The organism is Sorangium sp. So ce204, assembly GCF_051526795.1.
Lineage (GTDB): Bacteria > Myxococcota_A > Polyangia > Polyangiales > Polyangiaceae > Sorangium > Sorangium cellulosum_B.
In genome coordinates this window covers 9,175,674-9,291,016 of record NZ_CP150317.1, presented here as the reverse complement: position 1 = coordinate 9,291,016, position 115,343 = coordinate 9,175,674, and the positions used below count along the sequence as shown (strand labels likewise).

Below are 115,343 nucleotides of genomic sequence, written 5' to 3'. Positions count from 1 at the left end.
GTACGATCTCGCGGGCACGGGGCGCGCCGATCCGCGCGGCATGCGCGAGGCGATCGTGCTCGCGGCGCAGCTCGCGGCCGCGCGCGCGCGCTGACGCAGCGCCCGCGCGCAGCGCAGGAAGCCGCGGCTCAGCGCGCCCGCGGGCGGCCGCCGAGGTGCGCGAGCAGCCGCTCGAGCGCCGGCATGCTCACGCCGCGCTCTCGGCCCATCTCGAGGATGGTGGCGCCCATCGCGAGGTGCTGCGCGTGAAGCTTGGGGCCGAAATGCACGTCGAGGAACCGCAAGAACTCCGGGGCCAGCAGGCGCACGAGCGCGACGCCCGGCTTGAGCGTGAGCGGCCCGATGAACCGGAGGAGGAGCTTCGTCCACGGGGCCACCTTGCCCAGCCGGTCCGCGAGCGCGACGGACTCCCTGGTGGCCTCGATCACGGTGCGGAGCACGCCGTCGTTCTCGAGGAGGGCGCTCGCCCCGCCGCCCGCGTCGATGGCGGCGATCAGCGGGAAGAACGCGGTCGTGGTGGCCACGTTCTGCGCGCCCACGTCGGGCTCGAGCCGCGCCGGGACACCGGCGCTCGTGAGGCGGCGCGCGAGCTCCTCGAGCGGCGGTCGCTCCGCGGGGGCGCCTCCCTCTTCGTCGATGAGCGTGGGCGCGAGCTCGGTGATCCAGGCGCGGACCACGCCGCGCTCGTCGAGGTAGCCCGAGACGCCCGGCATCGCGGGGGTGATGCGGCGCTGGGCGGCCTCCTCGAGGTCGGCGCGCTGCCTGGGCAGGAGCGGCGTGAGCACCACGGCGGGCGCGGCCGGGCCGCCGCGGAGCAGATCCGCCACCGACCTGCCGCCCGCCGCGCGCTGCGCGGCGCCGCCGGGGTCAGCGCGCGGGACGAGCTGATCGAAGCGCACGGTGATCAGGACGACGTCCGCGTCGGCCGGGATCTCGGCCGCGAGGCGCGGGCGATCGAGCGTGTCGCGTCGATCGGCGCCGTTCACCTGCTCGACCACGAACGGCCGTACGTCGCCGGCGCGCTCGGGCCGGACCACGAACGTGACGTCGTCTCCCTGGGCGGCGAGGCGCACGCCGTAGATCCGCCCGAGCGCCCCCGCGCCCACGATGGTGACCCGCATGGCTCCCCCGTAGCCTGCGCGGCGCTCGGGGAAAAGGGGGTGGCCGTCGCCGCCGATCCCTCAGAACGTCCGCTTCGAATCGATGAGGATGGTGACCGGGCCGTCGTTCTCGACGAACACGCGCATGTCGGCGCGGAAGCGGCCCGTGGCGACCGTGAGGCCGCGGGCCCGCAAGGCGGCGACGAAGCGATCGTACAGCGCCTCGGCGCGCACGGGCTCCATGGCGCCGTCGAAGCTCGGCCTCAGGCCGCGCCGGACGTCTCCGAAGAGCGTGAACTGGCTGATCGCGAGCACGCCGCCGCCGCGCACGTCCGCGAGCGCCCGCGACATCTTGCCGGCGTCGTCGCTGAACACGCGGAGGCCCGCGATCTTGCTCGCGACCTGGTCGGCGTCGGCGTCGTCGTCGTCCTTCGCGGCGCCGACGAAGGCCACGAGGCCGCGCTCGATCGCGCCGACCACCTGGCCCTCGACCTCGACGCGCGCGCCGAGCGCGCGTTGAACGACAGCGCGCATCGCTAGCGCTGCGCGGCCGCGCTTCGACTGGGCGCCGCGGCGGGCTCCGCCCCGGTGCCCGCGCTCAGCCCGAGCTCGCGCATCAGCTTGGCCGTGAGCTTGAAGTAGGTGCTGCGATCGTACGGCTGGTTGAGGATGTGGAAGTCCTTCCGCACGAGGCCCACGCAGCCGAAGCAGTAGGTGCAGCCGGTGCAGTCGACCGAGCGCACGAGGTACGACGACTGCGTGCACCGCTCGGACGCGACGCAGTGGCTGCACGCGATGAGATCGCGGCAGCCGCGGCAGTGCGTGCTGTCCGAGGAGCGCTGGGTGTCGACGCAGTAGTGGCACCGCTGCAGCGCCTTCGAGTTGCGGCAGAACGTGCAGTCGACGCAGCGCTCGCACGAGACGCACGCGACGCACCGCTCGTTGCCGGTGCCCGTCTCGAACGCCTGGATCAGCTTGCGGAGCTCGGCCTCGAATTCCGCGCGCGTCATTCCGCCTCGCCGCTCGCTTCGGAGACGCCCCCGCCCCCGCCGCCCCGGGCCGCGCCGTCCGGGGCCGGGGCCTCGGGCCTGCCGCTCACCTGGCGGCGCAGCCGCTCGGCGGCCTCGCGCGTCGCGGGCTCCTCCGCGAACTCCTCGATGCGGCGGAGCCGCGACTCGAGCACGGCGCGCCGCTTCGGCAGCTCGCCGACGAGGATGCCCGCGAGCTCGTCGATCGCCTCCTGGATGCGCTGCTCGTCGCTGTGCTCGAGCAGCTGCAGGTACACGTCCTGCTCCGCGGGGAAGGCGTGGCCGGCGCGGAGGAACTCGTTCGCGGCCTTGGAGATGTTGGGCCGGCCCGACGCGCAGAGCAGCTTCGACAGGAGCCGCTGGCGCTCGACGGCCTTCGGGTCGCTCTGCGGAGGCGGCGCGAGGACGATGCGCCCCGGCGCCTTGGACGCGGCGTCGCGTCCGGACTTGACGCGCCCGCCCTTGCTGTCCTCTGCCTCCGGCTCCTTGCGCGGAGAGAACAGCGCCTCGAGCGCGGCGCGGTGTTGCTTGGCTGCCCGCCGGTCCTCGCCGGTCTGCGTCGGACGCGGCAGCCCCGCGCTGTTCGGCTGACCACGGCCATAGGCCGTGTGGAGCTCGGGATTGTGCCAGACCTTGGTTGCGTCTCTACGAATTCGCCGCATGTCGTGCCCCTGGTGACCTCGGAGCGATCATGGACGCGCCACCGGGTTCGGCTTCCGCATCCCGCGTGTGGCGCCCCGCTTGCATCGATGTTGTGGTGAATGAGGCTGGTGCGTGTTGGGCCGGGCGCTTCCCCCGCGATCCGCGATGGCCCGGACGATGTTGCGCAAGGGACGCGACGCCTATCTCCGCGCTGATCACGCTGGTTGCGTTGATCGTGAAGGTAGGGCCACGCCGCAGTGCGTGGTGCGCCGGGCGATACCCGACCGCGGACCGCGTGACGAGGGGCTCTGCCCCCATGCACCCCGGAGCCGCGCTCACGACCCGACCGCAGTCGCGAGGCAGCTGGGTTCCTACCACAGCCTTTGGTCAGCGCCGCAGAAAATTGGGCTGCCCTCCGCACTTCATGCCATTCCTGTCCTCAGGGTTCGGTCCCTTCTGAGCTTGCCTTCCGAGTCTCCCTTCCGAGGTTGCCTTCCGAGCTTGCGAGCTTCCGCGAGGGGCGTCTCGGAGACGCTGTTTCGAGGTTGCCGGTCTCGTCCCAGGTCGATTCAAGAAGCGGACCGCTGACTGCCCTTCCCAATCCCACATCCTGCGGACGGGCGGCGACGCCGTGTCTGGGAGAACCGCTCCTTGGCGGATGGCACTCACACCCGACCCGACTGGAGCTTTCCATGATGAGCCTTCGATCCGTGAGCAGTGAAGGCGCGGCGCCGCGGGACGCAGGGGGAGCTGTGCGCAGGGGGGAGCCTCGTGCGCGCCTGAGGCGCGCTCGCGCGGCCGCGCTCTCGGCGCTGGTGAGCATCGCGGTGCCGGCGATCCTGGCGGGGCCCGTCTGCGCGGAGCCGCTGCCCAGGGCGCACGCCGCTGCCGGGAGGTCCGGGGAATCGGGGGAAGAGAAGAGCGAGCAAACCCGTCGGGATCGGGCGCCGGCGAGCCCCGCAGGCGCGGAGCAAGCTCCGCGAACGAAGACGCGGGAGAGCTCGCCCGATCGTCGCGCGAAGAGCGCCGCGGCGGCGACCGGTGACGGGAAGACGAGCGGGGCGGGGGGCCGGAACCGGAAGGGGAAGGCCCGTACCCGCAGGGAGGCGCCGCACGCGGCTGCAGGCGCGGAGGAGAACGCGGGCGGCTCGGCGAAGGCGGGCGGCGGGAAAAAGGCGGTCGCCAAGAAGAAGGCGGGCGGCGAGAGGAAGAAGGAGAAGAGGCGCGCGGCGCGCACGGCCGAGAGCAAGCGGCGCGGGGCGAAGAAGGGGATGGAGCGGGAGGCGCCTCCGAAGCCGTGCCACGGACCGGTGCTGTCGATGGATCGCAGCGGGCTGGAGCCCGAGCGCCTCGAGCTGGTCGACTGCAAGGGGAAGCCGCGCGAGGAGGCCCGGCGCGCCCTCTCCTTGCTTGCGCGCCCGTGGGGCACGCCGCGGCCGATCCTGTCCGACGAGGGCGCCCCTGCGCGGAGGCCGGAAGCGGCGAGCCGCAAGGGGCGGCGCGCCGGCGATGCGCCGCGAGCCGCCGGGAGCAGGGCGAGCGGGGTGCAGGCAGGGGAGATCGCGCCCGGCGTGCGGCTGCTCGATCCCGGGCTGCTCTCCCGCATCGACGCGCTGGCGCGGCGGTACCCGGGCCGGCTCGTGTCGCTCGTGAGCGGGTACCGGCCGCAGAGCCAGGGCAGCCTGCACCAGACGGGCCGGGCGCTCGATCTGCGCATCGCCGGGGTGCGGAACGACGAGCTCGCCGCCGCCTGCCGCGCGCTCGCCGACACGGGCTGCGGGTACTATCCGAACAGCTCGTTCGTGCACGTCGATGTGCGCGCGCCAGGGACGGGGAGCGTCTCGTGGATCGATGCGTCCGGACCCGGCGAGGCACCCCGCTATGTGACCGCGTGGCCGCCGCCGCAGGACGAAGGGCGAGGGGCGACCGAGGGGATGTCCGGCGAGGACGCGGAGGAGGTGCTCCGGTGGGAGCGCCGCGAGAAGGAGAAGTCCGCGAGCGCGGCGCCGGAGAAGATGGCGGGCCCTGCGCCGGACAAGGCGAGCGCGGCGCCGGAGAAGGCGAGCACGACGCCGGAGAAGGCGGGAGCGCCGGAGAAGGCGAGCACGACGCCGGAGAAGGCGGGAGCGCCGGAGACGGCGAGCGCGACGCCGGAGAAGGCGGGAGCGCCGGAGACCGCGAGCACGACGCAGGAGAAGGTGGGAGCGGTGACGGAGAAGACAGGAGCGGTGCCGGAGAAGGCGGCGAGAGGCACGCCGTAGTAGTGAGGCGGGATGGGTATCACGATTCCTCGCCGGCACGCCTCGGCGCTCGCCGGTACGTTCGGTCCGCTCGCGATCCATCGCCATGAAGTCATGGCTGCGGGCGCGTCTTATCCCGCCTTCACGCTGGAGCTCGCCGACTGGATCTCGGTGGCCGCGATCACGGATGAAGGTCAGTTCGTCCTGGTGCGGCAGTACCGGCACGGGGTCGACGCGGTGACCATCGAGACGGCTGGCGGCCTCGTCGATCCAGGGGAAGAGCCGGCGGCCGCTGCGCGGCGCGAGCTCCTGGAGGAGACGGGGTATGCTGTGGAGTCGCTCGAGACGCTCGGGTGGGTACACCCGAATCCCGCGCTCCAGGCGAACCGCTGCTTCCTCTACCTGGCGCGCGGCGCGCGGCGGGTCGGCGAGCCCGAGGGCGATGAGCACGAGAGCACGGAAGCGGTCGTGATGAGCGCAGAGGACGTGAGGGCGGCGATGCAGGACGGCCGGATCAGCCACTCGATCGCCGTGATCACCTTGCTGCGGGCGCTCGCCGCCGCGCATGATTCGTGGGAACGGCCTGTCTGCCGACTCACGCGATAAGCTGCGTTATCGACGTCCTGCGTGAGCGAGAGCACCCGCATCTTCGCGGGCCGGTTGACACGGTCGGACCCGTCGCGTCTCGATGCCCGTCCTTCGCGGGCCGCCCCTGGAGATCGGGAGCGGCGCCGCGGAGCGCAGCAATGGACCTCACGGGGAGGCCATGGAGACCCGATCGATGAGCCGTGTCCTTCGGCCGACCGCTCTCTTCTCTTCTTGGATTGGTGTTGTCCTGCTCGCGGGGTGTACGAGCTCCTCGCCCGCTCCGCGCGACGTGGTGGCCACCACGGACGACGAGGGCCACGGGAGCGTCGGCGTCGGGAGCGTCGCCGCTGGACCTGGCGGCCCAGACCCTGCGCCGGGCGCCGGCTGCGACGATCTCTCGGTCGAGCTCCAGAGCGCGCTCGACGCGGCCGTGGATGCGCAGCGGCTCCCCGGCGCGGCCGCCGCCGTGCACCTCGGCGGGTGCAGCTGGCTCGGCGCCGCGGGGGTCGCGGACACCGAGGCCGACGTGGCCATCCAGCCCGGAGATCTCTTCCGCGCAGGGAGCATCACGAAGACCTTCGTCTCCACGCTGGCGCTGATGCTCCGCGCGCAAGGCCGGCTGTCGCTCGACGACGCCGTCTCGGCGTACGTCGGCGGTGTCCCCCGCGGAGAGCAGATCTCCGTGCGACAGATCCTGAACCACACGAGCGGCGTCTTCGACTACACGGAGCTCGACGCGTTCTGGACCGCGGCCCTCGACGAGCCGACGCGCGCGTGGACGCCCGCGGAGCTCATCGAGCTCGCGGCGTCGAAGCCGCCGTATTTCGAGCCAGGGCGCGGCTTCGCCTACTCCAACACGAACTACATCATCGCCGGCCTGATCGTCGAAGCGGCCTCGGGAGAGCCCATCGGCGAGCTGCTCCGCGCCCGCGTCCTCGAGCCGGCGGGGCTCGCGCACACCTACCTCGACGGCGCCGAGGAGGCCTTGCCCGGCCTCGTGCACGGTTACGGGCGGAGCCGGGGGGAGCTCGTCGAGATGACCTCCGCGATCGACGCGTCGGCGGCCGGCGCGGCGGGCGCGCTGGTCTCGACCACGGGCGATCTCACGCGCTTCTACCGCAAGGTGCTCGACGGCACGCTGCTCGGCCCCGCCGAGCTCGAAGAGATGACCGCGTGGGTCGACGCGCCCCTCGGCGAGGTCACCGGGTACGGCCTCGGGCTGTCGCGCCGGGAATCTCCGCTCGGCGTCCAGGTCGGGCACGACGGCGGTATCTGGGGCTTCACGTCGTCGTCTTATTACACGGTCGACAAGGATGCTTCTATCACCGTGCTCGTCAATCTCGAGGGCGGCGATGTCGGCAGGATCGTCGATGATCTGTCGAATGTCCTGATCACGCCCTGAGCCGGGAAGGGGACAGTTGCGTCGCTATCGACGCGCACGCGCGCAGGCGGGTGCCGGTCGCTGTCCACCGCGCGCACACGCGACGCCCCGCGGCGTGCGAGGCGCGGCGCCGATCCACGATTGTCAGGAACCCGCGCTGCCGTTCGCGACACCAGCGGTCCGCCGCGAACGGGCCTCACCCTTGCATCGCCATGGACGCAGCCCGCACGGGATGATTCCCGGCAGGACGCTCGCATCGCGAAAGGATTCCGTGATGAAGCTGGTGAAAGCGCTCGGGGCCCTGGCGCTGTCCGGAATGGCGCTCGGCACCGCGCAGATGGCTGCTGCGGAGAGCACGACGCCCATCGAAGATCTCGTGCTCGTCGAGGAGATGACGAGCTCGGACTTCCCCGACGCCAGGATTCCCCCGGATGATGCCCCATATCATGGGCATTTCCGGCCGTTCAGGCCATTCGGGCCGCACAGGCCGTATGGGCATTTTCGGCCGTTCAGACCCTTCAGGCCGTATGGGCATTTCCGGCCGTTCAGACCCTTCAGGCCGTACGGGGGCTTCCACCCCCACGGGCGGCCCCATGACCTCGGGCGATCGGAGGCAACGCCGGCAGAGGGCAGCCCCGGGCCGATCATGCGCCTCGAAGAGCCTCGCTGACCTCGATCCAGGGGCGGCGCCGGGGGCGGGTGGGTCCCCGTTCCTCGCGCCGCGCAGCGCCCGGCCCGATGGCGTATGCTGCGCCCGATGCGCTCTCACGACGCGGGCCGCCCAGGCGCCCCGCCCGCCGCCCCCTCGCCCGCGGAGCTCTTCCATCGCATCTTCGCGCTGCTCGCCGACATGGAGGGAGCGCAGAGGGCCAAGGTCATCGACCTCGCGAGGCGCCTCATCCCCACGCTCACGGCCGAGGACATCCGCAACCCGCACGACTTCCCCGGCCTCGACGACCCCGACTGGCACTTCGAGGACGGGCAGCTCGCCGGCATCGAAGCCGTCCGGTTTGCACTCCGCGGCCTAGCGAGCGATGTTCTGGGGGATGGCGAAGGGCGCGAAGCGCGAGAGAGACACGAGAACGACGGCCAGCCCGGACCGAGCCGCGAAGGCGGCGCGCAAGGTGAATGAGGCGTTCTATCAGCCGTTCTCCACGCTCCGGCAGCTGAACAAGGCCAAGCCGGCGCCCGAGGCGAAGCCCAAGGCGACGGCGGGCTCGCCCGAGGCGAAGCCCAAGGCGGCGGCCTCGACCGAGGCGAAGCCCAAGACGAGATCGCCCGCGCCCCCGGGCGCAGGCGCGGCGCCGCGGGCAGGCGCCGAGCCGGCGCCGCGGCCCGTCGACCCCGAGACCTTCGCCATCTACATGGCCGGCGTCCGCGTGCTCGAGGATCGCGCGACCCGGATCCCGGTCACCGCCAGCCGTGTCGAGCGGGCCGCGCTCCCGGCGATCGCGTTCGATCCGGACGAGGACGCGCGCTCGCGCATGCGCTCGCTCGTCATCGAGGGGATCAAGTTCGAGACGACGGACGACAGCGAGCGCATCGAGGGCCGGCGCCTCGACGTCGATCCGCGCGAGCTCAGGCGGCTCCGCCGCGCCCGCTACGCCGTCGACGGCACGCTCGATCTGCACGGCCTGAGGCTCGAGGCGGCGCGCGAGGCCGTCGAGGCGTTCGTGTGCAAGCGCCAGCGCGACGGCGACCGCGTCGTCGCCATCGTCCACGGCAAGGGCAACCACTCGCCCGGCGGCCACGCCGTGCTCCGCGGCGAGATCGCCGCCTGGCTGAGCAACGGCCGCGTCGCCCGCCACGTCGCCGCCTTCGCGACGGCCCCGGACGCGGAGGGCGGCGCAGGCGCGTTGCTCGTGCTGCTCACGCGATGAGGCCGGAGCCGCGCGCCGAGCCCGAAGGAGCGCCGGGGCACGCGCCGCAGCCGGAGGCGCGCGCGCGCCTCGCACGCCGCGCCCTCGCGCCGGCCGCCGCGCTGCTCGCCCTGGTACCCGCGTGCGCGCCCGCCCCGGCCGCGCCGCCCGGGCCGCCGAGGCCCGCGCCGCCCGCGCAGGCGGCGTCGACGCTCGACGACGGCGAGCTCGGCGAATACCGCTCGGATCGCTTCGATCTCCGGCTCCCCCTGCCCGACGCGCGCGGCTTCCGCGTCGAGGACGGCGAGGGCCCCTGGCTCGTCGCGACCCACGCCGCGTCGTCGACGTCGCTGCTCGTGCGCACCTGGCGCGAGGACGGCCGCGCGAGCCGCGCGGCGTGCGAGGCGCGCGCGCGGCTCTGGCGCGACCTGCCGCGCCCCGGCGAGGGCCTCACCGCCGCCGAGCGCCGGATCGACGTGCCGGAGGGGTTCGACACGGTCGTGGCGATCGGCGTCGCCGACTCCCCGCCGGGAGCGCCGATCGACGGCTTCGCGGTCGCCTTCGGCGGCTCCGGCCGGCGCTGCTTCGCCTTCGTCGCGGAGACGCGCGCCGCGGGGCCCTCGGCGGAGCAGCTCGTGGCGGAGCGGCTCGCCGCGGTGGTCGAGATCTCGCTCGGCGGCCTCCGCCTGCTGCGCGAGATCGCGCCCGCCGTGCCGCGCGAGCCGCCGCCGTGAGCCGGCGCGGTGAGCCGCCGGTTCAGCGGTAGACGCCGCTCCGCGCGCGGGACTCGAGCGCCGCGGCGAGCTCCTCCTCGCCGATCGACCAGGCCTCGGCCGACAGCGCGCGCGCCTCGACGGGCTGGAGCGCCTCCACCGCGTGCGGCGCGAGGCGCAGCCGCGACAGCGACAGGAGGCGCTCGAGCGCCTCGGACGCCACGCCGCCCTGGAGCTCCTGCCGCCACGCGCGATCGATCGCCTCGAGCCGCGCGGGGCTCTTCCACGCGTCGGCCATCACCACGCGGCCGAGCCGCGCGTCGATGGCGTCGATCCCCGTGGGCAGCGCGACGATCGCCTGCTGCGCCGCGCGCGCCGGGTCGCCGAGGCCCAGCGAGAGCAGCGCGCGGGCCGCTTCGAGCAGCCGCGCCTCGTCGGGCCGGAGCGCGGCCCGATCGATCGACGGGAGCCGCTCCAGCGCGGCCGCGTAGCGCTCCCGGCGCGCGGCGTCGATCACCGCGGCCAGCGCGCGCAGGACCCTCGCCGTCGGGGGCGAGAGCCACGGATCCCCGCCGGCGCGCGGGCGCTGCGCCGGGTCCTCGAGGTCGAGCGCGGCGGCGCGCCACACGGACGCGCGCGCGTCGAGGACGGCGCGCGTCGCCTTCACCGCGAGCGCGAAGAACAGGGCGGCCGGGAGCAGGCCCTTCACGCCCCAGATCTCGCTGAGGAAGTAGCTCGCCGCGACGAGCGACGAGAGCGCGAGGAAGAGCCGCAGCCGCCGCCGGCGCCTCGCGTCGTCGCCCGCGGCGCCGGCAGCCCCGTCCGTCGCGCCGACGAGCTCGGCGCACCACTCGAGCAGCCACGTGAAGGCGGATCCCACGTCTGCGGGATCAGGATGCCCTCCGCTAGGCCTCCGCGCGAGGCCTTTCGATCTCCGCGCAGAGCGCCCGGGTGAAGTCGCTCGTGCTCGCGGCGCCGCCGAGGTCGCGCGTGCGCACCTCGCCGGCCCTGTAGAGCGTCGTCAGCGCCCGCTCGATCCGATCGCCCGCGTCGTGCTCGCCGAGGTGCCGCAGCATCATCACGGCGCTCTGCACGAGCGCCGTCGGGTTCGCGTAGCCCTTGCCCGCGATGTCCGGCGCCGACCCGTGCACCGCCTCGAAGACCGCCGCGTCGTCGCCGATGTTCGCGCCGGGCACGATCCCTAGCCCGCCGACAAGGCCGGCCCCGAGGTCCGAGAGGATGTCGCCGTAGAGGTTCTCCGTCACGATCACGCCGAGCCGGTTCGGATCGCGGACCATCGTCATGGCCGCCGCGTCGACGATCATCTCGCCGAGCTGGATCTCGGGGTGCCCCACGGCCACCCGCCGCGCGCAGTCGAGCGCGAGGCCGTCGGAGATCTTCATGATGTTCGCCTTGTGGACGATCGTCACCTTGCTCCGGCCGTGCTTCTTCGCGTACCGGAACGCGAACTCCGCGATGCGCGTCGAGCCCCGCTCGGTCGTGAGCTTGATGCTCTGGGCCACGCCGGGCAGGATCATGAGCTCGAGCCCGGCGTAGAGCCCCTCGGTGTTCTCGCGCACGATGACCATGTCGACGTCGAACCGCGGGTCGACGCCCGGCAGGCTGCGGATCGGCCGCACGTTCGCGTAGAGGTCGAGCGTCTGCCGGAGCGTGACGTTGACCGAGCGGAACCCGCCCCCGATCGGCGTCGTCACCGGGCCCTTCAGGGCGATCCGGTTCTTCCGCACGGCGTCGATCACGGGGAGGGGGAGCGGCGAGCCCGTCAGCTTCGCGACCTCGATGCCCGCGTGGTGGATCTCCCAGTCGACGGCGACGCCGGCGGCGGAGACCACATCCTGAGTCGCCGTCACCACCTCCGGGCCGATGCCGTCGCCCGGGATCAGCGTGATGCGATAGGCCATGGGCCGTCCCATTAGCAGGTGCGCAGGCGGGAACAATGGACAAGCGCACCTGTGTTGCGATGGCGCATACACGCGCCGCGTCAGCGCGCCGCGCCTGGCGGACGCGGTGACGGGGCGTGGCGAGGGAGAGAGGCGCGCGAGGCGGCGGGTCGGGCGGCTCGATACGGCCTTTTACAATCGCGCGCGACCTCGGTAGGGTACGCGTCCGCACGGCCTGACAGGCCGCTGTCACCTGGAACCGGGCGCGGGCCGAGCCATCGGCCCCAGCTCATGTTCACCAACTAGAGTGAAGGAGCGTGCTCATGCACCCTCGTGTCTTGAAAGGTCGCAGAACCGCCTTCGCGGCCTTCCTGCCTGCCGTGATCGCGTCGTCCTCGCTGGGGTGCGGCTACTCCGAGGAGGAGTGGAAGGCCCAGCTCGACAAGTACAACCGCCTTCAGAGCCAGCACCAGACCACGGAGGGCCGCCTCGCCGAGACGCAGAAGGAGCTCGAGGCGGCCCAGACGAAGGTCGCGGAGCTGACGAAGCAGCTCGAGGCGGCCGGGGTCGACATCGGCAAGCTGAACGAGAACCTCCAGGCGACGAGCACGCAGGTGTCGCAGCTGAGCTCGACGCTGGAGGAGCGCGAGAAGGCGCTCGCCGAGTTCAAGGCCCGCGCCCGCCAGCTGGAGGCGATCAAGGCGCGGTTCGAGACGCTCAAGAAGAAGCTGGACGAGCTCACGAAGCTCGGCCTGGCGGTGAACATCCGGAACAACCGGATGGTCATCTCGCTGCCGGGCGACGTCCTCTTCGACTCCGGGCGCGAGACGCTGAAGAAGGAGGGCAAGGAGATCCTCCTCAAGGTGGCGACGGTCGTCAAGAACGACAAGTCGCTGCTCCAGCGCGACTACCAGGTCGCCGGCCACACGGACAACAAGCCGCTCGCGGGCGGCCAGTTCCGCGACAACTGGGGCCTGTCGCTGATGCGCGCCCGCGAGGTGCTCGTGTTCCTCGTCAGCCCGGCCGACGTCAAGGGCGGCGGGGGCGCGCTCCCCGTCGCGAACTGGAGCGCGGCGGGCTTCGCGGACACCGATCCGGTCGCGACCAACGACACCGACGAGGGCCGGCAGAAGAACCGCCGCTGCGACCTCATCGTGGTCCCGAGCGTCGAAGAGATGCTCGACCTCCGGGCGATCACGCAGTAATCCGCGATCTCGCGGCGCGCGCCGCGGGGGGCCGCCCGCACGCGGCGAGCGCCGCGAGATCGCGTCAGCGCCGTCAGGTCAGCTCTTGTGTCCGCCGTCCGGCGATGGCCGGGCGGTCCTGCGAAACTCGCTCGGCGTCTGGCCGGTGACGGCGCGGAACGCGGCGGCGAACGCGCCGAGGCTCTGGAAGCCGACGTCCAGCGCGACCTGCGTGACGCTGGCGCTCGGGCTGGAGAGCAGGTCGATCGCCCGGAGCACGCGCGCGCGCGTGACGAAGCCGCGCCACGTGACGCCGGTCTCCTCGCGGAACCGCCGCCGCAGCGTGCGCTCGGTCGCCCCTGCGAACGCCGCGGCCCGCGGGAGATCGGCGCTGGAGACGTCGCGCAGCGCGCACTCGATCGCGCGCTGCACCGGCCGCGTCTTGCCGCGGGGCAGCCGGTACGTGGCGCCGCGATCGAGGAGCGGGCCGATGATGTCCGCCATCGCCGCGAAGAACGTGTTGGCCGCGGGGTCGTCCGGACGCCGCGCGACAGGCCAGCGGCGCGCGTAGATCACCATCTCGCGCAGGAGCGCGGGGATCTCGAAGATCCTCACCGCCGCGAGGGGGGAAGGGAACGCGGCGGGCTCGAAATAGATCGAGACGATGGACGCGTCGCCGCAGGTGGTGGCGTGCCGCTCGCCCGCGGGGATGAGCGCGGCGAGCTGCGGGGGGAGCAGGAAGGACGCGTCCTCGACCTCGAGGCGCGCCGTGCCGGCCAGAGGACAGAGCAGCTGGTGCCGCGCGTGGGCGTGCCAGCCGTACACGGCTCCCCGCAGCTCGTCTTCGTAGGAGAACGCGCGCGCGTGGGCATGGTCGAGCCCGAGCCGCGCGAGGTGCTCGGTGGTCTCCGTCGGGGTCAGGACGCGGGCTTGCAAGGCGTGGCCTCTCGGCGGTGATCTTTGTCCGATCGCCGGCAGCCGTAAAGCCGGAGCGCGTCCATCTTCGAGCGCCATGAAGCAAGCGACTCCCGCGGCGCACGATGCGCTGATACAGGAACAGTTCACCCGCCAGGCCAGGCCGTTCGCCGAGGTCCGGGCCCACTCGGCGGAGTCCGCCATGGGGCTGCTGCTCGACGCGCTCGCCCCGGCGCCGAGCGACGCGGCCCTGGACGTGGCCTGCGGGCCGGGGATCGTCGCCTGCGCGCTGGCGCAGCGCGTGGCGAGCGTGCGGGGGCTCGACATCGTCCCGGCGATGCTGGACGAGGCGCGGAAGAGGCAGGCGAGCCTCGGCCTCTCCAACGTCACCTGGGAGCTCGGCGACGCGAGCCGGCTGCCCTATCCGGACGAGAGCTATCGCCTGGTCACGACGCGCTACAGCTTCCATCACCTGCTGGAGCCGCTCGTGACGCTGCGCGAGATGGCCCGCGTGTGCCAGAGGAGCGGGCGAGTCGCCGTGATCGACGTGGCGCCGGCCGAGGACAAGCGGGCGGCGTACGACGCCGCCGAGAAGATCCGCGATCCGTCGCACGCGAGCGCGCTCACCGAGCGCGAGCTCGGCGCCCTGTTCGACGCGGCGGGGCTGGAGATCGAGGCGACGACGCGGTACCGGCTCGAGGTCGAGCTCGAGGCCACGCTCCGGGCCTCCTTCCCGGAGCCCGGCGGAGCGGACCGGCTCCGGGCCCTCTACCGCGCCGACGTCGGCGTCGACGCGCTCGGCGTGGGCGCAGAGCTCCGGGGGGACGAGGTCCACTTCGCCTATCCGATCGTCATCCTGGTGGGCCGGAAGCGCGGCTGAGCCGGGAGGCGCCCTCTGCCCGGCGAATCGAGGCGCCAGGGCTCCGCGGCTCAGGGGAGCGCCGCTGCCGGGCAGGAGGGATCGGTCGTCGCCTCGACGTCGTCCACGTGCAAGGCCTCGTCGTCGAGCGGCGCATCGCAGGTGCCGCTGGCTCTTATCTTGAAAGAGATCGGCTGGGGCATGCCCGCCGTGCGCGGATCCAGGCAGATCGTCTGTTGCGTCCAGCGCTCGCTGGCGGCCAGGGCGCCCCCTGGCGTCGAGGAGGCGGTCGCCGCGAGGAGGTGGCTCGTGCGGTACCAGAACTTCAGCGCCGGACCGGCCGTCCCCTGAGGCTCGGGGACGGTGAACACGGTGGAGGCCGAGGGCTCGCGGCACGGCTTCCGCACGGACAGCGAGAGCGAGACGTCGCCGGCGTGCGCGGCCGCCGCGTCGACCGCGAGCCTGGCGCTGCCGCGCGCGGGGTCCTCCGCGTTGAGGACCCATGTCGGCGAGAGGCCCGCGTCGGCGCCGGGGTTCTCGAAGCCGGGGTCGAAGATCGGCGCGTCCCCGGGGCAGCGGTCGTCAGAGACGATGGCGAGATCATCCACCGTGAAATCCCGCTCGTTCTCGTCCATGCACGGCTGGCTGTGCCGGTTCCGGAAGGCGAACGCGAGGCGGTGCGCCATGCCGAGCGCCCACCGAGGCAAGCAGGCATGCGAGACCTGCGCCTCGCCCGTGCCCGTCAGGGCCGTCAGCCGGTGCGCGCTCAGCATCACGTCGACGATGGCCCCTGGGCTGCCACGGCTCCAGATGCGGAGCGCCGGGCTCGGCAGCGCGGCGGACGGCAAGGGCGCCGAGAGCGTGCCCTCGAGCGAGGGAGCCTGGCAGAACAGCGTCGTGGCGAGGTGTCCGCCCTTGCCGCCGCCCTGGCCCAGGCCGCGCTCGATCTCGGAGACGCCGCCCTCGGGGGTCGCCCTCCAGCCGGCGGCGCCTGCTTCGAAGTCGCCGTTCAGCACCTGGCCAGGCGGCGGACACTCGTTCATTTCATCAGGCCGAAGGGCGACGTCATCGAACGTCAGCGTGAAGTCCTGTCCGGTGTCCTCATCACACAGGGGAGAGCGCCGTGCGGGCCCGAGGAGCAGCTCGATCGGCCTGCCGTAGGCGCGCTCTCCCAGGCACACGCGTTGCGGGGAAAAGGACGAGGAGGGCATGAGATCGAGGTCGGTGATCCCTCCGTCGATCCGGACCCCGACCCCCGGCGGGCCGAGGCAGTCCATCGCGAGCTCGCAGCCGATGCGCGCGGCGAACGTGAGGAGGAGCGGCCCGGCGCACGCGAGGTCCGGCATCGAGAGGCGCTGATAGAAGCCGGCCATCTGGCACACCGCGTCTCTCCCGATGATGCCGGCCCCGGGGTTGCCGTTGCCCTCGACCTCGGGGGAGACGAGCGCTGCCCCCGTGGTGCCCCACGCATCCGAGCGCTGGAATGAGGGGTCCTCCGGGCCTCCCCGCCAGTCGCAGTCGCCGTCGACCATCGGGTCATCCTCGGCGCTGGTACACTCCGAAATACATACGCTGTCTGTGCAGCGGAGCCCGTCGTCGCACTGGCCCAGAGGCCCACAGGGACAGCCCTCCTCACCAGGAGGGCAGTCGGCGCCCCCGCCCCCGCCCGCGTCCTCGCCGCCCGCGCTCTCGGCGCCGCCCGCGCTCTCGGCGCTGCCGTCGCCTTCCGCCCCGCCCGCGCCCGCCGCTGCGCCGGCAGAGCCCTGCTCCGTCCCGGAGCAAGCGCTCGCGAATGCGCCAAGCACGGCAGCGATACAGCAGGTCAGCGGGGGCGACCATCCCATCATCAATTCAAGCTAGCGGGGGAATCACGGGATCGCAAGGCAGACAGGATGTTTCCCTTTTTCCGGAGAGATATCGAGATAAGGAGAACTCTCAAGTCGTATCGGGCGAAGCCGGAGACGCGGACGTCCGCACGCTGAACTCGAGCTCATCAGCTCATCAGTCCATCAGCGCATCGGCCCATCGGCCCATCGGCCCATCGTAGCGCGGGCAAACATCGGTTGAGGAAGCGCAGCGAGCGCGGGCGTCCGAGAGACCGGCGCGCGTCCGGCGGCTCGTGTTGCGAGCCCAGGAGTGTCCACGAGAGCTCCGCGGCGCGAGCCGGGCGACGACGCACCGCGTGCCTGGCCCCCGCGCCGAGCGCGTCAGCCGCCGGAGGCGGCGCCGAGCGCGGCGGAGGGCGCGAGGCTCGAGAGGGGGCTCCCCCCGGCATCCGCGCCAAGGAAGGCCCGCAGCTCGGCGAGCAGCGGACCTGACTCGCCGACGAAGGGGAGGTGATCGTCGCCCGGCAGCTCGACGTGGCGCGCGCCGGGGATGCGGCCGGCGAGGTCGCGCCCGGCCGCCGCCGGGACGGCCCGATCGCCGGCCCGGTGCAGCACGAGCGTCGGGGCGCTCACCCGGCCCAGCGCGGACCGGACGTCCGCCGCCGCGTGTGCCCGGAGCATGCGCGCCGCCCCGCCGGGGCTCGCGCCGTGGCGCAGGTACGCGGCCCAGAAGCGCCGGAACGCGCCGTCATCCGCCGCGGACGGGGCCAGGCGATCGAGGAAGAGCGGCTCACCCCAGCCGCTCCGCAGCGCGCGCTCGGCCTCCTCGGCGTCGTCGCCGGCGAGCCCGAAGAGGCACCCCGGCCAGGCAGACATCTGCGCCGCGCTCCCGAGCGCGATCAGGGCGCGCGCCCGGGCCGGGTGCGCCGCCGCGAGCAGCGCGCACGGCGCGAACCCGGCGCCGACGCCGAGGAGCGCGCCGCGCGCCACGCCGGCCGCGTCCAGCACCGCCAGCAGATCCTCCGCCTGCTGCTCGGCCGGAGCGCCCGCGCCCTCGCGCTCGCTCATCCCGGTGCCGCGCTGGTCGAGCACGATGAGGCGCGCCCACGCGCCGAGCTCGGCGAAGAACCGGGAGACGAGCGCGCCCTCCCACGCGGCCTCCACGTGCGTCACCCACCCCTGGACCAGCACCAGATCGATCGGCCCGGCGCCCGCGGTCCTGTAGGCCAGGCTCGCGTCGGCGCTCGTGGCGAAGCGGGTCTCCGCGGCGTGCAGCCGCGCGGGCGCCCGCGTGGAGGAGACCACCCCCTCCCGCGCGGCCTCGAGCCCGCGCCGCATCGCCTCGGCGACCTGCGCGTACGCGCCCGCCCAGGCCCGCGCGGTGACGGGCGACCACGCGTCCCCTTCGAGCTCCTCGAGCGCCTCGAGCAGCGCGCGGCCCACGGCGTCGAAATGCTCGGGCAACGCGGCGTACGCCGCGTGGCGGCGGCCGAGCGCCTCGAGCATCTCGACCAGCTTGTCCGGCGCGCGCAGGTTGTCGACGACGAGCTGCAGCGCCGCGGCGAGCTTGAGCCGCTGCTCGCGCATGTCCGGCGGGAACAGCGCCCGGAGCGCCGGCTCGCGGGCGAAGAGCCGCTCGTAGAAGCGCGTCACGAGCGCCTCGGCGCGCGGGGCGAGGCGCTCGAACGAGGCGCGCACGACGTCCGCGCCCGCGTCCTGCCCGCTCGCGGGGGACGACGCGGGGCGCACGATCTGGAACGCCCGGCAGAGCGCCTCGGTCTCCTCGAGCGCGGCCTGCACCTCCTCGGCCGACGCGAAGCGCGCCTCCGGCTCGCGCAGGACGCAGCGATCGATGACGGCCGCGAGCATCTCCGGGACGTCGGGGCAGATCGAGCGCAGCGGCGGGAGCGCCCGCGCCGTCACCCAGCTGGCGATCGCGTGCACCTCGAGCCCCGCGTGAGGCAGCCGGCCCGCGCACAGCTCGTAGAGGACCAGCCCGAGCGCGTAGACGTCGGAGCGGGGCGTGCCGGCGGTGCCCGTCCAGAGCTCGGGCGCGAGGTAGAGTGGCGTGCCCATCATCATGCCGCCGTCGGTCAGGCTCGCGGTCCCGACCGTGGAGGCCGCGTCGAGCGCCACCGGGATCGCGGTCGTCAGGGCGGACATGTCCGCGAGCGCCCACGGCGAGGGCGGCGCGGAATTCGGCGCGGCGCGAGGGCCGGCGTCGAGGGCGGGGGCGCCGGGCCGGTCGGCGAGCTTGGCGAGGCCGAAGTCGAGCAGCTTCACCTCGCCGCTCGCGTCGAGCATCACGTTCGCCGGCTTGATGTCGCGGTGGAGGACGCCCCGCCGGTGCGCCGCGGCGAGCCCGCGCGCGAGGCCGAGCGCGAGGCGCAGCGCGGCGGGCCACGGGATCGGCTTCGGGAGCAGCTCGAGCGGCTCGCCCTCGACGAACTCGTAGGCGATGTACGGCCGCCCGCGCACCTCGCCGATCCGGTAGACGGCGACGACGTTGGGGTGCTGGAGGCGCGCGATCGCGCGGGCCTCGACGCGCAGCCGCTCGATGGTCCTGGGATCGGGGCTGTCCGCCGCGACGAACTTGAGCGCGACGGGCCGGTCGAGGACCTCGTCGTGGGCGAGGTACACCTGCCCCATGCCCCCGCGGCCGAGCGGCCGCACCACGCGGTAGTCGTCGAAGGCCGAGGGCGGCGCCCAGGAGAGCGGGGGCGACGGCGGCCGCTCGCTCTCGCCGAAGCGCTGGTGCGTCGCGTGGAGGAAGAGCGGCGCCCCGAGGTCGCTCTCGCTCGGGCGCGTCGAGAGCCGCGCGCGGCAGCCGTCGCAGCCGGCCACGTGCCCGCGGATGCTCGCCGCGTCGTCGTGCGGGAAGTTGCCCGCGAGCCAGGTGGCCAGGGCGTCGTCGGACGGGCACGGGATCATGCGCTGCTGTTCTCCGGAGCGGCATTCTCCGTGCGCGCTGTGGGCAGCGCAATGGCCGCGCGGTCTGTGCCGCGCTGCGCTGCCCCGCCGTCGTGAGAGGCGGCACCTGTGCGCCTGTCCTGGCCGTGCGGCGCTGGTGCGCGGCGCGAGCCCAGCGCGCGAGCCGCGAGCGATCGGCGCTGGACCGGCGCCGCCGCGGTGTCACGCTCGCGGAGAGCGATGAGCGACCCGAAGCCACCGCCGAACCCAGCGCCCCGGTCGGAGACGGTGCGGCAGGCGCTCCTGGAGGAGCTCCGCAGGGGAGCGGCGACCGCGTGGGAGCTCTCCACCCGCCTCGGGATGCGGGAGCGCGACGTGGCGCCGCACCTCGAGCACCTCGCGCGCTCGTTGCGCGCGCGCGGCGAGCGGCTCTCGGTCGCGCCGGCGCGCTGCCTGCGCTGCGGCTACGCGTTCGACGAGCGGCGGTCGCTCGCGAAGCCGAGCCGCTGCCCGGCGTGCCGGGGGGAGCGCATCGAGGCGCCGCGGTTCCGGATCGACACGGGCGAAGGGTGAGGCTCCCCGGCGGCGGCGGCGCTCCTCACAGGGCCGGTCGATCGGGCGGCTCCGGGCGCCCGCGCCGCGCGGCGCGGGCCTCCACCTCGCCGAGCAGCCGCCGGCCCGCGCGCTCGCCCGCGCCCGCGAAGAAGGCGCGGGCCTGCGCGAGGTCGCCGTGCGCCGCGTAGAGCTCGACGAGCTCTCGCTCCGCGGCCTCGTCGATCGTCGCCTCCAGCGAGCCGGCGCGCGCGGGGCCGAGCTGCACGATGGCGCGCAGCGCCCTCATGGCCCCCTCGGTGGCGCTTCGGCCGCCGAGGCCCCGCAGGCTCCACGACTTCACGTAGAGAGCGCGCTTGCGGAGCGGCGCCCCCGCGGCGCCGCGGAGCGCGCCGTCGCAGGCGATCACCGCCTCGTCGAGGCGCCCCGCGGCGAACGCCAGGTCGGCCAGCGCGAGGTAGGCCTCGGCCGCCTCGCCGGACGCCGGGTGCTCGAGCGCGAGCTGGCGCAGCCGCGCCTCGGCGCCGCGCGCGTCCCCGCCGTCCTGGAGCGCCCGCGCGAGCGCGAGGAGCGCTCGCGGCCGCTGCTCCGCTGCGCGCAGCGCCGGCGCGTCGACGAGCGCGGCGCAGGCCGCCGCGACGCCCGCCCGCAGCCGCGCGGCCTCTGCTTCGAGCGCCGCCCGCCGCGCCGCGCCGCGCGCGCCCGCCGCGCCCGCCTCCGCGGCCTGGTCGAGCACGAAGAGCTGCACGCCGATCACGCGGTAGCGCCCCGCGAGCGACTCCGCCTCACGGAAGATCGGCTCTGCGGCCGCGCTCGCGCCGGCGTCTGCGCCGTCCGCGCCGCCGCGCGCGGCGGGCGCCGGCGCTCCAGCGCTCGCGCCGGGGTGCGCGCCGCCGCGCGCGGGGGGCGCCGGCGCTCCCTGCGCGGCGCACCCCGCCGAGGCGAGGGTGAGCGCCATGAACGCGGCGACCCGCCGCGCCGCGGCGCTGCGCCGCTCCGTGAGACTGCTGGCGGTCTTCGCTGCGCGCTCCACAACCCGTGACACTTCTTCTCCTCGTGACTCGCCGCCGGCAGAGAGGGCGAAACGCCGCGCGCTTCGTGCCGAACGGCGCGGGAAGATAACCGCGGACGCCCCAGGGACCAGGGCAATCCACGGCGGACGCGCCGATTCTCCCCCTGAACCACGCGGAGAACAGCGCCTTTCGAGCGCCTTGCGCGGCGGCGCACACGCGGCGCGCGGGGCGCGCGGGGCGGAGCGACGCGCCGCAGAGCACGCACCTCCAGCACGCTCCGCCTCGGCCCATGCATTGCGTCTCGGCCTGCATCGCTCCGCGCCCGGACCGGCGCTTCACACCGGGCGGGGGGCGTATCCGGATGGAGAGTCACGACATGGCGACAAAAGTGAACTGCCTCCCGTTCACGATCCCCACGATGCCGCGCCTCGGGCTCGCCGACCTGGAGGCGCGCTTCCGACGCCTCTCGCTCCTCATGTACGACACGAAGGTTCCGATCGCGACGCTCGAGAAGGAGGTCTATCCCTACCTTGCCCGTGGCATCGAGTTCGTCAATCCATGGCGGCGCGTGCGCGGGATCGAGACGTACCAGGTCGGCCTCTCTGGAGCTCGCGTCGGCGGCCGCTTCGACCTCGACGTCTCTCAGCTGAGCGTCCGGCTCTCCGAGCGGCGTGACGCGGGCCGCGCCCTGGTCGACAGCACCTTGTACCTGCGGCTGTTCCCGCGCTGCGCGTACCCCGTGCGGGTGATCCTGACCTACGATTTCTGCATGATCGACGGCGGCGAGAGCTTCGAGATCACGCGCCACGAGGAGATGTGGCGCATCGGGGACATTCTTCGTAGCGCTCCGCTGCTGGGCCGCTCCTACGATGTCTTCCGTTCCTGCTCGGGTTACCTCTTCACCGGCGTGCTGCTCCTGTCCCGCGCGGTCGCTGTCCGTCCGCCTGGCGCCGAGGCCGCGACCTGAGCGCGGGCGGGCGATCTCTCGGAATCGACGGAACCGAGGGAACCGAACGCCGGCCCGCGTGTCGGAATGTCCCCGGCGCCCTGGTCTTCTCCGGCCCGGGACATCCGACAACCCTCGTTCACCCACGGAGCAGCTCGATGGGAAATCTGCCGCCCGGGCCGAAGTCGCTCAGCCTTGTGGATTTCATTCGCGCAGGATTCATTTCCTCCGAGCCCGTCTTCAGGCGCTACGCCGCCGAGTACGGCCCCACGTTTCGCCTGAGGTCGCCGAACGGGATACTGACCATCACGGGTGATCCGGAGGCGATCCGCGCGGTCTACACGGCCGACCCCGACGAGTTCGATGTCTGGGGTGTCCAGCTGACGGAGCCGGTCTTCGGGACCTCGTCGGTGGTCGTGACGGCGGGCGCGCGGCACCGGCGCGATCGGCGGCTGCTCGCCCCGCCGTTCAGCGCCGGCGCGATGCGGGGTTATGGCGGCGCGATCGCGGAGATCAGCCTGGACGTGGCGTCGCGGTGGCGGCCGGGCCGCTCGTTCTCGATGCTCGCGGCGACCCAGGCGATCGCGCTCGACGTGATCGTCCGCGTGGTCTTCGGCGTGCGGGGCGAGGCGCGCGTCGGCAGGACCCGCGAGGCCGTGCTCGGGCTCATCGAGTCGCTGAGCCCGAGCTTCATGATCATCCCTGCGCTCCGCCGCGACTTCGCCGGCTTCGGCCCCTACGCGCGCCACAAGCGCGCGGCCAGGGCGCTCGACGCGCTGCTCTTCGAGGAGATCCGGGCGAGGCGCGCGGAGGGGGACGCTTCGCAGGACATCCTGGGCCTGATGATGAGCGCCCGCCACGACGACGGCGCGGGCATGAGCGAGGTCGAGATCGCGGACCAGCTCCGGGCGCTCCTGTTCGCTGGCCACGAGACGACGGCCATGTCGCTCGGGTGGGCGATGTACTGGCTGCACCGCGAGCCGGCCGTGCTCGCGCGCCTTCTCGACGAGCTCGACGCGCTCGGTCCCGCGCCCGAGGCGGACGCGCTCGCGTCGCTGCCGTACCTGGAGGCGGTGTGCCTGGAGGCGCTCCGCCTCCACCCGCCGGTGGTGGACGTCGCCCGCGTCGTGAAGAGGCCGTTCCAGCTCAAGGGCTATACCATCCCGGCCGGCGAGGCGATCGCCGCCTCGCCGCTGCTCCTGCATGGCCGCGAGGATCTCTACCCGTCGCCTGGGCGATTCCGCCCTTCGCGGTTCCTCGATCGGAAATTCACACCCTTCGAGTTCATCGCCTTTGGCGGCGGCGCCCGCCGGTGCCTGGGCGCGGCGTTCGCGATGTACGAGATGAAGGTCGCCCTCGGCACGATCCTCGGGAGATACAGGCTCCGGCTCGAGAGCCAGGCGCCCATTCACCACGTGCGCCGCGGGCTCACCATGGGGCCGAGCGGGGATGTGGCGATGATCCTGGAAGGGGAGCGTGAGCGATCGAGGGCGGAAGGCCGCCCGGCTGCGGTCCAGGGCAGCCCCGCGGAGCCGGCGCTCCGGCCCGCCGCGCCGCAGCCGGCAGGGCGGTGCCCGATGGGCTTCTCCTGAGCGCCGCTCACCCGGTCTCCTCGCGCGCGGCCGGCCGGCCGCGCGCTCTGGCCTTCATCCCGTCAGCTCGTGCTCGCGCGGACGCCGATCCGCCCTCCGGCGGCGCTCCACGACGAGCGGCAGCCCATCCCGCGGCACGAGCGCCCGCCGGCCGCCTGCGCCCGCTTCGTACCCTGCGGGCAGCTCGAACCGGAACTCCCGCACCAGTGCCGCCAGCATGAGCTTCATCTGCAGCACGGCGGTCCGCTCGCCGATGCACTTGCGCATCCCGAGCCCGAAGGGGATGAACGCCGAAGGCGGGCGCTCCTCGTGCCATGGCGAGCCCGGCTCGAAACGCTCCGGGAGGAACTCCTCCGGGCGCTTCCAGTACCGCGGAAGCCGCTGCATGACATACGGGCTCACGAGCACCTCGTCTCCTGCGCTCACCGCGTGGGGCCCATGGCGGAACTCCCTCCGCGCCTCGCGCGCCAGCACCCATACGGGCGGGTGCAACCGCAAGGTCTCCTGCACCACCGCCGACAGGATCGAGGCGCGCTCCACCTCCGCTTCCTGCGCGTCGATCCCGTCGAGCTCCTCCTCGATGCGCCTCCGCACCTCCGGGCGCTGCGCGAGCTCGTAGAGCGCCCATGCCGACGCCGCGGCCGTCGGCACGTGCGTCACCAGCATCATCACGACCTCGTCGATCATGGCTTGTTCATCCATCTGGCCGGCGTCCACCGCGCGCACGAGCGGATCCAGCAGATCGGTTGTCCCGCGGTTCCCGGCCGCCTTGCGGTGCTCTGCCGCCGCCAGGATGGACGCCGCGAGCGCGTCCCTCGCCTGGCCATAGGCCATCTCGTCGTCTGCGGCGTGCCCGAGCCACGCTTCCACCCGGGGCAGCTCGGTCGCGATGCGCTCCACGACCTGCTCTCCCGACTCCCCGAGCAGCAGCATCGACGCGCTCCGCAGGGCGACGTCCTCGAGCACCGGCAGCACCGCGCGCGCCTCGCCTGTGCGCAGCCGCGCGAGCGCCTCGCGCACCACGCGCGCGGCGCCCTCGGCGCGCGCGAGGAGCGCCTCCCGATGGAACGCCGGCGCGAGCGCCCTCCGGCGTTCCAGGTGCTCACCCCCCTCGAGGCGGGCGACGCTCCGCGGATAGGCGTCCTGCATCCGGTGCGGCGGCGTCTTGTCCGTGAAGCCCTCCCGATCCGCGAATATCCCTTGGATCGCGGCCGGATCCGCGACGGCAAAGCACCTCTTCAGCCCCAGCCGGAACTGGAAGAAATCGCCGTGCGCCAGCGCGCCGTCCAGCAGGAAGGCGAGGGGATCCGCGCGGAACTCCGGCCAGGAGCCGTGCAGAGGGTGCCCTTTCGGACCGGGGGATCGGATCATGGCCAGTTCTCCTGAGAGCGCAGCGCCGTCGTTTGCATGCGAGAGGGTGACGAGGAGAACGGCGCCTCCCTCCGCGGCTGCGGCGGAGGTCGCCGTCCGGAGCGCGCGGGGGCGCGCGTGTCGTTCAGGAAGGCAGCGGAGCGCCGGCGTCCGAAGGAGCGCGGAGGCTCAGGTACACGGCCGCATGGCTCAGGTCCGAGGGCGCGCGGAGGCTCAGGTACACGGCCGCATGGCTCAGGTCCGAGGGCGCGCGGAGGCTCAGGTAGATCTCGGGATACCCGAAGTCATAGGCCGAGGCGAAGGACTCCGCGCGCACGTGCTCCTCGTAAGCCCTCGCGAGCTCCTGCGCGGTGCACGAGCAGCCCGCCTCGGCGGCGATCGCGAGGATGCGCGTCATGTCGCCGTCGGCCTCCGCCATCTTCTCGGCGAGGCGCTGATCCGCCTCGACGCGCGCCAGAAACGCGCGTGCGTCGCTCCTCTTCACGTCGTTCACGACTCCTGCGCTCGTCCCCTGGTCCATGCTCGAAACATCGGTGGTGGCGAGTTGTCCGTCCATGTGCGCAAACCTCCTTCGGGGGCCATCGAGGCCACGGAGCCACGGCGGCGTGCCGCGCTGTCCGTCGTCTCCATCCGCCTCGCTTCACCGCCAGAGCAGGTCTCGCGCCAGCCCCGCGGGCCCGCGAAATGGCCGGTGACGGCGGGCGCCATGGGGCCGGTTGCGCGCGCCGCTGCGCGGGTTGCGCGAGGGCTCGCGCAATCCGCGCAGCCGTGGGTTATCCCCTGGTTGCGCGCTTCTGCGCGGCGCGCCGGATGATCGGCCCAAGGACCTGCGCGAGCAGCCACCACGGGCCGCGCGGCTCGTGGCATCCGCGCCGCGCGTCCGCCGGCGGGGCTGCCCCGGAGCGCGCGAGCCGGTCGAGCACCGCGGGGAGCGTCCGGCCGTAGATGGTGCGGTTGCCGGCGCGGGTGATGCGCAGGTCGCGTCTCATGATCTGCCCCCCCTGCGCGCGATGTCCGCCTCGCGATCGAGCCGCGCGCCGAGCGCGTCGAGCTTCTTCGCCCAGAATCGCTCGTAATGAGCGGCCCAGTCGTAGACCGCGCGCAGCGGCGCGGCCTCCACGTGGTAGAGCCGCGAGCGCCCCTCCCGGCGGGGCGCGACGAGCCCGGCGTCCCGCAGCACCCTGAGGTGCTGCGAGATCGCCGACTGGGTCACGTCGAACATCGCGCACAGCTCGGTGACGGAGCGCTCCCCGCCGGTCAGCGCGTCGAGGATCGCGCGCCGCGTGGGGTCCGCGAGCGCGCGGAACGTCTCGTCCGGGGAGCGCGCGTTCGTCACCTCACGTCACCTCACGCCACCTCGCACGACCTCACGTTGCCGCGGGGAAGTGCTTCTTGGCGCCGGCGTCGAGCTCCTCCTGCGTGGCCGCCTTCTTCCGCGTCGCGAGCGACCAGCGGTGGCCGAACGGGTCGGTCACGATGCCGTATCGGTCGCCCCAGAACATGTCCGCGAGCGGCATCTCGACGCTGGCGCCCGCCTCGACCGCGCTCTTCCACGTCGCGTCGACGTCGGGCAGATCGAGGTGGAGCGTGACCGCGGTGCCGCCGAACGCCTTCGGCGTGCGGCTCACCCCGCCGCACTGCTCCGGGAAATCGTCGCTGAGCATCACGAGGCCGCCGTTCACCAGGAGGGCCGCGTGGATGAGCTTCTTGCCGTCCGGCGTCGGCTGTTCGGCCACCACCGTCGCGCCGAACGCGCGCCGGTAGAAGTCGATGGCCGCGCGGGCGTCGTCGACCGTCAGGTAGGGCGAAACAGGGGGAGGAGCGGGGGGTTCATGGCGCGTGGTCATGCGCCGCACCATATTAGTGAGCTCTACTATGTCAACCGACCGGCACGCGGCGAGCTCGCCCGCTCATGGACGGATCACGACCGTCCCTGGTGACGGGATCGCGCGCGGCGCCGCGAGCGCGCTGCACGGAATCGCGGGCGCGGCGCGCGGGAGCGGGCGAGCGGCGCCGGGGAATTCGCGTGCGAGGAGGTCTGATCACCCTCTACGCTGAGCGCCTCCTCGAACCGCGAAGGTTGCCATGAGCGATGACATCGTCGAGCTGACCACGAAGCACACGTACGGCACCTGGCGCGCCCAGCGCGGCTGGAAGCCGATCCATGTCACCCGCGCGGAGGGCTGCGCGTTCTGGGACGCGTCCGGCAAGCGCTACCTGGACCTGTCCTCGCAGCTCATCTGCTCGAACCTCGGCCACCAGAACGAGGCCGTGATCGAGGCCATCTGCGCGCAGGCGAGGCAGCTCGCCTACATCAGCCCGGCGCACACGTGCGAGGTGCGGGCCAGGGTGGCGCAGAAGCTCCTGGAGGTGATGCCGAAGGGTCTCGACAAGTTCTTCTTCGCGACGTCGGGCACGGAGGCGAACGAGGCGGCGTTCAAGATGGCCCGGCTCTACACCGGCAAGCACAAGATCATCGCGCGCTACACGTCGTACCACGGGTCGACCGCGGGCTCGGTCGCGGCGACCGGCGACTTTCGCCGCTGGTTCATCGAGCCGGCCGGCAAGATCCCGGGCGTGGTGTTCGGCCCGGAGGTGAACTGCTACCGCTGCCCGCTCGGCCGGAGCCACCCCGAGTGCGGCGTCGCGTGCGCCGACTACCTGGCTTACATGATCGACCACGAGGAGAACGTCGCGGCGGTGATCGTCGAGCCGGTCGTGGGCACGAACGGCGTCCTCATCCCGCCGGCCGACTACCTGCCGAAGATCGCCGAGGTCGCGCGGAAGCGCGGCGTGCTCCTCATCGCGGACGAGGTGATGAGCGGCTGGGGCAGGACCGGAAAGTGGTTTGCGGTCGATCACTGGGGCGTGGTGCCGGATATCCTGACGACCGCGAAGGGCGTGACGAACGCTGCTGCGCCGCTCGGGGTCGTCGCGACCTCCCGCGCGATCGCGGACTACTTCGACGACAACATGTTCGCGCACGGCCACACCTACGAGGCCCACCCCCTCACGCTGGCCCCGGTGATCGCCGCGATCGACGAGTATCGCCGGCTGGACCTCCTCGACCGCGCGACGAAGATGGGAGACGTCGTGGGCGCGAAGCTCCGCGCCCTCAAGGAGAAGCACCCCTCGATCGGCGACGTGCGCGGGATCGGCCTGTTCTGGGCGGTGGAGCTCGTGAAGGACCGCGCGACCAAGGAGCCGTTCAACGTGCCGCAGGACAAGGCGGCTCGGCGGCCCCTGGTGGTCGACGCGGTGGTCGCCGAGGCGGCGAAGCGCGGGGTGTCCCTCATGGGGTGGGTGAGCCACCTGCTCGTCGCGCCGCCGCTCATCATCAGCGAGGCGGAGATCGACGAGGGGATCGCGGCGCTCGACGCGGCGCTCGACGTGGCGGATCAGCGGCTCTCGGGCTGAGGACCTCGAGCGCGAGGCGGCCCTTCACGGGCCGCCGGAAGAGCACGTCTGCGCCTGCGGCGGGCGCGCCCGGCGAGGGGGCGCGGCGACGTGCTAGGATCGTGGGCATGACTGCACGCACGAACGGCCTGCCGACCCGTCCGCCCCGGAACACGGGGCCGATCGAGCTGCGCGATTTCGGCCCGACCGGCCGCCGCCTGGGCACGCCCGACGACTGTTACGACGGCAGCCCGTGGGAGCTGCACCGCGGGGAGCTGATCGAGCAGATGGGGAGCAAGGATATCCATGGCATCGTGATGGCGCTCCTCGCCGCCCTCTTCCGCACGCACGCGCGCGCGGGCTTCACGGTGATGACCGACGTGTACTGCGATCTCAGCGACCCGGCAGGGCCGTCGCTCCGGGCGCCGGACGTCGTGGTGGTGGGCGATCTCTCGTCGCCGCGGAACGACGCCTACCGCGGCACCCCGGTGCTGGCCGTGGAGATCCGGGGCACGCAGTCGAGGCGCTACCTCGAGGAGAAGGTGAAGCTCTACCTCGAGCACGAGTGGCCGTGGGTGTGGATCGCGCACGCGGAGCGGCGGGAGCTCGAGGTCGTGCGGCCGGGGACGGCGTCGATCACCTATCGCCCCGGGGCTGAGGTGCCCCTCCTGCCGGAGCTGGGCAAGCACGGCCTCGGCGCCGTGCCTGTCGCGGCGCTGTTCGAGGAGCGCGACGCGGCGCGGTTCACGGACGAGTGGGTCGAGGCGCGCACCCAGGCGCGCACCCAGGCGCGCGCGATCCTCGCGGTGCTCTCGGCGCGGGGGCTCGCGGTGCCGGAGGCGGTGCAGGCGCGGGTGCTCGCGTGCGGCGAGCCTGCAGCGCTGGAGCGATGGCTCGTCAGCGCGGCGACGGCGGCGAGCGGGGCGGCGTTCGCGGCGGCCGTGGATCGAGGGTGAGCCGGCGGCTGTCCGCCGCTCGGTAGGGGCGGCGGCCGAGCGCCGCGCCCTTCGGGGAGCGCTCCTCGGCGCGGAGCCAGTCCGTCGCCGCGACGGCGGCGCCGACCCCGCCGTTGTCACCGCGACGGCGGCGCCGAGCCGCCCGCGCACGCGGCGGCGCGCGCGAGGAGCAGGTCGCGCTCGCGCGCGTTGCGCGTGAGCGACGCCGCGCGCTCGAGCTCCGCGCGCGCCTCGTCGAGGCGGCCGAGCTTCGCGAGGAGGTCGCCGCGCACGCTCGGCAAGAGGTGGTAGCTCTCGAGGGAGCGCTCCGAGGTCAGCGCGTCGACGACGGCGAGGCCCGCCGCCGGGCCGAACGCCATCGAGAGCGCGACGGCGCGGTTCAGCTCGACGACGGGCGACGGCGTGACCTGGGCGAGCGCCGCATAGAGCGCCGCGATGCGCGCCCAGTCCGTCTCCTCCGCGGTGCGCGCGCGCGCGTGGCAGGCGGCGATCGCGGCCTGGAGCGCGTAGGGACCGCGCGCGCCGCCGAGCGCCTCGGCGCGCTCGAGCGCCGCGAGGCCGCGGCGGATCAGCAGGTGATCCCAGCGCGCGCGGTTCTGCGCCAGGAGCAGGATGGGCTCTCCCGACGGTCCGACCCGCGCCCTGGAGCGCGACGCCTGGATCTCCATCAGCGCGACCAGGCCGTGGACCTCCGGCTCCCGCGGCGCGAGCTCGGCCAGGATGCGGCCGAGGCGGAGCGCGTCCTCGCAGAGGGCAGGCCGCATCCAGTCGCCGCCGGCCGTCGCCGAGTAGCCCTCGTTGAAGACCAGGTAGATGACCTGGAGCACCGACGAGAGGCGGGGCGCGAGCTCGGCCCCGCGGGGGACCTCGAAGGGGACGCGCGCCTCGGCGAGGGTCCGCTTGGCGCGGACGATCCGCTGGGCGACGGTCGGCTCCGGGACGAGGAACGCGCGCGCGATCTCCTCGGTCGTCAGGCCTCCGAGCAGGCGGAGCGTGAGCGCGACCTGCGCCTCGGTCGAGAGGACCGGATGGCAGGCCGTGAACACGAGGCGCAGGAGGTCGTCGCCGACGTCATCGTCGTGCGCGGCGTCCAGATCCGGCGCGGCCAGCGCGTGCTGGGCCTCGATCTCGTGGCCGAGCTCCTCGTGCTTGCGCTCGAGCCGCTTGCTCCGGCGGAGCTCGTCGATCGCGCGGCGCTTCGCGGTGGCCATGAGCCAGGCGCCCGGCTTGTCCGGGACCCCCGACTCCGGCCACCGCTCGAGCGCGGCGACGAGCGCGTCCTGCGCGAGCTCCTCGGCGAGGCCGACGTCGCGCACCATCCGCGCGAGGCCGGCGATGAGCCTGGCCGACTCGATGCGGAAGACCGCGTGGATGGCGCGATGCACGTCGGGGGCCGTCACGGCGCCCGATCAGAACACCTTCCGCCGCCAGCGCAAGCCCCCGCCGCCGGCGCACGCCCCCCCGCCGCCGGCGCACACCCCCGAGGCGCGCGGGGCTACTTCTTCTCCGCCAGCTGCGCGCGCAGGCGCTCCTCCTGCTCCCTGAGCTCGGGCGTGAGCGCGGGACCGAAGTCATCCGCGGTGAACACCTGGCGAATCTCGATCTCGGACTCCTCGTTCATGGGGTTGGGGCAGCGCTTCACCCACTCGATGGCCTCTTCCTTCGACTTCACGTCCCAGATCCAGAAGCCCGCGATCAGCTCCTTCGTCTCGGCGAAGGGCCCGTCGACGACGGTCCTCTTGTCGCCCGAGAACCGGATGCGCGCGCCCTTCGTGCTCGGGTGGAGCCCCTCGCCCGCGACCATCACGCCGGCCTTGACGAGCTCTTCGTTGAACTTCCCCATCTCGGTGAAGAGCTGCTCGCTCGGCATGACGCCCGCCTCGCTGTCCTTGGTGGCCTTGATCAGGATCATGAATCGCATGGTCGTGTCTCCTTGCTTCCTTGGTGGAGCTGGGCTCCGGAGGGTCTCTTGCCCGGGGCGAACCGTGGCTTCATCGTCACGACGAACGGCGGGGCGCGGGATCGACACGCCGGGCGATCTTTTTTCGAGATACTGTCAAGTACGCGTAATTGTTGATGATTGTAGCAGCCGGCCCGCCCGCCGCGCCGGTCCGGGCCCTCAGAAGCGACTGCGCAGCAGCGCGCCGCCGCCGCCCGGCAGGATCGCGGGCGTGAGGGCGACCGAGCTGCGCTGCTCCGGCGCCGTCAGGAGGAGCACCAGGCCAGCGCCGATCCCGACGAGGCCGACGGCGCCGAGCACGGTGCTCGTGGTGGTGAGCGTCTGGCCCCGCGCGCTGAGGGACATGCCGTCGTCGCTGCAGCGCGAGGGATCCGGGCATTCCTTCTCGAGGTCGCCCTTCGTGCCGAGCGCGAGCCCACCCGTGATGAGGCTCCCGCCCACGGCCGCGGCGCCGACGCCGCCGATGACGAAGCCGAGCGTGCGCTTGAAGCTCGAGGGAGCGGCGGGGGTGGGGGGCGGGCCCGAGGAGATTGCAGGGGCCTGCGGCGCGTCGGGCACAGGGACCGGAGGCGGCGCGGCGGCCGGCGGCGGCTCGAGGCGCACGACGCTGCGGGCACCCTCCGCGAGGGTCACGGGCGCGTCGGTCTGCCGGCCGCCGGGCCATCGCGCGACGACGGCATGGTTCCCGGGGTCGAGCGGGAGCTCGCTGCCGATGCTGGCCTGCGGCAGCGGCGCTTGATCGAGGAGCAGCTCCGCCGGCGCCGGTGCGCCCTCCGGGAGCTCGACGACCAGCTTGGGCACGCGCGGCTCGAGCTCCCTGATGCGCTGCTCGGTGATGGGCAGACGGGGATCGCCGGGCGCCAGCTGGGTGAGCAGCTCCTTGAAGTGCTGCCATGCGCTCGCCACGCGCCCGAGATCCGCTTCACACTGGGCCAGGTTGAGCAGCGTGCCGCGCGACGGATAGGTCGCCTGGCTCCGGCGGAAGAGCGGAATCGCGTGCGCGCAGCCTCGCGCTTCCACCGCTGCGCGGCCCTGCTCGAAGAGCTCCTGTGCCTGGGCCTTCGGATCCTTGGGCTGCGCGGAAGCCGAGTGGCTCATCGCGCAGAGGGCGGCGCAGAGGGCGGCGCAGCGCATCGCGCGAGTACCTCTTGTTCGTCTCAGTCCCATTTGTTCCAAGGATCCTCGGGCTTGTTCTGCGTCCTGACCTGCGAAGACGACGGCGGTCTGGCCGTGCTCACGGCGTTCGCGCTCGCCTTCACCGGCGGCGTCGCCGCTGTCGAAGATGCCGCTGCCTTCGCTCGTGCGTCCGGGGAGGCGCTCGCGACCGGCGCTGCGCTGGCCTCGAGCGCAGCGCTCGCGGTCTCCATCGCGGCGACGGTGGGGGTCGCCGTCACCCCGCCGGCCGCGCCGGGGGCGCTGGCCGCGCCGGGGGCGCTGGCCGCGCCGGGGGACGTCGGCCCGAGCTCGGTCTCCGCGCTCGATGAGGCCAGGGGCGAGTCGCTGTCCGGGGACGCGCTCGGCGTCAGCCGCCACGCAAGGAAGATCCCGGTCAGGAGGAGCGCGCTGGCGGCGCCTGCCAGCAGCGCCACGCGGCTGCGCGGCGCCCGGCTCCGCGTCGTGTTGCCCCAGGAAGCGTGCGGCAGCGTCGCGTGCGCCGCTCCCGCCACCTCGCTCCCGGGCGACGACGGCATGTCCGGGCGGTCCGGCATGGGCGCCGTCGCGGCCTCGGCCGCTCCGGACGCTCCACGCCACGCGGGCGAGGACGCGCCGAGCGCGCCGGGCGCCGCGGGGGGAGCGCCCACCGGCGGGTACCCGCCGCGGGAAGCACGCTCCGGCAGGATCCGGTCGATGCTCTCGAACGAGAGCCGCCCGCGCTGCGTCCCGAAAGGCGCGAGCACGCGGCCGATCTCGGCGACGCTCTGGACGCGGGCGCCCGGGTCCTTCGCAAGGCACCGGCCCACGAGCTCCCCGACGGCGGGCGGCAGGTCCGGCCGCAGGGCCAGGACGGCGGTGGGCGTATCCATGATGATGGCCGCCGTGACCGCGGTGATGCTGTCGCCCTCGAACGGGTGCCGCCCGGTGAGCATGCGATACAGGATCACGCCGAGAGCCCAGATGTCCGTGCGCACATCCGCGTATTTCAGGCTGCGAATCTGCTCCGGCGACATGTAATGGATGGAGCCCATGATGAGGCCCGTCGCGGTCAGGCTCGCCTCCTTGACAGAGTCGCCCGTGGCGGTGAACTTCGACAGGCCGAAGTCGAGGACCTTGAGGAGGGGAGTCCCGTCGGGGCGGCGGGTGAGGAAGAGGTTCTTCGGCTTGAGGTCGCGGTGGATGATGCCGCGCGCGTGGGCCTCGGCGATCGCCTCGCAGGCCTGGAGCACGTAGTCGGCGGCGTCGGCGAGCGGGAGGACGCCGCGGGTCTGGAGCACCTGGCCGAGATCGTCGCCGGTCAGGTACTCCAGCACCATGTACGCGGCGCCGGTGCCCAGCGTGCCCATGTCGAGGACACGCGCGATGTGCTGTCCGTCGAGGGCCGCGGCGGCGCGGGCCTCGCGGAGGAATCGAGCGCCGGCGTCGGGGAGCGCGGCGGCCTCGGGGAGGAGGAGCTTGACGGCGACGCGGCGCTCCAGGACGACGTCCCAGCCCGCGAAGACCACCCCCATGCCCCCCGCGCCGAGGACGCGCTCGATGCGGTACTTGCCCGCGAGGACGTCGCCGGGAACGGGGACGCCGGAGGGGACGGCGGGCTGCTGCGCCATGGTGAGAGGAGAGCGTAGCGGGGAGGTGGCGCGGAGTACAAGGGGCGGGCGGCCTCGGTGGCCGCTCGCGAGCGCTCGACCCGGTAGGGCTCGCGCGATGACGTACCCGACGCGATCCGCTCGCGACGTCCGCCGGAGAGCGCCTACGGCTCGGCCTCGATCCGCGCGGCGTCCTTCTTCTGCTGGAGCCTGTGCTTGATCGCCCCGAAGACGACCGGCGCCACGGAGACGAAGATGATCAGGTAGACGACCCGCTCGATCTGCTTGGCGTCGAAGACCTTGCCAAGGAAGTAGCCGAGGAAGGTCATCGAGAAGACCCAGAGCACGCCGCCCACCACGTTGAACATGGCGAAGCGCCGGTACTGCATCTGCCCCACGCCCGCCACGACCGGCGCGAACGTCCGGGCGAACGGCATGAAGCGCGCGAGGATGATCGTCTTGCCGCCGTGCTTCTCGTAGAACTTCTGCGTCGCGATCAGGTGATCCTTCCGGAACAGGAGCGACTGCTCGCGCGTGAAGATCTTCGGGCCGGCGCGCCGCCCGATCGAGAAGCCCACCGCGTCGCCGATGATCGCCATCGCCATCAGCGTGACGTTCATCAGGAGCAGGTTCTGGAAGTTCGGTAATCCGAGCGGGTTGATGAGCCCCGCGTTGACCAGCACCCCGGCGGTGACGAGCAGCGAGTCCCCGGGCAGGAAGAACCCGATGAGCAGCCCCGTCTCGGCAAAGATGATGATCATCAGGACGGGGTAGCCGCCCCACTGGAGCAGCGACTCGAGCTCCCTCAGCCTGCTGAAAAATTCACGGAGGAGATCCACGGCCGCTCGATAGCTCACCTCGGCGGCCGCGTCGAACCCCGCGTGCGCCCCGGCCGCCAGCGCGCCGCCGGCGTCCAGCGCCGCCGTTCACACGGGCGCCGCCGGCGGTGCGTCGCCCTGCATCGCTGGCCGCCCCGCCGGGCTACTCCCGCGGGGGAGCTCCCCGGCTGGACTCCCCGAACCCGAGGGCGAGCTCCCCCCGGCGCGCCGCCCGCGGCCCGCGCCGCCGGTGGCCGCGCGCGCTACGGCGTATAACGCGCCAGGTACTCCTTGAGGTGCAGCTTCCGGGCCGTGTTCTCGGACGACATGTAACGTATCGTGCCGAAGATCTCCCGCTCTGGACCCCAGGCCCGATCGTAGCGGCCGAGCACCCAGAAGATGCCCGAGGTCGAGTTCGGGTCGCGGCCGTCGAGCGCATACCGGTCGTTGAGCTCGATCATGATCTCGAGCGCCTCGCGCGGCGTCCGCGACCACTCCAGGATCTTCTTGCCCCAGAGCATCCGGAGGTAATTGTGCATTCGCCCCTCGCGGAGGAGCTCGACCTGCGACGCGTTCCAGATCCGGTCGTAGGTCGCCCCCGCCGCGAGCGCCTCGATCGGGTAGACGCGCGGGCGCCTGTCGCGCGCGTGCTTCTCGAGCGTCGCGAGCGCCCAGTCCGGCAGAGACTCGTACTCGGTCGGATCGCGCTTCCACGAGGGGCGCGGCCCGTCTCCCTCGCTCGCCCCGAGCGCGAAGGCGTTGAACCCGAGCTCCCGCCAGGTGACGAGCTGCTCGAGGAACGCCTCGGCCGAGGCGCTCATCCCCCAGAACCCCTCGCGGCTGCCGCTCGGCCGCTTCACGCCGTCACCGAGGCGGCCGAGCCGCTCGACGCGGAAGGCCTCGCGCCGGGCGACGGCCGCGAAGACCTCGTGCGCCGCGAGGTGGCCGAAGTGCAGGTACGGCGACAGGCCGCTCGTCGCGCCGGCGTCGGGGTGATCGCGCTCTTCCTGGTAGCGCGGCAGCCGGTCCGCGACGAAGCGCGCGAGCGCCTTGCCAGCCGCCTCCGGGCCGCCCCGGCAGGGCGCCGGCGGGACCGCGTGATCGATGGGGAGCGCGGAGAGCGCCGCAGGGTCGCCCCCGAGCAGCGCCGGCGAGGCCGCGGGCCATCTGCGCGCGATCGCGCGGGGGAGGGGCGCTGCAGGCCGGAGCTTCGCCCGCTTCAGCGGATCGACGGCCGGCTGCGCGCCGAGGTGCTCGCCGATCACCCGCTGCCAGAAGATGCGGAACGAGCGCGCGGTCGTGAACACCCGATCGGCCGCGCGCATCGGCACGAGGCCGTTCGAGTCCACCTGCTCGAGGCGGACCGGCGCCTGCCGCGCCGCCGAGGCGACCATGCGCGGGAGGAAAAAACAGGGGTAGTCGTCCGTGACCACCACGCACGCCCGCGCCGCGAGCGCGCCGAGCAGGCCCTTGCCGGCCCCCTCGGCGGGCTCGACGTAGAGGTGATGCGTGACGCCGGCCGCCGCGAGGCGGCGCGCGTTGTCGGCCATGCCGTCGATCACGAAGCGATGGATCCTGTCGCTCGCCCAGCGGTAGCCGCACCGGAGCGCCTCCAGCACGACGAGCGGTCGATCGAGCGCCATCGACCAGGCGATCGCGCGCTCCAGACCGAAATTGTACCGTGTCCGGCGGCTCGCGATCATCCAGTAAAGGACGTAGTCGCCGCCCTCGCGGACAGGCATCGCGTTGCGGGTGCGGAGACGGAGCTCGGGGACGCTGCTGGAGATCACGACACCTCCTCCACGACCGGCCCGCCAGCGCGCCGCCGCGGGGCCGGCGAACTGCTCTCTTCCGGACGAGCGGTGCTCTAGAGCGACAAACGGGTTGAAACCACAAGAAAGAGGAGAAATTTCACAGGGAGGCGGGGAGGCGGGGAGGCGGGGAGCGAAAGACGGCAAGAGGGAGAAATTCATTTTCTTCTTCCTCCCCGCCTCCCCGCCTCCCTGTGAAATTTCTCCGGGTTTCAACGTGATCGGTGCTCTAGCACAGCACGGACGCGGGCGCGCACATGCGTCTGGCGGATTCATGTGGGAAAGGCCGGCGCGCGGACCCGGCCTCTCGGGATAGGCCCACGCTTGCGCCGTGGTGAAGGCGGCTTCAGGTACCGCCGCAGCGGTCGTTCATCGGCGCACCAGCACGGCGTACGAGCGCGACGCGCGAGGAGGGGCAACATGGCTCTTGATCTCCTGAGAGAGCGGGGGACACCGCTCGACCGCCAGTCGTTCAACTGGCGTGATCTCGTCCAGGTGCCGTTCAGCAAGCTCGACGACGACGCGTTCACCCGGGTGCGCGTCATCCTGATGAACGGCATCGAGCTCGAGAGCGTGCGGTTCCTGCACAGCTTCGCGCGCATGAACCGGGATCTGCGGCGCGTGCTCGCCCAGGTGCGCCGCGTCGATCACCACCAGACCACGGTGGTGAACTGGCTCAACCCGCCGGATCAGTCGCCGCTCGAGACCACCATCGGATACGAGCAGGTCGCGATCGAGATCACCGCGCACGTGGCGCTCGCCGAGCCGGACCCGTACCTCGCGCAGGTCTATCGCTTCGGCATGCTCGAGGACTACGATCACCTGTATCGCTACGCGGCGCTCCTGGACCGCCTGGAAGGCAAGGACGCGAACAACATCCTGCAATCGTACACCGACGTGACGGCGGGGCGCCCGACCGCGGTGGAGCACCGCGCCCCCGAGGACGACGTGCGCGCGCCGTACGACCGGCGGACCGCGAACGGGATCACGAAGCTCAACGCGCTCACCATCATGGCGGCCGAGCAGCAGACGCACAACTACTACGTCAACGTCGGGCCGTTCTTCACGGATCCGGTGGCGCGGCTGCTCTACGCCGAGATCGCCTCGATCGAGGAGCAGCACGTGACGCAATACGAGGCGATCATCGACCCCGAGGAGACCTGGCTCGAGAAGTGGGTCCTCCACGAGGCCAACGAGGTCTACAACTACTGGAGCTGCCTCCAGCAGGAGCAGAACGCCCGCGTGAAGCGGATCTGGGAGCGGTTCCTCGACTACGAGCTCGGGCAGCTCCACGTGGCCATCGAGCATTTCAACCGGATCGAGAAGCGCGACGCGGCCGAGATCCTCCCCGCCTCGCTCCCGGACCCGGTGTCGCACAAGAGCCACCGCCAGTTCGTGCGCGACGTGCTGTCCACGGAGGTGCAGCTCCGCGCCGTCGGCGAGGACATCGTCGATCCGAGGGTCGTCCCGGAGAGCGCCGCGACGATCGCCTACCGGCAGCAGATGAACTCCGCCGGCTCCCCCTCCGAGATCGTGGCCGCGGGCTACCGGTTCACGCCGGGCACCGAGCTCTCGCGGCGCGCCGAGAAGATCGACGGACAGAAGGAGGCGACGCCATGAAACAGATCAAGATGGGGACCAACACCACGGGCATCGCGACCTCTCCCATCGACAGCAAGGAGCTCATCGAGTTTGCGCAGGTGATCCCGCCGAGCTCCCCCGGGAGCGAGGCCGAGGCCGCGGCGGTCAGGAGCGAGTACGCGAGGGAGTCGGGCACGGTCGGGAGCGTGCCGCCGCCGGCGAGCCTCAAGGGGGTCGTCAAGGCAGCCGGGGAGCTCATCCAGGGCAGGCCCCCCGCGCTGCTCATCGACAAGCTCGGTGAGCGCCTCCAGTTCGAGCGCTCGGGCACGCGCCTCTACGAGGCGATGATCGCCAAGCACGACGCGGAGGGGAGCTTCGAGGGGGGCCCGACGCGCGCCCACCTCGAGGCGATCCGCGACGACGAGCTCCGGCACTTCGCGCTGCTGAAGCGCGCGATCGAGCGGCTCGGGGCCGATCCGACCGCGATGACGCCCGGCGCCGACGTCATCGGCCTGGCGTCGTCCGGCGTCCTCGCGGTCGCCGTCGAGCCGAGGATCAACCTCGGGCAGAGCCTGCAGGCGTTGCTCGTCGCCGAGCTCACGGACAACGACAGCTGGCGGATGCTCATCGACCTGGCGATCGCCTACGGCCAGGACGAGATGGCCGCCGAGTTCCGCGTGGCCGAGCAGCACGAGGCGATCCACCTCGAGCGCGTGCGAGCGTGGCTGTCGAGCAAGCTCGCGCTCGACGCGCGCGGCGAGCCCACCAGCACGACACCGCAGCAAGCCGCCTGACGCGGAGCCGGCACACTCCCCCAGCCCAGGCGATCCGGGCTGGGCGGATCGCGGGCGCTTCGGTGCGGCCCCGTAGACCGGCCTCCGGGATCTCGGTTATGACGCTCGGCGCGCGGGCCCGGCGCATGCGGGGTGCCGCCAGCGGCTCCGCGCCCCGGGTGAACCCATGGACTTGCCCCAGAAGCTCCGATCGCTGTTCCTGCTGCCCCTGATCGCGCCGCTCGCCTGCGGCGGCGCTCCGGCGTCCGCGCCGCCGCCTCCCGGACAGGCCGCCGCGCCGGCCCCGGCAGCGCCTGCAACCCCGGCGGCCGCGGCCCCGGCGGCCGCAGCCCCGGCCGCGCCGGCGAAGGCCGGGCCGCGCGCCGACGCGACGCTCATGCCGCGGCGCATGCTCTTCGGCAACCCGGATCGCGTGTCCCCCCAGATCAGCCCGGACGGCCAGCGGCTCGGGTTCCTCGCGCCCTCCGACGGCGTGCTCAACGTGTGGGTCGGCCCGGCCCAGGCGCCGGCGTCGGCCAAGCCGGTCACGAAGGAGCAGAGCCGCGGGGTGCGGACCTTCCTGTTCCCTTACGCGAGCGACTACGTCCTCTATCGCCAGGACAAGGCCGGCGACGAGAACTGGCACATCTACGCCGTCGAGCTCAAGACCGGGCAGATCAAGGACCTCACCCCCTTCGAGGGCATCGCCGCGATGTTCGAGGGGATGAGCCCCAAGATCCCGAACGAGATCCTGATCGGCATGAACGATCGGGACAAGAAGGTCCACGACCTCTACCGCGTCGACGTGCGCACCGGCGAGCGCAAGCTCGTGCGGAAGAACGAAGGGTTCGTCGGGTTCGTCACCGACCATGACTTCAAGGCGCGGCTCGCGTCGCGGATGACGCGCGACGGAGGCCAGGAGTTCCTCGACCTCACCGGCAAGGAGCCGAAGCCCTTCGTCGCGTTCGGGCCCGAGGACGCCGTGACGAGCGAGGCGGTCGGCTTCGACGCGGCCGGCAAGACGCTCTATTTCCGGGACAGCCGCGGCCGCGACACCTCCGCGCTCGTCACCCTCGATCCGCGGACCGCGAAGCCCGCCGTGCTCGCCGAGGACGCGAAGGCGGATGTCAGCGCCGTGATCGTCCACCCGAAGACGGGCAAGGTCCAGGCGGCGGCCTCCGAGCGCGAGCGCAAGCGCTGGCAGGTGCTCGACAGGAGCATCCAGCCGGATCTCGACGCCCTCCGCGCGGTCGCCGACGGCGAGCTCGACGTGCTGAGCCGGTCGCTCGACGACAAGCGCTGGACCGTCGGATACACCGTGTCGGACGGCCCGGTCCGGTACTACCTCTACGACCGTGACGCGAAGAAGGCGACGTTCCTCTTCACGAACCGCGCCGCGCTCGAGTCGCAGCCGCTCGTGAAGATGCGGCCCGTGGTCATCAAGGCGCGCGACGGCCTCGAGCTCGTGAGCTACCTGTCGCTGCCGCGCGCCGCCGACCCCGACGGCGACGGCAAGCCGGAGAGGCCGCTCTCGATGGTGCTCCTCGTCCACGGCGGCCCCTGGGCGCGCAGCTCCTTCCGCCTCGATCCGATGCACCAGTGGCTCGCGAACCGCGGCTACGCCGTGCTGAGCGTCAACTTCCGGGGCTCGACGGGCTTCGGGAAGAGGTTCGTCAACGCGGGCGACCTCGAGTGGGCGGGCAAGATGCACAACGACCTGCTCGACGCCGTGGAGTGGTCCGTCGCGCAGGGCATCGCCGACAGGGCTCGCGTGGCGATCATGGGCGGCAGCTACGGCGGCTACGCGACGCTCGTCGGCCTGACCTTCACGCCGGAGACCTTCGCCTGCGGCGTCGACATCGTCGGCCCGTCGAACCTCGTGACCCTGCTCCAGTCCATCCCGCCCTACTGGGCGCCGATGGTCGAGCTCTTCGCGAAGCGGGTCGGCGACCCCCGCACCGAGGACGGCCGCGATCTCCTGCGCACGCGCTCGCCGCTCTACCGCGCCGACCAGATCAAGCGGCCCCTCCTCATCGGCCAGGGCGCCAACGACCCGCGCGTGAAGCAGGCCGAGAGCGATCAGATCGTCAAGGCGATGACGAGCAAGCGGATCCCGGTCACGTACGTGCTGTACCCCGACGAGGGCCACGGCTTCGCCCGCCCGGAGAACTCGATGTCGTTCAACGCGATCGCGGAGACGTTCCTCGCGCAGTGCCTCGACGGCTCCTACGAGCCGGTCGGCGGCGACTTCAAGGGGTCGAGCGTCACCGTCCCAGTGGGCGCCGAGGTCGTCCACGGGCTCTCCGCGGCGCTCCCCCGGCCCTGAGCGCGCCGCTACGTCCGCTGCGTCGACGCGGTCCGCGTGCGCCGCCGCGCCTCTGGCTCGCTCACCGGGGGCGCGCTCGTGAGGTCGTCGAGCGTCTCCAGCAGCTGCTCCAGATCGAACGGCTTGTTGATGATCCTCGTCGCGTCCGGGTGGTTCGGATCGATGCAGAAGCCGGGATCGCTGAGCGCGGTCACGAGCACCACCGGCGCCGCCCTCCCCTCGGCCGTGAGCGTCTCGATGAGGCGCGGCCCGTCCAGGAACGGCATCACGCAGTCGATGACGATGGCGTCGGGCGGCGCCTGGGAGCGCAGCCGCTCCAGGGCTTCCAGGGGGTCGGTGTACCCCTCGACCTCGTATCCTTCCGCCAGCAACACCTCCGCCAGCGTCTCGACGATCGCGTCGTCGTCGTCGACGACGACGATGCGCCGCTGCCTTCCTCGCTCTGAGTCTCCTTGGTCGTCTCGCTCGTCGCTCACGCTCACGCTCACCTCGGTGGAGAACCCCGGTGTCACTTCTGGGACCGGCCGCTCTCGCCGTCGACCCTCGTAGACCACCTCTGTGCGAATTGTTTACAGGCTCTCCCGGTGCTCGCTCCAAGAGCCCCGGCCTCCGCCGCCTCTCCGGCTCTTCCGCGGAGATCCCGGCGCGGGGCTCAGCCCCCTGGCGGAGCCTGCTCGTGCGCCGGCGACAGGTCCGGAGAGCTCCCCAGCCGCGTGCGCAGCTGGACGGGCCGCTGGCGCACCCGGAGGCGCATGTTGATGAGCTCGACGCCGAGCGAGAAGGCCATCGCGAAGTAGATATACCCCTTGCTGATGTGCTGGCCCATGCCGTCGGCCATGAGCACCACGCCGATGAGGAGCAGGAAGCTCAGCGCGAGGATCTTCATGCTCGGGTGGCGCTGGATGAACGCGCCGATGCTCCCGGCGAAGACGAGCATCACGCCCACCGCGATGAACATGGCCACCATCATGATCGAGATGTCCTGCGCCATGCCGACGGCGGTGATGACCGAGTCGAGCGAAAAGACGATATCGAGCAGCACGATCTGCGCGATGACGGAGGGGAACGACGCCTTCGCCTTCGCCTTCGGCTGCTCTTCCTTGGGATCGTCGACCTCGAGTTTATCGAACATCTCGTGGGTCGCCTTGCCAATCAAGAACACACCGCCGGCGAGCAGGATCAGATCACGCCCGCTGAAGGCGTGTCCGAGCAGGCTGAACAGGGTAGCCTTGAGTCCCATCACCCATGAGATCGCGAGCAGGAGGAGCAGCCGCATCCCGAGGGCGAGCAAGAGGCCGATGCGGCGGGCGAGCGGCTGCTGCTCCAGCGGCAGCTTCGCCGTCATGATGGAGAGGAAGACGATGTTGTCGATTCCAAGCACGATCTCCAGCGCGCTGAGGGTTGCCAGCGTGATCCAGCCGTCGGCGTGCAGAAAGGCGCTCATGTCGGGCATCGGGGTGGCGCTTTGTAGCATGGACAGCCGTGGCCGCCCGTCACGTCCGGACCATCGCCCCGCTCTCCGGTGGATCCTGGGCGATCTTGCTCCCGTGTTCAGGGCGCGTGGCGACGGCGATTACGACGGATGCGTGAACGCAAGTACGTCAACGGCGTCAACGGCGTCAACGGCGTTGACGTCGACGACGGCGACCCTGCAGGGCGACACACGGCGGCACGGGCGGCGCTTGACGCGGGATGTTGACATCCGGTACAGAGGATCTGGAAGTGCGCGCAAGTGGATCTGCCTCCTTCCCGGCTTCCAGGTGAGCTCCTGCGGGGTGTTGGCGAGCTCGCCGAACAGCGCCGTGTTTCCTCGCCATGGTGGCGAAGCCGCCTCGTTGCCTGTTCCTCACCTGGAACGCGTGGCCTCACGACAGAGGGGGCGCTCGCGTGACCGTGGTTCCGAAGGTCGGCTTCGGGCAGGACGCGCGCTGGGCCGCCGGCGGCGGCGCTGACGGGGGGCCTCTGGATCGGGCGCTCCTCGGGGGAGATCCGGCGGTCAGGGTGCCGGAGGCGTGCTGGCTGGACGGCGGCGCTGCCTGGCTGCGCATCGAGGGGCGCGACCTGAGCCACCCGATCGTCCTGCTCGGTTCGATGGGCGCCTGGATCGAGCCCGACTACCGGACCTCGTTCCCCTTCGGCAGCGTCGTCCGGGTGCGCCTTTACGCCGGCGACGTCGAGATCGGTCCGCTCTCCGCCGTGCTGGTGCTCCAGTCGATGGGCCTGCGGGGGCCGCTCATCGGGCTGTCGTTCGAGGACGGAACCCCCTCCCGCGCGGCGGGGCAGATCCGCGACGTGCTGCGCGCCCTCGTCGACGCGGGCACGGCCAAGGCGGCCGCGGCGAGCCTGTTCAGGCCCTCGGCCACGGACGCGGGGCAAGTGCGCGAGATCATCGACGACCCGAGGAGGGTGCGCAACATCCTCGGCTTCCTGCTGCGGAGGAAGGGCGTCGTCCGCCGCGCCGCCGAGAGCGCGCCGCCCCTCTGCGTGATGCTCGGCGAGGTGGGGGCCGGGACGGTCACGTGGTTCGGCATCAAGGGCTGGAGCGAGGACGCCGCTGTCGAGATCGCCGGGCAGAACTCCGTCTTTCGCTTCAACGTCCGCGCGGACGAGGTGCGCCCGGGCGAGCTCGTCTCCGCGCTGCCGGCGCGCGTGGAGCGCCTCCGCAAGAGCCTGCTGCAGCGGGGCGTCGAGGCCGATCTCACCGCGCGCTTCCTGCACCCCGAGTGGCTCCACATCCCGCCGATCGAGGCCGATGTGGTCGACGTGTCCTTCTCGGGCCTGCGGATGGCGCTGACGAGGGGACACCCGCCGCTGCTCCCCAGGCACAAGCTCTCGCTGGAGCTCCCCGACGGCGACGACGGCGTCGTCCACCTGCGGGGCGAGGTGCGGTCGGTGTCGGCCGTGGAGGGCGCGGACATCCAGCTCTGCAGCGTGCACGTGACCGCCGCGCGGCGCGAGGACGAGCGGCGCTGGCTCAGGCTCGTGTCCCGCATCCTGCACGCGACGACCTACGGGGGGACCGCGTGGCAGGCGGAGCTCTGGGATCTCTTCGACTCGTCCGGCTATTTCAACCTCTCCGGGCGGCGGCCGGAGCACTTCGAGGCCATCAAGCCGAGCTTCCTGACCATGGCGCAGAAGGCCGCGGCGGTGCCGCACCTCCTGTACAACGTGGCGTGTCTGTCCGAGCACGGGATCGAGGGCAATTTCTCGATCATGAAGCCATACCACAGCACGTGGATGATTCATCAGCTCGCGAAGCGGCCGAAGTCCGCGTCGAACCTGAGCTCCCGGCAGGTGCTCCGCGACATGTTCACTCGCTGCTTCGAGCACGCGATGGCCGACCCGGAGTGCCGCTGGATCATCGCCTACGCGGAGGCGCACGTCGCGTGGAACGAGCGATCGCTGTTCGAGTTCGCCCGCGCGCGCCACGAGACGGGCCACGTCCTGTCGCTGCCTTTCCGCCTGATGGGGGTGGACGCGCGCGCCGCGCCGCGCGCGCCGCGCGAAGCCGGCGGGCCGATCGAGATCGGCGAGCCGACCCCCGGGGAGCAGGCGGCGCTGCTCGGCCTCCTGTGCGCGACGTCGCCGCGCATGTACGCGGAGGCGCTCGATCTCGTGCCCGGCAGGCTCGGGATGGGGCCCTGCGTCGAGCGCTGGCGCAGCGCGGGCCTGGAGCGGGAGCGCGTGCTCCTCGTGGCGCGCCAGCACGGAGAGCCGCTGGCGGTCGCGGTCCTCGAGCTCGGCGAGCTCGGCACGAACCTCTTCCGCCTCCTCGACTCGGTCCGCGTCTTCCCGATGCGCCCCGGCGGAGACGCCGCGCTCGGCCCGCTGCTCGACGCGGCGTGCGGCTGGTTCCGCAGCCACGACAGGAAGTCGTTCATCTACTTCGGTGAGCGTGGCAAGCTGACGTTCGATGGTCCTGCCGGCTTGCACGACCTCGGCGAAGGACGGCTGTGGATCGTCGCCAGGGAGATCGTCCCGGAGTTCGTGGAGCATGTCTACCGGCTCACCGAGCCGAAGCCGCGATAACGGCCTGGATCAGCGGCGGCGCGACGCTATGGTCTCTCGGTCTCAGTCTCGCTCTCGGCTCTCCAGGTGAGGCGGCATGTACCAGCTCAAGATCGACCTCATCAACGCGCTCATCGAGGTCACGTTGCAAGGCGTCGTGCGCACCGAGGAGGCGCAGGCGTACGCCGCGGACTACAAGAAGGCCCTCGGCTCGCTCTATGGCCGGAGGATCCGCGTCCTCGTGGACTTCCGTGGCTTTTCCATCGCCTCCGAGGAGGCGACGGAGCTCCTCCGCGACATCGCGGCGACCTCGACCGCGATGGGGGTGATCAGGGCCGCCGAGCTCGTGCAAAGCGATCTCGCGGCGCTGCAGGCGAGCCGGATCGCCCGTGAGGCGGGGACCGCGCAGCTCGTGCGGGTCTTCAAGGACGAGGCAGCCGCGCGCAGCTGGCTCTTCGGCGATCGCCCGGCGCCGTGAGGGCCGGCGCTGCGCGGGCCGCCGCGGCGCGCCGCCCGCGCCGCCCGCTCAGCGCACGACGAGCACGTCGTCGATGGGGCGGCGGAGGGAGCGCGCCGACACGGGGCCCGCGAGCGACAGGCGGAAGAGCAGGACCTCCGCGGTCGCGTCGTCGACGTCGAACAGCCGGAGATAGCGCTCCCGGAGCCCGGTCGCGGCCTCCGCGGTCTCCGCGTCGAGCCCCTCGCCGCGGCCCCGGATCAGCCGCGCGAACAGGTAAGGCAACGTCGTCATCGGGTAGACCGCGATGCCCAGCTGCGTCGCGGTGAGCCACGCGCGCTCGACCGCCCTGCCGCCCTGGAAATAGTCGATGAGCCGGGCGCGCGGCAGGGTGATCAGCCCGACGGCCGCCGCGCAGCGGATCGCCTTCTGCGCCATCCTCTCGAGCCCCCGGCCGCCGCCCCAGCGCCGCACGAGCTCCAGGGCGCGGTAATCCCGGCAGATCTTGAACCCCGCGAGATCGGTCGGCGAGAGCTCGAGCGTGCCGACGAACAGCCCGTCCCGGCGCGCCTCGGCCTCCGCCTCGGTCCAGCGGACCTCCCGCATCATGTCGGCGTGGGTCTGCCTGGCGAGCATCCGGAGCCGATCGCCGGCGCCGATGAGGGCGCCGATCTCGTCGAGCTCCGCCGGCGCCTCGAGCAGCCCGAGGCGCGCCCCGGGGATGGACTCGACAGCGGCGCGGAGGGCGGCGCGGTGCTCCTCCGCGAGCGGCGCCCGCTGGCCGGGGCGCCGGTTCGTGTGCCGGAGCCCGATGGCGTCCGCGAGGCCATCCATGGCGTGCTCCTCGGCGCCGGGGGTCGGCGCGCCGAAGAACGCGAACGTGGCGACCAGGTCCTCGTCGCCCTCGCGCGGGAACGGCGAGACGCGCACGCCGAGCCCCTCGCGGTGCGCGGCGAGGACGACGTTCTCGGCGGCCGCGCCGAGCGCGACAACGCCGCCCGCGCCCTGGAAGTCGGCGAGCGACTCGGAGCGCGCGCGGTCGTGGAACAGCCCGAGGCGACGGCCCTCGTGGACCCAGAGCCAGGGCTGGCAGTTGCCGCCCGAGGGCGCCGCCACGCCCGCCGCGACGAGCCGCCGCAGCCGCGCCGGGTCGAGCGCGACGGCGCCGGCCTCGGCGGCCGGGAGCGGGCCCGCCGCCGCGGCGAGGGCAGGGCCCGGCGCGCGCGGCGCGCCCGCGGCGGCCGGCTCCCCCTCGGGGCCGCTGATGAGCTCCTCCAGGTCGACATAATACCGCCCTGACCGCACCGGCTCCCCGAGGGCGATCCGGCGCGCCGTGTCCGCGGCCGCCGCCCCGCCGTGGACGACCGCCGACCCGAGCTGAGGCCATGTGCTCACCGACTGCTGCACCTCGATGAGCGACGCGCGGAGCCGGAGCGAGATCGCGTCTTGCCCGATGATCTGCATGACATAAGGCACCTTGTCCTCGGTCGACAGGCCGCGGACGCGCTCGGGCGTGAGATCGCCGACGAGCCCGTGGAGGATCGGCCGATCGCCCTCCAGATCGAAGCGCTCGACGTCGATGAGCCCCCGGTCGCTCGTCTCCATCACGACCGGTATGCGGCGGGCGCGCGCGCTCGCCCGGAGCAGGAGCTTGATATCGAGGCTGTCGCACTCGTCCACGAGGACATCGAGCTTGCCCCCGTCGAGCAGGAAGCGCTCGATATTGTCCTCCGTGACCCCCTCGGGGAAGCACGTCACGTGGAGGAACGGATCGAGCTCGGCGATCTCGCGCGCCGTGGCGACGACCTTCGGCAGGTCGAGGTTGTGCGCGCCGGTCCGGATCCGGTTCAGGTTCGAGAGATCGAGGTGGTCGAAGTCCGCGAGGCGCAGCTCGCCGGCGCCCCGCTCGAGCGCGATGGTCATCGCCACGGACTGCCCCACCGAGAGGCCGACGACGCCGATGCGCCGGCGGGCGAGCGCCGCCTGCTCCTCGCCGCTGATCTTGTGCTTGTTCCGGTCGGTCCGCAGCTCGACGAACTCGGCCTCATCGAGCAGGTGCACGAGGCGGTGCGACCATGGATAGTAGACCCAGACTCCATAGGCCTCGACGGGGGCGCCGTTCAGGTGCTCTCCCACGAGCCGCGCGACGTCCCGCTCATCGAGGCGCTCCCGGGGGTGGCGGGTCTTCACGAGATCGGCGAGCTGCCGGTCGATCGTGTCGAAGATCTCGATCCGGGCGTCGTCGTGGAGCAGGCGGCCGAGCTCCTCCGCGTCGTCCTCGCGCGCCGGGCGGAAGAAGCGGGGCCGCCACGCGCCGTTCGTGGCCTCTCGCGCCGCTCGCGAGGAGATGAGCTGCTGCCAGCGGGTCGTGTTCATCGCGGTGGTCCGGTCCCCCTCCTGCCACCCTCCTACCACCCCCGCGCCCCAGGCGTCGCCGCGATCTCCCCGGCGGCCCGCGGGTCAGCGCGGCGCGCGGGACGGCCGGCCCTCGATCTCGAGTCTCATCTTCGTGACCTTGTGTTGCACCTCGGCGGCCTCAGGCCCGGTGATCTCCAGATAGCGCAGCGCGGCCACGACGTCGCTGCCCCGGAACGCCTTGACCCGCGGGTTGAACCAGCTGAGCGCAGTCCCGATCTGCCGGACGAGGAGCGCGTCCGTGCAGATCGCCACCGTGAGCGCGGTCTTGCTCACGTAGTCGTTGATGGATGCCCGCTGCTTCGCGTTGGGGCCCCCCCCGGCGGTCACCACGAGAGTCTTCGTGCAGGTGGGCGGGAGACTGCCCGCCGCCTGCATATACCCTTCCCATTCCTCGTCGCTCGGCGGTTCCCTGCCGTGGACGGCGATGAGCACGTGCTCCGTCGTGTCGAACAGCATGCTGGGTTTCGTCATCGTCTCACCGAGCGCGCACCGATCTTACGTCGATCTTACGTCTGCGCACCGCCGAGCCGCCAGCGCGCACAGCCACCCCCTGGGATAGTCGTGCGGCTGGCCACCGGGCAAGGATCCGCGAGGTCCATGGGGTGCACCTAGGACGGTTCGATCGACGGAGCAACGACCGCGCGCGACTTTCGATGCGGTGCTCCGGTGGACGGGCGACGGGCCGCGCCGCGCCGCGCTTCGGCGCGACTCCCTCGTGGCGCGGGCGGCGGCGAGGGAGTCGCGCCGGGCCGCCTCGACGTGGGGCATCGCGGCGGATGGAGTCGCTCGAGCGGCAGGGTCCTCTCGTGCGCGTCGCTCGCGTCGTTCGCGCGGCCCACCCAGGGCATACCCGAGTTATTTCCAAAGTATTTCATGACGTGCTGCTGGGCAGTTGCACGGTGGGCCGCCAGCTGCTCTGTGGTCTATACTACGGGATGTGCGCTGGGGATCTTCCGTAGGCCGGTGCGGTGTGCGCGCCGCGTCGCACCGAGGCTTGACGGATGGCCCCCACCGCATGTAGCGCTCGATCGGTGGGCTGTGATGCCCAGCAGCCAGGGGCGGCGCCCGGCCTGTTGGTCGGGGCTGCCGAGTGACGACCTCGCCGGGGGGAAAGGTTTTTCACGATGCGTGTGCTGGAAAACTTCGTCGGCGGAGCCTGGTCTCGAGCCTCGGGGGCGACGCGCCTCGAGGTGAAGAACCCGGCGACCGGGGAATCTCTTGCGGAGGTGCCCCTCTCGACGGCGTCCGACGTCGACGCGGCGGTGAAGGCCGCGCAGGCGGCGTTCCCCGGCTGGAGCGCGACGCCGCCGGTGCAGCGGGCGCGCTACCTCTTCAAGCTGCGCGAGATCTTCGACGCCCATCGCGACGAGATCGCGGCGATCTGCACCTCCGAGCACGGCAAGACGCTGACCGAGGCCCGGAACGATTTCGGCCGCGGCATCGAGAACGTCGAGCACGCGGCCGGCATCCCGGCCCTCCTGATGGGGCAGGCCCTCGAGGACGTCGCGTCCCGGATCGACTGCCACACGATCCGCCAGCCGCTCGGCGTCTTCGCCGCGATCACGCCGTTCAACTTCCCCCCGATGGTGCCGCTCTGGTTCCTGCCGTACGCGATCGCGACGGGGAACACGTTCGTGCTCAAGCCGTCGGAGCAGGTCCCGCTCTCGCAGCAGCGCATCTTCGAGCTGATCGAGCAGGCCGGGCTGCCGCCCGGCGTGGTGAACCTGGTCCACGGCGGCCGCGACGTCGTGAACGCCTTCTGCGCGCACAGGGACATCGCGGGCGTGTCGTTCGTCGGCTCGTCGGCTGTCGCGCGCCACGTGTACAAGAGCGCCGCGGAGGCGGGCAAGCGGGTCCAGGCGCTCGGCGGGGCGAAGAACTTCCTCGTCGTGATGCCGGACGCCGAGCGGCAGATGACGGTCGCCAACGTGGCCGAGTCCATCTACGGCTGCTCCGGCCAGCGATGCCTGGCCGGCAGCGTCGTCGTGTGCGTCGGCGACACCTACGAGGCCGTGCGCGACGGGCTCGTGCGCCACGCGAAGGGGATCGTGCTGGGCGACGGCTCGAAGCCGGGCGTGACCATGGGCCCGGTGATCTCGGCGGCGCACAGGGACCGGGTGCTCTCGTACATCAACCAGGGCGTGGCGGAGGGGGCGACGCTCCTGCTCGACGGCCGGGACGCGAGGGTCGAGGGGTATCCGGACGGCAACTGGGTGGGGCCCACGGTCTTCGACGACGTGCGGCCAGGGATGGTGATCGCGACCGAGGAGATCTTCGGGCCGGTCGCGTGCCTGATGCGCGCGAACGACCTCGACGAGGCGATCGCGATCGCGAACCGGAGCGAGTACGGCAATGCGGCGTCGATCTACACGTCGAGCGGCCGCGCGGCGCGCGAGTTCCAGCACCGCGTGGGTGCCGGGATGGTCGGCGTGAACATCGGCGTCGCGGCGCCGATGGCCTTCTTCCCCTTCGGCGGCCAGAAGGGCAGCTTCTTCGGCGATCTCAAGGCGCACGGCCCGACGGCCATCGACTTCTACACCGAGCGCAAGATCGTCATCACGAGGTGGTTCTGATGGCACGGAACGTACTTGGCGGGCTCATCCAGTGCTCCACCCCGATCGGCGATGACGGCGCCTCCGTCATGGCCATCCGGGACGCGATGTTCGAGAAGCACCTGTCGTTCATCGACGAGGCGGGGAAGAGGGGTGTGCAGATCCTCTGTTTGCAGGAGGTCTTCAATACACCTTACTTCTGTCCCTCGCAGGACGCGAAATGGTGCGACGTGGCCGAGCCCGTCCCCGGCCCGACGGTCGAGCGGCTCGCGGCGTACGCCAAGAAGTACAAGATGGTGATGATCATCCCGATCTACGAGCGGGAGATGGCGGGCGTCTACTACAACACGGCCGCCGTGGTCGACGCCGACGGCACGTACCTCGGCAAGTACCGGAAGACGCACATCCCGCACACGAACGGGTTCTGGGAGAAGTTCTTCTTCAAGCCGGGGAACCTCGGTTATCCCACGTTCCAGACGCGGTATGCGCGGATCGGCGTCTACATCTGCTATGATCGCCACTTCCCGGAGGGGGCGCGGCTGCTCGGCCTGAACGGCGCCGAGATCGTGTGGAACCCCTCGGCGACGGTCGCCGGGCTCTCCCAGTACCTCTGGAAGCTCGAGCAGCCCGCGCACGCCGTGGCCAACGGCTACTTCATCGCCGCCTCGAACCGCGTCGGCACCGAGGCGCCGTGGAACATCGGCAAGTTCTACGGGACGAGCTACTTCTGCGACCCGCGGGGCAGCTTCCTCGCGACGGGGAGCGAGGACAAGGACGAGCTCGTCGTCGCCGAGATGAACCTCGACCTGATCGAGGAGGTGCGGAGGACGTGGCAGTTCTACCGCGATCGCCGGCCCGAGACGTACGGCGAGCTCACGGAACAGCTGCCCTGAGGGCCCGGGGCGGCGGGAGGGCGGCGCCGCCTCCGGAGGGGACCCGCCGCCCGGCGCTCACCCGCGGAGGAGCAACATGGGCATCCTGATCAAAAACGGCGAGATCATCACAGCGAGCGACCGGTTCGTCGGCGACGTCTACTGCGAGGACGGGAAGATCGCCGCGGTCGGCGCGGGGCTGTCGAAGGAGCGCGCGGGGGACACGGTGATCGACGCCTCGGGGCAGCTCATCTTCCCCGGCGGGGTCGACGCCCACGTGCACATGGAGCTGCCGTTCATGGGGACGGAGAGCTCCGATGATTTCGAGACAGGCACGGCGGCGGGCGTCGCCGGGGGCACGACCTCGATCATCGATTTCGTGATCCCGGCCCGAGGGCAGGCGCTGCTCGACGGGCTCGCGATGTGGAACGAGAAGGCGAAGAAGGCGGTCTCCGATTACGCCTTCCACATGGCCGTCACCTGGTTCGGCGACGACACGCTCGAGGAGATGGCCGTCTGCACGCGCGAGCACGGCATCCCGTCGTTCAAGACCTTCATGGCCTACCGCGGGGCCATCGGCGTCGACGATCCGGAGCTCATCCAGGTGATGCAGGCCGCCAAGGGCCTCGGCGCGCTCGTGACCGTGCACGCCGAGCACGGCGACGCGGTCGTCGCACTCCAGAAGAAGCTCCTGAAGGAGGGCAAGACCCACCCGCGGTACCACGCGCAGAGCCGCCCCGCGCCGATCGAGGGCGAGGCGACGGGGCGCGCGATCATGCTCGCCCGGATGATCGGCGAGCCGATCTACATCGTCCACCTCACCTGCAAGGAGGCGCTCGCCGCGGTCACCGAGGCGCGGAGCCGGGGCCAGGTGGTCATGGCCGAGACGTGCCCGCAGTACCTCCTGCTCGACGACTCGGTGTACGAGAAGCCCGGCTTCGAGGGGGCGGCCTACGTGATGAGCCCGCCGATCCGGCCGAAGGGCCACCAGGACGCGCTGTGGGCCGCGCTCTCGTCGGGGCTCATCCAGACGGTGGCGACCGACCACTGTCCCTTCAACCAGGTCGGCCAGAAGGACATGGGCAAGGACGATTTCTCGCGGATCCCGAACGGCGCCGCCGGCATCGAGAACCGTCTCGCCCTGCTCTGGACCTACGGGGTGCTCGCGGGGCGGATCGACGTCCACCGCTTCGTCGATCTCTTCTCGACGCAGCCGGCCAAGATCTTCGGGCTGTACCCGCGCAAAGGCTCGATCGTGCCGGGCGGCGACGCGGATCTCGTGGTCTTCGATCCGAAGGGGACGAGCACGATCTCCGCGAAGACCCACCATCACCGGTGCGATCGGAGCATCTTCGAGGGCTTCGAGGTGAAGGGGAAGCCGACGCACGTCATCGTCAACGGCCGGGTCCAGTGCGTGGACGGCAAGCTCGACGTGGAGCGGGGCGCCGGGCGCTACCTCCCGCGCCGGCTCGGCCCGACCCAGGGAGCCCAGGCCTTCTAGTCACCACCCACCACGCACCATTCGAGAGGAGCCGCGCGAGCGCCAGCATGACCCGAGCCCCGATACGCCTCTCAGCCCTCCCGTCCGGCCGGATCGAAGAGCGATTCGAGGACAAGAGCCCGCGCTACAACGACGCCGAGGCGATCGCCGAGGCGAACCGGTGTCTCTATTGCGTCGACGCGCCCTGCGTCAAGGCGTGCCCGACGGCGATCGATATCCCGACGTTCATCCGGAAGATCGCGGCCGGTCAGGTGAAGGGCGCGGCCCGCACCATCCTCACGGCCAACCTGCTCGGCCAGTCGTGCGGGCAGGCCTGCCCCGTCGAGGTGCTCTGCGCGGGCGACTGCGTCTACAACGGGTGGGGGCGCGAGCCGATCGCGATCGGCCGCCTCCAGCGCTACGCTGTCGAGTCGGCCCTCGCGCGCGATCCGCGGATCTTCCGGGCGAAGCCGCCCACCGGCAAGAGCGTCGCGCTCGTGGGCGCGGGGCCCGCGTCGATCGCCGCGGCGGGCTACCTCGCCCTCGAGGGGCACCGCGCCGTGATCTTCGAGCGGAAGGCCATCCCCGGCGGCCTGAACACGCTCGGGATCGCGCCCTACAAGATGAAGGGGCACGAGGCGCTCCACGAGCTCGAGTGGGTCCTGTCGCTCGGGGACATCGAGCTCCGCGCCGGCGTCTCGGTCGTCGCGCAGGCGGCCGGGCCGGGGGAGGTCTCCGCGCGCGACCTGGTCGCGGAGTACGACGCGGTGTTCCTGGGGCTCGGCCTGGGCGCCGACGCGCGCCTCGGCCTCCGCGGGGAGGACGGCGACGGCGTTGTGGGCGCGACAGCGTTCATCGAGCGGCTCAAGGCCGACCCGGGCCTCGACCTCGCGGGCGTGCGGCGCGCGGTCGTCATCGGCGGCGGCAACACGGCGCTCGACGTCGCCCACGAGCTCTCGCTGCTCGGGGTCGACGTGGCCGTCGTGTACCGCCGCTCCGAGGCCGAGATGTCGGGCTACGCGCACGAGCTCGAGGGCGCGCGGGTCGCCGGCGCGCGCCTCGTCGAGAACCGGGTGCCGGTCGAGGTGGTGCGCGAGGCCGGCAAGGTCGTCGCGCTGCGGATCGCGCCCGCCGACGCGCCCGCCGACGCCGGCGCGCGGGGCCCCGCGCCGGGGCCGGCCGGAGAGGAGCTCCTGCCCGCCGACCTCGTCGCTGTCGCGATCGGGCAGAGCCGGGCGACGCAGGTGGCGCTCGCGTTCGAGGGGGTGGTGCTCGACGCGAGGGGGCGCGTGGTGGTCGACCCGGCGACGCACCGCACGGGCAACCCGAAGGTGTACAGCGGCGGCGACTGCGTGAACGGCGGCAAGGAGGTCGTCAACGCGGTCGCCGAGGCGAAGATCGCCGCGCGCGCGATGCACGAAGCGATGACGACGCGGGCGGGCGGCGCGGCGCCCGTGCCCTCACCGCAAGGGAGCTGAGCGATGGCCGACCTCTCTATCGACTTCGCCGGGATCAAGAGCCCGAACCCGTTCTGGCTCGCCTCGGCGCCGCCGACCAACACCGGAGATCAGGTCCGGCGCGCCTTCGACGCCGGCTGGGGCGGCGCCGTCTGGAAGACGCTCGGGAACCCGATCGTCAACGTGTCGAGCCGGTTCGGCGGCATCGACTACGGCAACACGCGGCTCATGGGGCTCAACAACGTCGAGCTCATCACCGATCGCCCGCTCGACGTGAACCTCAAGGAGATGCGCGAGATCAAGCGGCGTTACCCGGGCCACGCGCTCATCGCCTCGCTGATGGTCGAGACGAAGGACGAGTGGCGCGAGATCATCCGCAAGGCCGAGGACACGGGCGCCGACGGGCTCGAGCTCAACTTCGGCTGTCCGCACGGGATGTGCGAGCGCGGCATGGGCTCGGCCGTCGGCAACGAGCCGGCGGTCCTCCAGGAGATCGCGCGCTGGGCCGTCGAGTTCGCGACGACGCCGGTCATCGTGAAGCTCACGCCCAACGTCGGCGACATCCTGGAGCCGGGCGAGGCCGTGCTCCGCTCCGGGGCGCACGGCATCTCGCTGATCAACACGGTCAAGTCGCTCATGGGCGTCGATCTGGAGCGGATGGTCCCGCTCCCGCGGGTCGGCGGCGCGTCGACGAACGGCGGTTATTGCGGGCCCGCGGTCAAGCCGATCGCGCTCCACCTGCTGAGCCAGCTGGCGCGCCACCCCGGCGTCGGCCGGCTGCCCATCTCCGGCATCGGCGGCATCTCGAACTCCCGCGACGCCGCCGAGTTCATCGCGCTCGGCGCGACGAGCGTCCAGGTCTGCACCGCGGTGATGCATTACGGCTACCGCATCGTCGAGGAGATGATCGAGGGGCTCGGCGACTGGCTCGACGACCACGGGATGCGCTCGGTGAACGAGCTGCGCGGCAGGGCGATCCCGCAGGTCCAGGAGTGGGGCGAGCTCGACCTCTCGTACCGCGTCGTCGCGGACATCAGCGCCGACAAGTGCATCGGGTGCCAGCTCTGTTACGTCGCCTGCATGGACGGGGCGCACCAGTGCATCCACCTGCCGGGGAGGACGGAGGCGGAGGCGCGCGCGGCGGGCCACACCCACCTCCCGAAGGTCCTCCCGGATCGCGCGGTGACGGCGGATCCGAGCGGGGACGCGGCGCCGTCGCGGGTCCCGTTCGTCGACGAGGAGGAGTGCATCGGCTGCAATCTGTGTGCGCTCGTGTGCCCGGTGCCGGGGTGCATCACGATGAGGGAGGTGCCTTCAGGCAAGCCCCCCGAGACGTGGAACGACCGTGTCCAGAAGGGGACGGACTTCGTGCCCGGCGGGCTGGAGTCGACCGCGCGCGCGCGGAGCTCGTGATCCCGGGCTCCTGGCCAGGCGGCCAGGAGCCCGCGACGACGGCGAGCGCGCCGGGGCGCTGCCCGGGCTACGGGGCGAGCTTCACGACGATCGCGTCCTCGTGGTCGTACGTGCCCACGCCGATCACGTTGCCGGCGCTGTCCACCGCCAGATCGAAGATCTGGCCGCGGTCCGCGCTGCCCATCGGGTCGACCGACCACAGCACGGCGCCCGACGGCGAGAGCTTCGCGATCGCGCCGCGGGGGTTGACGAACACGTTGCCGGCGCTGTCCACGGCGACGGAGCTGATGTCCCAGGTGCTCGAGAGCGTGCCGAGGCCGCTCGTATCGACGCTCCACAGGGGAGCGCCCGAGCCGGTGAACCTGGTCACGGTCGTTCCCAGGGCGACGACCAGGTCCCCGGACCAGGTCGCGGCGACCTCGCCGTCGCCCGGCGCCCCGGAGACAACCTGGCTGAAGACGTGATTTCCGGCCGCATCGAACTTCGCCAGGTACGTGCCCTGCGCCGCGGGCGAGCTCGCCAGCAGTCCGCCGCCGAGGTCGAGCAAGCCGTTGAAGCTGCCGAGGACGATGACGTTGCCCGCGCCGTCGAGGGCGACGCTCGTCGGGGCGCTGTCGTACGGGTTCGCCGCGAAGGTCCTGGTCCAGATCGGCGCGCCCGCCGCGCCGAGCTTCGCGACAAGGAGCTCGCTGCCCGGCGCGCCACCGAGGGGGCCGGTGCCGAGATCGACCGGGTCCCAGAGGACGCTGGCGAGCGCGGCGTCCGAGCCGGCCTGGGCGACCTCGACCTGGTAAAGGCCCTCGACCTCCGCGACGAGCTCGCCCCACGCGCTGTACCGCTGCAGGCCGGAGTCCGAGCCCACGAGCAGCTCGCCGGCCCCCGACGCGGCGACGCTCAGGACGGTGTTGCCGAGGAGCGGGCGCCTGTTCCACTGCCCGTACCCCGCGGGGTCGAGCTTCACCAGGAACTGGGTGTTCCACAGCTCCATGGGGGCCGGCGCGCCGTTCTCGGCGAAGTCGACCGGGCCATAGGCGTAGCCGCCGAAGATCACGTTGTCCGCGCCGTCGACCGCGACGGCGCGCGCGCGCATCGACTCGTACCAGCCGTTGATGAAGCGCCTGCTCCAGAGGACACTGCCGGGGGCGCACGGCGCGCAGCTCGGGCCCCCGCAGTCCACGCCGGACTCGGCGCCGCTCTGGATCCCGTCCTCGCAGGTGTCGTGGTAGCAGATCGTGAGCGCCGGCCGCTCCGCGCTGCTCCCGCTCTCGCTGCTGCGCAGCGAGCTGCGGGTCACCGCGTCCTCCTCGATCAGCACGCCGTCGTTGGCGAGCTCGCCGCTCACCCAGGCCTGCGCGAGCGCGGTCACGTCGACGTTCCGGAAGCCGGTGGTGCCGCCGGGCCCGCCGGTGACGAAGGAGGCCGCGATCGCCGGATCGAACTGGCCGCCGCCGCCGAAGTTGCCCCACGTGACGCCCGACTCCGTCCACGCGGCGGTGGCCCGGTGGACGCGCACGGTGCTGCTCTCGATCTTGTACGTCTGGTACAGCGACAGCGTCGCCGAGGCGATCTCGGCGCTCGCCGGGACGCTGGCGAGGTTGAACCGGAGGAGGCTCCGCCGGACGCCGCCCGTGCCGGTGCCCGTCGAGAGCGCGGTGCTGGCGCCGTCGTTCCACGTGGGCGATGCCTGCCAGAGCGTCGCGTCGGCCACGTCGCCGCCGAGGCCGCGCCGGAAGGTCACGCACCGCGGGTCGCACGCGTCGCCCTGCCCGTCGGCGTCGCTGTCCACCTGCGACGGGTTCGCGGCGTCAGGGCAGTTGTCGTCCGCGTCGATCACGCCGTCGGCGTCGCCGTCCTGCGCGAGCTCGAACGCGTACGCGGGAGAGCCAACGATGACCGAGCTCCCCGACATCGCGACGGTCTTGCCGAACCCGCCGCCGGTCGGTCCGCTGCCGGCGAGCTTGGCCTCGGCGCCCTCGACCCACTCGCCCCCCGTCGGCACGAACACGTACGCCGCGCCCGCGTCCGGTTGATCGAAGCGATCGGCCAGGAGCGCGCCGACGACCGCCGCGCCGCCGGAGACCGCGACGGCGCCTCCCAGGCCGTCCCCGGTCCTGCCGTCGCCCGCGATCAACCTGGCCTCCCGGATCCAGCCGCTCGCGCCGCGGTCGAACGCGTAGGCCATTCCCCGCCCGAGGCGGTACCACGGCATCGGCGGGCTGTCGGTGCCCGGCGCGCCCACGACGATGCGCCCGCCCGAGATCGCGACCGAGCTGCCGAAGCGATCGTACGTCTCCGGCGGGTGCGCCGCGAGCCTGTGCGCGTCGCCCCAGTCGCTCGCCTCGAAGACGTACGCGGCGCCCACGCCGTCGTCCTCCATCCACCACCTGTCCCCCGGCGAGCCCACGACCACCGTGCCGCCCTCGATCGCGACGGGCGGCGCGCTCCAGGCGTTGGCGCCGGCCGGGGCGACGAGCTCGACCTCCTCGCTCCAGGCGCCGCCGCTGCGGGAGAACACGTAGGCCGACGTCTCGGCGGAGAGGACGGCCCGGTCCCCGTCGACCGCCACCGCCCCGCCCGCGGGGTTCGACGGCCCTCCGCTCGCGACGAGCTTGGCCTGCTCGGACCACACGCCCCCGCTCCGCACGAACACGTAGGCGGCGCCCGCGCCCCCGGTGCCCCAGGGCGCCCCGACCACGGCGGTGTCCGCCGAGATCGCGACCGAGGCGCCGAAGCCGTCGCCCGCGGCCCCGTCGGCCGGGACGAGCCTGGCTTGTTGCGTCCAGGCGCCGCCGCTCTTCACGAACACGTACGCCGCGCTCCCGGGCGCCCCGACGATCGCGGTGTCGCCCGACATGGCGATCGCGTCGCCGTCCAGGTGGATCGGGGTCGAGCCGTCGACCGCGATGAGCGCCGTCCGCTCCGAGGCGGCGAGCGGATCCACCGTCACCGGGTACGCGGCCCCGGCGGTGTCCACGCGCAGCGACAGCGTGCGCTCGCCCGGGCCGAGCTCCATCCACGCGGGCAGCGTCCGCCCCGCGGCGTCGGTGGCGTGGAGATCCGTGTACCGCATCGCCACCGCGCCGGACGCCTCGCGCAGCGCGACCCCGTCGCCGCCGGCGAGCGGCGTCGCGCGGAGATCGCCGCCCAGGGCGAGCTCGATGACGAGGTCCTGGTCCCCGGGGGCGAGGCAGGGCGGCGCCCCGGGCACCGTGAAGCCCTGCTCCAGCCCGAGCGGACCGTTCACGTACCACTCCACGAGCCCCTCGCCCGGCGACGCGCCCTGCCGGCGGAGCTCCACGCGGTTCTCCGTGGCGGTCGGGGCCGCGCGCGGCACCTCGCGCAGATCGCCCGCGCAGCCGTACCGGGCGGCGGCCATCGAGAAGCTCCACCGCGCCTCGCCCTCCGGGGCGATCCGCACGCCCGACGCGCTGAAATCGGCCGCGAGCCGGTGCGCCGGGTTCGGCGCGCGCAGGCTCGCCTCGTTCCCGCCCGGGGGCGCCTCGAGCACCCGGTAGCCCTCGGGCGCCGACGCCTGCACGGCCGCGATGTACGCCGCCCGCAGGCGCGCGGGGCCCGGCGCCGTGTCGGTCGCCGCGGGCGCCGCCGCCGCGCCGTCCACGGGCGGCGCGGGGTCTCGCGGCGCCTCGGTGGAGGCGCAGCCCCCCACCATGGCGGCTGCGGCCATCACCTGTCCCATCCTCCCCATTCGACCTCGCATAGGCTGGATCTCCCTCTGGCTGGCTCTCCTCCGCGCGGGCGCGCCGGGCGCCGGAGCGCTCCGCGCCGGAGGGCAGCGAGCTCGCGGCGCCTCATCGCAAGGTCCGCGCCCTCGCCGCGGACGGGGGCCGCGCCCTCGCGATGGAGGAGGGGCGCAGCCGTCGCCGCGCGGCCGGCGTTTGCGAGCGACGCGCGGGCGCGTCCGATTTCGTGACACGCGCGGCGCGGTGACCGGAACAAACAACACGGAGGGCAAGAGCCCTCGCTGGAGGAACATGGTCCCGAAAGACGCAGCGACGATCACCCCGCGGAATCGCGGTCTCACGCCGAACGCCCAGGCGAAGCAGGGGCGGGCGGGCATGTCCGATCACGATGAGCGGGCCGAGCTGCTCGCCGAACACCGCCCGGAGCTCGCGCGCCTGCTGCAGAGCCTCCCGGCCCGCGGCAGCGCCTCCGCGCCGCTGACGGGTTATCTCCTCTCCTTGCGAGAACCGACGGGTTACCTCATCGCGATCGGCCTGCAGCAGCGCGACCCGGCTCTCGAACCGGAGCGCATGCTCCGCGCCGCCCTGGCCGCGGGCGAGCGCGCGCCGATGCTGGTCGGCGTGATGGCGCGCTCGGCGATGGCCGAGAGCATCGCGCCGCTCGCGCCGGTCACGCGCGCGGTCGCCGCGCGCCTGAAGCGACCGGTCCCCTCCGGCACGCTGCGGGTCGTCGTCGCCGCGGCCGGCGGGGCGGAGCTCTTCACCGTGAAGCTCTCGGAGCTCACGTCCCCCTCGTCCAGCTCCGGCTGAGCGAGCTGCCCGCTCCGGCGCTCACTCGTTCGCGTAGACGCGCCGCTCGCTCGAGTCGAGCCCCAGGTACACCACCCGGCCGTCGAGGCTCGCGCCCCCGCGCTCGGCGCCCTCGGGCGCCGGCCGGCGGTCGGCGGCCTCGTCGCCTTGGCGCAGCGCCTCGTACTCCGCGACGGAGGCGCGACGGCACCCGTCGAGCGGGGCGTCGATCTCGAGGGCGCCCACGAGCGCCCCGGCCTCCGGCCCGATCCTGCCCGCGAAGAACTCGGCGCAGCAGCCCGAGCCGTAGCTGAACAGCCCGACGCGCTGCCCCTCGAGCGCGCGGGCCTCCGCGTTGAGCAGGGACGCGAGCGCCAGGTAGAGCGAGCCCGTGTAGATGTTGCCGATGCGCGACGGCAGGTCGAGCGACGGCTCCACCTCGACGGCGAAGCTCTCGTCGGCGGCCTGCTCGGTCAGGCCGTCCATCGCCAGCCGGTGGCGGTGGGCCTTGCGGGCCATCTTGCCGTAGGGGACGTGATAGCAGGTGCGCGCGAGGGGATCGCCGTCGCCCGCCACGCGGCGCCAGTCGCCGTAGGCCCCGGCGAGGGCGTCGAGGTAGCACTGCACCGAGTAGTGGCCGTCGACGAGCGCCTCCTTGTGGTGGAGCGGCCGCCAGAAATCGTAGACGTCGCGCGCGTACGTGCCGGTCTGGCCGACCTCGATCTCGAGGAGGCGCGGGCGCTCGCGCACGAGCAGCGCCACGGCGCCGGCGCCCTGGGTGGGCTCGCCCGCGGAGCCGAGCGCGTAGCGCGCCACGTCCGAGCACACGACGAGCGCGGCGCGGCCGCGGGCCGAGCCCGAGGCGATCCAGTCCACCGCGTTGAGGAGGCCCGCGGTGCCCCCGAAGCAGGCGTGCTTGGCCTCGAAGACCCGGCACGCGCTCGGCAGCCCGAGCAGGCCGTGGAGGAAGGAGGCCGCCGGCTTCGCGTGGTCCACGGCCGTCTCGGTGCCCACGACGCAGAGCCCGATGTCCGCGGGGCTCGCGCCCGATCGCTGGAACAGCCGGCGGGCCGCGTTGGCGCCGAGGGTGATCGGATCCTCGTCGGGCGCGGCGATCGCCATCCGGCGGGTCCCCAGCCCGGTCAGGTACTTGGAGGGCGCGATGCCCCGCGCCTCGGCGAGCTCGGTGAGCTCGACGAAGCGGCGGGGGACGGCGAGCGCGATCGCATCGATGCCGATGCGAGGAAAGTCATGACGTAGGCTCATACCTGCATCCTAGGGGCGCATTGTGCAGAGACCATCCAGCCCACGCGGAGCGTCCGAGGAGCCGAGGCGCCCGACGCGCCGCGGCGCCGCGTTCCAGCTGGCGCCCTCGCTTCGCGCTACGGGTGGCGCGTGGCGCGTGGCCACGTGGCCGTGCCCGCGCCTCCATCCGCCGCGCCTCGCCGTGCGCACCACGTGGAATGACAAAGACGCTTCCATGACACATGTCATGGGACAGCCTCCGAGAAAAATCGCGGTCAGGTCAAAATCGTCACCACATCTCGTTGCAATTGTGCAATCTGAAATAGCGCGTTCATGCGCCCTAGCGGTCGAGGTTCATGTGAAGCTCTCCCGGTCTACCATGGTGGTTCCGCTTCTTGGGTTGGGTGTTCTGGTGATGACCGGCGCCGCAGGGTGCTCCTGCAGCACCGGGGGGGAGGGCGACGCGGGCGCGACGGCTGGAGCGAACGTCGGTGGAGCCGGCGGCGGGGGCGGCGAGGGCGGCGCGGGCGGGAGCGGGGGCGGGGGCGGCGAGGGCGGTGACGACGGGGGGATGATCGGCAACGGCTCCAGCGGCTCCAACACGGGTGGCAGCGGCCCGGTGACGCCCGATACGGCCTGTGTCGCCACGGTCGCCGAGGCCACGCTCACGAAGCGGCCGGTCGACATCGTGTTCGTCATCGACAACTCGCCCAGCATGGCGAACGAGATCATCAGCGTACAGAACAACATCAATGAGAGCTTCGCCTCGATCATCGGCGAGAGCGGCATCGATTACCGCGTCATCATGATCTCCGCGCACGGCACGGCGGAGGAAGACGACTCGATCTGCGTCGGCGCCCCGCTCAGCACCGAGAGCTGCTCCCCCGTCCCCGAGGCGCCGGGGAACAACCCGCCCGTCTTCTACCATTACAGCCACGAGATCAGGAGCAACGACGCGCTCTGCGTGCTCCTCGGGAGCTACAACGGCGGCCTGCCCGACGAGCACGGCGTGGCGCCGTCCGGGTGGTCGGAGTGGGTGCGCGAGGACTCGTTCAAGGTGATCACCGTGATCACCGACGACCACGTGGGCTGCCAGTCGACGCACCTCGAGCGCAACATCTATATCGACGACACGCGGCAGCCCTGGGAGGAGGTCGCCACGGACTTCGAGGAGCTGCTGTTCGGCCTGGATCCGGCGGTCTTCGGCGACGCGACCGCGCCCAACTACGTCTTTCACAGCATCGTCGGGCTCCACGAGAACACGGTTCCCACGGACGCCTACGCGCCCGACGCGGACGTGGTCGAGGAGACGTGCGGCACCGCCGTGGAGCCGGGCACGGGCTACCAGACGCTCAGCAAGAGGACGGGCGGACTCAGGTTCCCGCTCTGCCAGACGGAGTCTTATGACGTTGTGTTCCAGGCGATCGCGGAGGGCGTCATCACGGGCGCGGTGGTCGCGTGCGAGTTCGCGGTGCCGGACTCGCCGCCTGGGGAGATCATCGACCTCTCGACCGTGGTCGTCCAGTACACGCCCGGCGACGGGAGCGAGCCGCAATCGTTCGCCCAGGTGGCGAGCGCGGCGGCGTGCGCCCCGGGCTCCTTCTACATCGAGAACGACATGATCACGCTCTGCCCCGACGCGTGCCGGCTGGTCCAGGACGACGCCATGGCGGCGGTCGACGTCCTCTACGGCTGCGATCCCGAACCGACGCAGTGAGCTCGTCGGCCGGGCGGCGGCGCCGGTGAGCGCCGCCGCCTGGCGCGTACCCGGCGCGAACGCTCAGAGACAGCAGCGGAAGCCGATGTCCGCAGACGGGGTGAGGCGATCCTGGTCCAGGAGCGCATCGCACCTGGCCGCCTTCAGCGTGTCGTGCGCGATGTCATCGTCGTCCTGCTGCGAGGCCCGCGAGCCGCCGCGGACGAGGCAGTTGCCCTGCGCGTCGCAGGAGTTCTCCCACTCCGCCACGTTGCCGCTCATATGAAAGAGGCCCGTGATTCCGCCTTCGCAAGCCGAGATCGGCGGGATCGGGCTCGGGGGCACGGGCTTCCTGGCGAACTCGCCGCTCGGGTCCTCCACCTTGCAGGTCGCCTTGCTATAGAGATCGCTGTACGGGTATTCGTTCACGCCCTGGCCGGAGCACGCGTTGAACCACTCGCTCCGCGTCGGGCTCGCGAAGTCGGCTGGCGAGCTCGCGCCTCCGCCGATCCTGCCGCAGAGGTGTTTGCCCATGTAGGAGCAGTACGCGTAGGCATCGCACCAGTCGACGTAGGTGACGGGCACTCGCCCCTCCGTGTAAGGCCACCCGCCCGAGGGACGGTAGATGTTCCCCGCGCACTCCGCCGGCATGCCGGCGAGCACCGGGTTCGCCTGGAGGAAGAGATCGTACTCCTGCTTCGTCACCTCGTATTGATCGATGCAGTAGCTCCCGCCGCCGCTCACGGGCGAGATCACCATCCACGCCGGGCACGCGCAGACGCGGTTCGTGGCGTTGCAGATCGACGTCGCGCAGTCGGCGTTGCCGCTGCAACGCTGCCCCGCCGGGCACCGGGTGCTGCACCCCTCCGTGCCGCCGCAGTCGATGTCGGTCTCCTTGCCGTTCTTCACGCCGTCGCTGCAGGTCGCGGCCTGGCAGACCTGCTCGTGGCAGACGAGCTCGATACAGTCGGTCGATTTGGAGCACGCGTCGCCGGGCGGGCAGCCGGGGCAGATCCCGCCGCAATCGACGTCGGTCTCCTGGCCGTTCTTCACACTGTCGCTGCAGGTCGGCTCCAGACACTGGCCGTTCACGCAGCTCGACGACTCGCAATCCGAGCCCGCCGCGCAGCCCTTGCTGGTCTTGCACGGCGGACACGCCGGGTTGTCGTCGCGCGGCGCGGCGCCGCCGCCGCAGTCGGTGTCCGTCTCGTCGCCGTCCTTCACGCCGTTGTCGCACCGCGCCGCCACGCACGCGCGCCCGGCGCCGGCGCTGCCCCCGGCGCCCTCCTCGCACCGCCCTGAGAAGCAGTCCGCGGCCTCCGCGCACGCCTGATCGACCCGGCACGGCGCCCTGTGTTCGAACACGAGGTCAGAGATAGAGGCTCAGCTTACTTGCGACGTCTCCTGTCCCGGGTGACAAAAAGATGCTCCCGCCCGACGGCCGGAATCACCGCCATGTGGGCTCCGCCGGACGCCGTGATCGCCTCTCGCCACAGGGCGGCTGACGCTTCAGGGCCCGTTTCCGTCGAGCCAGCCTTGCGCGAGCTCCAGGATCCGCGCGTTGTCGGGGACATCGCGCAAGAAGCGCTCGCGCCAGACGGGATCGCCGATCCTCCCGGCCCGCACGAGCAGGCCGTTGCGGGCCAGGGCGATGGCGCCCTTGGCCTCGGCCATCTGGCCCGTCGCGGCCAGCGCCTCGGCGTGGACCAGGCGCACCAGCGGGCCCTCCTCGTCACGGCGGCCCGACTCGAGCAGGGACAGGGCCTGCGTCGTGGCGGCGAGCGCCTCGCCGGCGCGCCCGAGATCGAGCAGCGCGCGCGCGCGCGCCGCGATGGCCGCGGGGAGCCGCTCCGGCACCCCCCGCGCGAGCGCCTCGGCCGCCTGCGCCTCCGCCTCGGCGAGCGCGGGCTCGCCCGCGAGGAGCAGGACGCGCGCGAGCTGGAGCCGGCTCTCGCACTCCCGCCGCCTGTCGCCGCGGCGCTCGAGCGCCTCGATCGAGCTCCGCAGCGCCGCCCTCGCCGCGTCGACCTCGCCCGCGTGGGCCAGCGCGAGGCCGAGGTTCTGCAGCGCGTTCGGGACCCGGTCGTCGAGCGCCATCCGCTCCGCCTCCTCGAGCCCTGCGCGCAGCACCCCCGCCGCCGCCTCGAAGTACCCGAACTGGACGTAGCAGAGGCCCATGTTGAGCCGCGCGCGGCACGCCTCGCGGCGATCGCCGATGTCCTCGAACGCGGCGAGCGCCGCGCCCATGCTCGCGATGCAGGCGCTCGGATCGCCGTTGTGCTGCCGGAGCAGCCCGTGCAGGTAGAGGAGCTTCGCCTCGATCATGAGATCCGCGGCCGACGCGTCCTCCGTCGCGCGCTCGACCGCGTCGATCAGCGCGTCGACGCACGCGTAGCGGCCGCCGAGCAGGAGCACGATCGCCCCCTCGAGCAGGCAGGCGTTCCTCGCGATGCGCGCGCCGTCGAGCGGCTCGGTGCCGAGGACGACCATCATCCAGCGCTCGACGCGCTCGTAGTGGCCCTGCTTGTGCCCCGCCCCCGCGAGCTGCGTGAACGCCGAGAACCACGCCACCGAGCCCGGCACGAGGTGCCGCGTCGCCTCGATCCCGCGCTGCTCCGCGAGGGCCGGCTCGCCGCGCCAGAGCAGCGCCTCGGCCTCGACGAGGCGGAGCGCCCCCACCGCGGCGGGATCCGGCCTGCAGGCGATGCCGCGCTCGGCGCAGGCGATCGCCTCGGCGAGGTCGTTGCCGCGGAGCGCGCTGTCGGCGGCGCGCAGGTACCACTCGGCGGCCTTCTCGGGCTCCTCGCCGCGCTCGAAGTGCTCGGCGAGCGCCCTCGGATCACCCTCGCCGGCCGCCTCGAGGAAGCTGCCGGCGAGCGCGTGGCCGATGCGGAGGTCGCGCGCCGTCAGCATGCCGTAGGCGGCCTCGCGGACGAGCGCGTGGCGGAAGCAGTACTCCGCGTCGTCCCGCGGCCGCCCCTCGCCCCGCCGCGCGATCACCTCGCGCCGGAGCAGCTCCGCGAGGACCTGCGCGATGTCGGCGCTCCCGAGGAGCGCCGCGACCGCGCTCGACCTGAACGTCTCGCCGAAGATGCTCGCCGCTCTGAGGAGCCGTCGCGCCTCGGCGTCGAGCGTCTCCAGCCGCGCCTGCACCATGGCCACCACCGTCTCCGGCTGGCCCTCGCTGTTGCCCTCGGCGGCCGCGCGGATCTGCTCCTCGAGGAAGAACGCGTTGCCGTCGGCGCGCTCGACGAGCCTCCCCACGAGGTCGTGCGTCGCGTGCGCGCCCAGCGCCTCGCGCACGAGCCGCTCGCTCGCGCGGCGCGGGAGCGGCGTGAGGTGGAGCTCGTGGGCCAGCCGGCCCTCCCAGAGCTTCGGGAAGAGCCGGCGCACGTCGGGACGCCCCAGCGCCAGCACGAGCAGCGGCATGTCCTTGAGCTGGCGCAGCGCCTCGTCGACCATCGTGACGGTGGGGAGGTCGCCCCACTGGAGATCCTCGAGCACGAGGAGCACGGGCCCCGCGCGGCACGCCGCCCGGAGGAAGCCCTCCCAGGCGTGGCGGAGCTGGTCGCCCATCAGGACGGCGTCGCGCCGCGCGAGCCGGAGCTGCACGTCGTGCTCGTCGGGGAACGGCGCGCCGACGAGCTCGCCGAGGAAGGCCGCGACGCGGGGCGCGTCGGTGCCCCCGTAGTGCTCCACGCGGCTCCGGACCTTGCGCTGCCGCGCCTCCAGGGGCTCGCCGTCGGCGACGCCGAGGGCGTCCCGCAGCGCGCTCGCGAGCAGGCCGAAGGCCGCGCCGGCGCCCATGGGGTCGCCCTGGCCGATCCAGACCTCGATCCTGTCTCCCCGCTCGCGGAGCTTGCGGATGAGCTCCTTTCGCAGGCGCGACTTGCCCATCCCGGCCTCGGCCGTCACGAGCACCGCGCCCGCGGCGCCCTCGTCGATGCAGCGATCGACCTCGGCCACGAGCATGGCGAGCTCGCGCTCGCGGCCCACGTAGGTGGTCGGCTTGCCGAGCAGCTGCGCGGTCCGCTCGTCGCGCGCCCCGTGCAGGACGCGGCCCGCGGCGTCCTCGGTGACGTCGAACCGCATACCGATGAGGCCCGCTGTCACCTCGTCGATGCGGACGCCGGCGGGGAGGGAGCGGTCGTCGTGGGCGGCGAGCATCTGGAAGGCGCGGTCGATGAGCTCGCCGACGGGCACGCGCGCCGAGAGCTCCGCCCGGCCGGTGGCGAGCGCGACGGGCGCGCCGCCGAGCAGCTCCTGCAGCGCGAGCGCGCACCGGGCGGCCCGCGCCGCGAGGTCGGTCGGCGCGCCCGCGCCGGACAGCACGATGAGCGGCGAGCGGCCCTCGAGGAGCTCGAGCTCGCCGCGGTACTGCTCGGCCACGTCGTGCAGCTGCCAGAGCTCTGCCTGGCGCGGCTCCGCCGCGGCGCATGCGTCGTCCTGGTGCGGCTCCGCCGCGGCGCCTCCGTTGCCCCGGCGCGGCTCCGCCGCGGCGCATGCGTTCATGGCGCGCTCCCGGGTGACCACGAGGCAGGTCACGCGTCGCTCGCCGGTCGTGAGCTCCACGGCGCGCGGCGGGAAGGAGCGGGGCCCGCCGACGCTGCTCTCGGGCGCGCCGATCGTGGCGAGCTCGGCCGCCACGGCGCCGCCGTCGGCCGGCCGATCCAGCGGGGATTTCGCCAGCATGCGGGCGACGAGATCGTCGAGCGCGGCGGGGGTGCCGGGCCGGAGGTCACGCGCGCGGGGTGGCTCCTCGAGGAGGACCTTCATCAGCACGGCGAGCCCGGCGTTGCCCTGGAAGGCGGCGCGGCCGGTGAGGCAGCGGTAGAGGATGCAGCCGAGGGCGAACACGTCGGCGCGGGCGTCGACGCTGATCTCGCCGCGCGCCTGCTCGGGGGCCATGTACCCGGGCGTGCCCAGGACGAGCCCGGCGGCCGTGAGCGGCTCGTCGGCGACGGCGCGGGCGAGGCCGAAATCGATGAGGTGCACGCGCTCGAGCGAGCCGCCCTCGAGCAGCAGGTTGCTCGGCTTCAGGTCGCGGTGGACGAGGCCCAGCCTGTGGATGGCGCCGAGCGCCCTCGCGACGTGCACGCCGAGCTCCAGGGTCTCCTCGAGGGTGAGGCCCTGGCGGGTGAGCCGGTCGGAGAGCGTCTCGCCGTCGAGCCACTGCATGGCGAGGAACGGCTGCCCCCACGCGGTGGCGCCGTGCGCGACGTAGCGCACGACGCCGGGCACCCGGGCGGCCGCGAGCATCTGGGCCTCGCGCGCGAAGCGGACGAGGTGCTGGGCGCTCTCGGTGGTCAGGAGCTTGATCGCGACCGCCTCGCCGGTCTCCTGATCGCGGGCCCGGTAGACGGCCCCCATCCCGCCCGAGGCCGCGAGGTGCTCGATGCAGAACCGGCCGTCGATGATGTCACCTGCCTGCATCGCTCACCGCGGACCCGGACGAGGCGCCTCGCCGGCGCGCAGCCTGCCAGCGAGGCGAGCGCTGCGTCCAGTGCTCATTGGGGCGCGCGTCGCGGCCAAGCGGGCGTACGTCTTAAGGAAATACCCGATCGTCGGCGCGCCCGGCGTAGACCAGGGGCCCGGCGCGCAGGCGGGCGTGCGCCTAGGGCAGCGACAGCTTCTTCGCGCTCATGGTCACGATGTCCATGGCGTCGTGGAACAGCTCGACCAGCACCTCGTCTTGCCTCACGCTCACTTCTTGCGTCCATGCGTGTTCTCCTTGCGTTTCAGCTCGTCGATGACCGCGTCCAGCTCCTCGAAGCGCGTGGCCCACATCTGTCGGTAGCTCTCGAGCCACGCCATCTCTGCTTCGAGCGGACGAGGGCCGAGCTTGCAGGTCCGCACCCGGCCGACCTTCTCGGTGCTGAATCTCGGGGACCTGCCGCCAGCACCGACGCGAAACCGACGCGAAACCGACGCGAAGACGCGAAGAAGAGCGACAGCGCGCCGCCTCGCCCGGCCGGGTGGACATCCCATGAGGCCCGCACAACATGTCGTGCGGGCATAAGCAATGCGCGATTCCGATCGTTCATCGCCTGCGCCGGATTCAACGTGGAGGGGGCGATCATGAAGTCGACGAGAAGAATTCAGGCAATCCTCGCATTCGGCGTGCTGGCGGCCTTCTCTGGCGCAGCGGGTCCGGCCAGCGCAGAGGAAGCGGCGTCGGGTGGAGCCGCGGGGGATGCTCAGCCCTGGGCTGCCGCGGAGACGGACTCCGAGACCATCGGCAGCTCCAGCGAGGCCCTCTCGTGGGTTTGCCGGCGGAGGTGCTTCAGCGGGCTTCAATTCTGCTTGGCGTACCGGTTTGCTCCGCCGTTCGCGTGCTACCAGCGCTACTGGAGGTGCCTGCAGAACTGTACTTCCTGGCCGGGGCCGTTCTCCGGGAGATAGCGTCGCTGCGGGGGCGCGGGGCCGGTCGCGCTCGCGCCTGGCCCCAACCCGGACCCAACTGTCAAGCCCCGGCCCGCCGGGTCAGGGCGAGAGCCGCTCGGCGAGGTAGGCCAGGGCGAGCGGATACCTGTACTCGATGGCCTTGTGCGTCCCGTCGAACAGCTCGAAGCGCACCTGGTTCACGCCGATGCTGGCGAGCGCTCGGCGGAACGCCTCGGCGCCCAGATCGAGGTAGTACTCGTCGCGCGTGCCCGAGTCGATGTAGATGGCCTTCATGCTCCGCAGGGCGTCAGCGTGCCTCAGCGCCATACGGACCGGATCCCAGGCCAGCCAGCGCTCCCAGACCTCCGGGATCAGCGCGCCCGTGCTCGTATCGAGCGGCAGGCGCACGGTGCCGTCCGGATCGGCCGAGTAACACGCGGCCATGCAGTACGTGTCGAGGAGCTCCGCGTCGGAGTCCTTCGCCAACGCAGGCCGGCCGCGGAAATCGGCCCAGAAGCGCTCGTACGAACCCTGGTAGTGATCGCGCAGCGCGCGCGCGACGCTCCGGAACTCTGGCAGATAGCAGGCCTCGAACAGCGCGTCGCCCGCGTGCGTGGCGAGGCCGCCAAAGAGATCGGGGCGCAGCATGGGGGTGACCATGGCCCCGTAACCGCCGCTCGACTTGCCCGCGACGCCTCGGTGCTCGCGGCTCGCCAGCGTGCGATAGACGCTGTCGACCCACGGGACGATCTCGTCGCAAAGGTACGTGTGGTACCGGCCCGTGGCCGGCGAGTCGAGGAACTGACTGCCGCCGAGGCTCGTCCAGCAGTCGACCCAGACAACGATGCACGGCGGCGCGCCGCCTCCGGCGAAGAGCTCGTCCACGAGCTCGGGGAAGGTCTTGCGGAACGGCTGGCGGTTCCTCCACATGTCGAGCTGGCCGGTCAGACCCTGGAGGACGTACACGGACGGATACCGGCGGTCCGGCGCGCCGTCGTAGCCGGGCGGTAGATAGACCCAGAGCGGCCGCTGGCTGGGATCGCCGAGCGGGTTGCCCTCGAGCGCTTTGCTCGAAAACACGTGCTCGCGGAGGGCGCCTTTCCATTCGATCGACCAGGGTTGCATGGCCGCGGAGGATAGCCGGGATCGGCGAGGCGCGGGAGCGCCGTGCGCGCCATTTGCATGGTGGCTCAGCAGACGGCTGACCGCGACGGATGTCCGGCTACGCTCGTCGCCGCAGCCGCTCGGGCAATCGGGACGGCATTGGCCGCTCGAACAACGTGATCGGTATCCTATGCGTCGAGCGCGTCCCTGCGCGGCTATCCCAGCAGCCGCTTCCACTGCTCCGTGAGCCGCTGCGGCGAGACAGGGACGGCCGCCTTCAGCTCGGGCGCGAAGAGCGACACCCTGAGCTCCTCGATCAGCCAGCGGAACGACTCCAGCTCTTCCGCGGGCACCCCCTTGTCGCGCAGCCCCTGCTGGTGCTTGAGGTAGTCCTGCCAGAAAGGCAGCACCTGCGCGGCCTTGCTCTGGTCCTTCTGCGGCCCGTTGGGCAGCCGCTCGAGCCGGATCTGCGCGGCGCGCAGGTACCGGGGCAGGTGCGCGAGCCGGTCGACCGGGGCGCGCGAGAAGAGCCCGACCGGCAGCAGGAAGTCGACCTGCGTGCGCACGTCGTCGAGCGCCGGCCTCGATGCGCCCGGCTTGCCCGTCATCGACCGGAGCATCGCCTGCACGCGGTCGAGCTCGACGCCGATCTCCCGCGCGAGCCCCGCGAGCTTCCCGAGCACGCCCTGCAGCGACCCGCGGCCCTTGTCGAGGCGCGCCTGGAACGCGGCCTTCGTCCTCGGAAAGGCGCCGGGATCGCCGAGCTGGAACGCCTCGTCGAGCGCGCGCAGCGCGATCTGCCGGGCGAGGCCCGGCTCGCCCGGGGCCACCTTGGCGGCGAGGCCGCTCACGGCCACGGCGCTCCGCAGCGGCTGCTCGAGCTGGCTCATCTTGCCCCCGAGCTGCAGCAAGAGGAGCCGCCGCAGCCCGGCGCGCGTCGCCTCGGCCGCCGCGGCCCTCGAGGCGAGCACGCGCACCGACACGGACGTCTCGCCGTCGACGAGCGCCGGGTAGCCGAACACCTTGTGGCGCCCGGCGTCGACCTGGACGCGCTCGGGCAGCGCCTCGACGCTGAACGACGTGAGCCCCTCCCGCTCCAGGCCCGCCTTGCCGACCCTCGCCCAGGCCTCGCGCGCCCGGCCGGACAGCCGCTCCTTGAGCTCGCGGAGCTCGCGCCCCTCGCCGATCACCCGGCCGTCCTCGTCGAGCACGCGGAAATAGAAGCGCAGGTACGGCGGCAGATCCTGGGGCCGGAACGCGCCTTCGGGCACGCGCTCGGCGGTGCGGTCCTCGACCGCGCGCGCGAGCGCGGCCCGCAGCGGGCCCTGGAACGGCCGCAGCTCCGCCGCGATCTCCCGGGCGACCTCGCGGAGGGGGGCGAGCGGGACGAGCGCCTTGCGGAGCGATTTCGGCAGCGACTCGAGCAGCTGCGCGATCTTCTCGGCGTGCCACCCGGGGATCATCCACTCGAGCTCGTCGGGATCGGCCTGGGGCAGGAGCACGAGCGGCAGCGAGAGGGAGATGCCGTCGTCGTCCTCGCCCGGATCGAAGCGGTAGGAGAGCGGCACGGCGGCGCCGTAGAGATCGAGCGCATCGGGGAAGCGCTCGGGCGTGAGCTCCGCGGCCTCGTCGAGCAGCACGTCGGCGAGCGACAGGTGGAGCGCCCGCGGGTCCTCCGCCTCGGCCTCCTTCCGCCACGCCTCGAACGTCTTGCCGTTGTAGACGCCCTCGGGCACACGCCGGTCGAAGAAGAGCTCGAGCGCGTGCTCGTCGGCCAGCATCTCGCTCCTCCTCGCCTTGTCGCGCAGCCGGCTGACCTCCTCGAAGAGCCGCCGGTTCGCCTCCATGAACGGCGCGCGCGTCGCGTACTCCTGCCGGACCAGCGCGTGGACGAGGAAGATCTGGCGCGCGGACTTCGGGTCGATCGCCCCGAAGTCGACCCGTCGATCCCGCGCGATCGGCAGCCCGTACAGCGTCACCTGCTCCCGGGCCATCACCGCCGCCGGCTTCGCGGCCCAGTGCGGGTCGCTGTGGCTGCGCTTGCAGAGCGGCCCGGACGCGGCCTCGATCCACGCGGGATCGAGGGCCGCCGCCATCCGGGCGAAGAGCTGCGACGTCTCGACCAGCTCGGCGGCCATGATCCACGCGGGCGGCTTCTTCGCGAGGCCCGACGACGGGTGGAGCTGGAAGCGCGTCTGCCGGGCGCCCAGGTACACCTTGTTCTCCTGGTTCCACATGCCGATGCGGCTCAGCAGACCGGGCAGGAGCGCGCGGTGGATGGCGTCGCCCTTCGCGGGCGCGTCGTTCGGCGAGAACCCCATCTCCTTCGTGATCCGGCTGATCTGCCGGTGCACGTCGGCCCACTCGCGCATGCGGAGGTACGAGACGAAATGGTCGCGGCAGGCCTTCCTGAGCTGGTTCTGGGTCAGCCGGCCCTGCGCGTCCTGGTAGAAGCTCCACAGCTTCAGGAGCCCCACGAAATCGGAGGCCTCGTCCTTGAACTTCCTGTGCGCGTCGTCGGCCTGCTTCTGGGCGGCGAGCGGCCGCTCCCGCGGATCTTGCACGCCGAGCGCCGCGGCGATGATCAGCACCTCGGCGAGCGCCCCCTCGCTCTCGCCGCCCAGGACCATCCGGCCGAGCCGCGGGTCGAGCGGCAGCCGCGCGAGCTTCCTGCCGATGTCCGTGAGCTCGCCCGCGCCGTCGAGCGCGCCGAGCTCCTCGAGGACCCGGTAGCCCTCGTCCACGGCGCGCTTCGACGGCGCGTCGAGGAAGGGGAAATCCTCGATGGCGCCGAGCCCGAGCGCCTTCATCTGGAGGATGACGCCCGAGAGGCCGACGCGCAGGATCTCCGGATCGGTGTACGCGGGCCGCGACCTGTCGTCCTGCTCGTCGTAGAGCCGGAAGCACACGCCGCTCTGCACGCGGCCCGCGCGCCCCTTGCGCTGATCGGCGCTCGCGCGGGAGATGGCCTCGATCTGGAGCTGGGTGACGCCCGTGCGCGGGCTGTAGCGGTTGACGCGGGCGAGCCCGGAGTCGATGACGTACACGATGCCCGGGATGGTGAGCGACGTCTCCGCGACGTTGGTCGCGAGCACGATCCGCCGCCCCGGCAAGGACTGGAACACGCGCTGCTGGTCGCCCTGAGGGAGCCGCCCGTAGAGCGGCAGCAGCGTCGTGTGCGGCAGGCCGTGGCGCGTGAGCTCGGCCATGGTGTCGTGGATCTCCCGCTCTCCGGGGAGGAAGACGAGGATGTCCCCGCGCGGATCGATCGAGGTGATCTCCTCGACCGTGGCGGCGACGGCGTCGGCGACCTCGGCCTCTCCGCTCTCCGGGCGGCGGTGGATGACCTCCACGGGGTACGTGCGGCCGGAGACCTCGATGACCGGGGCGCCGTCGAAGTAGGCCGCGAACCGGTCGGTCTCGAGCGTCGCGGAGCTGACGATGACGCGCAGATCCGGGCGCCTCGGCAGCAGGCGCTTGAGGTAGCCGAGCAGGAAGTCGATGTTGAGGCTGCGCTCGTGGGCCTCGTCGATGATGAGCGTGTCGTAGCCCGAGAGCCGCGGATCGCCCTGGATCTCGGCGAGGACGATGCCGTCGGTCATGTACTTGACGTAGGTGGCCGGGCTCGTCCTGTCCGAGAAGCGGATCTTGTAGCCGACCTCCTTGCCGAGCTCGACGCCGAGCTCCTTGGCGACGCGGGCCGCGACGCTGGTGGCGGCGATGCGGCGCGGCTGGGTGACGCCGATCCGCGCGGAGAGGCCGCGGCCCATGGCCAGGCAGATCTTGGGGAGCTGCGTGGTCTTGCCCGAGCCGGTCTCGCCCGCGACGATCACGACCTGGTGCGCCTCGATGGCCCGGGCGATGTCGCGCACCCGCGCCGAGATGGGCAGCTCCTCGGGAAAGCGGACCGGGCCCCCCGACGCGGGCGGGGACGAGGTCCGGCCGCCGGGGGAGGGCGGGGCGGGGGGCTGCTCTTGCGGAACGCGGTGGCTCACGGTGGGGCGAGGGGGTAGCACCTCCCGCCGCGGGGCGCCGTTCGAAGCCGCTCGCTCGTCACTCCGCGCGCCCGGGAAAGCCGCGGCCGAGCTCGCGCACCACCTCGCTCACCAGCTCGCGCAGCCAGCGGTGACGCGCGTCCTGGTTGAAGCGCCGGGCCCAGGCCACGCACATGGGCAGCTCGGGCGTGCTCACGGGACAGGCCTGACGGTGCAGACGGGGAGCGAGCACGCGCACGATGTCGTCGGGCAGCGTGGCGACCAGATCCAGCTCACGCACGAGCGTGATGGCTGCCTGAAAGCCCGGCACCGTCACCGCCACGCGCCGGCGCTTGCCCAGGGCGCGCAGCGCGTCGTCGACGTAGCCGCCCTCTTCGCCGCCTGGCGACACCAGCGCGTGCTCGGCCGCGAGGAACGCTTCGAGCGTGAGCTTCTTACGCTTGCGTGTGACCGTGACGAAGCGGCGCGTGTACTGCGCGCTTACCACCAGCTCGTCGAGCATGGGAATGCGAACCTGCCCCCGCAGGTCGGGCATCACCGCCAGATCGACCACGCCGCGCACGGCCTCGTGCGCGCTCTCGAGCACCAGCGGACGCACGCGGATGTCGAGCCCGGGCGCCGCCGCGCGCATGCGCTCGAGCAAATGGCTCGCCAGGACGGCCTGCATGTCGTCGCCGAGCGCGAACGTGACCACGCCCTGGGCCGTGTGCGGAACGAACGCGCTGGGTGGACCGAGCACGCGCTGGGCGCCCGAAAGGAGCGAGCGCGCCTCGGGCAAGATCTCGCTGGCCCGCCGGGTGCGCACGAGCTTTCTGCCCGTGCGCACGAGCAGCTCGTCGCCCGTGGCCTGGCGCAGCTTCTCGAGCGTGCGACTCATGGCGGGCTGGCCGACGCGCATGCGGCGAGCGGCCAGCGTGACGCTCTCGGTCTCGAGCAGGGCGAGCAGGGCAGGCAAGAGGTCGACGGGGGCATCCATGCTTTGTAAGCATACATGATAGGCCGACAATCGATTGTCGGCATGCTCGAGAGCAGGACATGTTGAGGACCGAGGAGAGGTTCCCATGTCGAAGCGCAGAGAAACGGAGAGCCCCAGGCACATCGTGGTGGTCGGCGCTGGCCAGATCGGCACGCCCCTGGTGGAGCAACTGGCCGCAGATGGCCACCGGGTCACGTGGTGCAGCCGCACGAAGCCCGCTTCCATGCCCATGGGCGTGGAGCACCGTTCGGTCGACGCTCGCGATGGCGAGGCGCTCGCGGAGATCGCGCGTGGTGCGCACGCCATGATCGCCGCGGTCAATCCCGCCACCTACGACGCCGACGTCTGGGCCGAGACCTTGCCTCCGCTCCACCGTGGCCTGATCGCGGGTGCGAGCCGCGCCGGTGTGCGCCTGGTGCTGCTCGACGCGCTCTACCTGTACACCTTGCGCGAGGGCCCGCTCTCGCCCGACACGCGCCATGCGGCCGAGACCGAGAAGGGTAAGATCCGCATGCAGATCGCCGACCTGTACACGGCAGCGCAGCGCGCGGGCATCTTGCGCGCCGTGATCTTCCGCGCCAGCGACTTCTGGGGGCCCGATCTCAAAAGCGCCCTGCTCACGCGCGACGGCCTGCGCGGGCTCAAGAACGGGAAGCGCCCGATGCTGATCGGCGACCCCGACGCGCCGCACGCCTTCACGCATCGCGACGACGTGGTGAACGGCCTCATCAAGCTGGCGTTCGCGGGCGACGATGTGGAGGGCAGGGTGTTTCATGCGCCGGTCATCCACGTGAGCCAGCGCGAGCTCGTGCAAGCGGTGGCCCATGCCATGCACGTGGCGGTGCGCCCGATCGTGGCCAAACGCTGGCTCCTGCGCGTGGCAGGCCTGTTGTCCAGGTCGGCGGGCGGCATCGTGGAGATGCTGCCACAATGGGAACAACCTTACCTCGTGGACGACTCGAGTTACACCGGACGCTTCGGCACGCGGGCGATCACGCTCCAGGAGGGCGTTGCACAGCTAGCCAAGCTCACCGCGGCCCTGAGCTGACCCACGCGACCCCAGCCGAGGTGGCTGGCTTCAGCGAACCGAGAAGAGCTCGAAGTCGGCCCACGCTCCGCCGGTGAACTTCAGCTCTCTGTGCTTCAGCGGATGGTTGTCTCGCGACAGGAGGCGCTCGCCCACCGCACACGCCAATCGATTGGAATTGCCTCCTGCTCGTCGGACGTCAATTCTTCGAAAATCCGATCGAAGCGCAGCCATCACTCGTTTCTACCAGCCGCACGCAATTTCTGCGACGGGGAATGGTCTCGACGGTGAGACCCCATCTTCATCCCGCCGGCTCCGCACCCGAGGCTGGCCAACCGACGGCGTCGGCTTCGGCCGGGAAAAGCGGTCGGGAAACCCTGAGCGGCTCTTTCGCCTTGGCAGCGATGGAGGCCTTCGTGTGCGATCGCCCACCAGCGCGGGCCCGGACAGGGTGCGGTGCGTTCGCGGGGGAGGGGTCCCCGACAGCGACGGCAGTCGCTACGAGCTCACACCTGACTTGGCGCGGGACTTGGGCACCGGCCTCACTTGGACGCGAGCAACGAGCAAGCAAACTTACGCTGATGCCGCTTCGATGTGTGCAGGGTTGCAATTGGATGGGGGTGGTTTTCGAGTTCCCAGTTTGAAGGAGCTGCATACTCTCATCTTCGACTCAAAGCCAAATGGTCCATGGATCGACCAAAGCGCCTTCCCCAGCTTTCCAGCAGCGGTATCCGGGCATATCATCTTCTGGACCTCGTCGCTCGAGGCCACCGACTCGAATTCGGCTTGGATGCTCGACTTTGCCACCGGTACCGCCGAGGCGACCGCGGCCACGGCAAGTTTTACCCTGAAGAGCATGCTGCACGTCCTCTGCGTCCGCTCGCGGCCGTAGCGCATAACGCAGGCGGCGACCCCGTGGTTGGGGCAACCTGACCCTGGTTCGCCTGACGCCTCGTTCATGGGTCGAAAGAGCGGGCCCGCGCGGCGCAGCGCACGTCAAGGGGCGCATCGGGGGGCCGCAGACGCTCGAGTCAAGGGTCGGGGAGCGTGAGGACCTCTCTCTCCCCGCGCGCCTGGAATGCGGCGAGATCTTTCACGCCGAGCACGCTCTTCAAGGTCTCGGTGCCGGTGAAGTCCTCCTCGTAGCCCTCTACGAAGGCGTGGTAGAACGTCTGCAAGCGCCCCTGTTCCTGGAGGTTCTGCCAGTTGCGCAGCCCGGTGTGGATCGAGCTCGCCGCGCGCGATGCCCAGCACGCACGCCGCCGCATGAGCGCTCGTCCACGGCTGTCCCTGTCGAGTGCGCCAGAACCAGCAGAGTCCCCGTCCAGCGCTCCGCTGGACCGCGCGGGGGGCGGCGGTCGCTCGGGACGCGCAGATGGCGGGACTGCGCGTGTCCGCGCGGTCGTCCCTGGTACAGGGTCATCCCCGGGTGAGGGAGGGTCCTGTGGTAGAACACGTCGGCCAGCCGAAATCTGTGCTCCGCAGGCCAACGGCACGTAGTATTCGCCTCGAATGAAGGCTTTCATGTCCACGTGCGCCCGGACCCCGCGCGCGGCTCCATCTTCCGCCTGCCGCGCGTGGATCGGTGTGCCCGATCTCGAGGGGCGTCCGGCGGGATCCGGCGCGATGCGCCGTGTCCTTGCGAAGGGCCATGCTCTCCGCTGAGCCGCTCGACGAGGCGCCCCTCACCGCCGGCGAGGCTCCCATCGGACAGCGGTCGACGCTGTTCCTCATCGTCTCCTACCGGCACCCCGACAGCGAGCAGGGCGCCTTCGATCTCGAGGCGTTCGAGCGCCGACTCCTCGCAGAAGGCAACTTTCGCCCGAAGCGCATCGACGATCCCACGCTGCTCCCGCACCTGAACGTCCAGGTGCAGGGCGGTCGCCTCCTCCGCGCCTACGAGCCCACAGCCCCGCTCGGCAACCTGTTCGACCCACGCGCGCGCTGGGTCTTCGAGCGCCCGCCGAAGCCGCGGAGGGCCGCCGCGCCTGCCTCCGCGGATGAAGCGGACGGGGACGAATCGAGGGCTCCGGTCCAGAAGAAGCCGTCCGAGAGGGGCAGCGATCCGGGCATGCCGTTCAAGGTCGTGGTCCCACCGCGGCTCTACGTGATCGAGACAGGCCATGTCTTCGTGGTGCTCGGCGTGCGCCCGACGACGCTCACGCTGGGCGCGTTCCAGGACTTCTACACGGCGGTCGTGCGGCGGGGGTACAACCACCTCTTGCCGGAGCGCATGCCCCGGCGGAAGGCGGGGCGAGACGGCGAGACGCGGCCGCACCCGCTCGTCGCCATGGCGGAGAAGGCCGCGATCAAGGGCACGACGCTGCGGGACTGGCTCACGCTGCTCGTGCCAGGCCTGCCCGTCGAGGCGCCGATCGGCAGCTGGCCAAACCCCATGGCCGTGAACGTCCTCTTCACGGAGGCGATGCCGGGCCCGGCGGATCGCTACCGCCTGCGGCTCTCGCACGGCAGCGATCAGCCGATCGAGCCCTCGCAGGAGGACTGCCGCATCGAGGGGCACAAGGCGATGTGGGAGCCCTCCGCGCGGGAGCTCTGCCTGTTCTCGCCCATCGGGGTGACATGGCTGCTCTGGCCGCTCGACCCGCCAGGACAGCTCGGGCAGTTCGACATGGCCGTGCTCGAACGATATGTGTACAAATGGATCCTGGTCGAGCACGAGCGGCTCTTCCTCTTGAACCTGTCGAGCCAGTGCGCCCGCCTCTCGAGCCGTCCCGACGCGCGCGTCTTCGGTCGGATGCGGCTGTCGCTGCTCCAGTACACCGCGAGGTTCAGCGTCGGCCACATCAGCTCGGAGGAGCGGCACGATCGGTTCTACTGCGGCCTGCGCGCGGCGCTCGACATCGGGGGTCTCTTCGACGAGGTGAAGGCGGAGATCACCGAGATCGACGAGTACCTCTCGGACCGGCGGGCGGATCTCCTGAACCAGGTGCTCGCGTTCTTGACGCTGGTCCTCACGCCGGTCGGCCTGGTGATCGGGATCTTTCAGCGGGAGACGCTGCCCGCCTTCGATTTCGAGCTCGCGCGGCTCGCGATGCCGGGGGCATGGCCACTCTGGAGAGCGTGCCTCTTCCATGGGCCGCTGTGGCTCCTCGTCCTCTCCGCGGTGGCCGGGACGCTCGGCTTCGTCCGCCTCCTCGGGATAGGGACGCTGCGATCGCTCTTCGCCCGCGTGCTGCGCGGCAGGGGCGCGGACGACTGAGCGTCACGCCGCCGGCGCATGGCTGGAATCGGGGACGAAACATCGGAGGCTCGATCGCGATGGCATCCTGGGGGATGACCTCCCGGACGCCGGCGTCCCGGTGGTGTCACTGCTGCGCGCGAAAGAACTCGATGCTTTGCCTCATCGCCTCCGGGACGGAGGTGGAATGATCCCCTGCGACCGGCACCACCTTGACGTCGAGCCCGCTGCGCTGCGCCAGGAGGGCGAGCCGCTGGCTCGCGGGGCCGAAGAAGTGCTCCCCGCCGGACAGCCCGTGGTACAGCCGCACCGGGCACCGAAAGCTCGTCGCATAGGCAACCGGCGAGCGGATCTGGAACTCCCGTATGTCGTACGGGCTGAAAGGGATGAGCCTGGTTTGACCCGAGGACCAGTCGATCTGGTTGGGCGACCCGGAGAACGACGCGGCGGCGCGAAACCGGTCGGATCCCATCGCTGCGAGGAGGGTGAGTGTCCCTCCCACGCTATGGCCTGCGACATGGAGGCGATCGGGTTGCACATGGGGCAGCCTGGCCAGGGCGTCGGCGGCGGCGAGCACGTCGTCGACCTCGTGGAAGAACATCGAGAACCCGCCGGGGAGGCCGTTCTCTCCTCGGAGCATGGGCATGAGGACGACGAAGCCCGCGTCGCGATAGGGCGCCGCCATCTCCCAGTCATCGAGGGCGAAGGCGAACCCACCATGCAGGAACAGGACCGCGGGCAGGCGGCGTCCGTCGGCCGGGGGCTCGCTGACCCATGCCTTGAGCTTGAGGCCGCCGGAGAGATATGATATCTCGCGCGCGCCCGGGGGCGGCGGGACGTTCTGGTAGCTCTGAGGTGCCGGATCCGTGGAGATGAGCTTGGTCTTGAACTTCGCGCGCGCCTCTGCATAAGGCTCGTCCTGCAGCTCGAGCCCTGGGGAGACCGGGGGCAGCGACGCGGGCTCCGGCGCCGGCTCGGCGGTCTCCGCCGCGATCGGCGCGGCCGGCGCCGGCTCGGTGCGAGCTGGCGCGGTGGGCCCGCGAGCTCCTGGGGCAGCGCGCGGCACCTCCTGGCAGGCGAGCGCCGCGAGCGCCGCGAGCGCCGCGAGCGCGATGATGGGTCGAAGCCGAGGGCGCGTGGTGAGGGGCATGTCCAAGCCATGAGCTATATCAACCATCGTAGTTCGTGGCAGCCCTTCAGATGAGGCGTCCTGTGGACGCACCTGTGCCTACACGCGAGGCGCCGTTCCGGGCGCTCAAAGGCCTCGTGACGCCGAGTGGAAGACGAGAGAGGGGAGGTGGGTGCGCCGCACCGGGGCGGGCCTTCATCTCGGCGTCCCGGTCGCTGCCGACCCCGACGCGCCCGGTATGCCAGATGCTGTGGAGAGGAGAGAGTCCGTACATCGAAGAGGGCTGGCCCCGGCCCTGGCCGGCCCGTGCGACCAATTTGCCGAGGGTTGGAAGGAGAATCCAATCTTGTTCGTGGTAGGTTCACGCATTGCGCGAGATCGCCCCTACGGGCACGACGGTCCTTCGGCGTGCCCATGGATGGGTCGAAACAGCGGGCCCCGTGCGGCGCAGAGCGTGCAAAGGGGCGCATCGGCGTGCTGCGGGCACACATCGCCCTCCGGGAGTTGGCCTGGCCCGGGATGTTCTTGCGGCTACGCGGCGTCCCCGAGCACCTGGCCCGCGCGAGCAACAGGCGCTGCCTGCCCACGCAACGAGTGTCTGGGAAAGCCAACCCAGGAGGAGCTGGCTTTCGGCGTTTGTCACTTGAACGTGATGTTGGACACGTACTGGTTCACGTTCCAGCCGTTTCGACTCGTGACCTTGTTGCCCTGGATGGTGAAATTGTCGAAGTGAATCCCATTGAAGTTCACGGTGCTCGACTTGCCGTGAATGTAGATCTGTTTGTTCACGGCAGAGGCGACATTGTTGATGAACACTTCCTTGACCGTGGCCCGGTTGGGAGCGTTGCGCCAGGTCGCCGTCGCATCTTCTTCGAAGTCGATGATCTTGTCGTCGACCGTCTCAATCCTGACGTCCTGCCAGGTGATGTTCTGGATGACAGCGGTGTCGTCCGCGTTGATCCCGAGGGCCCGGCCGGCCTTGACGACATCGATGTCTTTGAAGGTGATATCCTCGATCAGCTGACCGTAGGTCTTGGTCCCGATCTTCGTCGCCGCTGAGTTGCTGTAGGCGACCACCTTCTCATAGAGGATGCCCTTGGTGTCCAGCTTGCCTTCTTCCTCGCGCTTCGGCGACATGCTGTCGTCGCCGCTGTAGATGAAGGCATTGTAGAGCTTGCCGTTCGTGGAGCAGTCGAAATCCACCCCGTCGGTTTGGTTGTAGGCTGTCGTGGTGGGACGGCGATTGATCACCTTGAAGTTCTGGATGGTCACCCTGTCGCTGTCGAAGATCAGCGTGTTCCAGAAGACTGGATCGCGCACGACGATGCCGTCGACCAGCACGTCCGTGCTGTCGTCGATCCGGAGGGTGTTGATCTTGAAAGAGGGTGTATCGTTGTCGGTGCCGCGGATCCTCGAACCGTTGCCGTCGATCACTCCCCGACCGAGGATCTTCGTGTTGCTCACCTTGTTCATGTGAACCACGCCGTGGGAAGTGTTCTCGACGGCCGGTGCGCCCGTGCGATTGTAGTCGCCCGTGCTGGTCGAGCCGTCCAGGATGGCGCCGGCCGCCAGATACAATGTCATGTCGCTCTTCAGCCACAGCTCCCCGGTCTTGTAGCGTCCGGGAGGCACGTACAGGATGTTCTGCGCGGATCCGGCGGTAGCGTCGATGGCGGACTGCACCTTGGAGGTGACGAGCGCAGCGCCCGTGTTGTCCACGTCGTAGTCTGCGAGGTTCTTCACGTCGGCATCGCCCAGCTTCGGCGGATCGACCTCCTGGTCGTCAATCAGGATGAACAGCAATTCCTTCGAGGCGATCTGCAGAATCAAGTAGTTGGGCCCGCTGTCGAAGGTGAGCGTGTCACCGCTCTTGGTCGCCGACAGCATTCGGCTCTTCGGGCTCAAGGTGTAGGAGTTGAAGCCGCCGTTCACCGTGACGGCGACGGTCGCCTTGCAGCCGCTCGCCACGCCGAAGTGGGCGTAGTGCACCTGCATCTCCTGGCCAAACTTGGTCATCTTTTCGACGAATTGCGTCGCCCCGTTGGCCGTCACCGTATAGAGCGGGCTCTCAGGGGCGCCGGGGAGGGTAGGGTAGGTGATCACTGCCCCATCGGAATCGCAATCGATGGGCGCGGCCCCGCCGGAGCCTTCACCCGTCTCACCGCCCGAACCCGAGGTAGCCCCGCCATCCGCGGTACTGCCGCCCGCGCTGGTTGCACTTCCGCTTCCGCCTGCGCCATTGCCGCCGACCTCACCCCCGCCGGAGCCTGCTCCTCCGCCGGTGCCCGCTCCTCCGCCGGATGTGACGCCGCCCGAACCTGGAGGACTGACCGTGCCGCTGCTGCTCGTTCCGGCTCCGCCGTCATCGCCGGTTCCGGAGCAGCCTGCTCCGAAAGCCAGCGAGACGCCCACTGCGACGCCCACCACCCAAATGTGAGAAAGGTTCATCTTTGCTCCTCCGAACCGCAGCGGCCACCTCGGCGCTCGCGCGTCGAGATTGCAGTGACGCAAACGGATAGGACAAGCAAACGCGGTTTCACAAAGTCAACGTTCACATGGCCGCTTCTGGATCGTTCAGCCCGACTGTATGAATTCATTGGCGGGACGTGCCTTTGCGATGAGGAAGGTCTTCCACGCCTGAAATCACCGCGACGTAGCACCAAGCAAGGCATCCTACCGTATAGCTGTACCCTACTGAGCTCGTCGAAACGGCCGCCGTCGCGGTTCGCGGCGCGTCGTGACGGCGGGCGCCCGCGACCGTTGCGGTGTGGACACGGGCCTCCGAGCTTCTCGTTCGTGAAGTCCTGCGGTCAACGAGTCGGTTTCACGTCGTTCATCGGGGACGCGCGCTGCGCCGGGCGCACGAGGTGCTCTGCCTCGATCAGCGTCTTCAGCCGCCCCATCTCCTCGCGCACGTCCCTCGCCAGCCATTCACGCAGGAACGGATCCATCACCCAGCGCCACGGCGCGAAGAAGCGGAAGCGCTCGGTATGCACAATGCGGGTGCCCACGGCGGTCTCGTCGAGATCGAAGCCGGTAGGCGAATCCATTCGTGAGCGCCTCGGCAGGGTGAATGGTCCCGCTCGCGTCCTGGAACGCGGGCTTCATCCCGCCGGTGTAGAGCACGCGCCCGTCGCCCAGGGTGACCAAGAACGAATCCGTGCGAACGTCCGGCTGGTCTGTCGTGGTCCATTGGTCGCGCCCCGGATCGTAGATATCGCAGCGCGTGGCGTCGCCCAGCCAATGGGCCCCGTTTGCCACGAGCACCCGACCGTCGCGGAGAAGAACGGCCTGGTGTGCCCGTCGCGGCTTTGGCAGGGGGGTGACTGCCTTCCACGCTGTGCGCGATGGTCGAAGATATCGACGTTGTCGATCGCTCCAGCGCCATAGACATTTCCGCCAATGAGGATCGCGCGGCCGTCGCGCAGCTCGACCAGCGCCGAGTAGAACCTTGCCCGAGACAAGTCGGTGAGCGCCGACCAGCGATTGGCGCGCGGGTCGTAGACCTCGGCGCCGCGCGCGACGTCGCCCCGGTCCCTTCCACCTGCGACGAGCACGCGACCGTCACGGAGCAGGATCGCCTCGTGACGCCGGCGGGCCTCGTGCATCGGCGCCGCCTCCGTCCAAGTCCCGGTCTTCGGGTCGAAGATCTCGACTCCGGCGAGGGCCGGCGGATCGACCGTCACGCGTTCCAGTCGCGTGCCGCCTGCAACCAGCACTCGGCCGTCGGAGAGCTTGGTGGCGGTGTGCTCGGCGCGCGCCTGGTGCATGGAGGTCGCGGGATGCGCCGACTGCAGATCTTCGTCCACGATCAAGGCCGACTCCGAGGTGACCTGGCTCCAGTGCGCATCCGAGACATGGCCGCCGGTGATGAGCGCGCGCCCGTCGTCGAGCAGAGCGATTGCAGGCTTGGCTCGATAGGGTTTGATCTCGCCGGCGAGCCGATACGTGCCGCGCACCGAGACGAGGGGTGGGAGCTTGGCAGGGGGCAAGCTCGTCGGGTCGGGTGCGGGGGCCGACGCTGCGGGCCGCGCGTCGATCGAGGGCGCGGCCTCCGCTGCGGGAGGTATTGGCCGCTCGAACGCGCGCGGCTGACCGCACGCAGGAAGCCCCACGAGAGCGGACACAGCGCACCAGGAAACGACTCGAACCGCGCGCATGCAGGACGCCAGCATAACACGTGCCGAGGGGGTCGTGCGGCCTGCGGGGCGTGAGCTCGTCATTCCCCATGATCGAACCCCGCCAGTGGAGCCCTGCAGCGCAGTCGACTCTGCGGACGAACGCAAGAGGCCGCGCGTGGATCTACGCGCGGCGTCGCCCCCGCGATCGGAGTACGGTTGTACCGATGCGCCACCCGCCGGCCGCTCCCCTTCGCTTGCGCCTGCTCCTCTCCATCGGCGTTGTCCTCCTGGCGGGGCCTGGGTGCAGCCGCGAGCCGGCGCCGGCGCCCCCAGCGGGATCGGCGGCCGCGCGTCCGTCGTCGGAGACGCCGTCAGCGGGGCCGGTCGCGCCTCCGCCGCCGGCGGGAGCGCCGGGGAGCACCACCCGGGGCGAGATCGCGGGCGTGCGCTACCTCGAGCACATGACGGGCGGGGCGCGACCCGACGAGCGGGTGCCGATGATCGTCGCGCTGCACCCCATGGGCGGGGACCCCGCGGACTTCCTGCATATGCTCCGGCGCTACCGCCGCCGCGCCCGGCTCATCCTCCCGTACGGCCACCCGAGCGGCGGGATGTACATCTGGTACGACTCCGTCCGCGAGGACGTCGCAGCCCCCGTGGTCACACGGGAAGCCGATCGGATCGCCGCCGCGCTCGTCGCCCTGGTCGCCGCCCGCCCCACTGTCGGCAAGCCCCTCGTCACCGGCTTCTCGCAGGGCGGCATCATGACCTTCGCCCTGGCGGTCACCCACCCCGAGGCGCTGGCTGTCGGTGAGCATCGCGTCCCGCGTCCGATCGGTGAAGACCGCGGCCCCATGATCGGCGGCGTTCACCGTTCACCGCCGGTCCCCACGCCGATCTGGGCCACGCTCGCCTCCGCGGCGTAGACGTTACGCCCGCCGAAAAGTCGAAGGCCCGAGGGCTGCCACCCTCGGGCCTTCTGGAGCTCCGCGTTGCCGGAGTCCCCCACCTTCATCACAAGCCGGGCTCCAGGTCCAGAAAGCGGCGTCATGGAGCCCGTTGCCTTCGTCCGCCTACCGCCTCGCCCACTGCGCCCGCTGCCGCGTCCAGCTTCGCCTCTGCCGTCGCTGCGATCGCGGCCAGCGCCTCTGCCCCGACTGCCGCCCGCTCCAGCGTCGTGAGTCGCTCCGCCGCGCCGGCGCGGCCTACCAGACGCAGCTTCGCGCTCGCCGCCTCCATGCCGCTCGCCAGGCCCGGTATCGGGACCGGCAGCGGGACAAGTTCTCCGCGCAGAAAGTGACGCATCACAGGGTGACACAAGCCGCGGCCGCGTCGATGTCCCAGCTCGCGCCGGAGATCACCCCCGGCCGAAAGGACAACAATGACGATTGGATCCGAGATGTCGGCCGCTGCTCGCTCTGCGGAGCGCGGCTTCCGCCCTGGGCCCTGCGCGAGCGGCGCGCTCGGTCAGCTGTTCACCGACGCGCTCCCCGCGTCCCACGAAGCCCTCCGCGGTGACGGGAGGCGGCGGTGATCGCGAAAGAGAAGGAGGCCGAGGTGCTGCGCCTCTACCACGGTGAGAAGTGGCCCGTGGGCACCATTGCCGCTCAGCTCGGGCTGCACCACACCACCGTTCAGCGCGTGCTCGGGCAAGCGGGCGTCGACCCGAAGGTCGTCGCGCCGCGCCCGTCGATGGTCGACCCGTTCGTGCCCTTCATCGTCGAGCAGCTCGGCAAGTATCCCTCGCTGCGCTCGAGTCGCCTCTTCGGCATGCTCAAGGAGCGCGGCTATCCGGGCGGTCCCGATCATCTGCGCCGAGTGATCGGTCGTCTCCGCCCCAAGAAGCCGGCAGAGGCATTCCAGCGGCTGCGCACGCTGCCCGGCGAGCAAGCGCAGGTCGACTGGGCGCACTTCGGCAAGCTGGCTGTCGGCCGGGCGCTGCGCCCGCTCTGGGCGTTCGTCATGGTGCTCAGCTACTCGCGGCGGATCTTCCTGCGCTTCTTCCCCAGCGCAGCGATGCCCTTCTTCGTTCGCGGGCACGTCGAGGCGTTCGCCGACATCGACGGCGTCCCGCGCGTGCTGCTCTACGACAACCTCAAGAGCGCTGTCGTGGAGCGTCACGGCGACGCGATCCGGTTCCACCCCATGCTCCTGGCTCTGTCGGCGCACTACCGCTTCGAGCCGCGCCCCGTCGCCGTCGCTCGCGGCAACGAGAAGGGCCGCGTCGAGCGCGCCATCCGCTACGTCCGCGAGGCATTCTTCGAGGCCCGGACCTATACCGATCTCGACGACCTCAACCGACAAGCGACCGAGTGGACCAGCTCCGCAGCGCTCGATCGCTCCTGGGTCGAGGACCGCGCCCGCACCGTGCGGCAGGCCTTCGACGACGAGAGCCGTGTGCTGCTCGGGCACCCCGACACGCCGTTTCCAGCCCATGAGCGCGTCGAGGTCGAGATCGGAAAGACCCCCTACGCGCGTTTCGATCTCAACGACTATTCTGTTCCCCACGACCGGACGAGCCGCACGCTCGTCGTCCTCGCCGACCTCGAACAGGTGCGCATCGCTGACGGCAACGAGATCGTCGCGACCCATGTCCGCTCGTGGGACCGCGGCCAGCAGATCGAGCAACCCGAGCACATCCAGCGCCTGGTCGACGAGAAGCGCCGCGCCCGCGAGCATCGCGGCCTCGATCGCCTCGCCCGCGCCGCCCGCAGCAGCCAGGCATTCCTGCGCATCCTCGCCGAGCGCGGAGACAACGTCGGCAGCGCCATCGCCCGGCTTCTGCACCTGCTCGACGCCGTCGGCGCCGCCGAGCTCGAAGAGGCGCTCGTCGAGGTGCTCGAGCGCGACACCATTCACGTCGGCGCCGTGCGCCAGGTGATCGACCGCCGGCGCTCCGAGCGCCACCTGCCGCCTCCAGTCTCGATCCCCGTCACGCGCGGCCAGCACGCCGCCCTCGTCGTCACGCCGCATTCGCTCGCCACCTACGACGCCCTGAAGAAGGACCCGACGCCATGACCGATCTAACGCCCACCGAGACCAAGGCCCGCCTGAAAAGCCTCGGCCTGTTTGGTCTGCTGGCCTGCTGGGAGGAGCTCGCCGAAAAGCCCTGGCTTCGCGAGGTGCTCGCCATTGAGGAGCGCGAGCGCCAAAAACGCAGCCTCGATCGCCGCCTCAAAAACTCCCGCGTAGCCGCCTTCAAGCCCATGGCGGACTTCGACTGGTCCTGGCCCAAGAAAATCGACCGCGAGGCCGTCGACGACCTCTTCGCTCCCGGCTTCCTCGCCACCGGCCACAACGCCGTGCTCGTCGGCCCCAACGGCGTCGGCAAGACCATGATCCTCAAGAACGTCGCCCACCAGGCCGTCGTCCGCGGTCACACGGTCCGCTTCTCGACCGCGAGCGACATGCTTGCCGACCTCGCCGCGCAGGAGTCCTCGGCCGCGCTCGCGCGCCGGCTGCACCGCTACACGGTTCCAGCCCTTCTTTGCATCGATGAAGTCGGCTATCTCTCCTACGATGGCCGCTACGCCGACCTGCTATTCGAGGTCGTCACCCGTCGCTACGACGCGCAGAAGCCGATCCTGCTCAGTACGAACAAGGCCTTCTCCGACTGGGGCCAGGTCTTTCCGCACGCCGCCTGCGTCGTTACGCTCGTCGACCGGCTCGTGCACCGGGCCGAGGTGATCGAGATCGAGGCCGAGAGCTACCGGCTCAAGGAAGCCAAGGAGCTGAGTGCCATCCGCACCAAGCAGCGCCGCACCAAAAAGCACTGAGCGGCCTCTTCACCGGTGAACTTCACCGGCGTCGGGTGCGGGTTTCACCGGCACCGGGCGCGGATTTCACCGGTGAACTTCACCGAATCTCCGCGGATTGCCGCGATCATCAACACTGGCGGCCGCCTTCCCCATCAGCGGCCTGCTCCCGCCGTCGCTCTACCCGTCGGCGGCGCTGAGCTCGGAGCCGCGCCCGGCGACGCTCCCGCCGGTCACGGCCTTCCACGGCGCCTCCGACCTGGCGGTGCCGGCCCAAGGCGCGCGCGCCTCGATCGCCGAGCTGCGGCGCGCCGGGTACACAGCGGAGCTGCGCGAGTATGTCGGGGTCGAGCACGACACCTCCGACGAGGAAATGGGCGAGATCTTCGAGCGGATCGGGCGGGCCGCCGACGGCCTCAATGTTCTACGACCTCATCCGGCAAGAACAGATCGCCGGCATACTCGATGAAGTCCCAGAACTCGTACATGGTGGAGGTGTGCATGCGCATACCCTCGAACACCGCGCGGCTGGGTACGCGGTCGAGCTGGCGGTTTTGCGCTTCCCAGACACAGCCATCGATGTAGTTTTCGACGTGGCGGATGAGGCACCGCCGCCAGAACCCAGGACAACCATCGCCGATGCGTCGCCAGATGTCCGCCAATGCTTGGGCAAATGGCGCATGCCCAGCGGCAGCCGTGGGCCCTCGCAGCACCCCGTACACATCGAACAGCAGTCTCGAGACAGCCTTCGGTTCGGCGCCGTTCAGCGACGTGTTCTCGCACACATCATCGAAGAAGAAGAGCCAGCTGTAGTAGTCGCAAATCGCCCGAAGCCTCTCGAAATGCGCATCGGGGTAACAATGCGCGGCGAGCGCCGAATAGCTGCGCACCTTGTCGAGCGTTCGTGGCGATTCATCGGGGAGCAGGCCGCACTTGCGAGTCCATTCGAGGCAATCGTTCGCGAGCTGTGCCGCCTGCAGGTGAGGCGGCGTGGCGGGAAAAGGACAAAGTAAAGCTCGATGCACGGCTTCCTCCTCGACACGGATTGGAAGCTGCTTGGCCCATGCGCTGGAACCGTTGGCGCTCCCACTCCGAGAGCCGTTCGTACCACGAACCGCTTCCGACCGCAGCAGGTGGCCGGCGCATTGAATGAATTCCCATGCCGCCCAACGCCGAGACAATCCTACGCAGGTCTCGGCGGAGCCGACGTCAGTGAACGACAGCAGCAGGGTACAGCTGTACGGTAAGATGCTCGCCGTTTGGTGATAAATATCGGTAATTACAGGAGTTTTATGCGTGGAAGACCTGCCTGGCCGCATAAGGCGGGCTCTGTCAATGAGCTCGTACAGTCGGACTGCACGAGCCAGGAACGGCTCCGAGAATCTTGATTGGGCGTCGCCTGGGCCCGGCGGGAAGTCACCCGTTTCGAGCGCGGCGTCCGCGCGCAGGTAAAAGAAGTCGGATCGCTGCGTGAAGAAGTGTGGCGCGGCGAACCGAAGTGGCGGGACCGCGCGCGTCGCGACGCCTCGTTCATGGATCGAAAGAGCGGGCTCCGCGCGGCGCAGAGCGCGCCATGGGGCGCATCGGGGTGCCGGAGGCACGCCACGGCGGCGGTCACCGCTGCTCGCGAAAGAACTCGATGCTTTGCCTCATCGCCTCCGGGACGGAGGTGAAATCCTGCGACATGGAGGCGATCGGGGTGCACATGGGGCAGCCTGGCCAGGGCGTCGGCGGCGGCGAGCACGTCGTCGACCTCGTGCCGTGGGCCCGCGAGCTCCTGGGGCAGCGCGCGGCACCTCCCGGCAGGCGAGCGCCGTGAGCGCCGTGAGCGCCGTGATGGGTCGAAGCCGAGGGCGCGTGATGAGGGGCATGTCCAAGCCATGATCTATATCAACCATGGTAGTTCGTGGCAGCCCCTCAGATGGGGCGCCGTGTGGCGCACCTGTGCCCACATGCGCGGCGCCGTCCCGGGCGCTCGAAGGCCTCGTGATGCCGCATAGGAGATGAATGCGTCAATCGGGACAGCCGCAGGAACCACGAGGATAGCGTAACAGGAACAAGCCAGGCGGACGGGCGGAGCGGGCTTTCATCAAAGCCTTTCCTTGTCATCCAGATGCTGGCGAGTCTGTACATCGAAGAGGGCTGGCGCCGAGGTGCAAGGCTTGCCCTCCGGTATCCGTCCTGTACGAGGACCAGCTGCATCCACACCGGTCGAATGGCATGGAGCGCTGGAGACGCCATTGCGTCGTCCCAGACCGAACGCCTCGACGATGCGCCCGTCCCCGCCGGCCCTGGCGTGCCAGCGCGACCAATTTGCGGAGGGGGGAAGGAGAATTCAATCCTGTTTGTGGTAGGTTCACGCATTGCGCGCCTGCCCGATCGACGATGCAGCTCCGCTCGCATCCTTCGGCGGAGCCGTCCTCGAGCGCCGCGTAGACACGCAGGTGAACATTCTCGTTGATGGGGGCCCGATGATACGGATGAAGATTTTTGGATTGTTGATGGCCGGCCTCTCGCTCTCGCTCTCGCTCTCGCTCTCGCTCGTGGCATGCGGCGATGGCGAGGGGAGCAATGGGGGCAAAGCCGACGACAACACCGGCGGCGGAAGCGACAGCGGCGGCGGAAGTGACACCGGCGGCGGGACCGATACCGGCGGCGGAAGCGACAGCGGCGGCGGAAGCGATACCGGCGGCGGAAGCGATACCGGCGGCGGGACCGATACCGGCGGCGGAAGCGACAGCGGCGGCGGGACCGATACCGGCGGCGGGACCGATACCGGCGGCGGAAGCGACACCGGTGGCGGGACCGATACCGGCGGCGGGACCGATACCGGCGGCGGAAGCGACACCGGTGGCGGGACCGACACCGGCGGCGGGGATGCTCTCGACGGCGAGCAGCTCGGCGAGCTGACGGCCGCAGAGGCCCAGCAGGTGTGCGACGACGTCGCCGGGTCACTCGAGCTCTCGAAGGAGGACCTGTGCGACCTCGCCGGGGTGCTCGCCAGCGTCGTGGATGGAGCGGACTGCGAGACCGCCAGGGCGGATTGCATCAGCGCTCCGGAGGCGCCCGAGTCGGCCGGTTCGTGTGACACGGCCGGCTTCGCGGGGTGCACCGCCACGGTCGCGGAGCTCAAGGCCTGCATGATCGCCACGGGCGACGCCTTCGAGGCGATCACGTGTGCGTCGTCCATCGACGACTTCTCGCCGCAACCCGCGGCGTGCGCGGCCGTCAACGTGAAATGCCCGGGGCTCCTCGCAGGCGCCTGAGCGCTCGTGAGATCGCCCCTGCGGGGACGGCGGTCCTGCCGGCGCGCGCGTCCGGGATCTACGCCGCGGCGATGCTGGGTTCGCTGGCGACCGCGATCCTGCCGTGGCGGCGCGAGCCCGCGCCCCGAGCCGCCCAGGCGTCTCAGGATCGCGTCAAAGGGTCGTGATCGTCACGTCGTCGAAGCGCACGTCGCTCATCGCCCACGAGAACAGGGCGACCGAACCCCACGCGTACGTCACCTCGCTTGACACCGCCAGCACCACCTGATCATTGACCTTGATCCGGTGCGTCGTCCCCTCGCGCTCGACCCGCACCGTCATCCATGCGTTCTGCGGCGGCACATAGCTCGTGTTGACCGCGAGCTCGGTGAAGACGCCGTCGTCCACCCGGACCAGGCGCGCGACGCTCAAGCTCGCGTCGAACATCACCCGGTAGTAGCTCGAGCCGGTGTCGTTGATGGCGTACATGAGGCCGAAGCCGTCGGGGTCGCCCGCGTAGATCTTCGCCGAGAGCGCTCCCTGCCCGAAGGCCGTGCGGGGCGCGACGAGGTAGGTCCCGCGCATGTCGACAGCTCCGTCGGCCGCGGTCTGGGGGTAATCGAACGCGCCGCCCGTCTCGGTCGCCGCTCCGCCTACCCCCTTCCAGCTCGACGAGCTGTCGGTGATGCCCTCGTTGATCACGGTCCAGACGCCCCGCGCGACGCCTTGATCGAACGTCTCTCTGAAGGGGATGGTGCCCAGCTTGGCCACGTTGACCGAGCTCAGGTCCACGGTGACGACGGAGCCGGCCGCCTTCCCGCATGAGGTGGTCTTGATCTCCTCCCAGAGGACGTAATCGTGGGAGACCCAGGTGTGCCGCACCGACTGCAGGTTGACGTTCTCCACGGGGTAAAGCGACTGATCCTGGAGGCTCGCCGCGTAGATACCCTCGTATTCCTCCGTGAGCGTGCTCTTGGCGAGGTTGGGCAGGCCGTAGAGGCCGCCCCACGTGTCGTTGTGGAGGTCCTCCCATTTCTTGTAAGAATGCCCGCTCACCGAGGCCAGCCTGTATTGCCAGCCGAAGATCGAACCCGAGGAGAAATCGATCACGTCGAAGTCGTTCAAGGACTGAGAGGCCTGCTCGCTCACATCGAAGCTGAAGCTCGTGGACGGCCCATCGACGCCCACGCCCCCGCCGACCGAGAACCCGTTCGACGTGGTGAACGTCGAGGACTCGTTGGCCGAGTGGGGCCTGTGGGCGTAGGGCGAGAGCCCCGCCGACAGGGGGCGAATCGAGTGCTGGAGGGTCTCCTGGAAGTAGCCGCGGTTGTTCCCCGAGTTCCACTTGAGCCCGCCGGGGTTGTACTGGGTGCCATTGCCCGCGAAGACGACGTATTTGCCCTCCGGCGCGTTGGAGGCGAGGAGCGTCACCGTGAAGTTGCGGTCGATGACGGAGCGCTGGCCGTCGTCGCCGCACTCCCAGTGGATGGAGGTGGGCGTCACGTTGTACGAGCGGTAGGTGCCCTCGGGCAGAGGCTCGGTCACGAGCTGCGCGAGCGCGTGGGCCTTGTGGTCCGCGAGCAGGCCCTTGATCTCGGCGAGGAGCTCGCCCCGGGCGGGTAACGCCGTCTGCGCGACCTCGGACCTCGAGGCGATCCGGGGCTTTGCGTCGATGGTGATGGGCTCGGCCTCGGGCGCCGCGTCGAACAGCGCGTCGAGCTCGGCCTCGCTCCTTTCGAGCTTCTTTCCGAGCTCGGCCCGCTCGCCCGCGGTCATCCGGGCGTACCTCGCCTTCGCGGAGGCCGGCAAGCGCACCGAGCTGTGCTCCTCGGTCTCCTCGCCGGTGACGTCGCCGAAGACGCGCACGTCGAAGCGCTGGCCGCCCGGGCTGGGCGCCGCGTAGACGACCTGCGCGGACATCCCGATGCCCAGCGCCAGCGCGACCTTCTCGGCGTCGCGCGCGTTCTCGAGGATCACAGGCACCCCCGCGAGGCGCGCTGCCCGGAGCAGGGACCCGTAGGAGCGGATGTCGTCGGCGCTCGCGGCCTCGGCGTCGATGAGCACGGCGGACGCCTCTGCCACGCGGCTCGCGGGGCTCGGATCCGCGATGAGGTCCGCCCGGAACCTCGAAGGGGCGCCGTCCATGAGCTCCGCGAGCAGAGGGGCCTTTTCGCGTCGAATGGACGTGAGAGCGATGACAGGGCCCGTCGTGACATCGGTGGGCTTGGCGGCCGGGTCGCTGGGCTCCGCGGCGCCTGGCTCGGGGTCAATGAAAGGATCCGCCTGGGTCTCTGGGGCAAGGTCCCCGCAGCCCGCGACGGCCAGGAGGGTGAGGGCCAGGGGAGAGAGGCGAGCCAGAAAGGTGAATTGTCGCATGGAGGTCCTCCCGGAACATTCGTTGCAGGGTGAGGTCGGACGCGCGGGCGGTGGGGGCGCCGATGCCCCTCGCTCCACGCGCTTCAACCCTTTTCCGTGAACGGAGAGGAAAACCCGACACGGGCTCGGTCGATTTCTGGATCGACCGAGCCCGCGCTCTCCGAGCCCCGCGGCGCGCTACGGAGGCTCGATCGCGGCGGGGGTCGGGAAGAATCGGTTGGGGGGCCGCGCGAGCCCCAGGTTCTCGCGCAGCGTTCGCCCTTCGTACTCACGCCGGAACAGGCCCCGGCGCTGGAGCTCGGGGACGACGCCATCGACGAAATCGTCGAGGCCGCCCGGCAAGTAGGGGAACATGATGTTGAAGCCGTCGCAGCCGTCCTGGACCAGCCACTCTTCCATCTGGTCCGCGATGGTCCCGGGCGTGCCGACGAACGCGAGCCCCCCGAAGCCGCCGAGGCGCTGCGCGAGCTGCCGCACCGTCAGCCCTTCTCGACGCGCCAGCGCGATCGCGCGTTCGCGCCCGCTCTGGCCGGCTGTCGCCATGAAGAACGCGTCGAAGCGAGCCTGCTCCAGGCGTTGCGCGAAGCGCTTGAGGTGCGCGAAGTTGAAGTTCGCGTCCGGGTAGGCCCCTGGGTAGCGCCAGGCGCCGGTGTGAATGCTGACCGGGCGCATGAACGCGCCCAGCTTCAGGGTGCGTGCGGCCACCGTTGAACCCCGAGCCGCGCGAGCGGCCACTCCGAGCATTTCGCCGTCATACGGCATGTCTACTATAGCGGATTATTAAACGTTATGACGGATGGTGGCCCGACCCGGGTTGGCCGATCAGCGGTGGCACGGCGACCTGACCCAGGTTGCGGCCGGCGACCCGACTCAGGTCCCGTCGGCAAAGGCGCGCTCGAGCGACAGCCGCACCAGGCCGTCCCGTTGCAGCTCGACGCGCTCCTGCGCGATCGGGGGCCGCAGGACGTAGCGCAAGGGCGCCTCCCTCGACGCGGCACGGTGCGCGCCGGCGCGTGTCGCCGCGTGCAAGGTGAAGCCATCCAGCGAGGCGCGGTGAGCAAGCTGGGGCCGAACGTCGAGCCCGCCGCTCGGGTCGACTCGCTGACGGAGCCTACGGAAACTCGCGCACCTTGACCGCGCGTGTCGTGCCCGGGTAGGCGTCGTTGTAGTGCTCCACCCCATAAAGCAGGATCTCGCCGTCGGGATCCACATAGATCCCGGCCCCTGCATCGAAGGCGCAGTAGCGCTTGTTGCCCGTGGCCGAGCTGCTGCAGGACATGTGTCGGCTGGCCACCTCGGTGAAGCCAGGCACGAAGGTCGCGCTGAGGTCCACACGCCACAGGTCGACCCAGTCCTCGTCAAACCATTTGTTCCTGTGCGTGCCAGCGACAAAGAGCTGCCCGTCGCACTGGGTCACGAGCTGCAAGCCCTGGTATTCCGCGCCGCCAAAGGGCGTCGAGACGCTCGCCTGAGATATCCAGGTGGAGCTCGAGCTGCCGAAATAGGGCATCGCCGCCTCCGAGGACACGAACACCTCGACGTCGTCCGAGTTGTGGCCAAAGACGAGCGCGAGGTAGCGGCCAGAGGAGAGCAGCGTGAGGCTCACCGCTCCCGCATTGACCGTCTGACCTCGCGTTCGCAAGACCAGCGGGCTCCACTGGGGGTTCAGGGGATTCGACAGCCTGGCGATGCGAAAGCCCGCCGTCGCCCCATCGTCGTTCTTTTCGAAAGGCACGATGACGTACTCGCCGTTCACCTGAAGGCCGCCCGAGTGATCGTACGGCATCCCTGAGTCGTCGGACTGGTAGTGCACGATCGCGTCGCTGCAGGACGGGAGCCGGGAGGGAGAGGCATTCCGACCCAGCAGCCACGGGTTGTTGCTCAGCGATCCGAGGCGCACGACCTCGAAGCCCGGGCGTGCGTTCCCCTGAACCGAGGTCGTCACCAGGAAATAGTTGTAGTCACGCGCGAGCCGCTGGATGCCCTGGTGGTGAATGAGCCCGGTGCCCGTCGTGGGCGCATACGTGCTGCAGGCGTCGCTGCCGCTGCGGTAGGCCATGACATAGTTCGGGTCGTAGAGCGCGTTGATGCTCCTGGCGGCATCGTTCACGCAGCGGTTCGTATAGGGGTTCGTGTGGTCCGCGTGGGCCCAGCCCCAATGGGAGCTCAGCCCCTGGTAGGCCACGCCCACGTCGTCGAGCGCTGGCTCGGCGGTGCTCTCATCCGTCCCACCACAGGCGACGAGGGACAGTGCGCCGACCGCTGCTAGAGCGAGCGACCAGATCCTGGATTGGAGACTACATCCACCGTTCTTCATGGCGTCCTCGGAAAGAGAGGTGTGCTGGGCATGCGAGCAGAAGGTCGGGTCACGTGTTCTTCTTGTTGAATAGGGGCTAACCAGGCAACAGCGCCGCCGGGATGGGCGGCATCGCCGGCTGAGAGGTCGCTGCGCGTCGCTGTGAACGCCGCGAAGGTCCCGCCGTTTGACGCTCAGCCGTGTCCCGTGTTTGCAGCGCTCATGCCAGGGTGGCAGCGCGCGGCGTCCGCCAGCGATTTCCAAGAGGCATTGAGCCCCGATCGCCCCAGGCGAACAAGCCGGCGCCTCGCCCCCGCCACGCTCCAGCGCTCCTCGGCGGCGCGCAACGAACCACACCTGCGCGGATTGAGCAACAACAGCGCAACGCGCTTGCGACCATCCGCCGGCCATCACGGCTCGGCTGAATGCATGGCGGCAGCCTGTTCCAGGCGGTCCAGGTGAAAGTCGACGCCGGTCACGTGCCCCCGCCGCGCGAGGACGGCCGGCGCTACCTCGTCACGCCGCTGGATGACTTCCGCGCGGATGGCGAGGTCGGCAGCCCGATGAAGGCCTGACCGTCAGCGCGCCGTCATTCCGCCGTCGACGCGGTAGTTCCCGCCGGTCAGCCACCTGCCGCGATCCGACGCGAGGAGCGTGACGACCTCCACGACGTCGTCGGTGGTGCCGAGGCGCCCGAGCGGCACCTGCTGGACAAACGCGTCGGCCGGAATGCCCATCCCGTCGGTGAACGTCTTCCGCAGCTCGTCGGCGCTCGCTGTCGCCACCGGCCCCGGCGTCACGACGTTCACGCGGACGCCGCTCGACGCGAGCTCCACGGCGAGCGTGCGCGAGTAGGTGTCGAGCGCCGCCTTCGCTGCGCAGTAGTGCGCGAACGGGCCGTACGGAATCGTCGCTGCCGTCGACGAGATGTTCACGACCGCGGCGGCCTTCGAGGCGCGGAGCGCCGGCAGGACCGCGTTCGTGAGGCGAACCGCGGCGAGGAGGTTGAGCGCGAGGGTGTCTTGCCACTCCTCGTCGGGGATCGTCGCGGAGCCTCCCAGAAACCCGCGCGACCCGCCCGCGTTGTTCACGAGGATGTCGAGGCCGCCGAGGGCCGCGAGCGCCTCTTCGGCGATCGCCTTCACCCCTTCGCTCGTGCGGACGTCGCCCGAGATGAACGTCGCCGCCGCGGGGGTGACGTCGCTGCGCGAGCGCGCGGCGACCGCGACCTTGGCGCCGGCGTCGAGGAGGCGCTGCGCGATCGCCGCGCCGATGCCGCGCGAGCCTCCGGTGACGAGGGCACGGCGACCGATGAACTCCCTCGAGAGATCGAGCTTGCTGGACATGATGTTCCTTTCGTCGAGAACGACGCGTCCTTCATACGGCTCGCGATCCGCACGAACCATGCGAAGGCGTCTGGGAAAGTTGCGAAATCGTCCGCACGGCTTGGACGCCGCGGCCCGCGCCCATTACGCTGTCGAGCGATGGATGCCTTGAGCGCGGTGCTTGCCCCGGTTCGACTGCGGCGGACACGCTGGGTCTCCACCGTCGGGCGCGCGCCGTGGGGCGTCGCCCTGCCGGAGGTCAAGAGCTGCATCCGGTTCCACTACGTGGTGCGCGGCAGCGCCTGGCTCAGCGTCGACAAGACGGACGAGCCGCGCGTCGCGCTCTCCGGCGGCGATCTCGCGGTGCTTCCGCTCGGCCACGCCCATGCGCTGCGCGACCATCCGCGGAGCACCCCCCGGAGCTTCGCCGAGCTCGTGCGATGCGCCCCCAACCCGACCCATGACGTCATCCACATCGACCTCGGCACGAAAGGCCCGGAGACGACCTTCATCACGGGCGGCTTCGTGCTCGACGATCCGCTCGCGACACCGATCCTCGCGACGCTGCCACCGCTCATCCGGATGACTCCCGACGCGGAGCAGGCGGTGCCGTCGTTCCTCGAGAACATCCAGTTCATCACGCGCGAGATCGAGACGAACCGGCCCGGGTCCGAGATCGTCCTCCTCCGGATGGCGGACGTCATGTTCATCCAGATCCTCCGCGCGTACCTCGCGCGCTTGCCCGAGGACGGCGGCGGCTTCCTCGGCGCGCTCCGCGATCCGAGCATCGCCGCGGCGCTCGGCGCGATGCACCGGCGCGCCGAGGAGCCGTGGACGGTGGCCTCGCTCGCGAAGGAAGCGGGCCTCTCGCGCTCGGTCTTCGCGGCGCGCTTCACCGCGCTCGTCGGCGAGCCGCCGCTCGGCTACCTCACGCGGCTCCGCATGCAGAAGGCCGCGGTCCTCCTCCGCGAGGGCGCGCCGCTCGCGAAGGTCTCGCGCCTCACCGGCTACTCGTCCGAGGCCTCGTTCAGTCACGCGTTCCGGCAGTGGGCCGGCATGGCCCCCGGCGCGTGGCGGCGGCACCTCAAGTCGCGCGATCCGAGCGCGGCTCCGGACGGAGGGCGTCGAGCCCTCCGTGCTTGAAGGCGTAGTACCAGCGCTCGAGCGCGGAAGTGAACGAAGCCTTGTTGCTGGGCGAAGTGAAAGAAGCCCTGCCGAGCCCCATCCTGCCCTTGCAGGCCGGTCCGATCAGCTTGGTGCAGATGTGGATCGAGCCGCAGGTCGCCGGACGTGCGTTGCACGACGGTCACACTCATTCGAGGAGAAGGCCCGGTTGACCGCGGAGCGCGCCCCCATCGGCGGATTGGTCTGCGAGTCCCTGGCCAAGCGCTGAGAGCGCCTCGCGCGCGAGCGCGCGTGCGAGCTGCACTGCGACGGCTGGTGAGGGAAGCCCGAGAACATCGGCGAAGAGAGCCTCCCCGCGTTCGCGCGCGCTCTGCATCAAGAGCTCACGGAAGGCGCGGCGCATGGCGTGCCTTACCCGACGAAGCTCGTCCTTCGTGAGCTGCGACGCGCACCAGGCATGGATGTCCCAGGCCAGCTGCCCGTGATGCGCCTCGTCGCGCGCAATTTCGTACATGACGTGGCGCACGTCCTCGTCGCTCACGTGCACGGCTTGGTTGGCGGCGACGAGCGCCGCGAACGCTTCGAATACGCATCCCTCCGTCGCATTCTCGATAGCGAATTCGAGGAGAGAGCGGCCTCGTGCTCGAGCCTCGATGGGGATGTCCACCGGACGGCCGCCGCGGCGGTGCGCCAAGATCCGCATCATTCGGGCATGGCGCACCTCCTCGGCAGCCGCGCCGAGGGCCCGCTCGGAGAGCTGGTTCGGCGCCCCGAAGGCCTCGAGCTCCTCGCGGAGCGCGAGGAAGCTGTGCACGCTGCCCTGCTCCGCGGAAGCGGCACGGGCGAGCCACGCACCGAGCGCGTCTCGCCCGCCCCCGCGCGCACCGTGGGTCCAGTTCGCGTGACGCCTTCCTTCACACAGGTACACGGTGGTCATGTCGCAGCGGATGGTCACGCTCTCTTCGGCTGCGGAACCCGCGGCGCCGCCCGCGCCCGCTTGCGGGAGCGGGTCGACGACGGCGCAGTCATGCACGCCCTTCACGTTGAAATTCTCGAAACGAAAGGCCTCGGTGCAGAGCCGCTCGCACTCGGAAGGCTCGAGCGTGCCGTTTTCGCCGAGGGAAGCGCGCAGCTCCGTCAGGGGGACGTCCTTTTCGCTCTCACCACGCGCAGGCTGGTTGTCGCAGTCGCCCGTGTCGAGGCACCCGGGAACGAGCGCTGCGATCAGGGCGACGAGGGAAAAGCGGGCGTGATTGGACATGGTTCACCTCAAGGAAGCCCGCAGATGGCGGTCATGACGTCCGGATGGTCGAGGCGAGCGCCCTCGGCGCATTGCGTCTCACTGTGGCGATAGCCGTAGTTGCAGCGGACGATCTTGTCGTGCGGATAGGAAACCGTAGAACTTTCGCCCGTGTCAAGCCCCGCGGGGACGGCGCCTGGCGAGCCGTTTTTGTTTTGGCCCATCAGACACCCGCTTGCCCCGCAGGGCGCCCTCCGCCGCTGCGTCGCCCGCCGTGAAGGGCTCGCGGCATCACCGATCCCACCGTATGGCCACGCTGCGCGCGTGGACGCATGGGCTGGCTTTCTGGAGAGCGCGGAGGGGCGAGAACTCATGGCCCTGTGTCCTGGCGCTCGCGTTCTACCCGGGAACGCGAGCGGAACCCTGCACGACTCCCGTGCTCGCCGCTTCCCCGCAGGAATTCGACGCCCGGAGAGGCGCCCGACCGCCGGGGGGGCGCGGCGCCGTGAATGCCACGTCTGCTCCGAGCATCCAAGGACGCAACCAGAGCGCAACCCGCCCTTGGGTCGCGAGGCGCGAACCTCCGAGCCGAGCATCGTTTACTTTCCGGGAGATGCCGATGCGTCATCACCGAGTCCGCCAGCGTCACGATCGAGCCGGTCTGCCGGAGCGCGCGCGAAGAGCCGTCGACAGGCACGAGCATGACGAGCCGGCGAGCGGCGCTCGGGAGGCGCGGGCTCGGGCATGTACCCGGAGGGCCGGGGCGGCAGGCCCGGCGTTCCTGCTGCTGGCTGCGCTCGGGGCGAGCCCCGGCTGCGCCGGCGCCGGCGAGGGGGGCTCGGAGGCGCACGCCGCGCTGCGGGAGGCGTTCCCCGAGCATGCGGCGGCCCTCGAAGGCGCCGAGCGCTTCGCCGCCATCCCGGGGAGCGGCTTCGAACTCCCCGGGATGGCGGCGCGGCGCCGGCTCCGGCTGCGGCTCCCGGAGCGTGGGGAGGGCGCTCTTCGCTTCGCCTTCGCCGACGGGCTCGCGATCGACGTCCGCGAGGCGAACGCGCACGGCGCGGGGCGGCTCGAGGAGGGCAGCGTCGCGTATGCGCTGCCGGGGGGCGCGTCGTTCTGGACGGCGACCGAGGACGGCTATGAAGAGTGGCTGTTCTTCAGCGCGGGAGTCGAGCGTGGGCGGCCGGCCGCGCGGTGGAGCGTCAGCGGGGCCTCGCCGCGGCTGCGCGGCGACATCGTGGAGGTGGTCGACGCGAGCGGCGCGGCGCGCGTCCGCGTGTCCGCGCCGGCCGCGTACGCGGCGGGAGGGCGGCCCGTCGCCACGCGGCTCAGCGTCGAGGGCGGATCGATCGCCCTGTGGGTCGACGCCGCGCCCGGGGTGGCGCTGCTCGTGGATCCGAGCTGGGTCGCGGCAGCATCGATGAACCGCCCGCGCGCAGGGCAGCAGGCGATTCGCCTCCTGGACGGCCGGGCCCTCCTCATCGGCGGAGACCCGAAGGCCTTCGGCGAAGAGCCGAGGGCCGACTCCGCCGAGCTCTACGATCCGGCGACGGACACGTTCATCCCCGCGGGCACGATGACGGACGACCGGAGCGGCCATTCGACCACGCTGCTGCAGGACGGCAGGGTGCTCGTCGCCGGCGGGTGGAGCTGGATCTCGGCCAATACTTCCACCCTCGTCGACACGGCGGAGGTCTTCGATCCTGCGGCGGGCACCTGGACGGCCGTGGCGTCGATGCCCAGCGTGGGATCGGGACACGCGCCGCTCTTGCTTCAAGACGGGAGCGTCCTGGCCTTCAGCCCCTCCGGCGCCGAGATCTACGAGCCTGCCGTCGACACGTGGACTGCCAGGTCCACGCCGGGCATCGCGGGGTGCTGTGTCACCAGCACGCCGCTCCCGAGCGGGAAGGTCCTCGTCACGGGGTCGCCAGGCGCGCACGGCGCCAATCAGGCCGCGATCTATGACCCGGCGGACGACACGTGGGCGCCCGCCGCGACGATGAACGCTCGTCACGGAGACGGTTACGAGGCGACGCTGCTCCATGATGGAAAGGTCCTCGTGGTGGCGACCTCCTGGAACGACCGCAACGCGGAGGTCTACGACCCCGCCGCGGACACGTGGACCCTCGCCCCGGGGCTGCCTCACATCCTGCGGCAGCCTTTCGGCGAAGGGGGCTACGTGGACAGGCCCCTCCAGGGGCGGACGATCACGCTCTTGCCGGACGGACGCGTGCTCGTCGCCGGAGGGTTCGAGGCATTCTGGGAAGACTGCCGTCCCGGCGTCAGCCAGGGGTGTTTCTACACCGAGGAGCACACGAACGTGACCCACCTCTACGATCCGTCGAGCGGCAGCTGGACGGCCGGGCTGCCCATGTCCACCGTGCGCAGCTACCATTCGGCGACGCTGCTGCTCGACGGCAGCGTGCTCGTCGCGGGCGGTCAGGTCTTGCCGACGTATACCCCGGATGAAGGGCGCACCACGAGCGCCGAGCGCTTCATCGTGGGAGGCGCTGCCTGCGCGTCTGCCGCCGAGTGCGCAACCGGCTTCTGCGTCGACGGTGTCTGTTGCGGATCGGCGTGTGACGCAGGCCCATGCGATGCCTGCTCGGTCGCCGCGGGCGCGGCGTTCGATGGAGTCTGTGCGCAGCTCACGGGCCCTGTGTGCGACGACGGCGATGCGTGCACGCAGGGGGATAGCTGCAGTGGCGGCGTCTGCAGGGGCACTCAAGGAGAGGCAGACGGGTGCGGGACCGGTGAGGGCGGCAGTGGCCCGGCTACGGGCGGCGGCGGTACGGGGGCTGGCGGCGGAGCGGGCGCTGGCGGCGGCGTTACGGGCGCCGGCGGCGGCGGAGCGGGGGCTGGAGGCGGCGGAGCGGGGGCTGGCGGCGGCGGAGCGGGCGCTGGCGGCGGCGGAGCGGGGGGCTCCAACGCTGCTTCGGCAGGCGCCGGCGCGACCGGCAGCAGTTCCTCGTCATCCGCACCGAGCGGGGGATCCGCACCGAGCGGGGGTGGCTGTAGCCTCAGCGGCACGATGCCGAGCTCCACACCCCACGTGGGCCTGCTCTCGACGTTCGCCCTGATGTGCCTGCGGTGGCGACGGGGAGCTACGTCGCGCAGAGCGCCGAGGAATGCTCGCTAACGCGTAGGTAAACCTGCGCGAAGGCAGCGCGCTGCTCGACGAGGTGAGCGGGCGCGACCTGCTCGGCATCCTCGGGTTGCGCAACCGGGAAGAGGCGATGGTGCTCCGCAACGCCATCGTGACGTACGCCACGCCGCTCGGGAACGAGGCACCATCAGCAGAAGAACTGGGTTGGCCATCTAGGCACCTGCCATTCATTGTTCCATCTCACGGAGGGTCCTGGGTTGTCGTCTCGAGCCGTCGGCCACTTGGTCGATCCGCTCTTCAAGAGCCCTTGAGATCGGGTCCTTGGGGTCCTGCCTGCGGGCATCCGCGATCACCCCACGCGCTCGCTGCACCTGCCCGTCGAGAAGTAGCGCCAGCGCGAGATTGGCCCGAAGGCCCGCGTCCTGCGGCGCGAGCTTGGTGAGGCGGTCCGCGATTGTAACTGCATCTCCGGACTTGCCGAGCTCCAAGCACTCGACGACGAGCTCGCGCCCGACGTCCGGATTCTCGGGCTGAAGAGCGTAGGCGGACGCGAATGAGCCATGCGCCTGTAGATGGTCATCAAGCGCCTGAAATGCCTTGCCACGAACCCACAGAGCCGCCCAATTTGACGGGACGAGGCTCAGCGCCCGATCGAGACATGCAATGCCGGCCTCCAGGCGCATCGCACGTTCCGCGTCCTTGGCCGCCGCTCGGCCGTGCAAAGTCATGTACGGATTGATCAGATCCACGCCGCGCTTGTACACGACATCATGGTCCGCGGGCAGGGAGTTGCAGCCGACGTCCGGAGTGGGCGCCTGAGTCGGAGCCGTAGGGCTTGTATGGGCACTCGTATCTCTGTCCTGACGACACGCGACGCCGAGGAGCGCGAGCAACAGAACGAACAAAGAGCGGTAGTTCATAAGGGCATGGCTGACGTCGCAATTGGCTGTGATGCATGACGCACCTACGAATTCACATGCAGGCCGCGAGCCGTGGTGCCCTATCTCCATATTCCCGAGGATAAGTCGCGGCCCATCATGGCCTATCTCCGCAATCCCGCAGATAGGCCGCGACCTTCCGCAGCCTATCCGCGGGATCGCGGAGATAGACCGCCGCTGCGTACCTACGTGTTCCCGCTGCCAGGTCTCGGACGGCGACGGCGTGTCGTCGCGCAAGATTCGCGCCGACGGCTGGGTGCCCATCCGCTTCCACAATGGCAAGCCCCCACGGCAGATGGGCGCGGAAGAGGTCACGGCCTTCCTTGAGGAATTTGCGGTCGCACGCCGCCCCGTCGCATCCACGCAGAACCAAGCAGCGCAAAGGGCCGTGCACGATGCCGGGCGCGCGGCGGAGCTGGCCAAGCGCGCGACATGCCGACCTCTCCGCCACAGCTTTGCGTCCCACCTGTTCGAGGCGGGCATCGACGTCCGGACGATCCAGACGCTGCTCGGCCACCAAGATGGGCGGACCACGATGATCGACATCCACATCGTCGACCGCGGCCCGCTCGGCGTCATCAGCCCCCTTAACCGCTGACCGCCGGGGCAGCGGCGAGCGCCTCGAGCTCCGACCCCACCCTGTCGTCCCAGCCCCGCTCATCGTGGAAGGTAGCGTACCTGACGGCTGCGCCGCCTTGTCAAGGAGACCAACGCTTGCTCGACGCGACGCGGCTCGCGGCGGCCTTCGAGCTCGGCCGCCGCGCCCATGCCGCGCCCACGCCGCGCGGGCTCGCCGAGGTGCGCGCCTCACCGACGCCGCGCGCGTGGCCCCTATTTCTTCCCCACGCGCCTCTTCATCGCCGCGAGCTCCGCGTCGATCTCGGCGTCCATGTCCCTCGACGGGAGCTTCCGGGCGGAGCTCGGGGACGGCTTCTCCGGAGGGCGCAGTCGACACGCGCGCCGTTCGCGTGATGCGTGTCGATCGAGTCATTGGATGTTCCCTCGTTGCCTTGAAGGACCTATGCGCGCAGGTAAAAGGAGCCGGAGGATGGCCGGATTTTTCACCCGGCTGGATAATGGCTATCCCGACGTCCGGCGCCATGCCCGGACGCCGCCGTCCACACGGCTGTAGGCTTATCGGTACAAGGTCTGTCGTGAGGTGACATAGCCATCATCGAATAAATTGTTGCGGCGCGCGGCCGAGCTGTAGGACAATGGTTCCGTGAATACGCTCGGCTCACGTCTCCACGGGTTCGCGCTGTTCTCCCTGATGCTCGCCCTCGCTGCCGGGTGCGGCAGCTCGTCCGACGACGCCGACGCCCCGGCGAGCGGCGAGGGCGACGACGAGCCGCCGCGGATGGTCGGGATGACGGCGGCCCACAACGCGGCGCGCGCCGCGGTCGACCCGCCCGCCGATCCGCCGCTGCCCCCGCTCTCGTGGTCGTTCGAGCTCGCCGCGGTGGCTCAGGCCCATGCCGACAAGTGTGTGTTCCGCCACAGCGCGAACGGCTACGGAGAGAACCTCTTCGCGACGTCGAGCAGCGCCTCACCCGCCCCCGAGGATGTCGTCGGCTCGTGGATCAGCGAGGCGGTCAGCTACGACCTCGCGAGCAACGCCTGCAGCGCCGCCACGTGCGGCCATTACACCCAGGTGGTCTGGGCCGACTCCCTGCAGCTCGGCTGCGGGATCGCCAGCTGTGCGGACGGCTCACCGTTCGAAGGGGTCAGCGCCTGGCAGTTCTGGGTGTGCACTTACGATCCTCCCGGCAACTTCGTCGGCCAGCGCCCCTACTGAGCCGGGTGCGCAGCGCGCCGTGAGCCGCCCGCGTCTCGTAGGATTGCGGCGGACGTTCCTGGAGGGTGGCGCAACCGCTCGCCGCCGCCGCCGCCGCCACCAGCAGGACCAGCACCCCTGCGGGCGACCATCTCGTCGAGGTGACGAAGGTCGACCTGTTCTCACGGCGGCGGGCTGAAGTGAAGCGAGCCCTCGACCTTCGTCGCTCCTGGACACCTCAAGGTATCGGTGAGCGTCTCGAGGTTCAGGGCAACCATCGCTCGAGGGCACTGAGCCCGCTCAAGTCGACGAGCGCATCGGAGCCAAAGGGATCGGAAAACTGGTAGCTGCCTCCGCCGACGCAGTACCAGCGGTCACCGCTCGGCGAGGGCACGCGCAAGAGGCCCATTTCGACGTTCACGGCTTCGTTCGTGACGCCTGGCGTCGGGCGAGCGCCGCTCAGGAGCAAAGGGTCAGGCCTTCGCCCGTGCGAAGACGAACCATGTCCCGACTGTTCCACGTGGCTTCCCATTCGGCGCGGTCGATCTTGCGATACGTGACCTCGCTCCCTCCCAACGTCCCAGCGGAGCGCGGGGGCTGCCCGTCGTTGCTCGTGCCGCCGGGTTCGCCGCTGCACGCGCTTGCGCAGAGGGCTAGACCGAGAACCAATGCAAAGCGCATTCGCCAAGCCTTCATTTCAGGATACATCGAGTCAAAGCGACGCCAGATGTGGATTGCGCCGCAGGTCGCCGGACGTGTGTTGCACGACGGTCACCGCGCCGCGCTTGGCCGCGCCGAGCGCGCCTCGGCGCACGGCGCGCTCTTCATACAACCGCTCCACGCTCTCTACGAAGAGGCGCGTTGGCGCGCTGAAGAGCGCGCCGTCCTGGGCCAGTATGCGCGGCCACGTTAATCTGCGATTTCCATCCACGGGCCTCGGGTCGGCGAGACAGCCGGCGGGGTGGCGCGATGCGCTGAGGTGGATGCTTTACCCGGTCGCGCCATGTCACGTACGTTCAGGACGTACGCTCGAAAGCGGTGGCGCGATCGATGACTCGCGCGGCGGCCGGGCGCGACGCTCGACGGGTCACGAGGCACAGTCATGGCAGAACAGGGCGCGTACACGTTCACCGCGAAGCTGCATGAGGGCGCGGGCGTGGTGATCCATCGGGCCGTCCGCGCCCGCGACGGCGCCCGCGTGGTCGTCAAGATCGGCAAGGGCGGGCCGCTCGCGCCGGCGATCCACGGCGCGCTTCGGCGGGAGTTCGCGGTGCTGCGATCGCTCGACCTGCCGGGCGTGATCAAGGCGCACGCGCTCGAGACGATCGGCGACGAGCTCGCGCTGGTGCTCGAGGACTGCGGCGGTCGCTCGCTCGACGTGCTGTTCCACGCCGGCGCCCTCGACCTCGCGGCGGTGCTGGCGATCGGCGTCGAGGTGGCGGGCACGCTCGACCTGCTGCACCGCTATCCGCTGCTGCACCGCGACATCAAGCCGCACAACATCGTCCACGACCCGGCGACCGGGCAGGTGAAGCTGATCGACTTCAGCCTGGCGATCGCCGGCGGCGAGGACGAGGCGTCGCGCGTCGATGCGGGCGCGGGGATGGCGGGCACCCTGGCGTACATGTCGCCCGAGCAGACCGGGCGGATGAACCGGCCGGTCGACGCGCGCTCGGACCTGTACTCGCTCGGCGTGACGCTCTACGAGCTCGTGACCGGGGTGCTGCCGTTCGAGGCCGGCGACGCGATGGCGCTGGTCCACAGCCAGCTCGCGCGCGTGCCGGTCGCCCCGGCGGTGCTGATGCCGAAGGTGCCGGCGGTGCTGTCGGACATCCTCATGAAGCTGCTCGCCAAGGCGGCCGAGGATCGCTACCAGAGCGCGGCCGGGTTGCGGGCCGACCTGCAGCGCTGCGCGGCCGCGTGGGAGGCGACGGGGACGATCGAGCCGTTCGCGCTCGGCAGCGCCGACCGGCCGTCGACCCCGCGGATCCCGCCGCGCCTGTACGGACGGCAGCAGGAGGTCGACGTCCTGCGCGCGACCTTCGCCGGCGTCGCCGCCGGCGCGCGCACGCTGCTGCTCGTGCGCGGGCCCGGCGGCGCCGGCAAGTCGGCGCTGGTCCAGACGCTGGCGGCGCCGGTCGCCCGCGGCGGCGGGTTCTTCGTCGCCGCCAAGTGCGATCAATACGACCGCGGCGCGCCGTACGCCCCGATCGCCACGGCGCTGCGCGAGCTGTGCCGCACCCTGCTGACGGCCGCGCCCGAGGCCCTCGATGCGTGGCGGCGCGCCCTCGCGTCCGCCCTTGGCAGCAGCGGCAAGCTCCTCACCGATCTGATCCCCGAGCTCGAGCTCATCGTCGGCCCGCAGCCCGAAGTCCCGCGGCTCGGCCCGGCCGAGTCGCAGAACCGCTTCAACCTGATCTTCACCGCCCTGCTGCGGGTCTTCGCCGCCGCCGACCACCCGCTCGTGCTCGTGTTCGACGATCTGCAGTGGGTCGACCCGGCGTCGCTGCGCCTCTTGCAAGAGATGCTGCTCGACGCCGAGTGCAGGCACCTGCTGGTGCTCGGCACCTGCCGCGACGACGACGTCGGCCCCGGGCACCCGCTGCCGGCCGCGCTCGCCGATCTGCGCGCGGCGGGGGTCGAGGTCGGCGACGTGCCGCTCGGTCCGCTGGCGCTCGCCGACGTCGAGGAGCTGCTGGCGGACACGCTGGTGATGGAGCGGTCGCAGGTCGCCGCGCTGGCGCGGATCGTCGGCGAGAAGACCCACTGCAACCCGTTCTTCATCGGCCAGTTCCTGCTGCTGCTCGCCGAGGACGGCCTGCTGCGCTGGGACCCCGCCGCGCGCCGGTGGGTGTGGGACGACGCGCAGGTGCAGGCGCGCGACGTCACCGACAACGTCGTCACCCTCGTCACCAGCAAGATCCGCCGCCTGACCCCCGCGGCCCAGCGGCTGCTGCAGCGGGCCGCGTGCGTCGGCTATCGCTTCTCGTGGCGCGTGCTCGCGGCCGTCGGCGGCGACGACGGCGACGACGCGACCGCGGCGCTCGGCGAGCTGGTCCGCGAGGGCCTGATCGTGCCGCTCGCCGGCGGCGAGGGCGACGATCTCCACCGCTTCCTCCACGACCGCGTGCAGCAGGCCGCCGGCTCGCTGCTGGCGAGCGAGGTGCGGGAGGAGACGCACCTGCGCGTCGGCCGGCTGCTGCGCGACGCGTACCCGGCGAGCGTGCCCGACGAGGCGCTGTTCGAGGTCGTCGGCCACCTCGACGCGGCGCTTCCGCGGATCGACGGCGACGAGCGGCTCGAGCTTTCGCGGCTCAACCTCCGCGCGGGCCGGCGGGCGCGCGCGGCGACGGCCTACCACGCGGCGCGGCAGTACTTCCAGGCCGGCTGCGAGTGCCTCGGCGCCGACCCGTGGGCGCGCTGGTTCGAGCTCGGGTTCGCGCTGCGCGTCGAGCTGGCCGAGTGCGCGTACCTGTGCGGGGCGTTCGCCGAGGCCGACGCGCTGTTCGAGGAGGCGCTCGCGCGGGCGCGCTCGCGCGAGGAGCGGGCGCAGGTCCACGACCTCCGCGTCCTCCTGCACGCGGCGATGGGCGACTTCGCGGCGGTCGTCGCGGCCGGGCGCGCGGCGCTGGCGATGTACGGCTTCGGCCTGCCCGACGAGGGCCCGGCGCTGCAGGAGGCCGTCGCGGCCGCGTTCGTGGCGGCCCACATGAACCTCGGCGAGCGGCGGATCGGCGCCCTGCTCGACGCCCCGCCCGCGCGCGACCCGGACGTCGAGGTCGTGATGCGGCTCCTCGCGTCGATGTCGGGGCCGGTGTTCGTCGGCAGGCCGGCGCTGTTCCCCCTGATCGTGCTGCACATGGTCAACCTGTCGCTGCGCCACGGCAACGTCGACGGGTCGGACTACAGCTACGCGGTGTACAGCCTCCTGCTCGCCGGCGTCACCGGCGAGCTCGGCAAGGCCTACGAGTTCGGCGAGCTCGGGGTCAAGCTCAACGAGCGCACCGGCAACCTGCGCACCCGCTGCATGGTGCACTTCTTGTTCGGCACGTCGATCGTGTTCTATCGCCAGCCGTATTCGGCCGGCGAGGAATACCGCGATTCGGCGCGGCGCGTCGCGCTCGAGGTCGGCAACTTCGCCTACGTGTCGTTCTACTGCCTGCAATCGGCCGCGCTGGCGCTGATCGCCGACGCCGACATCCGCGGCGCCGAGGCCCGCATCGACGATGTCACGGCGCTGCTGCGGAAGACCCGCGACGTCGCGTCGACGGCGGTGGTCGAGTTCATGCGCCGCGTGGTCGTCAACTTGATGGGCGAGTCGGCGACGAGCGCCCTCGACGGTGACGGCTTCGATGAGGGCGCGTTCGTCGCCCACATGCCGCCCGGGGGGCTCGTGCCGTGGCTCTACGCGGTCAGCAAGCTGCGCCTCGCCTACCTGTACGGCGAGCACGAGCGCGGGCTCGAGCTCGCCGTCCGCGCCCGCGAGCTGCACGAGAGCGGCGCCGGGGCCGGGCACATGTACTCGCCCGAGCAGTACGCCTATTCGGGCCTGGTCGCCGCGGCCCGCTGGGACGCGGCCGGCGAGGCGGAGCGCGAGGCGCTGGCGCGACGGCTCGAGCGCGAGCGCGCGGCCCTGCGGCCGTGGTCGACGAGCAACCCGTCGCAGTTCGTGGCGCTCCAGCACCTGCTCGACGCCGAGGCGGCGCGCCTGGCCGGCCGCGACGCCGAGGCGATCGCGGGCTACGAGCAGGCGATCACCGAGGCGCAGGCGCGCGGGTTCGTGCTCCACGCGGCGCTGGCGAGCGAGTGCGCGGCGCGGCTCTACCTGCGCCGCAACCGTCGCGCGCTGGCCGGCGCCTACCTGCAGGACGCCCACGTCGGCTTCGCCCGCTGGGGTGCTGCCGCCAAGGCGAGCCAGCTGCAGCTCACCCGCGCCGACCTGCTCGCCCCGCCCGCGCCCGCGCGCGCCGGCCACAGCACGGGCCGCTCGACGACCACCACCCGCAGGCTCGGAGGCGGCTCGCTCGACCTCGAGGGCCTGATGCACGCCGCCCAGGCGGTCGCCGGCGAGCTGGCGCTCGACCGGCTGCTCGACCGCCTGATGCGGATCGTCATGCTCCGCGCCGGCGCCCAGCGCGGCTTCCTGCTCGTGCCGCAGGGCGAGGACCTGTCGATCGCCGCCGAGATGCGCACCGCGCCCGACGAGGTCCGCGTCGGCCTCGACCAGCCGATGCGCGACGACGCCACCCTGGCGACCTCGGTGGTCCGCTACGTCGCCCGCAGCCGCGAGGGCGTGCTGCTCGGCGACGCCGGCGCCGAGCCCCGCTTCGCCCGCGACCCCTACGTCGCCGGCCAGCGCCCGCGCTCGGTGCTGTGCCTGCCGCTGCTCCTCCAGGGCCGGCTGTCGGGGATCCTCTACGTCGAGAACAACGCGACCAGCGACGCCTTCGCGCCCGAGCGCGTCGAGCTGCTGCAGCTGCTGTCGGCGCAGGCGGCGGTGGCGATCGAGAACGCCCGGCTGTACGCCAGCGTGCAGCAGGCCCGCGGGCAGCTCGAGCAGCAGGTCGAGGCGCGCACACACGAGCTGCAGACCGCGCTGGAGCAGCTCCAGGCGGTCAACTCTGACCTGGTGCGCCAGGGCGAGGCGCTGCGCGAGGCCCACGCGCAGACGCGCCGCGAGATCGGCGAGCGCGAGCGGGCCGAGCGCGAGCGGTCGGCGGCGCAGGCGGAGATCTTGCGCGTCCAGGAGGAGCGCCTGGCGGACATGGCGGCACCGCTGCTGCCGATCACGGAGAGCATCGTTGTGATGCCGCTGATCGGGGTGCTCGACGACGCCCGCGCGTCGCAGGTGCTGGCGACGGCCCTCGAGGGCTCGGTCCGCACGCGCGCGCAGGTGGTGATCCTCGACATCACCGGCGTGCGCCAGCTCGACGCCGCCCCGGCGGCGATCCTCGCCCGGGCCGCGAGCGCGCTGCGCCTGGTCGGCGCCCAGGCGATCCTCACCGGGGTGCGGCCCGCGGCGGCCCAGCTGCTCGTCCGCGACGCCGCCGGGCTCGACGGCCTGCTGACGCTCGGCACGCTGCAGAGCGGCGTGGCCTACGCGCTCGCCCATACCCGCGGCCGCGGCTGAGGCGCCGGCGCCGCGGCCGGGGCATCTTGGCCGCTCCCGCGCGCCTCGCCGGCGTGTCGGCTCCCGGCGCTCGCTTGTCAGGCGGGCAGGGGCGGACTTCGTTCGCGCGGTGATCGCCGCACCCACCGCCGACGGTGTTCCATGTCAACCAGCGCGTGAGCATGGCATTGCTAATGCAAAGTCGCGGCATCTTCTTCGCGCCGAACGCGACAGGCGCGAACCGCGCCATGGGTGAGCTCCGGGTCACGGGGAACGTGAACGGGCCCAAGGCGATTCCGGCTGATCAACGAAAAGCCATGGAGCTCCAGAATCAACAGATAGAAGAGGCAGTGACGGCGGCAGGCGTCGAGGGCATGCGACGGTTGTCCGAACGCTGGTCGATCACGCGAAGTGCGCCCCCTTGACCTGGCGTGCGCCGCCGCGTAACCATCGCCTCCGGTGGCTCCAGCGTGGAGCGTGGGTTCTCTTGGAGGAGTTGTTCATGCAGATGTATTACTTGATCCCGCTCGTGTTCATGGCGGCCGTTTTCGCGTACTCGATGTACGCCCGCAAGAAGGCCATGGCCGATGCCGCCAACATGACCCCGGAGGAGATCGAGCAAAAATTCAGCGACTTCTACGCCCAGTATTACGAGCTCCAGCCCGGCGAGCGCGTCATCGGCAACTGGAGCGGAGTCGAGTACCAGGCGCCCGCCGGCACGGCTCGCCGCATCGCCGGCGGAGTCCTCAACGCCGCATCTGCCGCCGTGATCGGCGTCTCCACCTACGTTCCCAACGTTCACGTCGGCCTCACCAACCGCGGCCGCGTCCTCGTCTCTCGCGAGTACAGCGACTTCGGCAAACGCGGCAACTTCAAGCATCTCGCCGCCTTCGATCAGGGCACCCGCGCCTTCAACCAGGACGCGACGTATCCCGGCCAAGACATCGGCCCCCGCCCCGGCAACCCCTTCAACCCTCTCGTGAGCCTCGAGTTCATCCAGCTCCGTTCGCCGAGCGGCGACACCTACGAAGCGTGGCTGTCCCCGCAGGGCAGCCGCCACGGCCAGAACGGATTCAGCTCGATCTTGCAGTCGCTCGGTTGAGCGCGGCGAGCCGGGCGACGCTGACCAAACCACTCATCCCTGCCCGTCGCGCGTCACGTGGCGCGCGAGGCGGGGTTCGATCGCAAGACGGTCGGCAGGTGCTGGACGCGCTGCGCGCGGCCGACCGCGCAGCGGGGGTCGAGCTCCGGGAGAGCGCGCTCGTGGAGCGGGACATGCCGCGCCGGACGAGCTCGGGCCAGCACCTCACGGTCGCGTCGGCGGACGACCGGCCGCGGGGAGCGGGCTCTCTTGAAAGGGGACCGCTCGTCCTGCGAGGCCGATGCGTCAGTCCTTCGCGACGCCCCCCCGCCGTATCAGGCCGAGCCCCTTGAGGTAAAGATCTGGCACGTCGAAGCTCGCGTCCGGGCGCTGGCGAAGCACTCCCAGGTCGACGAGGCTCTGGATCACCTCCTCTGGGTCCTGCCCCGGCGGTCGGATCTCCTGCGCTGAGGCGCCCCAGGTCCGGTCGAACTGGTGTCCGACGAGCTTCATGAGTTCTCGCCGGTTCCACGGCACTTCCCGATCTCGCTGCAGGCGCTCACCAAGGCCAGCAAGCCACGCGAATTCATGCGTCTGCGCCTGCTCGACGTACTGTTCGGACACGCGATCGAGCGCATTGCGGACCGACACGTGGTGGAGCAGGTGGCTCCCGACGGCGCGCGGCTGGGCACGCTCGATCTCCGCCGCGAACTCGATGAGCCACACGAGCGTGCGCGGCAGCGCCCGTCCGTTGCCATCGCGCAGGTGATCGAGAATCCAGGTGAACGCGAGCCCTTTCTTGTTGTTCGCACCCATGAACTCCGACACGAGACGGTTGACGAACAGCCTCGCGTCGCGAGCGTCGATCAGCGCCGGCAGATGGCCGAGCACATCGTCGTCCACCACCCGGACGACGGGCGCGAAGTGCTCGTACAGCCGCTCCTCGCCATTCCCGTCGCGCTTGTTCAGGATGTGTTTGATGAGAGCCGCGTAGAGATTCTTGTCGCTCCACTGAAGCTCGACCCGGTTCGCCGCAAGCTTCGCGACGTCCGCTCCCGCGATCTCACGGTGACGTCGATAGAAATCCGACCGGAGAAAGACCTTCGGTCGGATGCGCCGCCAGCGACGGGCATAGGCAGCCCACAGGCTCACGAGCCCGCGCACGAGGACGCCAAGGGCGTGCCAGTCGTCCAGCACGAGCGTATCGAGCTCGTCGTAGGCGACGAAGATCCAGCGGCCCTCCTTCGCGAGCCGCTCATCGAGCGCGTCCAGCGCCGCAGCGGCGGCGAGCGCGTGCGGCCGGTACGCGTCGAGACATGCCGCCGCGTCGACACCGGGGGCCATCAGGAGGTCCTGCATGGCCACGCGAGATGCATCGTCCAAGTGGTCGCTGAGCAGGCGGACGAGGTAGGCGAGCCAGACTCCGACGACATCGTCGCGTTCGCGGCCGTGTGCGCGCGCGAAGCTACGCCATGCCGGCTGAATGGGGCCGCCTCTCCCGAGCGTCTGGACGGTGCGCCACTCGACGTGCCCGACCGGGGCGCGGAGCCCTGGGATGCGCCGGACGAGCGCTGCACGGACGCTCTCGTCCTCCAGCGCGCGGACGAGCTGCGTCTTTCCCGCCCCGCGATCGCCGACGATCAGGACGACCTCGGGCTCAAGTGCCCGCGCGTGCTCGGCGATGGGCAAGATTACGCGCGGGTCGGACACCTCCGCCTGGCCGGCGTTCAGGCTCAGCGACGCAAGAAGCGCAGCACGCGAGGACTTCGTGAGGTTCGGCATCAGGCGTCTTCGATGCGGGGGGGCGCGAGCCGGCCGTCCAGGCGCTTGCACAGCTTCTCGTAATCGGACTCCTTGGCGAGCACGTCGGCGATCTGATCGATGGTCTCGAAGAACGCCAGCTTGCCGCGGTACGAGATCGGAACAGGGACGTGCGGGGCGACGCTGCTCGCGAGGTCGTCGAGCGAC

The 115,343-nt window shown here is 71.4% G+C and carries 90 protein-coding genes and 2 pseudogenes (2 of these 92 cut by a window edge); 43 read left to right on the top strand and 49 right to left on the bottom strand.

Annotated features, from left to right (window positions below):
- On the top strand, positions 1 to 94 hold the 3' end of the coding sequence (pdxA, locus tag WMF22_RS34785; protein ID WP_437294271.1) for a 4-hydroxythreonine-4-phosphate dehydrogenase PdxA. It extends 1,010 nt beyond the left edge of the window; the window shows 94 of its 1,104 coding nt (coding positions 1,011–1,104); its start codon lies off the left edge, out of view; the stop codon is at positions 92 to 94.
- A 34-nt stretch (positions 95 to 128) separates the two neighbouring features.
- Here the strand turns inward: pdxA and WMF22_RS34780 are convergent, their stop codons facing one another.
- Genes WMF22_RS34780 through WMF22_RS34765 form a run of 4 tightly spaced genes read right to left on the bottom strand, consistent with a single transcriptional unit; the run spans position 129 to position 2,790 of the window.
- Positions 129 to 1,121 (bottom strand): ketopantoate reductase family protein, encoded by a 993-nt coding sequence (locus WMF22_RS34780; protein ID WP_437294270.1) that lies wholly within the window; start codon positions 1,119 to 1,121, stop codon positions 129 to 131.
- Between the two features lie 60 nt (positions 1,122 to 1,181).
- Positions 1,182 to 1,634, bottom strand: a complete 453-nt coding sequence (dtd, locus tag WMF22_RS34775; protein ID WP_438032569.1) for a D-aminoacyl-tRNA deacylase — start codon at positions 1,632 to 1,634, stop codon at positions 1,182 to 1,184.
- Between the two features lie 2 nt (positions 1,635 to 1,636).
- A complete protein-coding gene (locus WMF22_RS34770; RefSeq protein WP_437294268.1) occupies positions 1,637 to 2,110 on the bottom strand; it encodes a hypothetical protein in 474 nt (157 codons plus the stop codon).
- Entirely contained in the window at positions 2,107 to 2,790 is a 684-nt protein-coding gene (locus WMF22_RS34765) for a hypothetical protein (RefSeq protein ID WP_437294267.1), read from the bottom strand. The genes WMF22_RS34770 and WMF22_RS34765 overlap by 4 nt, the downstream gene beginning before the upstream one ends.
- A gap of 795 nt (positions 2,791 to 3,585) precedes the next feature.
- Here WMF22_RS34765 and WMF22_RS34760 point away from each other — a divergent pair.
- From WMF22_RS34760 to WMF22_RS34735, 6 genes are all read left to right on the top strand, one after another.
- Complete coding sequence (locus tag WMF22_RS34760) at positions 3,586 to 5,031, top strand: DUF882 domain-containing protein (protein ID WP_438032568.1); 1,446 nt, start codon at positions 3,586 to 3,588, stop codon at positions 5,029 to 5,031.
- Between the two features lie 12 nt (positions 5,032 to 5,043).
- Entirely contained in the window at positions 5,044 to 5,616 is a 573-nt protein-coding gene (locus WMF22_RS34755) for an NUDIX hydrolase (protein ID WP_438032567.1), read from the top strand.
- A gap of 175 nt (positions 5,617 to 5,791) precedes the next feature.
- Entirely contained in the window at positions 5,792 to 7,000 is a 1,209-nt protein-coding gene (locus WMF22_RS34750; RefSeq protein WP_438032566.1) for a serine hydrolase domain-containing protein, read from the top strand.
- 736 nt (positions 7,001 to 7,736) lie between these two features.
- Complete coding sequence (locus WMF22_RS34745) at positions 7,737 to 8,111, top strand: hypothetical protein (protein WP_438032565.1); 375 nt, start codon at positions 7,737 to 7,739, stop codon at positions 8,109 to 8,111.
- Entirely contained in the window at positions 8,104 to 8,859 is a 756-nt protein-coding gene (locus tag WMF22_RS34740; protein WP_438032564.1) for a Smr/MutS family protein, read from the top strand. The genes WMF22_RS34745 and WMF22_RS34740 overlap by 8 nt, the downstream gene beginning before the upstream one ends.
- Positions 8,856 to 9,572: a hypothetical protein gene (locus WMF22_RS34735; protein ID WP_438032563.1), complete on the top strand. Its 717-nt coding sequence runs from the start codon at positions 8,856 to 8,858 to the stop codon at positions 9,570 to 9,572. The genes WMF22_RS34740 and WMF22_RS34735 overlap by 4 nt, the downstream gene beginning before the upstream one ends.
- A 22-nt stretch (positions 9,573 to 9,594) precedes the next feature.
- Here WMF22_RS34735 and WMF22_RS34730 read toward each other — a convergent pair whose 3' ends face one another.
- Both WMF22_RS34730 and WMF22_RS34725 read right to left on the bottom strand, forming a co-directional pair.
- Positions 9,595 to 10,431 (bottom strand): hypothetical protein, encoded by an 837-nt coding sequence (locus tag WMF22_RS34730; protein ID WP_438032562.1) that lies wholly within the window; start codon positions 10,429 to 10,431, stop codon positions 9,595 to 9,597.
- Between the two features lie 25 nt (positions 10,432 to 10,456).
- Positions 10,457 to 11,473: an isocitrate/isopropylmalate dehydrogenase family protein gene (locus tag WMF22_RS34725; protein ID WP_438032561.1), complete on the bottom strand. Its 1,017-nt coding sequence runs from the start codon at positions 11,471 to 11,473 to the stop codon at positions 10,457 to 10,459.
- Positions 11,474 to 11,775: 302 nt separating this feature from the next.
- Here WMF22_RS34725 and WMF22_RS34720 point away from each other — a divergent pair, with 302 nt between their 5' ends.
- Positions 11,776 to 12,657, top strand: coding sequence for an OmpA family protein (locus tag WMF22_RS34720; RefSeq protein ID WP_438032560.1), 882 nt, complete (start codon positions 11,776 to 11,778; stop codon positions 12,655 to 12,657).
- A gap of 78 nt (positions 12,658 to 12,735) precedes the next feature.
- On the opposite strand, the gene WMF22_RS34715 is transcribed toward WMF22_RS34720, so the two are convergent.
- Entirely contained in the window at positions 12,736 to 13,572 is an 837-nt protein-coding gene (locus WMF22_RS34715) for an AraC family transcriptional regulator (RefSeq protein WP_437294256.1), read from the bottom strand.
- 76 nt (positions 13,573 to 13,648) lie between these two features.
- On the opposite strand from WMF22_RS34715, the gene WMF22_RS34710 reads away from it, so the two are divergent.
- Positions 13,649 to 14,431 (top strand): class I SAM-dependent methyltransferase, encoded by a 783-nt coding sequence (locus tag WMF22_RS34710; RefSeq protein WP_437294255.1) that lies wholly within the window; start codon positions 13,649 to 13,651, stop codon positions 14,429 to 14,431.
- Between the two features lie 50 nt (positions 14,432 to 14,481).
- Here WMF22_RS34710 and WMF22_RS34705 read toward each other — a convergent pair whose 3' ends face one another.
- Together WMF22_RS34705 and WMF22_RS34700 are read right to left on the bottom strand one after the other, a co-directional pair.
- Positions 14,482 to 16,215: a hypothetical protein gene (locus WMF22_RS34705; protein WP_437294254.1), complete on the bottom strand. Its 1,734-nt coding sequence runs from the start codon at positions 16,213 to 16,215 to the stop codon at positions 14,482 to 14,484.
- Positions 16,216 to 16,617: 402 nt separating this feature from the next.
- A complete protein-coding gene (locus WMF22_RS34700) occupies positions 16,618 to 19,167 on the bottom strand; it encodes an alpha/beta fold hydrolase (RefSeq protein WP_437294253.1) in 2,550 nt (849 codons plus the stop codon).
- Positions 19,168 to 19,386: 219 nt separating this feature from the next.
- Here WMF22_RS34700 and WMF22_RS34695 point away from each other — a divergent pair, with 219 nt between their 5' ends.
- The gene (locus WMF22_RS34695) at positions 19,387 to 19,719 is read left to right on the top strand and encodes a transcriptional regulator (protein WP_437294252.1); all 333 of its coding nucleotides are present in this window, start codon (positions 19,387 to 19,389) and stop codon (positions 19,717 to 19,719) included.
- Between the two features lie 25 nt (positions 19,720 to 19,744).
- Here the strand turns inward: WMF22_RS34695 and WMF22_RS34690 are convergent, their stop codons facing one another.
- Positions 19,745 to 20,743: a hypothetical protein gene (locus WMF22_RS34690; RefSeq protein WP_437294251.1), complete on the bottom strand. Its 999-nt coding sequence runs from the start codon at positions 20,741 to 20,743 to the stop codon at positions 19,745 to 19,747.
- Between the two features lie 344 nt (positions 20,744 to 21,087).
- Between WMF22_RS34690 and WMF22_RS34685 the strand changes: the two genes are divergently transcribed.
- Both WMF22_RS34685 and WMF22_RS34680 read left to right on the top strand, forming a co-directional pair.
- Positions 21,088 to 21,678, top strand: a complete 591-nt coding sequence (locus WMF22_RS34685; protein WP_437294250.1) for a hypothetical protein — start codon at positions 21,088 to 21,090, stop codon at positions 21,676 to 21,678.
- A gap of 137 nt (positions 21,679 to 21,815) precedes the next feature.
- Positions 21,816 to 23,249: a cytochrome P450 gene (locus tag WMF22_RS34680; protein ID WP_437294249.1), complete on the top strand. Its 1,434-nt coding sequence runs from the start codon at positions 21,816 to 21,818 to the stop codon at positions 23,247 to 23,249.
- 54 nt (positions 23,250 to 23,303) lie between these two features.
- Here WMF22_RS34680 and WMF22_RS34675 read toward each other — a convergent pair whose 3' ends face one another.
- The 5 genes from WMF22_RS34675 to WMF22_RS34655 all read right to left on the bottom strand — a co-directional run bounded on the left by WMF22_RS34675 (position 23,304) and on the right by WMF22_RS34655 (position 26,467).
- The gene (locus tag WMF22_RS34675; RefSeq protein ID WP_438032559.1) at positions 23,304 to 24,620 is read right to left on the bottom strand and encodes a cytochrome P450; all 1,317 of its coding nucleotides are present in this window, start codon (positions 24,618 to 24,620) and stop codon (positions 23,304 to 23,306) included.
- Positions 24,621 to 24,744: 124 nt separating this feature from the next.
- Positions 24,745 to 25,176 (bottom strand): Nif11-like leader peptide family RiPP precursor, encoded by a 432-nt coding sequence (locus tag WMF22_RS34670; RefSeq protein WP_437294247.1) that lies wholly within the window; start codon positions 25,174 to 25,176, stop codon positions 24,745 to 24,747.
- A gap of 217 nt (positions 25,177 to 25,393) precedes the next feature.
- Positions 25,394 to 25,609 (bottom strand): hypothetical protein, encoded by a 216-nt coding sequence (locus WMF22_RS34665; RefSeq protein WP_437294246.1) that lies wholly within the window; start codon positions 25,607 to 25,609, stop codon positions 25,394 to 25,396.
- Entirely contained in the window at positions 25,606 to 25,956 is a 351-nt protein-coding gene (locus WMF22_RS34660) for an ArsR/SmtB family transcription factor (protein WP_438032558.1), read from the bottom strand. Before WMF22_RS34660 ends, WMF22_RS34665 begins: the two co-directional genes overlap by 4 nt.
- A 31-nt stretch (positions 25,957 to 25,987) precedes the next feature.
- Positions 25,988 to 26,467, bottom strand: a complete 480-nt coding sequence (locus tag WMF22_RS34655) for a VOC family protein (protein WP_437294245.1) — start codon at positions 26,465 to 26,467, stop codon at positions 25,988 to 25,990.
- 238 nt (positions 26,468 to 26,705) lie between these two features.
- On the opposite strand from WMF22_RS34655, the gene WMF22_RS34650 reads away from it, so the two are divergent.
- Positions 26,706 to 28,037 (top strand): aminotransferase family protein, encoded by a 1,332-nt coding sequence (locus WMF22_RS34650; RefSeq protein ID WP_012239035.1) that lies wholly within the window; start codon positions 26,706 to 26,708, stop codon positions 28,035 to 28,037.
- Positions 28,038 to 28,144: 107 nt separating this feature from the next.
- Positions 28,145 to 28,972: a Uma2 family endonuclease gene (locus tag WMF22_RS34645; RefSeq protein ID WP_437294244.1), complete on the top strand. Its 828-nt coding sequence runs from the start codon at positions 28,145 to 28,147 to the stop codon at positions 28,970 to 28,972.
- A gap of 116 nt (positions 28,973 to 29,088) precedes the next feature.
- Here the strand turns inward: WMF22_RS34645 and WMF22_RS34640 are convergent, their stop codons facing one another.
- The 6 genes from WMF22_RS34640 to WMF22_RS34615 all read right to left on the bottom strand — a co-directional run bounded on the left by WMF22_RS34640 (position 29,089) and on the right by WMF22_RS34615 (position 36,281).
- Entirely contained in the window at positions 29,089 to 30,372 is a 1,284-nt protein-coding gene (locus WMF22_RS34640) for an RNA polymerase sigma factor (RefSeq protein ID WP_437294243.1), read from the bottom strand.
- Between the two features lie 95 nt (positions 30,373 to 30,467).
- Entirely contained in the window at positions 30,468 to 30,893 is a 426-nt protein-coding gene (locus WMF22_RS34635) for a YciI family protein (protein ID WP_437294242.1), read from the bottom strand.
- A 198-nt stretch (positions 30,894 to 31,091) separates the two neighbouring features.
- Positions 31,092 to 32,066: a tetratricopeptide repeat protein gene (locus tag WMF22_RS34630; protein ID WP_437294241.1), complete on the bottom strand. Its 975-nt coding sequence runs from the start codon at positions 32,064 to 32,066 to the stop codon at positions 31,092 to 31,094.
- Between the two features lie 23 nt (positions 32,067 to 32,089).
- On the bottom strand, positions 32,090 to 33,694 hold the full coding sequence (locus tag WMF22_RS34625; protein WP_438032557.1) for a serine/threonine-protein kinase: 1,605 nt from the start codon (positions 33,692 to 33,694) through the stop codon (positions 32,090 to 32,092).
- 143 nt (positions 33,695 to 33,837) lie between these two features.
- Complete coding sequence (locus WMF22_RS34620; RefSeq protein WP_012239029.1) at positions 33,838 to 34,530, bottom strand: VTT domain-containing protein; 693 nt, start codon at positions 34,528 to 34,530, stop codon at positions 33,838 to 33,840.
- 224 nt (positions 34,531 to 34,754) lie between these two features.
- Positions 34,755 to 36,281, bottom strand: coding sequence for a deoxyribodipyrimidine photolyase (locus WMF22_RS34615; protein ID WP_438032556.1), 1,527 nt, complete (start codon positions 36,279 to 36,281; stop codon positions 34,755 to 34,757).
- Positions 36,282 to 36,722: 441 nt separating this feature from the next.
- Between WMF22_RS34615 and WMF22_RS34610 the strand changes: the two genes are divergently transcribed.
- The 3 genes from WMF22_RS34610 to WMF22_RS34600 all read left to right on the top strand — a co-directional run bounded on the left by WMF22_RS34610 (position 36,723) and on the right by WMF22_RS34600 (position 40,982).
- Positions 36,723 to 37,922 (top strand): hypothetical protein, encoded by a 1,200-nt coding sequence (locus WMF22_RS34610; protein ID WP_437294238.1) that lies wholly within the window; start codon positions 36,723 to 36,725, stop codon positions 37,920 to 37,922.
- Positions 37,919 to 38,677, top strand: coding sequence for a ferritin-like domain-containing protein (locus WMF22_RS34605; RefSeq protein WP_438032555.1), 759 nt, complete (start codon positions 37,919 to 37,921; stop codon positions 38,675 to 38,677). The genes WMF22_RS34610 and WMF22_RS34605 overlap by 4 nt, the downstream gene beginning before the upstream one ends.
- Positions 38,678 to 38,843: 166 nt before the next feature.
- Positions 38,844 to 40,982 carry a S9 family peptidase gene (locus WMF22_RS34600; protein WP_437294236.1) on the top strand — a complete coding sequence of 713 codons (2,139 nt, stop codon included), beginning with the start codon at positions 38,844 to 38,846 and terminating at the stop codon, positions 40,980 to 40,982.
- Positions 40,983 to 40,990: 8 nt separating this feature from the next.
- Here the strand turns inward: WMF22_RS34600 and WMF22_RS34595 are convergent, their stop codons facing one another.
- Entirely contained in the window at positions 40,991 to 41,458 is a 468-nt protein-coding gene (locus WMF22_RS34595; protein ID WP_437294235.1) for a response regulator, read from the bottom strand.
- A 176-nt stretch (positions 41,459 to 41,634) separates the two neighbouring features.
- On the bottom strand, positions 41,635 to 42,435 hold the full coding sequence (locus WMF22_RS34590; protein WP_437294234.1) for a TerC family protein: 801 nt from the start codon (positions 42,433 to 42,435) through the stop codon (positions 41,635 to 41,637).
- A 434-nt stretch (positions 42,436 to 42,869) separates the two neighbouring features.
- Here WMF22_RS34590 and WMF22_RS34585 point away from each other — a divergent pair, with 434 nt between their 5' ends.
- Together WMF22_RS34585 and WMF22_RS34580 are read left to right on the top strand one after the other, a co-directional pair.
- Positions 42,870 to 45,011 carry a hypothetical protein gene (locus WMF22_RS34585; protein WP_437294233.1) on the top strand — a complete coding sequence of 714 codons (2,142 nt, stop codon included), beginning with the start codon at positions 42,870 to 42,872 and terminating at the stop codon, positions 45,009 to 45,011.
- 76 nt (positions 45,012 to 45,087) lie between these two features.
- Positions 45,088 to 45,468, top strand: a complete 381-nt coding sequence (locus WMF22_RS34580) for an STAS/SEC14 domain-containing protein (RefSeq protein ID WP_437294232.1) — start codon at positions 45,088 to 45,090, stop codon at positions 45,466 to 45,468.
- Positions 45,469 to 45,516: 48 nt separating this feature from the next.
- Here WMF22_RS34580 and WMF22_RS34575 read toward each other — a convergent pair whose 3' ends face one another.
- Positions 45,517 to 47,823 (bottom strand): Rv1355c family protein, encoded by a 2,307-nt coding sequence (locus tag WMF22_RS34575; protein WP_438032554.1) that lies wholly within the window; start codon positions 47,821 to 47,823, stop codon positions 45,517 to 45,519.
- An 84-nt stretch (positions 47,824 to 47,907) separates the two neighbouring features.
- A complete protein-coding gene (locus WMF22_RS34570) occupies positions 47,908 to 48,336 on the bottom strand; it encodes a hypothetical protein (protein ID WP_437294230.1) in 429 nt (142 codons plus the stop codon).
- A 653-nt stretch (positions 48,337 to 48,989) separates the two neighbouring features.
- Between WMF22_RS34570 and WMF22_RS34565 the strand changes: the two genes are divergently transcribed.
- The 5 genes from WMF22_RS34565 (at position 48,990) to preA (ending at position 55,639) form a co-directional block, all read left to right on the top strand.
- Positions 48,990 to 50,438 (top strand): CoA-acylating methylmalonate-semialdehyde dehydrogenase, encoded by a 1,449-nt coding sequence (locus WMF22_RS34565; RefSeq protein ID WP_437294229.1) that lies wholly within the window; start codon positions 48,990 to 48,992, stop codon positions 50,436 to 50,438.
- Positions 50,438 to 51,310, top strand: coding sequence for a nitrilase-related carbon-nitrogen hydrolase (locus WMF22_RS34560; RefSeq protein ID WP_012239016.1), 873 nt, complete (start codon positions 50,438 to 50,440; stop codon positions 51,308 to 51,310). The genes WMF22_RS34565 and WMF22_RS34560 overlap by 1 nt, the downstream gene beginning before the upstream one ends.
- Before the next feature lie 76 nt (positions 51,311 to 51,386).
- On the top strand, positions 51,387 to 52,790 hold the full coding sequence (gene hydA, locus WMF22_RS34555) for a dihydropyrimidinase (protein WP_437294228.1): 1,404 nt from the start codon (positions 51,387 to 51,389) through the stop codon (positions 52,788 to 52,790).
- A 47-nt stretch (positions 52,791 to 52,837) separates the two neighbouring features.
- Positions 52,838 to 54,247, top strand: coding sequence for an FAD-dependent oxidoreductase (locus tag WMF22_RS34550; RefSeq protein WP_438032553.1), 1,410 nt, complete (start codon positions 52,838 to 52,840; stop codon positions 54,245 to 54,247).
- A 3-nt stretch (positions 54,248 to 54,250) separates the two neighbouring features.
- Entirely contained in the window at positions 54,251 to 55,639 is a 1,389-nt protein-coding gene (gene preA / locus WMF22_RS34545) for an NAD-dependent dihydropyrimidine dehydrogenase subunit PreA (protein ID WP_438032552.1), read from the top strand.
- A gap of 67 nt (positions 55,640 to 55,706) precedes the next feature.
- On the opposite strand, the gene WMF22_RS34540 is transcribed toward preA, so the two are convergent.
- Positions 55,707 to 59,324 (bottom strand): DNRLRE domain-containing protein, encoded by a 3,618-nt coding sequence (locus WMF22_RS34540; protein ID WP_438032551.1) that lies wholly within the window; start codon positions 59,322 to 59,324, stop codon positions 55,707 to 55,709.
- Between the two features lie 391 nt (positions 59,325 to 59,715).
- Here WMF22_RS34540 and WMF22_RS34535 point away from each other — a divergent pair, with 391 nt between their 5' ends.
- A complete protein-coding gene (locus WMF22_RS34535) occupies positions 59,716 to 60,150 on the top strand; it encodes a hypothetical protein (protein WP_437294225.1) in 435 nt (144 codons plus the stop codon).
- A 21-nt stretch (positions 60,151 to 60,171) separates the two neighbouring features.
- Here WMF22_RS34535 and WMF22_RS34530 read toward each other — a convergent pair whose 3' ends face one another.
- Positions 60,172 to 61,395, bottom strand: coding sequence for a hydroxymethylglutaryl-CoA synthase family protein (locus WMF22_RS34530; protein WP_437294224.1), 1,224 nt, complete (start codon positions 61,393 to 61,395; stop codon positions 60,172 to 60,174).
- 394 nt (positions 61,396 to 61,789) lie between these two features.
- Here WMF22_RS34530 and WMF22_RS34525 point away from each other — a divergent pair, with 394 nt between their 5' ends.
- Positions 61,790 to 63,091 (top strand): hypothetical protein, encoded by a 1,302-nt coding sequence (locus tag WMF22_RS34525; RefSeq protein ID WP_438032550.1) that lies wholly within the window; start codon positions 61,790 to 61,792, stop codon positions 63,089 to 63,091.
- Positions 63,092 to 63,154: 63 nt separating this feature from the next.
- On the opposite strand, the gene WMF22_RS34520 is transcribed toward WMF22_RS34525, so the two are convergent.
- From WMF22_RS34520 to WMF22_RS34495, 6 genes and pseudogenes are all read right to left on the bottom strand, one after another.
- Positions 63,155 to 64,435: an SUMF1/EgtB/PvdO family nonheme iron enzyme gene (locus tag WMF22_RS34520; RefSeq protein WP_438032549.1), complete on the bottom strand. Its 1,281-nt coding sequence runs from the start codon at positions 64,433 to 64,435 to the stop codon at positions 63,155 to 63,157.
- A gap of 144 nt (positions 64,436 to 64,579) precedes the next feature.
- Positions 64,580 to 68,503, bottom strand: coding sequence for a serine/threonine-protein kinase (locus tag WMF22_RS34515; RefSeq protein WP_438032548.1), 3,924 nt, complete (start codon positions 68,501 to 68,503; stop codon positions 64,580 to 64,582).
- Positions 68,504 to 68,773: 270 nt separating this feature from the next.
- Positions 68,774 to 68,947 (bottom strand): annotated as a pseudogene (locus WMF22_RS34510) (ArsR family transcriptional regulator); the annotation flags it as partial.
- A 606-nt stretch (positions 68,948 to 69,553) separates the two neighbouring features.
- Positions 69,554 to 70,579: an alpha/beta hydrolase gene (locus WMF22_RS34505; protein ID WP_438032547.1), complete on the bottom strand. Its 1,026-nt coding sequence runs from the start codon at positions 70,577 to 70,579 to the stop codon at positions 69,554 to 69,556.
- Between the two features lie 194 nt (positions 70,580 to 70,773).
- Positions 70,774 to 74,553, bottom strand: coding sequence for an ATP-dependent RNA helicase HrpA (hrpA, locus tag WMF22_RS34500; protein WP_438032546.1), 3,780 nt, complete (start codon positions 74,551 to 74,553; stop codon positions 70,774 to 70,776).
- A 58-nt stretch (positions 74,554 to 74,611) separates the two neighbouring features.
- Positions 74,612 to 75,652, bottom strand: a complete 1,041-nt coding sequence (locus WMF22_RS34495; protein WP_438032545.1) for a LysR family transcriptional regulator — start codon at positions 75,650 to 75,652, stop codon at positions 74,612 to 74,614.
- Here WMF22_RS34495 and WMF22_RS34490 point away from each other — a divergent pair.
- Together WMF22_RS34490 and WMF22_RS34485 are read left to right on the top strand one after the other, a co-directional pair.
- Positions 75,615 to 76,577: an NAD(P)H-binding protein gene (locus WMF22_RS34490; protein ID WP_437294218.1), complete on the top strand. Its 963-nt coding sequence runs from the start codon at positions 75,615 to 75,617 to the stop codon at positions 76,575 to 76,577. The genes WMF22_RS34495 and WMF22_RS34490 overlap by 38 nt on opposite strands.
- Before the next feature lie 397 nt (positions 76,578 to 76,974).
- The gene (locus tag WMF22_RS34485; protein WP_438032544.1) at positions 76,975 to 77,448 is read left to right on the top strand and encodes a DUF1566 domain-containing protein; all 474 of its coding nucleotides are present in this window, start codon (positions 76,975 to 76,977) and stop codon (positions 77,446 to 77,448) included.
- Between the two features lie 139 nt (positions 77,449 to 77,587).
- On the opposite strand, the gene WMF22_RS34480 is transcribed toward WMF22_RS34485, so the two are convergent.
- A complete protein-coding gene (locus WMF22_RS34480; protein ID WP_438032543.1) occupies positions 77,588 to 77,824 on the bottom strand; it encodes a hypothetical protein in 237 nt (78 codons plus the stop codon).
- Positions 77,825 to 78,207: 383 nt separating this feature from the next.
- Between WMF22_RS34480 and WMF22_RS34475 the strand changes: the two genes are divergently transcribed.
- A complete protein-coding gene (locus tag WMF22_RS34475; RefSeq protein ID WP_438032542.1) occupies positions 78,208 to 79,776 on the top strand; it encodes a hypothetical protein in 1,569 nt (522 codons plus the stop codon).
- 106 nt (positions 79,777 to 79,882) lie between these two features.
- Here the strand turns inward: WMF22_RS34475 and WMF22_RS34470 are convergent, their stop codons facing one another.
- The 4 genes from WMF22_RS34470 to WMF22_RS34455 all read right to left on the bottom strand — a co-directional run bounded on the left by WMF22_RS34470 (position 79,883) and on the right by WMF22_RS34455 (position 84,876).
- Positions 79,883 to 80,905 carry an alpha/beta hydrolase family protein gene (locus tag WMF22_RS34470; RefSeq protein ID WP_437294214.1) on the bottom strand — a complete coding sequence of 341 codons (1,023 nt, stop codon included), beginning with the start codon at positions 80,903 to 80,905 and terminating at the stop codon, positions 79,883 to 79,885.
- Between the two features lie 618 nt (positions 80,906 to 81,523).
- A complete protein-coding gene (locus WMF22_RS34465; protein WP_438032541.1) occupies positions 81,524 to 83,332 on the bottom strand; it encodes a glycosyl hydrolase family 28 protein in 1,809 nt (602 codons plus the stop codon).
- A gap of 362 nt (positions 83,333 to 83,694) precedes the next feature.
- Positions 83,695 to 83,934, bottom strand: coding sequence for a hypothetical protein (locus WMF22_RS34460; RefSeq protein ID WP_438032540.1), 240 nt, complete (start codon positions 83,932 to 83,934; stop codon positions 83,695 to 83,697).
- 54 nt (positions 83,935 to 83,988) lie between these two features.
- Entirely contained in the window at positions 83,989 to 84,876 is an 888-nt protein-coding gene (locus WMF22_RS34455) for a Kelch repeat-containing protein (RefSeq protein WP_438032539.1), read from the bottom strand.
- A gap of 353 nt (positions 84,877 to 85,229) precedes the next feature.
- Here WMF22_RS34455 and WMF22_RS34450 point away from each other — a divergent pair, with 353 nt between their 5' ends.
- From WMF22_RS34450 to WMF22_RS34440, 3 genes are all read left to right on the top strand, one after another.
- Positions 85,230 to 85,931: a hypothetical protein gene (locus tag WMF22_RS34450; RefSeq protein WP_438032538.1), complete on the top strand. Its 702-nt coding sequence runs from the start codon at positions 85,230 to 85,232 to the stop codon at positions 85,929 to 85,931.
- 604 nt (positions 85,932 to 86,535) lie between these two features.
- The gene (gene istA / locus WMF22_RS34445) at positions 86,536 to 88,023 is read left to right on the top strand and encodes an IS21 family transposase (RefSeq protein ID WP_438032199.1); all 1,488 of its coding nucleotides are present in this window, start codon (positions 86,536 to 86,538) and stop codon (positions 88,021 to 88,023) included.
- Positions 88,020 to 88,781, top strand: a complete 762-nt coding sequence (locus WMF22_RS34440) for an ATP-binding protein (protein WP_438032200.1) — start codon at positions 88,020 to 88,022, stop codon at positions 88,779 to 88,781. Before istA ends, WMF22_RS34440 begins: the two co-directional genes overlap by 4 nt.
- Before the next feature lie 395 nt (positions 88,782 to 89,176).
- Here the strand turns inward: WMF22_RS34440 and WMF22_RS34435 are convergent, their stop codons facing one another.
- Positions 89,177 to 89,785: a terpene synthase family protein gene (locus WMF22_RS34435; protein WP_438032537.1), complete on the bottom strand. Its 609-nt coding sequence runs from the start codon at positions 89,783 to 89,785 to the stop codon at positions 89,177 to 89,179.
- 614 nt (positions 89,786 to 90,399) lie between these two features.
- Here WMF22_RS34435 and WMF22_RS34430 point away from each other — a divergent pair.
- Both WMF22_RS34430 and WMF22_RS34425 read left to right on the top strand, forming a co-directional pair.
- Entirely contained in the window at positions 90,400 to 90,579 is a 180-nt protein-coding gene (locus WMF22_RS34430; RefSeq protein ID WP_438032536.1) for a hypothetical protein, read from the top strand.
- A 661-nt stretch (positions 90,580 to 91,240) separates the two neighbouring features.
- Positions 91,241 to 92,026, top strand: a complete 786-nt coding sequence (locus tag WMF22_RS34425) for a hypothetical protein (RefSeq protein WP_438032535.1) — start codon at positions 91,241 to 91,243, stop codon at positions 92,024 to 92,026.
- A 153-nt stretch (positions 92,027 to 92,179) separates the two neighbouring features.
- Here WMF22_RS34425 and WMF22_RS34420 read toward each other — a convergent pair whose 3' ends face one another.
- From WMF22_RS34420 to WMF22_RS34410, 3 genes and pseudogenes are all read right to left on the bottom strand, one after another.
- Positions 92,180 to 94,381, bottom strand: a complete 2,202-nt coding sequence (locus WMF22_RS34420; protein WP_438032534.1) for a hypothetical protein — start codon at positions 94,379 to 94,381, stop codon at positions 92,180 to 92,182.
- A 177-nt stretch (positions 94,382 to 94,558) separates the two neighbouring features.
- Positions 94,559 to 94,915 (bottom strand): annotated as a pseudogene (locus tag WMF22_RS34415) (LLM class flavin-dependent oxidoreductase); the annotation flags it as partial.
- A gap of 577 nt (positions 94,916 to 95,492) precedes the next feature.
- A complete protein-coding gene (locus WMF22_RS34410) occupies positions 95,493 to 96,698 on the bottom strand; it encodes a hypothetical protein (protein WP_437294205.1) in 1,206 nt (401 codons plus the stop codon).
- 404 nt (positions 96,699 to 97,102) lie between these two features.
- Between WMF22_RS34410 and WMF22_RS34405 the strand changes: the two genes are divergently transcribed.
- Entirely contained in the window at positions 97,103 to 97,252 is a 150-nt protein-coding gene (locus WMF22_RS34405) for a hypothetical protein (RefSeq protein WP_437294204.1), read from the top strand.
- A gap of 3 nt (positions 97,253 to 97,255) precedes the next feature.
- Here the strand turns inward: WMF22_RS34405 and WMF22_RS34400 are convergent, their stop codons facing one another.
- Complete coding sequence (locus tag WMF22_RS34400) at positions 97,256 to 98,023, bottom strand: SDR family oxidoreductase (RefSeq protein ID WP_437294203.1); 768 nt, start codon at positions 98,021 to 98,023, stop codon at positions 97,256 to 97,258.
- 138 nt (positions 98,024 to 98,161) lie between these two features.
- On the opposite strand from WMF22_RS34400, the gene WMF22_RS34395 reads away from it, so the two are divergent.
- Positions 98,162 to 99,145, top strand: coding sequence for an AraC family transcriptional regulator (locus WMF22_RS34395; protein ID WP_437294202.1), 984 nt, complete (start codon positions 98,162 to 98,164; stop codon positions 99,143 to 99,145).
- 29 nt (positions 99,146 to 99,174) lie between these two features.
- Positions 99,175 to 99,339, top strand: a complete 165-nt coding sequence (locus WMF22_RS34390; RefSeq protein WP_438032533.1) for a hypothetical protein — start codon at positions 99,175 to 99,177, stop codon at positions 99,337 to 99,339.
- Here the strand turns inward: WMF22_RS34390 and WMF22_RS34385 are convergent.
- Positions 99,315 to 100,388: a ferritin-like domain-containing protein gene (locus WMF22_RS34385; protein WP_437294201.1), complete on the bottom strand. Its 1,074-nt coding sequence runs from the start codon at positions 100,386 to 100,388 to the stop codon at positions 99,315 to 99,317. The genes WMF22_RS34390 and WMF22_RS34385 overlap by 25 nt on opposite strands.
- 598 nt (positions 100,389 to 100,986) lie before the next feature.
- Here WMF22_RS34385 and WMF22_RS34380 point away from each other — a divergent pair.
- Positions 100,987 to 103,506 carry a Kelch repeat-containing protein gene (locus tag WMF22_RS34380; RefSeq protein WP_438032532.1) on the top strand — a complete coding sequence of 840 codons (2,520 nt, stop codon included), beginning with the start codon at positions 100,987 to 100,989 and terminating at the stop codon, positions 103,504 to 103,506.
- 194 nt (positions 103,507 to 103,700) lie between these two features.
- Here WMF22_RS34380 and WMF22_RS34375 read toward each other — a convergent pair whose 3' ends face one another.
- Positions 103,701 to 104,237, bottom strand: coding sequence for a tetratricopeptide repeat protein (locus tag WMF22_RS34375; RefSeq protein WP_438032531.1), 537 nt, complete (start codon positions 104,235 to 104,237; stop codon positions 103,701 to 103,703).
- A gap of 397 nt (positions 104,238 to 104,634) precedes the next feature.
- Between WMF22_RS34375 and WMF22_RS34370 the strand changes: the two genes are divergently transcribed.
- On the top strand, positions 104,635 to 105,009 hold the full coding sequence (locus WMF22_RS34370) for a tyrosine-type recombinase/integrase (RefSeq protein WP_437294198.1): 375 nt from the start codon (positions 104,635 to 104,637) through the stop codon (positions 105,007 to 105,009).
- Between the two features lie 624 nt (positions 105,010 to 105,633).
- On the top strand, positions 105,634 to 106,206 hold the full coding sequence (locus WMF22_RS34365) for a CAP domain-containing protein (RefSeq protein ID WP_437294197.1): 573 nt from the start codon (positions 105,634 to 105,636) through the stop codon (positions 106,204 to 106,206).
- A gap of 244 nt (positions 106,207 to 106,450) precedes the next feature.
- On the opposite strand, the gene WMF22_RS34360 is transcribed toward WMF22_RS34365, so the two are convergent.
- Both WMF22_RS34360 and WMF22_RS34355 read right to left on the bottom strand, forming a co-directional pair.
- A complete protein-coding gene (locus tag WMF22_RS34360; RefSeq protein ID WP_438032530.1) occupies positions 106,451 to 106,606 on the bottom strand; it encodes a hypothetical protein in 156 nt (51 codons plus the stop codon).
- Positions 106,607 to 106,897: 291 nt separating this feature from the next.
- Positions 106,898 to 107,116 carry a hypothetical protein gene (locus tag WMF22_RS34355; RefSeq protein WP_437294195.1) on the bottom strand — a complete coding sequence of 73 codons (219 nt, stop codon included), beginning with the start codon at positions 107,114 to 107,116 and terminating at the stop codon, positions 106,898 to 106,900.
- A 171-nt stretch (positions 107,117 to 107,287) separates the two neighbouring features.
- On the opposite strand from WMF22_RS34355, the gene WMF22_RS34350 reads away from it, so the two are divergent.
- The 3 genes from WMF22_RS34350 to WMF22_RS34340 all read left to right on the top strand — a co-directional run bounded on the left by WMF22_RS34350 (position 107,288) and on the right by WMF22_RS34340 (position 113,396).
- On the top strand, positions 107,288 to 112,315 hold the full coding sequence (locus WMF22_RS34350) for an AAA family ATPase (protein ID WP_438032529.1): 5,028 nt from the start codon (positions 107,288 to 107,290) through the stop codon (positions 112,313 to 112,315).
- Positions 112,316 to 112,476: 161 nt separating this feature from the next.
- A complete protein-coding gene (locus tag WMF22_RS34345; RefSeq protein WP_438032528.1) occupies positions 112,477 to 112,719 on the top strand; it encodes a hypothetical protein in 243 nt (80 codons plus the stop codon).
- Between the two features lie 77 nt (positions 112,720 to 112,796).
- Entirely contained in the window at positions 112,797 to 113,396 is a 600-nt protein-coding gene (locus tag WMF22_RS34340) for a hypothetical protein (protein ID WP_438032527.1), read from the top strand.
- A gap of 285 nt (positions 113,397 to 113,681) precedes the next feature.
- On the opposite strand, the gene WMF22_RS34335 is transcribed toward WMF22_RS34340, so the two are convergent.
- Both WMF22_RS34335 and WMF22_RS34330 read right to left on the bottom strand, forming a co-directional pair.
- Positions 113,682 to 115,157: a hypothetical protein gene (locus WMF22_RS34335; protein WP_438032526.1), complete on the bottom strand. Its 1,476-nt coding sequence runs from the start codon at positions 115,155 to 115,157 to the stop codon at positions 113,682 to 113,684.
- Positions 115,157 to 115,343, bottom strand: partial view of a KGGVGR-motif variant AAA ATPase gene (locus WMF22_RS34330; RefSeq protein WP_438032525.1) — the 3' portion only. Its footprint extends 1,046 nt past the window's final position; the window shows 187 of its 1,233 coding nt (coding positions 1,047–1,233); the start codon falls outside the window, past its right edge; it ends in the stop codon at positions 115,157 to 115,159. Before WMF22_RS34330 ends, WMF22_RS34335 begins: the two co-directional genes overlap by 1 nt.

Bases quoted from the DNA above. Each gene is read 5' to 3' on its own strand.
- WMF22_RS34780 (WP_437294270.1), bottom strand. From the start codon at position 1,121: ATGCGGGTCACCATCGTGGGCGCGGGGGCGCTCGGGCGGATCTACGGC.
- dtd (WP_438032569.1), bottom strand. From the start codon at position 1,634: ATGCGCGCTGTCGTTCAACGCGCGCTCGGCGCGCGCGTCGAGGTCGAG.
- WMF22_RS34770 (WP_437294268.1), bottom strand. From the start codon at position 2,110: ATGACGCGCGCGGAATTCGAGGCCGAGCTCCGCAAGCTGATCCAGGCG.
- WMF22_RS34765 (WP_437294267.1), bottom strand. From the start codon at position 2,790: ATGCGGCGAATTCGTAGAGACGCAACCAAGGTCTGGCACAATCCCGAG.
- WMF22_RS34755 (WP_438032567.1), top strand. From the start codon at position 5,044: ATGGGTATCACGATTCCTCGCCGGCACGCCTCGGCGCTCGCCGGTACG.
- WMF22_RS34750 (WP_438032566.1), top strand. From the start codon at position 5,792: ATGAGCCGTGTCCTTCGGCCGACCGCTCTCTTCTCTTCTTGGATTGGT.
- WMF22_RS34745 (WP_438032565.1), top strand. From the start codon at position 7,737: ATGCGCTCTCACGACGCGGGCCGCCCAGGCGCCCCGCCCGCCGCCCCC.
- WMF22_RS34735 (WP_438032563.1), top strand. From the start codon at position 8,856: ATGAGGCCGGAGCCGCGCGCCGAGCCCGAAGGAGCGCCGGGGCACGCG.
- WMF22_RS34725 (WP_438032561.1), bottom strand. From the start codon at position 11,473: ATGGCCTATCGCATCACGCTGATCCCGGGCGACGGCATCGGCCCGGAG.
- WMF22_RS34720 (WP_438032560.1), top strand. From the start codon at position 11,776: ATGCACCCTCGTGTCTTGAAAGGTCGCAGAACCGCCTTCGCGGCCTTC.
- WMF22_RS34710 (WP_437294255.1), top strand. From the start codon at position 13,649: ATGAAGCAAGCGACTCCCGCGGCGCACGATGCGCTGATACAGGAACAG.
- WMF22_RS34700 (WP_437294253.1), bottom strand. From the start codon at position 19,167: ATGATCCCGTGCCCGTCCGACGACGCCCTGGCCACCTGGCTCGCGGGC.
- WMF22_RS34695 (WP_437294252.1), top strand. From the start codon at position 19,387: ATGAGCGACCCGAAGCCACCGCCGAACCCAGCGCCCCGGTCGGAGACG.
- WMF22_RS34685 (WP_437294250.1), top strand. From the start codon at position 21,088: ATGGCGACAAAAGTGAACTGCCTCCCGTTCACGATCCCCACGATGCCG.
- WMF22_RS34680 (WP_437294249.1), top strand. From the start codon at position 21,816: ATGGGAAATCTGCCGCCCGGGCCGAAGTCGCTCAGCCTTGTGGATTTC.
- WMF22_RS34675 (WP_438032559.1), bottom strand. From the start codon at position 24,620: ATGATCCGATCCCCCGGTCCGAAAGGGCACCCTCTGCACGGCTCCTGG.
- WMF22_RS34670 (WP_437294247.1), bottom strand. From the start codon at position 25,176: ATGGACGGACAACTCGCCACCACCGATGTTTCGAGCATGGACCAGGGG.
- WMF22_RS34665 (WP_437294246.1), bottom strand. From the start codon at position 25,609: ATGAGACGCGACCTGCGCATCACCCGCGCCGGCAACCGCACCATCTAC.
- WMF22_RS34655 (WP_437294245.1), bottom strand. From the start codon at position 26,467: ATGACCACGCGCCATGAACCCCCCGCTCCTCCCCCTGTTTCGCCCTAC.
- WMF22_RS34650 (WP_012239035.1), top strand. From the start codon at position 26,706: ATGAGCGATGACATCGTCGAGCTGACCACGAAGCACACGTACGGCACC.
- WMF22_RS34645 (WP_437294244.1), top strand. From the start codon at position 28,145: ATGACTGCACGCACGAACGGCCTGCCGACCCGTCCGCCCCGGAACACG.
- WMF22_RS34635 (WP_437294242.1), bottom strand. From the start codon at position 30,893: ATGCGATTCATGATCCTGATCAAGGCCACCAAGGACAGCGAGGCGGGC.
- WMF22_RS34630 (WP_437294241.1), bottom strand. From the start codon at position 32,066: ATGCGCTGCGCCGCCCTCTGCGCCGCCCTCTGCGCGATGAGCCACTCG.
- WMF22_RS34625 (WP_438032557.1), bottom strand. From the start codon at position 33,694: ATGGCGCAGCAGCCCGCCGTCCCCTCCGGCGTCCCCGTTCCCGGCGAC.
- WMF22_RS34610 (WP_437294238.1), top strand. From the start codon at position 36,723: ATGGCTCTTGATCTCCTGAGAGAGCGGGGGACACCGCTCGACCGCCAG.
- WMF22_RS34605 (WP_438032555.1), top strand. From the start codon at position 37,919: ATGAAACAGATCAAGATGGGGACCAACACCACGGGCATCGCGACCTCT.
- WMF22_RS34600 (WP_437294236.1), top strand. From the start codon at position 38,844: ATGGACTTGCCCCAGAAGCTCCGATCGCTGTTCCTGCTGCCCCTGATC.
- WMF22_RS34590 (WP_437294234.1), bottom strand. From the start codon at position 42,435: ATGCCCGACATGAGCGCCTTTCTGCACGCCGACGGCTGGATCACGCTG.
- WMF22_RS34580 (WP_437294232.1), top strand. From the start codon at position 45,088: ATGTACCAGCTCAAGATCGACCTCATCAACGCGCTCATCGAGGTCACG.
- WMF22_RS34575 (WP_438032554.1), bottom strand. From the start codon at position 47,823: ATGAACACGACCCGCTGGCAGCAGCTCATCTCCTCGCGAGCGGCGCGA.
- WMF22_RS34570 (WP_437294230.1), bottom strand. From the start codon at position 48,336: ATGACGAAACCCAGCATGCTGTTCGACACGACGGAGCACGTGCTCATC.
- WMF22_RS34565 (WP_437294229.1), top strand. From the start codon at position 48,990: ATGCGTGTGCTGGAAAACTTCGTCGGCGGAGCCTGGTCTCGAGCCTCG.
- WMF22_RS34560 (WP_012239016.1), top strand. From the start codon at position 50,438: ATGGCACGGAACGTACTTGGCGGGCTCATCCAGTGCTCCACCCCGATC.
- hydA (WP_437294228.1), top strand. From the start codon at position 51,387: ATGGGCATCCTGATCAAAAACGGCGAGATCATCACAGCGAGCGACCGG.
- WMF22_RS34550 (WP_438032553.1), top strand. From the start codon at position 52,838: ATGACCCGAGCCCCGATACGCCTCTCAGCCCTCCCGTCCGGCCGGATC.
- preA (WP_438032552.1), top strand. From the start codon at position 54,251: ATGGCCGACCTCTCTATCGACTTCGCCGGGATCAAGAGCCCGAACCCG.
- WMF22_RS34540 (WP_438032551.1), bottom strand. From the start codon at position 59,324: ATGGCCGCAGCCGCCATGGTGGGGGGCTGCGCCTCCACCGAGGCGCCG.
- WMF22_RS34535 (WP_437294225.1), top strand. From the start codon at position 59,716: ATGTCCGATCACGATGAGCGGGCCGAGCTGCTCGCCGAACACCGCCCG.
- WMF22_RS34530 (WP_437294224.1), bottom strand. From the start codon at position 61,395: ATGAGCCTACGTCATGACTTTCCTCGCATCGGCATCGATGCGATCGCG.
- WMF22_RS34525 (WP_438032550.1), top strand. From the start codon at position 61,790: ATGACCGGCGCCGCAGGGTGCTCCTGCAGCACCGGGGGGGAGGGCGAC.
- WMF22_RS34515 (WP_438032548.1), bottom strand. From the start codon at position 68,503: ATGCAGGCAGGTGACATCATCGACGGCCGGTTCTGCATCGAGCACCTC.
- WMF22_RS34505 (WP_438032547.1), bottom strand. From the start codon at position 70,579: ATGCAACCCTGGTCGATCGAATGGAAAGGCGCCCTCCGCGAGCACGTG.
- WMF22_RS34490 (WP_437294218.1), top strand. From the start codon at position 75,615: ATGTCGAAGCGCAGAGAAACGGAGAGCCCCAGGCACATCGTGGTGGTC.
- WMF22_RS34495 (WP_438032545.1), bottom strand. From the start codon at position 75,652: ATGTGCCTGGGGCTCTCCGTTTCTCTGCGCTTCGACATGGGAACCTCT.
- WMF22_RS34480 (WP_438032543.1), bottom strand. From the start codon at position 77,824: ATGCGGCGGCGTGCGTGCTGGGCATCGCGCGCGGCGAGCTCGATCCAC.
- WMF22_RS34475 (WP_438032542.1), top strand. From the start codon at position 78,208: ATGCTCTCCGCTGAGCCGCTCGACGAGGCGCCCCTCACCGCCGGCGAG.
- WMF22_RS34470 (WP_437294214.1), bottom strand. From the start codon at position 80,905: ATGCCCCTCACCACGCGCCCTCGGCTTCGACCCATCATCGCGCTCGCG.
- WMF22_RS34465 (WP_438032541.1), bottom strand. From the start codon at position 83,332: ATGAACCTTTCTCACATTTGGGTGGTGGGCGTCGCAGTGGGCGTCTCG.
- WMF22_RS34460 (WP_438032540.1), bottom strand. From the start codon at position 83,934: ATGGATTCGCCTACCGGCTTCGATCTCGACGAGACCGCCGTGGGCACC.
- WMF22_RS34450 (WP_438032538.1), top strand. From the start codon at position 85,230: ATGCGCCACCCGCCGGCCGCTCCCCTTCGCTTGCGCCTGCTCCTCTCC.
- WMF22_RS34440 (WP_438032200.1), top strand. From the start codon at position 88,020: ATGACCGATCTAACGCCCACCGAGACCAAGGCCCGCCTGAAAAGCCTC.
- WMF22_RS34430 (WP_438032536.1), top strand. From the start codon at position 90,400: ATGCTTTGCCTCATCGCCTCCGGGACGGAGGTGAAATCCTGCGACATG.
- WMF22_RS34425 (WP_438032535.1), top strand. From the start codon at position 91,241: ATGAAGATTTTTGGATTGTTGATGGCCGGCCTCTCGCTCTCGCTCTCG.
- WMF22_RS34420 (WP_438032534.1), bottom strand. From the start codon at position 94,381: ATGCGACAATTCACCTTTCTGGCTCGCCTCTCTCCCCTGGCCCTCACC.
- WMF22_RS34410 (WP_437294205.1), bottom strand. From the start codon at position 96,698: ATGAAGAACGGTGGATGTAGTCTCCAATCCAGGATCTGGTCGCTCGCT.
- WMF22_RS34405 (WP_437294204.1), top strand. From the start codon at position 97,103: ATGCATGGCGGCAGCCTGTTCCAGGCGGTCCAGGTGAAAGTCGACGCC.
- WMF22_RS34400 (WP_437294203.1), bottom strand. From the start codon at position 98,023: ATGTCCAGCAAGCTCGATCTCTCGAGGGAGTTCATCGGTCGCCGTGCC.
- WMF22_RS34395 (WP_437294202.1), top strand. From the start codon at position 98,162: ATGGATGCCTTGAGCGCGGTGCTTGCCCCGGTTCGACTGCGGCGGACA.
- WMF22_RS34385 (WP_437294201.1), bottom strand. From the start codon at position 100,388: ATGTCCAATCACGCCCGCTTTTCCCTCGTCGCCCTGATCGCAGCGCTC.
- WMF22_RS34380 (WP_438032532.1), top strand. From the start codon at position 100,987: ATGCGTCATCACCGAGTCCGCCAGCGTCACGATCGAGCCGGTCTGCCG.
- WMF22_RS34350 (WP_438032529.1), top strand. From the start codon at position 107,288: ATGGCAGAACAGGGCGCGTACACGTTCACCGCGAAGCTGCATGAGGGC.
- WMF22_RS34345 (WP_438032528.1), top strand. From the start codon at position 112,477: ATGGCATTGCTAATGCAAAGTCGCGGCATCTTCTTCGCGCCGAACGCG.
- WMF22_RS34340 (WP_438032527.1), top strand. From the start codon at position 112,797: ATGCAGATGTATTACTTGATCCCGCTCGTGTTCATGGCGGCCGTTTTC.
- WMF22_RS34335 (WP_438032526.1), bottom strand. From the start codon at position 115,157: ATGCCGAACCTCACGAAGTCCTCGCGTGCTGCGCTTCTTGCGTCGCTG.